105 protein-coding genes, 5 tRNA genes and 1 riboswitch (2 of these 111 running past the window's edge) are annotated in these 115,343 nt (G+C 62.5%); of the genes, 76 read left to right on the forward strand and 34 right to left on the reverse strand.

Annotated elements, in window-relative coordinates; genetic code table 11:
- Positions 1–488: the 5' end (the start) of a GGDEF domain-containing protein gene (locus D9M09_RS27875; protein ID WP_070219064.1), read on the reverse strand. 559 nt of this gene lie to the left of the window's left edge; only the first 488 of its 1,047 coding nucleotides appear in the window; the start codon lies at positions 486–488; its stop codon lies beyond the left edge, outside the window.
- Between the two features lie 481 nt (positions 489–969).
- Here D9M09_RS27875 and D9M09_RS27880 point away from each other — a divergent pair, with 481 nt between their 5' ends.
- The 14 genes from D9M09_RS27880 (at position 970) to D9M09_RS27945 (ending at position 14,100) form a co-directional block, all read left to right on the forward strand.
- On the forward strand, positions 970–1,152 hold the full coding sequence (locus D9M09_RS27880) for a Flp family type IVb pilin (RefSeq protein ID WP_034752975.1): 183 nt from the start codon (positions 970–972) through the stop codon (positions 1,150–1,152).
- Between the two features lie 53 nt (positions 1,153–1,205).
- Positions 1,206–1,739 carry an A24 family peptidase gene (locus tag D9M09_RS27885; protein WP_070219065.1) on the forward strand — a complete coding sequence of 178 codons (534 nt, stop codon included), beginning with the start codon at positions 1,206–1,208 and terminating at the stop codon, positions 1,737–1,739.
- A 93-nt stretch (positions 1,740–1,832) separates the two neighbouring features.
- The gene (locus D9M09_RS27890; RefSeq protein WP_083287258.1) at positions 1,833–3,206 is read left to right on the forward strand and encodes an ATP-binding protein; all 1,374 of its coding nucleotides are present in this window, start codon (positions 1,833–1,835) and stop codon (positions 3,204–3,206) included.
- Complete coding sequence (cpaB, locus tag D9M09_RS27895; RefSeq protein ID WP_121670865.1) at positions 3,203–4,057, forward strand: Flp pilus assembly protein CpaB; 855 nt, start codon at positions 3,203–3,205, stop codon at positions 4,055–4,057. Before D9M09_RS27890 ends, cpaB begins: the two co-directional genes overlap by 4 nt.
- A gap of 20 nt (positions 4,058–4,077) precedes the next feature.
- Complete coding sequence (locus D9M09_RS27900) at positions 4,078–5,526, forward strand: type II and III secretion system protein family protein (protein WP_227742085.1); 1,449 nt, start codon at positions 4,078–4,080, stop codon at positions 5,524–5,526.
- Between the two features lie 16 nt (positions 5,527–5,542).
- Positions 5,543–5,851 carry a hypothetical protein gene (locus D9M09_RS27905; RefSeq protein ID WP_070219068.1) on the forward strand — a complete coding sequence of 103 codons (309 nt, stop codon included), beginning with the start codon at positions 5,543–5,545 and terminating at the stop codon, positions 5,849–5,851.
- The gene (locus tag D9M09_RS27910; RefSeq protein WP_070219069.1) at positions 5,841–7,268 is read left to right on the forward strand and encodes a pilus assembly protein TadG-related protein; all 1,428 of its coding nucleotides are present in this window, start codon (positions 5,841–5,843) and stop codon (positions 7,266–7,268) included. The genes D9M09_RS27905 and D9M09_RS27910 overlap by 11 nt, the downstream gene beginning before the upstream one ends.
- The gene (locus D9M09_RS27915) at positions 7,265–7,747 is read left to right on the forward strand and encodes a TadE/TadG family type IV pilus assembly protein (RefSeq protein ID WP_070313047.1); all 483 of its coding nucleotides are present in this window, start codon (positions 7,265–7,267) and stop codon (positions 7,745–7,747) included. The genes D9M09_RS27910 and D9M09_RS27915 overlap by 4 nt, the downstream gene beginning before the upstream one ends.
- Positions 7,737–8,345 (forward strand): TadE/TadG family type IV pilus assembly protein, encoded by a 609-nt coding sequence (locus tag D9M09_RS27920; RefSeq protein WP_070219070.1) that lies wholly within the window; start codon positions 7,737–7,739, stop codon positions 8,343–8,345. Before D9M09_RS27915 ends, D9M09_RS27920 begins: the two co-directional genes overlap by 11 nt.
- Positions 8,346–8,400: 55 nt before the next feature.
- Complete coding sequence (locus D9M09_RS27925; RefSeq protein ID WP_070219071.1) at positions 8,401–9,570, forward strand: AAA family ATPase; 1,170 nt, start codon at positions 8,401–8,403, stop codon at positions 9,568–9,570.
- Positions 9,571–9,620: 50 nt separating this feature from the next.
- Positions 9,621–10,967: a CpaF family protein gene (locus D9M09_RS27930; RefSeq protein WP_083287262.1), complete on the forward strand. Its 1,347-nt coding sequence runs from the start codon at positions 9,621–9,623 to the stop codon at positions 10,965–10,967.
- 12 nt (positions 10,968–10,979) lie between these two features.
- Entirely contained in the window at positions 10,980–11,957 is a 978-nt protein-coding gene (locus D9M09_RS27935) for a type II secretion system F family protein (protein WP_070219073.1), read from the forward strand.
- 120 nt (positions 11,958–12,077) lie between these two features.
- A complete protein-coding gene (locus tag D9M09_RS27940) occupies positions 12,078–13,016 on the forward strand; it encodes a type II secretion system F family protein (RefSeq protein ID WP_070289464.1) in 939 nt (312 codons plus the stop codon).
- Between the two features lie 13 nt (positions 13,017–13,029).
- Positions 13,030–14,100 carry a LytR C-terminal domain-containing protein gene (locus D9M09_RS27945; protein ID WP_070219075.1) on the forward strand — a complete coding sequence of 357 codons (1,071 nt, stop codon included), beginning with the start codon at positions 13,030–13,032 and terminating at the stop codon, positions 14,098–14,100.
- 70 nt (positions 14,101–14,170) lie between these two features.
- Here D9M09_RS27945 and D9M09_RS27950 read toward each other — a convergent pair whose 3' ends face one another.
- A complete protein-coding gene (locus D9M09_RS27950; protein WP_070289466.1) occupies positions 14,171–15,157 on the reverse strand; it encodes an EDSAP-1 family PEP-CTERM protein in 987 nt (328 codons plus the stop codon).
- Positions 15,158–15,356: 199 nt separating this feature from the next.
- The gene (locus D9M09_RS27955; protein ID WP_070289467.1) at positions 15,357–15,731 is read right to left on the reverse strand and encodes a hypothetical protein; all 375 of its coding nucleotides are present in this window, start codon (positions 15,729–15,731) and stop codon (positions 15,357–15,359) included.
- Between the two features lie 150 nt (positions 15,732–15,881).
- Between D9M09_RS27955 and D9M09_RS27960 the strand changes: the two genes are divergently transcribed.
- Entirely contained in the window at positions 15,882–16,193 is a 312-nt protein-coding gene (locus tag D9M09_RS27960; RefSeq protein ID WP_070289468.1) for a hypothetical protein, read from the forward strand.
- A gap of 15 nt (positions 16,194–16,208) precedes the next feature.
- On the opposite strand, the gene D9M09_RS27965 is transcribed toward D9M09_RS27960, so the two are convergent.
- From D9M09_RS27965 to petA, 8 genes are all read right to left on the reverse strand, one after another.
- On the reverse strand, positions 16,209–16,415 hold the full coding sequence (locus tag D9M09_RS27965; RefSeq protein WP_034753599.1) for a dodecin: 207 nt from the start codon (positions 16,413–16,415) through the stop codon (positions 16,209–16,211).
- 705 nt (positions 16,416–17,120) lie between these two features.
- Complete coding sequence (locus D9M09_RS27975; protein WP_205602314.1) at positions 17,121–17,813, reverse strand: Panacea domain-containing protein; 693 nt, start codon at positions 17,811–17,813, stop codon at positions 17,121–17,123.
- Positions 17,814–18,184: 371 nt separating this feature from the next.
- Positions 18,185–18,260, reverse strand: a tRNA-Thr gene (locus tag D9M09_RS27980).
- A gap of 26 nt (positions 18,261–18,286) precedes the next feature.
- On the reverse strand, positions 18,287–18,799 hold the full coding sequence (locus D9M09_RS27985; protein WP_070223748.1) for a ClpXP protease specificity-enhancing factor: 513 nt from the start codon (positions 18,797–18,799) through the stop codon (positions 18,287–18,289).
- A gap of 225 nt (positions 18,800–19,024) precedes the next feature.
- Entirely contained in the window at positions 19,025–19,636 is a 612-nt protein-coding gene (locus D9M09_RS27990) for a glutathione S-transferase N-terminal domain-containing protein (RefSeq protein WP_010394154.1), read from the reverse strand.
- Positions 19,637–19,756: 120 nt separating this feature from the next.
- The gene (locus tag D9M09_RS27995; protein ID WP_121670867.1) at positions 19,757–20,521 is read right to left on the reverse strand and encodes a cytochrome c1; all 765 of its coding nucleotides are present in this window, start codon (positions 20,519–20,521) and stop codon (positions 19,757–19,759) included.
- Positions 20,522–20,557: 36 nt separating this feature from the next.
- Positions 20,558–21,970, reverse strand: a complete 1,413-nt coding sequence (locus tag D9M09_RS28000; RefSeq protein ID WP_121671266.1) for a cytochrome b — start codon at positions 21,968–21,970, stop codon at positions 20,558–20,560.
- A 2-nt stretch (positions 21,971–21,972) separates the two neighbouring features.
- The gene (gene petA / locus D9M09_RS28005) at positions 21,973–22,581 is read right to left on the reverse strand and encodes a ubiquinol-cytochrome c reductase iron-sulfur subunit (RefSeq protein WP_070313043.1); all 609 of its coding nucleotides are present in this window, start codon (positions 22,579–22,581) and stop codon (positions 21,973–21,975) included.
- Between the two features lie 412 nt (positions 22,582–22,993).
- Between petA and mscL the strand changes: the two genes are divergently transcribed.
- From mscL to D9M09_RS28025, 4 genes are read left to right on the forward strand one after another with little or no spacing between them, the layout of a single operon-like run.
- Positions 22,994–23,443, forward strand: a complete 450-nt coding sequence (gene mscL / locus D9M09_RS28010; RefSeq protein WP_070223752.1) for a large conductance mechanosensitive channel protein MscL — start codon at positions 22,994–22,996, stop codon at positions 23,441–23,443.
- A 41-nt stretch (positions 23,444–23,484) separates the two neighbouring features.
- A complete protein-coding gene (locus D9M09_RS28015) occupies positions 23,485–24,645 on the forward strand; it encodes a Do family serine endopeptidase (protein ID WP_099408048.1) in 1,161 nt (386 codons plus the stop codon).
- Between the two features lie 21 nt (positions 24,646–24,666).
- A complete protein-coding gene (locus D9M09_RS28020; protein ID WP_070289472.1) occupies positions 24,667–25,359 on the forward strand; it encodes a DUF2461 domain-containing protein in 693 nt (230 codons plus the stop codon).
- A gap of 15 nt (positions 25,360–25,374) precedes the next feature.
- Positions 25,375–25,719, forward strand: a complete 345-nt coding sequence (locus D9M09_RS28025; RefSeq protein WP_227742087.1) for a cupin domain-containing protein — start codon at positions 25,375–25,377, stop codon at positions 25,717–25,719.
- An 18-nt stretch (positions 25,720–25,737) separates the two neighbouring features.
- Here D9M09_RS28025 and D9M09_RS28030 read toward each other — a convergent pair whose 3' ends face one another.
- The 5 genes from D9M09_RS28030 to D9M09_RS28050 form a co-directional block, all read right to left on the reverse strand.
- Positions 25,738–26,778, reverse strand: coding sequence for an NAD(P)H-dependent glycerol-3-phosphate dehydrogenase (locus tag D9M09_RS28030; protein ID WP_121670868.1), 1,041 nt, complete (start codon positions 26,776–26,778; stop codon positions 25,738–25,740).
- 68 nt (positions 26,779–26,846) lie between these two features.
- The gene (locus D9M09_RS28035) at positions 26,847–27,308 is read right to left on the reverse strand and encodes an SH3 domain-containing protein (RefSeq protein WP_070223762.1); all 462 of its coding nucleotides are present in this window, start codon (positions 27,306–27,308) and stop codon (positions 26,847–26,849) included.
- 82 nt (positions 27,309–27,390) lie between these two features.
- Positions 27,391–27,864 carry a protein-export chaperone SecB gene (gene secB / locus D9M09_RS28040; RefSeq protein WP_010394167.1) on the reverse strand — a complete coding sequence of 158 codons (474 nt, stop codon included), beginning with the start codon at positions 27,862–27,864 and terminating at the stop codon, positions 27,391–27,393.
- Between the two features lie 160 nt (positions 27,865–28,024).
- A complete protein-coding gene (gene grxC, locus D9M09_RS28045; RefSeq protein WP_070220900.1) occupies positions 28,025–28,291 on the reverse strand; it encodes a glutaredoxin 3 in 267 nt (88 codons plus the stop codon).
- A 27-nt stretch (positions 28,292–28,318) separates the two neighbouring features.
- Positions 28,319–28,735 carry a rhodanese-like domain-containing protein gene (locus D9M09_RS28050; RefSeq protein WP_046681994.1) on the reverse strand — a complete coding sequence of 139 codons (417 nt, stop codon included), beginning with the start codon at positions 28,733–28,735 and terminating at the stop codon, positions 28,319–28,321.
- 106 nt (positions 28,736–28,841) lie between these two features.
- Between D9M09_RS28050 and gpmA the strand changes: the two genes are divergently transcribed.
- The 17 genes from gpmA to D9M09_RS28135 all read left to right on the forward strand — a co-directional run bounded on the left by gpmA (position 28,842) and on the right by D9M09_RS28135 (position 46,828).
- Positions 28,842–29,588, forward strand: a complete 747-nt coding sequence (gene gpmA, locus D9M09_RS28055) for a 2,3-diphosphoglycerate-dependent phosphoglycerate mutase (protein ID WP_070313039.1) — start codon at positions 28,842–28,844, stop codon at positions 29,586–29,588.
- Positions 29,589–29,664: 76 nt separating this feature from the next.
- Complete coding sequence (locus D9M09_RS28060; RefSeq protein WP_121670869.1) at positions 29,665–31,128, forward strand: murein hydrolase activator EnvC family protein; 1,464 nt, start codon at positions 29,665–29,667, stop codon at positions 31,126–31,128.
- Positions 31,129–31,175: 47 nt separating this feature from the next.
- Positions 31,176–32,669: a S41 family peptidase gene (locus D9M09_RS28065; protein WP_121670870.1), complete on the forward strand. Its 1,494-nt coding sequence runs from the start codon at positions 31,176–31,178 to the stop codon at positions 32,667–32,669.
- Positions 32,670–32,677: 8 nt separating this feature from the next.
- Entirely contained in the window at positions 32,678–33,439 is a 762-nt protein-coding gene (locus D9M09_RS28070) for a HesA/MoeB/ThiF family protein (RefSeq protein WP_121670871.1), read from the forward strand.
- Between the two features lie 93 nt (positions 33,440–33,532).
- The gene (gspG, locus tag D9M09_RS28075) at positions 33,533–33,985 is read left to right on the forward strand and encodes a type II secretion system major pseudopilin GspG (protein WP_070220887.1); all 453 of its coding nucleotides are present in this window, start codon (positions 33,533–33,535) and stop codon (positions 33,983–33,985) included.
- Between the two features lie 12 nt (positions 33,986–33,997).
- On the forward strand, positions 33,998–34,492 hold the full coding sequence (locus D9M09_RS28080) for a GspH/FimT family pseudopilin (RefSeq protein WP_051991350.1): 495 nt from the start codon (positions 33,998–34,000) through the stop codon (positions 34,490–34,492).
- Positions 34,492–34,869: a type II secretion system minor pseudopilin GspI gene (gene gspI, locus D9M09_RS28085; RefSeq protein WP_070220883.1), complete on the forward strand. Its 378-nt coding sequence runs from the start codon at positions 34,492–34,494 to the stop codon at positions 34,867–34,869. Before D9M09_RS28080 ends, gspI begins: the two co-directional genes overlap by 1 nt.
- The gene (locus D9M09_RS28090) at positions 34,869–35,492 is read left to right on the forward strand and encodes a PulJ/GspJ family protein (protein ID WP_070220880.1); all 624 of its coding nucleotides are present in this window, start codon (positions 34,869–34,871) and stop codon (positions 35,490–35,492) included. Before gspI ends, D9M09_RS28090 begins: the two co-directional genes overlap by 1 nt.
- A complete protein-coding gene (gene gspK / locus D9M09_RS28095) occupies positions 35,489–36,463 on the forward strand; it encodes a type II secretion system minor pseudopilin GspK (RefSeq protein ID WP_121670872.1) in 975 nt (324 codons plus the stop codon). The genes D9M09_RS28090 and gspK overlap by 4 nt, the downstream gene beginning before the upstream one ends.
- Before the next feature lie 19 nt (positions 36,464–36,482).
- On the forward strand, positions 36,483–37,718 hold the full coding sequence (gene gspL / locus D9M09_RS28100; RefSeq protein WP_121670873.1) for a type II secretion system protein GspL: 1,236 nt from the start codon (positions 36,483–36,485) through the stop codon (positions 37,716–37,718).
- Positions 37,715–38,263 (forward strand): type II secretion system protein GspM, encoded by a 549-nt coding sequence (gene gspM, locus D9M09_RS28105; protein ID WP_121670874.1) that lies wholly within the window; start codon positions 37,715–37,717, stop codon positions 38,261–38,263. The genes gspL and gspM overlap by 4 nt, the downstream gene beginning before the upstream one ends.
- Positions 38,260–39,036, forward strand: coding sequence for a type II secretion system protein N (locus D9M09_RS28110; RefSeq protein WP_121670875.1), 777 nt, complete (start codon positions 38,260–38,262; stop codon positions 39,034–39,036). The genes gspM and D9M09_RS28110 overlap by 4 nt, the downstream gene beginning before the upstream one ends.
- The gene (gene gspD, locus D9M09_RS28115; RefSeq protein WP_121670876.1) at positions 39,033–41,258 is read left to right on the forward strand and encodes a type II secretion system secretin GspD; all 2,226 of its coding nucleotides are present in this window, start codon (positions 39,033–39,035) and stop codon (positions 41,256–41,258) included. The genes D9M09_RS28110 and gspD overlap by 4 nt, the downstream gene beginning before the upstream one ends.
- A 10-nt stretch (positions 41,259–41,268) precedes the next feature.
- A complete protein-coding gene (gene gspE, locus D9M09_RS28120) occupies positions 41,269–42,690 on the forward strand; it encodes a type II secretion system ATPase GspE (RefSeq protein WP_070220870.1) in 1,422 nt (473 codons plus the stop codon).
- Between the two features lie 10 nt (positions 42,691–42,700).
- Entirely contained in the window at positions 42,701–43,921 is a 1,221-nt protein-coding gene (gene gspF / locus D9M09_RS28125; RefSeq protein WP_070289485.1) for a type II secretion system inner membrane protein GspF, read from the forward strand.
- Between the two features lie 16 nt (positions 43,922–43,937).
- Positions 43,938–44,504 carry a type II secretion system protein N gene (locus tag D9M09_RS28130; RefSeq protein WP_099408037.1) on the forward strand — a complete coding sequence of 189 codons (567 nt, stop codon included), beginning with the start codon at positions 43,938–43,940 and terminating at the stop codon, positions 44,502–44,504.
- A gap of 68 nt (positions 44,505–44,572) precedes the next feature.
- On the forward strand, positions 44,573–46,828 hold the full coding sequence (locus D9M09_RS28135) for a patatin-like phospholipase family protein (RefSeq protein ID WP_070220864.1): 2,256 nt from the start codon (positions 44,573–44,575) through the stop codon (positions 46,826–46,828).
- Here the strand turns inward: D9M09_RS28135 and D9M09_RS28140 are convergent.
- Entirely contained in the window at positions 46,801–47,586 is a 786-nt protein-coding gene (locus D9M09_RS28140) for a helix-turn-helix domain-containing protein (protein ID WP_070313031.1), read from the reverse strand. The genes D9M09_RS28135 and D9M09_RS28140 overlap by 28 nt on opposite strands.
- A gap of 168 nt (positions 47,587–47,754) precedes the next feature.
- Here D9M09_RS28140 and D9M09_RS28145 point away from each other — a divergent pair, with 168 nt between their 5' ends.
- Positions 47,755–48,369: an outer membrane protein gene (locus D9M09_RS28145; protein ID WP_070220860.1), complete on the forward strand. Its 615-nt coding sequence runs from the start codon at positions 47,755–47,757 to the stop codon at positions 48,367–48,369.
- Positions 48,370–48,437: 68 nt separating this feature from the next.
- Here D9M09_RS28145 and D9M09_RS28150 read toward each other — a convergent pair whose 3' ends face one another.
- The 8 genes from D9M09_RS28150 to D9M09_RS28185 all read right to left on the reverse strand — a co-directional run bounded on the left by D9M09_RS28150 (position 48,438) and on the right by D9M09_RS28185 (position 56,075).
- Positions 48,438–48,632, reverse strand: coding sequence for a hypothetical protein (locus tag D9M09_RS28150; RefSeq protein ID WP_070220858.1), 195 nt, complete (start codon positions 48,630–48,632; stop codon positions 48,438–48,440).
- 14 nt (positions 48,633–48,646) lie between these two features.
- Entirely contained in the window at positions 48,647–49,999 is a 1,353-nt protein-coding gene (hslU, locus tag D9M09_RS28155) for an ATP-dependent protease ATPase subunit HslU (protein WP_070220905.1), read from the reverse strand.
- A gap of 37 nt (positions 50,000–50,036) precedes the next feature.
- Positions 50,037–50,573, reverse strand: coding sequence for an ATP-dependent protease subunit HslV (gene hslV, locus D9M09_RS28160; RefSeq protein ID WP_034753065.1), 537 nt, complete (start codon positions 50,571–50,573; stop codon positions 50,037–50,039).
- Positions 50,574–50,794: 221 nt separating this feature from the next.
- Complete coding sequence (gene dksA, locus D9M09_RS28165) at positions 50,795–51,247, reverse strand: RNA polymerase-binding protein DksA (RefSeq protein ID WP_034753066.1); 453 nt, start codon at positions 51,245–51,247, stop codon at positions 50,795–50,797.
- A 481-nt stretch (positions 51,248–51,728) separates the two neighbouring features.
- A complete protein-coding gene (locus D9M09_RS28170) occupies positions 51,729–52,835 on the reverse strand; it encodes a CobW family GTP-binding protein (protein ID WP_121670877.1) in 1,107 nt (368 codons plus the stop codon).
- A 136-nt stretch (positions 52,836–52,971) separates the two neighbouring features.
- Positions 52,972–53,919, reverse strand: a complete 948-nt coding sequence (locus tag D9M09_RS28175) for a tyrosine recombinase XerC (protein WP_099408034.1) — start codon at positions 53,917–53,919, stop codon at positions 52,972–52,974.
- Positions 53,920–53,926: 7 nt separating this feature from the next.
- A complete protein-coding gene (locus D9M09_RS28180; protein WP_121670878.1) occupies positions 53,927–54,604 on the reverse strand; it encodes a DUF484 family protein in 678 nt (225 codons plus the stop codon).
- 163 nt (positions 54,605–54,767) lie between these two features.
- A complete protein-coding gene (locus D9M09_RS28185) occupies positions 54,768–56,075 on the reverse strand; it encodes a porin (RefSeq protein ID WP_346428565.1) in 1,308 nt (435 codons plus the stop codon).
- 197 nt (positions 56,076–56,272) lie between these two features.
- On the opposite strand from D9M09_RS28185, the gene D9M09_RS28190 reads away from it, so the two are divergent.
- On the forward strand, positions 56,273–57,775 hold the full coding sequence (locus tag D9M09_RS28190) for a tetratricopeptide repeat protein (protein ID WP_121670879.1): 1,503 nt from the start codon (positions 56,273–56,275) through the stop codon (positions 57,773–57,775).
- 24 nt (positions 57,776–57,799) lie between these two features.
- Here the strand turns inward: D9M09_RS28190 and dapF are convergent, their stop codons facing one another.
- The 3 genes from dapF to D9M09_RS28205 are packed head-to-tail and all read right to left on the reverse strand — an operon-like array spanning position 57,800 to position 60,416.
- On the reverse strand, positions 57,800–58,663 hold the full coding sequence (dapF, locus tag D9M09_RS28195; protein WP_121670880.1) for a diaminopimelate epimerase: 864 nt from the start codon (positions 58,661–58,663) through the stop codon (positions 57,800–57,802).
- 11 nt (positions 58,664–58,674) lie between these two features.
- A complete protein-coding gene (locus D9M09_RS28200) occupies positions 58,675–59,550 on the reverse strand; it encodes a lipid A biosynthesis acyltransferase (protein ID WP_070220844.1) in 876 nt (291 codons plus the stop codon).
- Positions 59,547–60,416, reverse strand: coding sequence for a lysophospholipid acyltransferase family protein (locus D9M09_RS28205; protein WP_121670881.1), 870 nt, complete (start codon positions 60,414–60,416; stop codon positions 59,547–59,549). Before D9M09_RS28205 ends, D9M09_RS28200 begins: the two co-directional genes overlap by 4 nt.
- Before the next feature lie 188 nt (positions 60,417–60,604).
- On the opposite strand from D9M09_RS28205, the gene metK reads away from it, so the two are divergent.
- The 4 genes from metK (at position 60,605) to metF (ending at position 64,786) form a co-directional block, all read left to right on the forward strand.
- The gene (metK, locus tag D9M09_RS28210) at positions 60,605–61,771 is read left to right on the forward strand and encodes a methionine adenosyltransferase (protein ID WP_070220840.1); all 1,167 of its coding nucleotides are present in this window, start codon (positions 60,605–60,607) and stop codon (positions 61,769–61,771) included.
- A gap of 123 nt (positions 61,772–61,894) precedes the next feature.
- Positions 61,895–61,963: riboswitch (S-adenosyl-L-homocysteine riboswitch) on the forward strand.
- A gap of 27 nt (positions 61,964–61,990) precedes the next feature.
- Positions 61,991–63,415 carry an adenosylhomocysteinase gene (ahcY, locus tag D9M09_RS28215; RefSeq protein WP_070289496.1) on the forward strand — a complete coding sequence of 475 codons (1,425 nt, stop codon included), beginning with the start codon at positions 61,991–61,993 and terminating at the stop codon, positions 63,413–63,415.
- 197 nt (positions 63,416–63,612) lie between these two features.
- Positions 63,613–63,969 carry a phage holin family protein gene (locus tag D9M09_RS28220; protein WP_034783534.1) on the forward strand — a complete coding sequence of 119 codons (357 nt, stop codon included), beginning with the start codon at positions 63,613–63,615 and terminating at the stop codon, positions 63,967–63,969.
- Positions 63,956–64,786, forward strand: coding sequence for a methylenetetrahydrofolate reductase [NAD(P)H] (metF, locus tag D9M09_RS28225; RefSeq protein ID WP_070313029.1), 831 nt, complete (start codon positions 63,956–63,958; stop codon positions 64,784–64,786). Before D9M09_RS28220 ends, metF begins: the two co-directional genes overlap by 14 nt.
- Positions 64,787–64,800: 14 nt before the next feature.
- Here metF and D9M09_RS28230 read toward each other — a convergent pair whose 3' ends face one another.
- A complete protein-coding gene (locus tag D9M09_RS28230) occupies positions 64,801–65,328 on the reverse strand; it encodes a 5-formyltetrahydrofolate cyclo-ligase (protein WP_070289498.1) in 528 nt (175 codons plus the stop codon).
- 104 nt (positions 65,329–65,432) lie between these two features.
- Here D9M09_RS28230 and D9M09_RS28235 point away from each other — a divergent pair, with 104 nt between their 5' ends.
- The 4 genes from D9M09_RS28235 to D9M09_RS28250 all read left to right on the forward strand — a co-directional run bounded on the left by D9M09_RS28235 (position 65,433) and on the right by D9M09_RS28250 (position 70,050).
- A complete protein-coding gene (locus tag D9M09_RS28235) occupies positions 65,433–67,421 on the forward strand; it encodes a lytic transglycosylase domain-containing protein (protein WP_121670882.1) in 1,989 nt (662 codons plus the stop codon).
- A 12-nt stretch (positions 67,422–67,433) separates the two neighbouring features.
- The gene (locus D9M09_RS28240; RefSeq protein ID WP_070220832.1) at positions 67,434–68,150 is read left to right on the forward strand and encodes a glutathione S-transferase family protein; all 717 of its coding nucleotides are present in this window, start codon (positions 67,434–67,436) and stop codon (positions 68,148–68,150) included.
- Positions 68,151–68,162: 12 nt separating this feature from the next.
- A complete protein-coding gene (locus D9M09_RS28245; RefSeq protein ID WP_121670883.1) occupies positions 68,163–69,260 on the forward strand; it encodes a multifunctional CCA addition/repair protein in 1,098 nt (365 codons plus the stop codon).
- A gap of 85 nt (positions 69,261–69,345) precedes the next feature.
- On the forward strand, positions 69,346–70,050 hold the full coding sequence (locus D9M09_RS28250; RefSeq protein WP_070220830.1) for a GNAT family N-acetyltransferase: 705 nt from the start codon (positions 69,346–69,348) through the stop codon (positions 70,048–70,050).
- On the opposite strand, the gene D9M09_RS28255 is transcribed toward D9M09_RS28250, so the two are convergent.
- Positions 70,042–70,566 (reverse strand): Lrp/AsnC family transcriptional regulator, encoded by a 525-nt coding sequence (locus D9M09_RS28255; protein ID WP_070220829.1) that lies wholly within the window; start codon positions 70,564–70,566, stop codon positions 70,042–70,044. The two genes, D9M09_RS28250 and D9M09_RS28255, sit on opposite strands and share 9 nt — an antisense overlap.
- A gap of 125 nt (positions 70,567–70,691) precedes the next feature.
- Here D9M09_RS28255 and hppD point away from each other — a divergent pair, with 125 nt between their 5' ends.
- The 11 genes from hppD to kefC all read left to right on the forward strand — a co-directional run bounded on the left by hppD (position 70,692) and on the right by kefC (position 88,289).
- On the forward strand, positions 70,692–71,819 hold the full coding sequence (gene hppD, locus D9M09_RS28260) for a 4-hydroxyphenylpyruvate dioxygenase (protein WP_121670884.1): 1,128 nt from the start codon (positions 70,692–70,694) through the stop codon (positions 71,817–71,819).
- A 364-nt stretch (positions 71,820–72,183) separates the two neighbouring features.
- Positions 72,184–75,780 carry an indolepyruvate ferredoxin oxidoreductase family protein gene (locus D9M09_RS28265; RefSeq protein ID WP_121670885.1) on the forward strand — a complete coding sequence of 1,199 codons (3,597 nt, stop codon included), beginning with the start codon at positions 72,184–72,186 and terminating at the stop codon, positions 75,778–75,780.
- A 124-nt stretch (positions 75,781–75,904) separates the two neighbouring features.
- Positions 75,905–77,401 carry a S41 family peptidase gene (locus tag D9M09_RS28270; protein WP_070313024.1) on the forward strand — a complete coding sequence of 499 codons (1,497 nt, stop codon included), beginning with the start codon at positions 75,905–75,907 and terminating at the stop codon, positions 77,399–77,401.
- Positions 77,402–77,566: 165 nt separating this feature from the next.
- A complete protein-coding gene (locus tag D9M09_RS28275) occupies positions 77,567–80,290 on the forward strand; it encodes a TonB-dependent receptor plug domain-containing protein (protein WP_121670886.1) in 2,724 nt (907 codons plus the stop codon).
- A gap of 194 nt (positions 80,291–80,484) precedes the next feature.
- On the forward strand, positions 80,485–82,305 hold the full coding sequence (locus D9M09_RS28280; RefSeq protein ID WP_121670887.1) for a M14 family metallopeptidase: 1,821 nt from the start codon (positions 80,485–80,487) through the stop codon (positions 82,303–82,305).
- Positions 82,306–82,366: 61 nt separating this feature from the next.
- Positions 82,367–83,512, forward strand: a complete 1,146-nt coding sequence (locus tag D9M09_RS28285) for an ankyrin repeat domain-containing protein (RefSeq protein ID WP_121670888.1) — start codon at positions 82,367–82,369, stop codon at positions 83,510–83,512.
- A gap of 109 nt (positions 83,513–83,621) precedes the next feature.
- Entirely contained in the window at positions 83,622–84,749 is a 1,128-nt protein-coding gene (locus D9M09_RS28290; protein ID WP_121670889.1) for an MGDG synthase family glycosyltransferase, read from the forward strand.
- Positions 84,746–85,228: a hypothetical protein gene (locus D9M09_RS28295; protein WP_070220815.1), complete on the forward strand. Its 483-nt coding sequence runs from the start codon at positions 84,746–84,748 to the stop codon at positions 85,226–85,228. Before D9M09_RS28290 ends, D9M09_RS28295 begins: the two co-directional genes overlap by 4 nt.
- On the forward strand, positions 85,225–85,809 hold the full coding sequence (locus D9M09_RS28300; protein ID WP_121670890.1) for a dual specificity protein phosphatase family protein: 585 nt from the start codon (positions 85,225–85,227) through the stop codon (positions 85,807–85,809). The genes D9M09_RS28295 and D9M09_RS28300 overlap by 4 nt, the downstream gene beginning before the upstream one ends.
- On the forward strand, positions 85,806–86,390 hold the full coding sequence (locus D9M09_RS28305) for an SRPBCC family protein (protein WP_121670891.1): 585 nt from the start codon (positions 85,806–85,808) through the stop codon (positions 86,388–86,390). Before D9M09_RS28300 ends, D9M09_RS28305 begins: the two co-directional genes overlap by 4 nt.
- A gap of 84 nt (positions 86,391–86,474) precedes the next feature.
- Positions 86,475–88,289, forward strand: coding sequence for a glutathione-regulated potassium-efflux system protein KefC (gene kefC, locus D9M09_RS28310; RefSeq protein ID WP_070220809.1), 1,815 nt, complete (start codon positions 86,475–86,477; stop codon positions 88,287–88,289).
- Between the two features lie 85 nt (positions 88,290–88,374).
- On the opposite strand, the gene pepF is transcribed toward kefC, so the two are convergent.
- The 4 genes from pepF to D9M09_RS28330 form a co-directional block, all read right to left on the reverse strand.
- Positions 88,375–90,264, reverse strand: coding sequence for an oligoendopeptidase F (gene pepF, locus D9M09_RS28315; RefSeq protein WP_121670892.1), 1,890 nt, complete (start codon positions 90,262–90,264; stop codon positions 88,375–88,377).
- 179 nt (positions 90,265–90,443) lie between these two features.
- Positions 90,444–91,406 carry a tRNA 2-thiocytidine(32) synthetase TtcA gene (ttcA, locus tag D9M09_RS28320; RefSeq protein WP_409028786.1) on the reverse strand — a complete coding sequence of 321 codons (963 nt, stop codon included), beginning with the start codon at positions 91,404–91,406 and terminating at the stop codon, positions 90,444–90,446.
- Positions 91,407–91,411: 5 nt separating this feature from the next.
- Positions 91,412–91,810 (reverse strand): dihydroneopterin aldolase, encoded by a 399-nt coding sequence (locus tag D9M09_RS28325; protein ID WP_070220805.1) that lies wholly within the window; start codon positions 91,808–91,810, stop codon positions 91,412–91,414.
- Positions 91,811–91,862: 52 nt separating this feature from the next.
- Positions 91,863–92,651 (reverse strand): SDR family oxidoreductase, encoded by a 789-nt coding sequence (locus tag D9M09_RS28330; RefSeq protein WP_121671267.1) that lies wholly within the window; start codon positions 92,649–92,651, stop codon positions 91,863–91,865.
- A 74-nt stretch (positions 92,652–92,725) separates the two neighbouring features.
- Here D9M09_RS28330 and D9M09_RS28335 point away from each other — a divergent pair, with 74 nt between their 5' ends.
- The 19 genes from D9M09_RS28335 to D9M09_RS28425 form a co-directional block, all read left to right on the forward strand.
- A complete protein-coding gene (locus D9M09_RS28335) occupies positions 92,726–93,877 on the forward strand; it encodes a class I SAM-dependent methyltransferase (RefSeq protein ID WP_070289509.1) in 1,152 nt (383 codons plus the stop codon).
- Between the two features lie 149 nt (positions 93,878–94,026).
- Positions 94,027–95,118, forward strand: coding sequence for a J domain-containing protein (locus D9M09_RS28340; RefSeq protein ID WP_070220799.1), 1,092 nt, complete (start codon positions 94,027–94,029; stop codon positions 95,116–95,118).
- 63 nt (positions 95,119–95,181) lie between these two features.
- Positions 95,182–96,777 carry a DUF3369 domain-containing protein gene (locus tag D9M09_RS28345; RefSeq protein WP_070220797.1) on the forward strand — a complete coding sequence of 532 codons (1,596 nt, stop codon included), beginning with the start codon at positions 95,182–95,184 and terminating at the stop codon, positions 96,775–96,777.
- Positions 96,778–96,910: 133 nt separating this feature from the next.
- Positions 96,911–98,557: a tetratricopeptide repeat-containing response regulator gene (locus tag D9M09_RS28350; protein WP_070220795.1), complete on the forward strand. Its 1,647-nt coding sequence runs from the start codon at positions 96,911–96,913 to the stop codon at positions 98,555–98,557.
- A gap of 232 nt (positions 98,558–98,789) precedes the next feature.
- Positions 98,790–98,874: transfer RNA gene (locus D9M09_RS28355), tRNA-Tyr, on the forward strand.
- A 63-nt stretch (positions 98,875–98,937) separates the two neighbouring features.
- Positions 98,938–99,011: transfer RNA gene (locus D9M09_RS28360), tRNA-Gly, on the forward strand.
- A 43-nt stretch (positions 99,012–99,054) separates the two neighbouring features.
- Positions 99,055–99,129, forward strand: a tRNA-Thr gene (locus tag D9M09_RS28365).
- An 88-nt stretch (positions 99,130–99,217) separates the two neighbouring features.
- Positions 99,218–100,408, forward strand: a complete 1,191-nt coding sequence (tuf, locus tag D9M09_RS28370) for an elongation factor Tu (RefSeq protein ID WP_077398776.1) — start codon at positions 99,218–99,220, stop codon at positions 100,406–100,408.
- 66 nt (positions 100,409–100,474) lie between these two features.
- Positions 100,475–100,550 (forward strand) — tRNA-Trp (locus D9M09_RS28375).
- Between the two features lie 32 nt (positions 100,551–100,582).
- A complete protein-coding gene (gene secE, locus D9M09_RS28380; protein ID WP_010394308.1) occupies positions 100,583–100,966 on the forward strand; it encodes a preprotein translocase subunit SecE in 384 nt (127 codons plus the stop codon).
- Positions 100,966–101,592, forward strand: coding sequence for a transcription termination/antitermination protein NusG (nusG, locus tag D9M09_RS28385; protein WP_070223388.1), 627 nt, complete (start codon positions 100,966–100,968; stop codon positions 101,590–101,592). The genes secE and nusG overlap by 1 nt, the downstream gene beginning before the upstream one ends.
- A 218-nt stretch (positions 101,593–101,810) precedes the next feature.
- Positions 101,811–102,245, forward strand: a complete 435-nt coding sequence (gene rplK / locus D9M09_RS28390; RefSeq protein ID WP_034783246.1) for a 50S ribosomal protein L11 — start codon at positions 101,811–101,813, stop codon at positions 102,243–102,245.
- A complete protein-coding gene (gene rplA, locus D9M09_RS28395) occupies positions 102,245–102,940 on the forward strand; it encodes a 50S ribosomal protein L1 (protein WP_034753134.1) in 696 nt (231 codons plus the stop codon). Before rplK ends, rplA begins: the two co-directional genes overlap by 1 nt.
- 320 nt (positions 102,941–103,260) lie before the next feature.
- Positions 103,261–103,800: a 50S ribosomal protein L10 gene (gene rplJ, locus D9M09_RS28400; protein WP_034753621.1), complete on the forward strand. Its 540-nt coding sequence runs from the start codon at positions 103,261–103,263 to the stop codon at positions 103,798–103,800.
- A 67-nt stretch (positions 103,801–103,867) separates the two neighbouring features.
- On the forward strand, positions 103,868–104,239 hold the full coding sequence (rplL, locus tag D9M09_RS28405; RefSeq protein ID WP_070223390.1) for a 50S ribosomal protein L7/L12: 372 nt from the start codon (positions 103,868–103,870) through the stop codon (positions 104,237–104,239).
- Between the two features lie 244 nt (positions 104,240–104,483).
- Complete coding sequence (gene rpoB, locus D9M09_RS28410) at positions 104,484–108,590, forward strand: DNA-directed RNA polymerase subunit beta (protein WP_070223392.1); 4,107 nt, start codon at positions 104,484–104,486, stop codon at positions 108,588–108,590.
- Between the two features lie 109 nt (positions 108,591–108,699).
- Positions 108,700–112,941, forward strand: a complete 4,242-nt coding sequence (rpoC, locus tag D9M09_RS28415; protein ID WP_034753138.1) for a DNA-directed RNA polymerase subunit beta' — start codon at positions 108,700–108,702, stop codon at positions 112,939–112,941.
- Positions 112,942–114,260: 1,319 nt separating this feature from the next.
- Positions 114,261–114,893 (forward strand): transcriptional regulator, encoded by a 633-nt coding sequence (locus tag D9M09_RS28420; protein WP_070223394.1) that lies wholly within the window; start codon positions 114,261–114,263, stop codon positions 114,891–114,893.
- A 76-nt stretch (positions 114,894–114,969) separates the two neighbouring features.
- Positions 114,970–115,343, forward strand: the 5' portion of a protein-coding gene (locus D9M09_RS28425) for an HDOD domain-containing protein (protein ID WP_070223450.1). 466 nt of this gene lie beyond the right edge of the window; the window shows 374 of its 840 coding nt (coding positions 1–374); it begins with the start codon at positions 114,970–114,972; the stop codon falls past the right edge of the window.

The raw sequence follows: 115,343 nt of genomic DNA on the forward strand, positions 1-115,343 counted from the left end.
TTCAACAGGCCGGTGAGCGAATCGCGTTCGCTGTAGTCGAGCAGGTTCTGGAAATTGCGGTACACGCTGACGATGCCGCCGATCACCTGGATGGTGGCGCCCGTGTAGGGCGTGGGGTTGGTGATTTCCAGGCAGGTGGTGACCTGGTCGCCGATCCAGATGGGCAGCCACAGCAGGTGGCGGCCGTCGGCGCACAGGGTGTCGGCGCTCGCTTCATGGCGCTTGATGCAGGCGGCCAGGGCCGGGTAGTCGGACAGCGGTTCGCCTGGCAGGGTAGGGTCGGTATGCTCTTCCATGCGGGCCACGCTGCCCGCCACGATGATGGCCCGCGACCGCACGAATACCTGGCCACGCACGGTGGTCAGGGCCAGCACACGGGTCTGCGACGCGGCAGCGAGTTCCTGCACTGCCGAGATCACGGAAATGTCGAGCATCGTGTGGTCGCGGTGCCCGGTCATGTCCACCATGTGTTTCAGTAGGGAATCCATTGTCGTTCTCTGGAAAGTAGTCACACAAGTGTCGTCATACCAGCATTGCATCAAGCAAGAGCATGTTCGCGTCCGTCTACAAGAAGCCAAGATTTATTTGGTGGCATGACGCTCTGTACCGCCGGGCGAGAGGCCTTTCCAAAGAAGAGCTAAGCAGGATAATGTCTTTTTGCCTAATAGGCAATTAACGTATGCAATATTTCATGTAAATACATGAGATTCATGCACTACATTGCAAAAAACTTGCCCTGACGAAGGCTTTCAATCCGCATCGCAACATTTGTTTGCGCCAGCCGCCATGTCGACAAGGTTTGATAATTTCCATATGGAAACTTGTGGCGCGTCAATTTGCCAAAACGTGGACGCTTTATAGTCAATGCAATGGCGCAGAAATTTACGGCAGGAAACATATTAGCAGGAAAGGGCAATGTTTCACACCCGATTGCGCCAGGGACTTGTGATTCACTTTTGGGAGCTTGTCATGCATACCTTCCTGTCGGCAGTACAGCAGTTTGTCAAGGATGAGGATGGCATTACGGCAATCGAATACGGCCTGATTGCGGCCTTGATGGCCACCGCCATCACGGCCGGATTCTTGCTGATCAAGACCAACTTGCTGGCCGTCCTCACCGACATCTCGTCGAACCTGGTGTTGACGCCCTAAGCGGGTGCCCGCTGCTGGCCGGCCGGCAGCGGGTTTTTTTCGGGAGGTGTGCCATGCCTGCAACTGCCTTGTGCGACCTGCTGTTGCTGTGCTTCGTGACGGGGGCCGCCGTCAGTGATCTGATCCAACGCAAGATTCCGAATTGGCTGGTGCTGGCCGGCATGCTCGCCGCGCTGGCGCTGCATTTGTGGTTGTGGCCGCACCGCGTGCCGCAGCTGGTGCTGGGCGGCATGGCGACGGGCTTCTTTCTGTTCCTGCCTCTGTATGTGCTGCGCGGCATGGCCGCCGGCGACGTCAAGCTGATTGCCATGGTGGGCACCTTTGCCGGTCCCTGGCCCGTGCTGCAGATCTGTTTCGCCACGTTTGTCCTGGGCGGCCTGATGGCCGTGCTGATGATCACGTACCAGGGCAAGTGGCGCGCCTGCCTCGGCAATCTGCGCCAGCTGCTGTGGCCGATGATCGCGCGCATGGCCGGCATTCCCCTGGCGCCGACCGCACTGGGCAGCCATGCCAGCGTGGGCAACATGCCGTACGGACTGGCCATTGCCCTGGGCTGCCTGGTGGTGCAAGGGCAGCATTATTTCTGATTGGCATTCATTGCTCTGAATCAATGGGCGCCAGTGCCCGCTCGCTAGAATGAATTCTGTTCAAAGCAGTCTTAACCGGCTAGGAGACGCAGCATGACCGAGGTCGACTATTCCATGAGCACCGACAGCGTTCCGCGCCCCGCCGACGCGAACCTGATGCCGCCCTTGCCGCCGCAGCCGAAGAGCTTGCGTGAAACGGGGCTGGAACGGCCGCTGGTCGTCGAACTGATTGCCAAGCTGATGTTTGTGGGCGGCAAGACGCATCTGTCCGCGCTGACGACGCGCTTGCGCCTGTCGATCAATATCTTGCGCGAAGTGCTCGATTTCATGGTGATGGAGCAGATGGCCGAAGTGGCCTGGCGCGGCGAGTCCGACATCGACGTGCAGTACCAGCTGACGGGCTCCGGCAAGCAGCGCGCCAGCGCTTTTCTTGAACGCTGCGCGTATATCGGCGCCGCTCCCGTCACCCTGGAAGCGTACCGCGCCATGGTGGCGCGCCAGTCGTGGCTGGCGCAGGAACAGCGTGTCGGCAGCGATGACCTGGCCGCCGTGCTCGGCGGCGCCCATGCGGGGCCGGGCATGCTCGACGTGGTGGGCGCGGCCCTGCATTCGGGGCGCTCGCTGCTGCTGTACGGTCCGCCCGGCAGCGGCAAGTCGACCCTGGCGCTGCAGCTGGGGCAATTGCTGCACGGGCTGGTCGCCGTGCCCTACGCCATCGTCGTCGGCCACGACATCATCCAGTTGTACGATCCGGCCCAGCACCTGCCGCCCGCGCCGCAGCACGTCAGCCATGCGCGCCAGGCGCTGGAGCGGCGCAGCACGGATATCCGCTGGGTGCTGTGCCAGCGTCCCGTGATCCACGTGGGCGCCGAGCTCGACGCCGGCACGCTGGAGCTGCGCCTTGACGCCAGCGGCGGCTGCTACCAGGCGCCGCCCCATGTGCGGGCCAACAACGGCATGCTGATCATCGACGACCTGGGCCGCCAGCGCCTGGGCGCGCAAGAACTGCTGACGCGGCTGATGCAGCCGCTGGCACGGGGCAGCGATCAGCTGGGCCTGCCCGGCGGCGTGCAGATCAGCGTGCCCTTCGATAACGCCCTCGTGCTGGCCACGAACGTGCCGCCGGGCGAGCTGTTCGATCCTGCCTTGCTGCGCCGCATCGGCTACAAGGTGCAGGTGGGGCCGCTGGCCGAGAACGCCTATCGCGCCCTGTTCCGCCAGCAATGCCGCCTGGCCGGCATGACCATCGACGAGCTGGCCCTGAACCATCTGCTGCAGCTGCATGGCGCGCAGGGACGGCCCCTGCTGGCCAGCTATCCGCAGGAATTGCTGGCGCGCATAGGCGACTTCGCCGGCTTTGCCGGCAGCGAGGCGCGCCTGACGGTGGGCGCCCTGGAGCAGGCCTGGAGCAGCCTGTTTGCCAGTTGCGACATGCCGGCCGCCAGCCTGTGCGAGCGCATCGCATGAAAAACCGGCGCGCCCTGCTGATGATGGGCCTGGCCGTGGTGCTGGGTCTGCTGGCCGTGCTGCTGGCCTCGCACTGGCTGCTGCGCCAGACGCCGGCCGGCAAGGGCAAGATCGTCGTCGCCGCCAGCGATGTCAACCTGGGCCAGCGCCTGACGCCAGAGATGCTGCGCCTGGCCGAATGGCCGGCGGAAAGCTTGCCGCAAGGCGCGTTGCAAGACCCGGCGAAACTGGCGGGACGGGTGCTGAAAACCAGCGTGCTGCGCGGCGAGCCGCTGAGCGAAGCCAAGCTGGCGCCCGTGGGGACGTTGGGCGGCCTGTCGGCCCTGATCACGGAAGGGCGGCGCGCCATCACCGTGCGCGTCAACGACGTGATCGGCGTGGCCGGCTTCGCCTTGCCGGGCAATTATGTCGACATCATCGTCAGTACCCAGCAGGATGCCGGCGACCGCGCGTTTCCGCAAAGCCGCAACATTTCCAAGATCGTGCTCGAACGCATCCTCGTGCTGGCCGTGGCGCAGGAAGTGGGACGCGACGAGACCAAGCCGCGCGTGGTCAATGCCGTGACCTTGGAAGTGACGCCGGAACAGGCGGAAAACCTGGATCTGGCGCGCAGCGTGGGCAGCCTGTCGCTGGTGCTGCGCAACCAGGTCGACCCGCAGCCGGGCGTGACGGCGGGTGCCACCAAGCTGACCCTGCTGGGCGGACCGCATGAAGCCGAGCCTGCTCCCGCCGCCGCGCCCGTGCCGGCCGTGGCGCCGCGTCCCGTGCGCGTGGCCAAGGCGCCGCCGGAGCCCAAGCGCCAGTGCAGCGGCGTCATCGATGGGACGCGCCAGTCGCGCGAATGTTTTTAGCCTTGTTGCCTTGATCAACCATGGACACGCTCATGAACCGCGCCCTGCTGACACTGTGCTGCCTGCTGTTGCCGCTTGCCGGCGCGGCAGCCGATCCTGGCCCCCGCTGCGGCGGCGAAGCGGCGACGCCCGGCAACTTGCAGCTGCAGGTGGGCAAGTCGAGCATGTTGCACCTGCCCGAGGCGGTGCTGGCCCGCAGCGTCGGCAATCCGGCCATGCTGCAAGCCATGCTGGTCGCACCCGACACCTTGTATGTAGTCGGTGTCGACGTGGGCAGCACGAATATGATCATCCAGGGCAGGAGCGGCGTGTGCAGCGTGGTGAACGTCAGTGTCAGCATGGACCCGTCCGGCCTGCAAACGACCCTGGCGGCCCTGATGCCGGAAGAAAAAGCCATCCGCGTGACGGCCGTGGCCGATACCCTGGTGCTGTCGGGCACGGTGCAGGATGCGGGCGCCGTGCTGCGCGCCGTCGAGCTGGCGCATGCGTATGTGCGCCGCGCCACCGCACCGCTGGCGCTGCCCAAGCCAGCCGATGGCGCCGCCTTGCCGCTCGCGGCCGCTGCACCCGGCGGCGCGGGCAGCGCGAACAGCCGCGTCATCAATATGCTCGACGTCAGCGCGCCGCAGCAGGTGATGCTGGCCGTGCAGATCGCCGAAGTGTCGAAGTCGCTGCTGGAACGGCTGGAAGTGGGCGCCACCCTGCGCTTCGCCTCCGGCAGCTGGGCCACCACCTTGCTGTCGAATTTCTTGAGCGGCACGGCCAATGGCTTGCTCGACGTGCGCAAGTCGAATGGCCAGCAGCTGACCATCGAGGCGCAGAAACAGGATGGCCTGGTACGCATCCTGGCCGAGCCGACGGTGATGGCGATCAGCGGACAGGAGGGCAGTTTTCTGGCCGGCGGCAAGATATTCATTCCCGTCGGCCAGGACAACAACAAGATCACGCTGGAAGAGCGCGAGTATGGCGTCGGCCTGCGATTTACCCCCACCGTGCTGTCGGGCGGGCGCATCAATTTGAAGGTGGCGCCGGAAGTGTCGGAACTGTCGCGCGAAGGGGTGGGCATTTCCGCCGCCGGCGTCAGCGGACGTTCTATTTTGCCCGTCATCACCACGCGGCGCGCTTCGACCACGGTGCAGCTGTATGACGGCCAGAGCTATGCCATCGGCGGCTTGATCAAGAACAACCAGGTGAGCAACATCGCGGGCGTGCCGTGGCTGAGCGAACTGCCCATCCTCGGCGCGCTGTTTCGCAGCACGGACTTCCAGCATGACCGCACGGAATTGTTGTTCGTCATTACCGCGCACCTGGTGAAACCCTTGCCGGCCGATGTCGTGCTGCCGACGGCGCAGCTGGCGCCGCCTTCGCGCACGGACTTGATGTTGCGCGGCAAGATGGAAGCCACCGTGCCGCCAGCGCCGCCGTCCGTGCCGCCGCCGCGCGCGGCCAACGGCTTCGAGTTGAAATGAGACGGGGAGACACGCCATGCCGAATTCGCTCCTGATATGGCTGCGGCGCCTGGCCGCGCTGACCCTGGCGCTGCAGCTGGCAGCCTGCGCGCACAGCAGTAGCAGCACGCCGCAGCTGGACCCGCGCTTCGGCGACGCCGTGCGTCTGGCCATGGCGCAGCAGGTGCGCGATCCGGCCAGCGCGGACAATCGCCAGCCTGCCGACGGGCTTGACGGCCCCAGCGCGCACGCCGTCATGCAGCGCTACCGCGCCTCGTTCGCCGAACCGAACGGCCAGACGCCGCAGCCGGTGCAGTTCATGCTGGGAGGCGCCAATGGCAAATAGACGCCGGCGCGAGCGCGGGGCGATGCTGATCGCCTTTTCCATCCTGCTTATCCTGGTGCTGGGCTTTATCGGCCTGGCGCTCGACGTGGGACAGGTCATCGGCCGCAAGACGGAATTGCAGAACCTGGCCGACAACGCGGCGCTGGCGGCGGCCGCCGAACTGGTGGGCACGCCCGAAGGCTTGCTCGCTGCCGTGGACAAGGCCAAGCAGAGTGCGGCCGACAAGAGCGCGTGGCGGCGCCGCATGCAGGGCGCGATCCTGTCGGACGCCAGCATCCGCTTCGCCAGCGCGCCCGGCGCGCCCGCCAGCGAATGGCATGCGGCGGGCGCCGTGCCCGACGCCGCCACGGCGCTGTTCGTGCGCGTCGATACGCAGGCCAATGCACCGTCGCTGGGGCGGGTGGCGACGGCGTTCCTGGGCGCCTTGTCGCCGGCGCTGCGCACCCTGGACACGGGGGGGCGCGCCGTGGCAGGACGTACCAGCCTGAACCTGACGCCGCTGGCCGTGTGCGCGCTGTCGGCCAGCGCGGCCAGCCCGCGCACGAATGCGGCGCTGCTGCCGGCCGTCGAGCTGCTGGAATATGGTTTTCGCCGCGGCGTGGCGTATAACCTGTTGAAACTCAATCCGCACGGTCCGGCGGCCGAACACTTCGTGCTCAATCCCCTGGGCCAGCCGGGCGTGGTGGGCTCGTCGCTGCAGGTCGGCGAGTCCAGCGTGCTGCCGTTTGTGTGCAACGGCACGGTGCTGTACCCGCGCATCGGCAGTGCGCAAGTGCATGTGCACCGGCCGTTTCCCGCCGCCTTGTGGCCGGCCTTCAACGCGCGCTTCAACCTGCATGCGGGCAGCGGCTGTCATCCCGTCACGGCGCCGCCCGACACGAATATCCGCGCCTATCCGAATACGGCCACGAACTGGTGGATGACGAACTCGCCCGACGCGCCGAGCGCCCTGAGCACCGGCAATCCGCTGCTGTCCGTGGCCGATCCGGAATCGAACGCGACGCCGCCTGCCGTTGGCAGTTACGGCCCGCTGTGGTCGTTTGGCAAGGCGGTCAAGTACAGCAGTGTGAAGCCGGCCGGCGGCTACGTGCCGTTCGCCACCAGCGACTGGGCCAGGCTGTATCCGGCTAGCCCTGCCGCGCCGGCCGCCAAGCCCGGCTACCCTGCCACGCCGCCATACCAGACGCTGGCTTACCAGACGGCGCCGACCGGCAATACGGGCGTGGCGCAGCGGCGCCTGCTGCATATTGCCCTGCTGGCCTGCCCGGTGCCGGCCGGCAGCGACGTGCTGGCGCAGGTGCGCGGCATCGGCCGCTTCTTCATGACGGCGCCGGCCAGCAACGGCGTGTTGAGCGCCGAATTTGACGGCCTCGTGGCCGAGGGCGCGCTGGCGGGCCCTGCGGAGTTGCTGCAATGAGGCCGCCCTGCCGCGCGCGACGCCGCCAGGAGGGTGTCGCCGCCATCGAGCTGGCGCTGATCCTGCTGTTTTTCATGGCGCTGCTGCCTTTCGTGCTGCTGTTCGGCCGCGCGTTGCTGGTGTACACGGCCCTGCAAAAAAGTACGCACGATGCGGCGCGCTACCTGGCCACCATGCCGCTGTCGCAGATGGCCAGGGGCGACACGGCGAACCAGGGTGCCGTGTTTGCCCGGCAGATGGTGGTCGATGCCATGGCGGAAAGCTGGCCGGCCATGCAGCCATACCTGATCAGCGTGGAATGCGTGTATGCCGACGACTCCTACAGCTGCGGCACTTATGCGGCGGCGCCGCTGCAGGTGCGCATCAAGTTGTCCGTCGACATGCCTGTGGATTTCCTGCCCGAACTGACCCGCAAGTGGCTGCCGCAGCTGGCGCCGATCCCGCTGCGCGCCAATGCGACAGTACGCTATGTTAATTAACCTGCGCCCCCGCCGGCAGCGCCAGGGCGGCGTCTTCGCCGTCGAGTTCGCCATGCTGGCGCTGCTGTTTTTTCTCTTCCTGTTCGCCATGCTGGAAGTGGCGCGCGCCGTGTATCTATGGAATATGGTGCACGAGATTACCCGGCGTGCCGCGCGCGGCGCCGCCGTTACCGATTTCAGCAATGCAAGTGCGCTGCAGGCCGTGCGCGCGCAAGCCGTGCTGCGCGCCGCGCCTGGCGTGCTGCCGCTGGGCGGCGGCATCAGCGACGCGTATGTGCGCATCGATTACCTGTCACAGTCCAGCGGCGGCGCCGCGCTGGCGGCATTGCCGGTGACGGTGATGCCCGGTTGTCCGCAGCGTAACCGCATCAATTGCCTGGACGATCCGCATGGCGCCAGCTGCATCCGTTTCGTGCGCGCGCGCCTGTGCGTGCCCGGCGATGGCGGACGCTGCGAGAGCGTGCCGTACCGGCCCATCCTGCCGCTGCTGGCAGTGATGTTTCCTTCCGGCGCAGGCGCCGTGCGCCTGCCCAACGGCGCCACCATGGCCGTGGCCGAGTCGCTGGGTTATCCGGACAATCCCGGTTTTTGTCCTTGAGCGCCACTTGGCGGCGCAGCCGACTGTGTAGACCTGAAAGAAGCGAGGAAGTGCGATGAAAGCCCTGATGATTAGCCGCGACGCCAGCTTGCACGATGAAATTGCCGCGCAGGGGGCGGCCCGCATGCCCGTGCTGCGGCTGCTGGAACGGCGCAGCGGCCTGCGCGACGCCGTCGAGCGCATGCTGCCGGAAGCACCGGAACTGGTGATCGTCGACGCCAGCGGTATCGATGCCGACGAAGCCGACCTGCTCGAGCGCCTGGCGCGCCAGTATCCGCTGGCCGTGCTGATGCTGCTCACGCGCGGACAGCAGCAGGATGTGCTGATCCGCGCCATGCGCGCCGGCATGCGCGAAGTGCTGCAGCTGCCGCTGGTGCACAAGGCCTTCCACGAGGCGATGGACCGGGTCGATATCCAGGCCGGCGTGACGCAGATGCGCGACGGTAAAGTCCTCGCCTTCATCTCGTGCAAGGGCGGCAGCGGCGCCACTTTTCTGTCGACGAATTTTTCCTACGCGCTGGCCAGCCTGGCCGGCTGCAAGGTGCTGCTGATCGACCTGCATGGCCAGTTCGGCGACGCCACCCTGTATGTCTCGGACCAGAAGCCGGCGATGACACTGTCCGACATCTGTGCCCAGATCGCGCGCATGGACGGCGCCTTCCTCGCCTCGTGCCTGGTGCACGTGACGCCGAACTTCGGCGTGCTGGCGGCGGCCGACGACCCCGCGCACAAGGTCGACATGCAGCCCGAGCACATGGACCGCATCCTGGCCGTGGCGCGCCAGCACTACGACTACATCGTGCTCGACGTGGGACGCCAGATCGATGCGCTGTCGTTGCGCGCGCTCGACAACGCCGACGCCATCTATCCGGTGCTGCAGCTGGCCTTGCCCGACATCCGCGACGGGCGGCGCCTGCTCGACATTTTCCGTTCGCTCGGCTATCCGGGCGAGCGCCTGCGCCTGATCGTCAACCGTTATGAGAAGGGCGGGCGCCTGCGCCTGGCGGACCTGGAGCAGGCGCTGGGCGCGGAAGTGGTGCACACGGTGCCCAACGATTACATCGCCGCCACCGATTCCGTCAACCAGGGCATCCCGCTGCTGCAGCTGTCGCGCACCAGCGCCGTGGCGCGCAGCCTGGCCGAGCTGGTGGAGCTGGTGACGGCGCGCCGCGTGACGGAAAGCCGCGGCCTGTTCGACCGCCTGTTCAGCCGCAGCGAGGTTTAGGACAGAAACATATGTCAAGGCTCCCGCCGGGGGCCATCATGGGAGCCGAGATGACTTTACGCGAACGCCTGGCGGCAAATGAAACGGTGCGCCCCGCCAGCAATGGACAAGGCGCGCTGGCGCTGCACGCCTACCAGGAACTGAAAAAAACCATGCACCAGACGATACTCGACCGTATCGACCTGGAACGCCTGAAACGCCTGACTGCCGAGCAGTTCAAGCATGAGCTGGCGCTGCTGGTGCAGCGCGTGATCGAGGAAGAGCGCATCGTCCTCAATCAGCACGAGCGGCATAGCCTGGTGCTCGACATCCAGCACGAGATGCTGGGCTTTGGTCCGCTCGAACCCCTGCTGGCCGATGCCAGCGTGTCCGACATCCTCGTCAATACCTGCGACAAGGTGTACGTGGAGCGGGGCGGGCGGCTGCAGCTGACGGACGTGACCTTCCACGACAATGCGCACCTGATGAAGATCATCGAAAAGATCGTCTCGCGCGTGGGACGGCGCGTCGATGAATCGAGCCCGATGGTCGACGCGCGCCTGCCGGACGGCTCGCGCGTGAATGCCATCATTCCGCCGCTGGCCGTCGATGGCCCGATCCTGTCCATCCGGCGCTTTGCCGTGCAGCCTTTGAGCATCGCCAACCTGCTCGACTACAAAAGCCTGACGCCGCCCATGGTGCAGGTGCTGCAGGCGCTGGGCCAGGCGAAGATCAATATCCTGATCTCGGGCGGCACTGGCAGCGGCAAGACGACCCTGCTCAACGTGCTGTCCGGCTTCATTCCCGGCAGCGAGCGCATCGTCACCATCGAGGATGCGGCCGAACTGGCGCTGCGCCAGCCGCACGTGGTACGCCTGGAAACGCGCCCGCCAAATATCGAAGGCAAGGGCGAAGTAAGCCAGCGCGCGCTGGTGCGCAATGCGCTGCGCATGCGGCCCGACCGCATCATCCTGGGCGAGGTGCGCGGCGCCGAGGCGCTCGACATGCTGCAGGCGATGAACACGGGCCATGAAGGGTCGCTGGCGACCATCCATTCGAACACGGCGCGCGACGCGCTGGCGCGGCTGGAAAACATGGTCGGCATGGCCAACGTGAACCTGACGCCGCGCGCCACGCGCCAGCAGATCTGTTCGGCCGTGACGGTGGTGATGCAAGTGTCGCGCCTGACGGATGGCGCGCGCAAGCTGGTCAGCCTGCAGGAAGTGACGGGGATGGAAGGCGACATCATCGCCATGCATGAAATCTTCCGCTTCGAGCAGACGGGCGTCGATGCCGACGGCAAGGTGCAGGGCCACTTTTGCGCCACGGGCGTGCGGCCCCGCTTTACGGAGCGCTTGCGCATGTTCGGCGCGCCGGTGCCGGACACGGTGTTCGACCCGGACCGAATTTATGAGTAAGGGGGAGGGATCATGGACCTGGTCTTCTACGGCTTTGCCGTGCTGCTGTTCGCCGCCTGCATTCTGATGGTGGAAGGGGCCTGGCTGTGGTGGTCGGGCACGCATGGCAGCGCGGCGCGGCGCATCAACCGGCGCCTGCGGCTGATGGCGGCGCGCGGCGAGGCGGGCGGCGAGCGCGTCTCCATCCTCAAGCAGCGCCGCTATGCGCGTTCGCCCGGCCTGGAGCGGCTGCTGCGGCGCATGCCGCAGGCGGCGCGGCTGGATCATTTGCTGCTGCAATCGGGCTTGTCCTGGTCGGTGGCGCAATTCCTGGGCGGCAGCGGCGCCTTGCTGCTGGCGGCCTTGCTGCTGTTGGCGGCCTGGTCCATGCCCTTGCCCGGCGCCTTGCTGCTGCTGTCCTGTGCCGTGAGCGCACCGTGTTTGTTCGTGCTGCGCGCGCGCGCGGCGCGGCTGAAAAAGATCGAGGCGCAACTGCCGGAAGCGGCCGATTTTCTGGCCCGCGCGCTGCGCGCCGGACATTCGTTTTCGAACGTGCTGCAAATGGTGGGAGACGAACTCAATGAGCCGATCAGCGGCGAATTCAAGACGGCGCACGAAGAGATCAATTACGGCGTGCCGATGAACGAAGCGCTGCAAAATCTGGCTGCGCGCATCCCGCTGACGGACTTGCGCTACCTCGTCATCGCCGTGCTGGTGCAGCGCGAATCGGGCGGCAACCTGGCCGAGGTGCTGGTCAGCATCGCCCGCATCATCCGCGCCCGCTTGAAGTTGCTGGGACAGGTGCGCGTGCTGTCGGCCGAGGGACGCATGTCGGCCTGGGTGCTGGGCCTGATGCCGGTGGTGATGATCGGCGTCATGGCCCTGGTCAACCCGCAATACATCCGCCTGCTGTGGACCGATCCCAGCGGCATCAAACTGTTGTGGTACGCGGCTGGCATGGTGGCGCTGGGCGTCGTCTGGATGCGTAACGTCATCCGTATCCGTATTTGAAGGGCGCGCCTGAAAAAAAGTCCATGGCGTTGTTGCGTCGCCTCGCCGTACGTCCGTACTGTCTTCGGCGACGCGCCTAGCCCTGAACGTTTTTTCAGTCGATCAGAGGAGGAATACTTCATGACCGGTGCACAACTGCTGTTCTTGTTGATCGTCTTTGCCGTGGTGGTGGCGCTGGCCCTGCTGGCGTGGCTGATCTTCTTTCCCGGCACCTTGCGCCAGCGTCTGTTCGGCGCCACGGCGTCGGCCGCCAGCGAGGCGGTGGCCGATACTGGCTGGGTCGAGAGGGTGGTGCGTGTGGCGCAGCCGTTCAGCAAGCTGTCGCTGCCGGAAGAGGGCTGGGAGCGCTCGCCGCTGCGCACGCGTTTCATGAACGCGGGCTGGCGCCAGGCGAGCGCGCCGGCCCTGTACTTTGCGGCGAAAAGCGTGCTGGCCCTGCTGTTTCCCACCGTGCTGGGCCTGTATGCGGCCAGCGCCATGGCGGCGCAGCTGCGCAGCGTGCTGCTGTTGCTGCTGTGCGTCAGCGCCACCATCGGCTATTACCTGCCCAACCTGGTGCTGGCCAGCACGGCCAAGCGGCGCCAGCGCGACATTTTCGAAAACATCCCCGATGCGCTCGACTTGCTGACCGTGTGCGTGGAAGCGGGCTTGAGCCTGGAGCGCGCGCTGGTAAAGGTGTCGGGCGAGATCCACATCAAAAGCGTGGTACTGGCGCAGGAATTGCAACTGGTGCTGATGGAAATGCGCGCCGGTTTTTCCAAGGAAAAGGCGCTGCGCAACCTGGCCTTGCGCAGCGGCGTGGAAGACGTCGATACCCTGGTCGCCATGCTGATCCAGTCGGAACGCTTCGGCACCAGCATGGGCGATTCGCTGCGCGTGCATTCGGAAAATCTGCGCGGCAAGCGCAGCCTGCTGGCCGAGGAGGCTGCGGCGAAGATCGCGTTAAAGCTGCTGTTCCCGCTGATTTTTTGCGTCTTTCCCACCCTGATGCTGGTGCTGATGGGGCCGGCCGTGATCGAAGTCTATCGCGTGCTCGTGCCGGCCATGGCCAGCCGCTGAAAGGAGTCTCACCATGCGCTTGACGATATCCCGCCTGGCCGCCGCCTGCGCCTGTCTGGGCCTGGCCGCCTGTACCACGCAGCTGGCCCATGCACCGGCGCCGCAGTGGCCTGACGCCGATGCCGCCTATGCGGCGGGGCGCCAGCATGTCGAGCGGGGCGACCTGCCCGCGGCGCAAGCGGCTTATGAGCAAGCCCTGCGCCATGCGCCGCGCCACGTGAACGCGCGCAACGGACTGGCCGTGCTGCACGCGCAGCGGGGCGAGCATGACGCGGCGATCGCCCATTGGCTGGCCTTGACGCAGGAGGCGGGTACACGGCAGCCGCAGCAGGCCTATCTGTTCAGCAATCTCGGCCACGCCTATTATTTAAGCGGACGCGACGCGCAAGCCTTGCCCGTGCTGGAACAGGCATGCCTGCTCGATCCGCTCAATGCGCTGGCCTGGCAGCACCTGGCGCAGGTACTGGAACGGCTGGGACAGCACGAGCGCGCCGCCGTCATGCGGCGCCAGGCGGCCAGCTTGCAGGAACACGATGTGCGGCGCGATCTGGCCTTGTTGCGCGGCGAGGCGCCGCCGCAGGGCGTGCCCGCGCCGGTGCCCGATGCGCCCGCCATGGCGCGCGTGGAGATCACGCAGAGCGATGGCATGGCCCGCCTGAGACGCGTGCCGGCGGCGGTGCGCAGCCTGACCGTTAGCCCATTGGTGCCGGCTGCGCCTGTGGCTGGCACGCCGCGTCCGCGCCTGGAAATTGTCAACGGCAACGGCGTGCCGGGCCTGGCCGCCGCGCTGGCGCGCAGTCTGGCAGGAGCGCCCGTGCAGGTGGTGCGCCTGGCCAATGAAGCCAGCTTCCAGGTGGCGCGCACGCGCGTCGAGTACCGGCCCGCGCAGGAACAGGCGGCGCGCCAGCTGGCCCGCCAGTTGGGTACGCAGGTGCAGACCCAGGTGCAGACCCAGGCCGCCGATTGCCCCGCCAGCGAGCTGCGTCTGGTACTGGGGCGCGACTTGAGCGACCCCGCCATGCTGCACCGCTATTATCTGCAGCAATTGCAGCTGGCGCGCCAGGCGCTGGCACGGCTCGGTTAACACGCATCGGCTGGCATAAAAAAACGCGGCGCCTTTTGCGGGCGCCGCGTGCTTTTGAGCGTGCCAGTGCTTATTTAGCCTGGCGGCGGCGCGTAAAGGCGAGGGCGGCCAATCCCGTCCCCAGCAGGAACAGGGTGCCTGGCTCCGGCACTTGCAAGGGATCGATGACGACGATGTCGGTGCGCGTGGACTTGGAAAAATTCAAGGTGTAGCTGCCGGCGGGCAGGGCGAAATTCGAGGTCAGGGAAAACATCGCGAAGCCATTCGTGAAGGCGCGCCCGGTGGCCGGGTCGTTGGTGCCGGCCGTCATGTTCAGGCTGAACGGGTCCAGGCTGCCGACCGTATGGTTGCCATTGATGTCGCTGCCATTACTGGCATCGCCATCAGGCGCGAACTGGAAGATCACGCCGTCGGCATTCGCATGCGACAGGCAGCCGACGGGACTGGCGGCATTGCACGAGATATTGAAGATATCCATGATCGACACGTTCGACTTGTCGCCCATGGTCGTCACGCTGGTGCGCAGGTCGCGTCGGCCCATGAAGCTGAAGGTGATGAAGCCGGCGCTCGACAGGGTCAGGTTGACGGAGCCGGTCAGCGTGTCGCCGGCCGTGGAGGACGCCGCCCCCACCGTGTTGCGCTGCGCTTCTGACACGGCGCTGACGGTGGAGCCGGCGGCAGTGAGCATATTGCCGAAGGAATGCGCATCGCCGCGCGCGAACTCCAGTGCAGCGGTGGGCGCGTAGTGGTTTTGCGGCGAGGCGCTGCAGCCGGTGCCGGAGCACACTTGCAGCACGTCGGCGTTGGCAGCCGGACCCGTATTGACGGCGCGCGGATTGACGGCCACGCCGCCCTGGAAAAAGGCGCTGTCGCTGGCATTGCGGTTGGCGCCAGCCAGCGACAGCGCGCCAGCGCTGGTGGTGATACGGAAATTGTTCAACTCGTTGACGGCCAGGCCGTACGCACCTGCCTGCGCCTGACCACTGGCCAGCAGACTTGCCGCCGCCAGTGCGCCCAGCCAACCCAGGGTCTTGTTTCGTGTGTGATCGACGTTCATCGCAGCCTCTTATCGTAGTCAGTCTCGGGAAATCCGGGGGAGAAAGAATCCAGAATGTCCAGAATGACTTGTCTGAATTCATCTCGTAGACAGTGATAAGCAGCTTGTATGCCACACAAAAAAAGCACATGGAATCAAGTGCTTGCGTAAAGCAGACTGAGCCGGTGGAAGCAAAGTGTAAGAAAGGCCGACGCCGCTTTCAGGTGCCCCGGTGATAACCCAGGTGGCCACCCGAATTGCGCGCGCAGCCGCAGCCGATGCGCGCCACTTCCTCGCCTTCCGTCAATTTCCAGTTGGTAATCGTCGTGTGCTGCCAGTCGATGTCGCTTTTCTTGACAGGCTTCACCGTCAACGTGCGGGCGGCCGCATCCGTGTACTCCATCAGCTCCTCGTCGTCGGCGATGTCGAAATGGCGGTGGATCAGGGAAATGCCGAAGCGGTCGAGCGCGCCATAGCGCTGCAGCACGTCGCGCAGTTCGCGAAAACACGCCAGGTCGTCGGGCAGCAGCGGATCGACGGCGGAAATATCGGCGACGGGCTGCCATTGCATGGCGTGGATGTTCAGGCTGTGCATGATGTTCTCCTGTGCCCCTTGTCGCTAGCCCAGGCTGCCGGAGGGGCGCCGGCACGCCTGGCGAAATGCTCATCGTGGCCGCAACGCCGTTGCGGCGCTTGCGCCAGATCAAAGGTGCGGCACATCATGGCTTGCCCGGTAAAATAGGCCATGGCAAACAAAACCCCCACTTTCCCCGGCGCACGCACGGGCCGCGGCCAGGTCCTGGCCGTGCTGCTGTCGAACCGCGACCAGTCCGGCGCCGAACCGCTGCAAGGCCGCGTCTCGCTGGCCGCCATCGTGAAAGCGCTGAAACGCAAATACCACTGGCCGATTGAAACGCACAGCTTCCCCGCGAATACGCAGGACGGCCGCGCCAGCTGGGCGACCGTCTACAGCTTGCCGGAAAAGGTTATCGAGGCCGCGCTGGAGGCCGGCGGCCGGGAGTGGCTGGAGAGCCGGGCAGTAGCCGGGCGGCGGTGAATGCGCCGCAGTACGCTATTCGAGCCGGAAGCCGACCTTCAGCGTGACCTGGAAGTGCGCCACCTTGCCATCGACGATATGCCCGCGCGATTCCGTCACTTCATACCAGTCCATGTGCTTGACCGTCAGCGCCGCCTTGGCAATGGCATCGCGTATCGCCTGATCGCTGCTCTCGGTCGACGTGCCGACCAGTTCGATCAGCTTGTAAGTGTGTGCGGACATGATATTTCCCCAGGTAGGCAAGCCAGACATCGGGAGCCTGCATTGCGCAGGCACGTGCTCATCTTGCGCCTAAATGTGCTGATAGTCATTGCGCGGTGCAGCAAGGCGATTGCGAATCTGGCGAAGGCTGCCATCATGTTGGCAACATTGCTGTCGGTTAAAACCGGGACTTCAGTTGGTCTTGTCGGCGTGTGGGTGGAGATAGTCCGCGTTGCGTCCCACGCTATGCGCTCACTTCGGGTCGCGATGAGCGTCAATGGCACCAGGAGCATCCTGCAGGCGCCTGGGAAGAAAAAGGTTAGCTACACAACTAAATGGGTAGTCGTTTGAAGGCACCCTTCGTGAACTTCGATGCATTCAGCCCGGCTTTGATCTCTGAAAAAGGCGGGTCTCCGCAAGGACGGTGCACACGAAACACCCCGCTCTCCACCAATTGCGACAATGTTGCCGCAGGCTCCAGTCGAGTATGCTTGTAGGCGATGTGACTGTGATGCTCTACGAAAGGATGGCTTCCGACCTGAAGCTCACAAGTTGCATCGAACGGGACGTTCGGATAGGTCGAACAAACGCATACCAGCGCGCACATATTGTCAGGATAGCCATCGATGGGCGCTGGGTCATTTAGTACTATAAATAAATGAAACATACCACCAGGACCAGATGGTATGAGGAGTGTTTCCTTGGCTCGCGGTAACCAGCCGGGCATCATGCCGCCGATGTAAAAGCGGCGTTGATCGCCTGCTGCTCGCGTAATTGTTTTTTCAGTAACCGTGTCTGTTCATTATTAAATTTAAGTACTTCGAACAATTTTTCTAACGTGATGGGTACTGATGAGCCTTCAGGATCTTCCCACTCAGGGCAAATTTTGTGAGTGAGGTCGCGAATCTGATATTTGCTCAAGTGACCAAAATCTTTCCAAGTTTCTGCGAGAACTTCAAACTCGGCTTCAGATAATTCCAGAAGGTCTTGCTCTGGCGAGCGAATCCGACTTCCGTCACGCAAAGCCACAGCATGATCCTCACGATCCGCGATCCACGCATCCCACCCATTATCTTCAGATGAGGACATTCCGTTAATGCGATTCAGTGTTTGAGACAGAACAGGTCCGTGATCCATAGAAACAAGCTTGTCGCCAATGATCGGATCGCCGTACATCTCATATGAGCGCCGCTCTGCTAGATAAAGCAACTTCATCAGCTTAAGTACAGGAAGGCGGCCTTGGGCTTGAAATAGGAAGTAAGCGGCAACCTGCGCGGCTTTCTTTTCGGAATATAAGTTTTGCATAATTTTGAGCCTCCATCGCATCAATTTTGAGCAATTTGGATAGCTATTCGAGATCAATCTACGCACAAAGTACATCGCTGTCAACATATTGCCGTGCATGATGCTCTGGCTCATGCAACATGTGCGGAAAGTGGATGAGATCAGTTTAGCTGTATAAATGTACAGTAGTTTTGATAATTGTCAAACGAAATCGATAAGCGCCAGCGCATCGGCTGGATGGCTTTGCCGCTAGACGGGGAGGTCGGTCAACGTGCTTCTGCATGTCGTCATGCGGCAAAAAGGGTTCCACCGTGCACCAGCCTGGAAACCACACTGATTGATGCCTGTCTTTGCCGGGAACGTCGACAAGAAGCCACGCTGGAAAGTAGTACGTGAGGTGTGATTGCTTGTAATCAAGAGAGGCGCAACTATAAGTTGGCGTTGTCACTTGCTTGCTACTGATCCAAAAGAAAAGGGCTTACATTTCTGTAAGCCCTTGATATTCTTGGTGCCGACTGCCGGTTTCGAACTGGCCACCTGATGATTACAAATCAACTGCTCTACCAAATGAGCTAAGTCGGCAAAAACTGCGCGTTGCGAATTATACGCTATTTAATGCGTGTCAGGGTCGGGCGGCCGCCTTTTTTTGGCGGCTCGTCGTCGCCGGGCGTGGCGTTGTCGCGTTGTTCGGGGGAGCTGGCCGGCACGGACGACAGGGTCGGGCCGCTGGCGGCGGGGGCGAGCACGGGCGGCGGGACGTCGGCGGAAGCGGGGCTGTCCGTCGGTTGCGCGTCGGGGTCATCGTTGCCCAGCACGGGCTCGAAGGCCATGCCCTGGCCGTTTTCGTTGGCGTAGATGGCCATCACGTTGTCGACCGGCACGTAGATTTCGCGCGAGACGCCGCCAAAGCGGGCGTGGAAGCGGATGGCGTCGTTGTCCATCTTCAGGCCGCTGGTGGCGCCGAAGCTGATGTTGAGCACGATTTCGCCCTTTTTCACGTATTCCATCGGTACCGTGGTGCGCGAATCGACTTTGACCGCGAGATAAGGCGTGTAGCCGCTGTCGGTGCACCATTCGTAGATGGCGCGCAGCATATAAGGTTTGGTTGAGATTTCAGACATGATAGGCACTGTGAGGCGGGAGCGCCCCCGTCAGCATGAGGCGGGCGCACCGGTAGTTCAAAAGACTGGGACAGCGCAAAAAACAACTTTAACACGTGGCCCAAGATGCCCCAGAAAGCGTCGCGAGCAAGCCCGATATCGGCTTGAGTAACGCAGCCGTACTTCAGTACGGCGGGTAACGCCGAGTCGAGAGCGGGCTGCGCAGCAGCTTTATGGGGATATCTTTTAGCGGCGCATGACTTTTTCGGATGGCGTCAGCGCTTCGATGTAGGCAGGACGCGAGAAGATGCGTTCGGCGTATTTCATCAGCGGTGCAGCCGTCTTCGACAGTTCGATGCCGTAGTGGTCCAGGCGCCACAGCAGCGGCGCGACAGCCACGTCGAGCATCGAGAATTCGTCGCCCAGCATGTACTTGTTTTTCAGGAACAGCGGCGCCAGGGTCGTCAGGCGGTCGCGGATTTCCGCGCGTGCCTTGTCGTGGGCCTTGTCGTTGCTCTTGGCGCGTTCGCTTTCCAGCACGTGCACGTGCACGAACAGTTCTTTCTCGAAATTGAACAGCATCAGGCGCGCGCGGGCACGCATCAGCGGATCGGCCGGCATCAGTTGCGGATGCGGGAAGCGCTCATCGATGTACTCGTTGATGATGTTCGATTCATACAGGATCAGTTCGCGCTCGACCAGGATGGGCACCTGGCCATACGGGTTCATGGTCGAAATGTCTTCCGGTTTGTTGAACAGGTCGACGTCGCGCACTTCGAAGTCCATGCCTTTTTCAAACAGGACCAGGCGGCAGCGTTGCGAAAATGGGCAGGTTGTACCCGAATAGAGAACCATCATTTTTTATAGTTCCTTAGAAACAAAGGGGGTGAAGCCGCGAACGGCTCACCCCAGGTCGCTTGTCCACTCATGCGGACAACGCAGAAACAGGCATAAACCGGCCTATGGCCGGCGCCTCACTTATTTGACTTCCTTCCAGAACGACGCGTTAAGGCGCCATGCCAGCAGAGCAAAGACCGACAGGAACAGCAGTACCCAAACGCCCAGGCGCTTGCGTGTCTGCTGTGCCGGTTCGGCCATCCACTCCATGTAGCCGACCAGGTCGGCTACCGCATTGTCGTACTCGATCTTGTTCAACGTACCTGGCTTGACGTGCTCGAAGCCGGTAAATTTGTGGATCTTCTTGCCAGCTTCGTGCGGATCGTTCTCTTCCACGAACTTGGCAGTCTGGACACCTTGCAATTCCCATAATACATGCGGCATGGCAACATTCGGCACGACCATATTGTTCCAGCCGGTCGGACGAGTGTCGTCTTTATAGAACGTACGCAGGTAAGTATACAGGTAGTCGCCGCCTGTGCCAGCGGAAGATGATTTCGCGCGCGAAATTACCGACAAATCCGGCGGTACGACGCCAAAGAAGGCCTTGGCGTCCTGCGGTGCCAGGCTGGTCGTCATCAAGTCGCCGACTTTATCGCCGGAGAACAACAGATTCTGCTTGATCTGGTCTTCCGTCAAGCCCAGGTCGCGCAGCCGGTTGTAGCGCATCGACACGGCGGCGTGGCAATTCAAGCAATAATTGACGAACAATTTGGCGCCATGTTGCAGCGCTGCCATGTTGGTCTGGCGGTCAGGCGCCTTGTCCAGCGGAAAGCCGCCTTCGCTGGCGAGAGCCATGGCGGGCACGAGTGCCAGGATGGCGAGCAGTTTTTTTGCAATCTTCATATGATGTATGTCCTTTGAGCGTGGCGTGAGAGCGGCTTAGTGCGGGTGAAACGTCACACGCGACGGCACGGTCTTGAACTTGCCCATGGCACTCCACCATGGCATCAGCAGGAAGAAGCTGAAGTAAATCAGGGTGCACACTTGCGACACGATGGTTCTGAAGTCCGTTGGCGGCTGGGTACCGAGGTAGCCGAGGATCAGGAACGACAGGCCGAAGATGGCGTACACATATTTGTGCCAGGTCGGACGGTAGCGGATCGATTTCACGGGCGAATGGTCGAGCCATGGCAGGAACGCCAGGATCACGACGGAACCGCCGAAGAACACCACGCCCCAGAATTTCGCATCGAGCACCTGCGGCAGCATGCCGATGATGGCGACGATGGCGATGCCGGCGATGATGGACTTGACCGTCGTCGACAGGCGCGACTTGAGCCAGATGAACACCACGTAGGCGGCCACGGCACCCATCAGCACGTACATGAAGTCGGCCGTGGTGGCGCGCAGCACCGAGTAGAACGGCGTGAAGTACCAGGTTGGCGCGATGTGCAGCGGGGTTTTCAGCGAGTCGCCCGGCAGGAAGTTGTTGTATTCCAGGAAGTAACCGCCCATTTCCGGCGCGAAGAAGACGACGGCGCTGAAAATGACGAGGAAGATCGAGACGCCGAACAGGTCGTGCACGGTGTAGTAAGGATGCGAAGGGATCGAATCGACGGGGTGGCCATCGGCGCCCAGGTTTTCCTTCACTTCGATGCCGTCCGGATTGCTCGAGCCGACTTCATGCAGGGCGATCAAGTGCGCTGCAACCAAGCCCAGCAGTACCAGCGGGATGGCGATCACGTGGAAGGCGAAGAAGCGGTTCAGGGTGGCGTCGGACACCACGTAGTCGCCGCGGATCCACAACGACAGGTCAGGGCCGATGAACGGGATGGCGCCGAACAGGTTGACGATCACTTGTGCGCCCCAGTACGACATCTGTCCCCATGGCAGCAGGTAGCCGAAGAACGCTTCGGCCATCAGGCACAGGAAGATGGCGAAACCGAACAGCCAGATCAGTTCACGTGGCTTGCGGTACGAACCGTACAGCAGGCCGCGCGTCATGTGCAGGTAGACGATGATGAAGAAGGCCGAGGCGCCCGTCGAGTGCATGTAGCGCACCAGCCAGCCCCACGGCACTTCGCGCATGATGTACTCGACGGAATTGAAGGCCAGGGCCGCATCCGGTTTGTAGTGCATGGTCAGGAAGATGCCGGTGACGATCTGCAAGACCAGCACCAGCATGGCCAGCGAGCCGAAGATGTACCAGAAATTGAAGTTTTTCGGGGCGTAGTACTTGCCCCATTGGTCATTCCACAGCTTGGTCAGGGGAAAGCGGTCATCGACCCAGCCCAGCGCTTTTTCGGCGGCGGGAGCGTCTGCCGGAAATTTCGTTTCTTTGAAAGCAGCCATGATCAAGCCTCGCCTTTCTCGTCTTTACCTATCAGCAATTTGGTGTCGCTCAGGTACATATGGCGCGGCACTTGCAGGTTGTCCGGCGCCGGCTTGTTCTTGAACACGCGGCCTGCCATGTCGAAGGTGGAGCCGTGGCAAGGGCACAGGAAGCCGCCTTCCCAGTCATCGGGCAGCGATGGTTGCGGGCCGGGGGCAAATTTCGAGGAAGGGGAGCAGCCCAGATGGGTGCAGATGCCGACGGCGACGAGAATTTCAGGCTTGATCGAGCGCCATTCGTTCATGCAATACGACGGCGTGAATTCGGCGGGGTTGCGCTGGGAATTGGCGTCGGCGACTTTGCCGTCGGTCTTTTTCAGCGACGCGACCATTTCCGGCGTGCGCTTGAGGATCCAGACCGGCTTGCCGCGCCATTCGACGGTGCGCATTTCGCCGGGTTGCAAGGTGGTGATGTCTACTTCGACCGGCGCGCCAGCCGCTTTCGCGCGCTCCGACGGCTGGAAGGTGCTTACCAAGGCTCCCGCGGTTGCCAATCCAACTACACTGCCCGCCGCGCACGTGGCGACGAGCAAGCCGCGACGGCCTGAATCGACCTGCTTTTCGTTACTCATGCAAACCCCAATCAGTCAAAATGCGAATCTTTATTATGAGTGGCAGCCGCGAAAAACCCGTCGCCGAAGCTCTATCCCACTGATTGCCGCAACCCGCATCTTTGTACGGTAAAGTGGCAACATCCCTGCGGAACTTCGGACTATGGCGCAGCCCGTGCCAGTTTCTTGTTGATTATCCGGAAGTGAAAAAGCCACTTCTGGCAACCGCAAATTATAAGTGAAGCAAACAACGAATAAAACAAAAACGTTGCTTGTACCATAATTTATATACTTTTGCAGGAGGTGGCTAGTTCTTTCGAACTAGATGCGCGCGGCTGTGCACGAATTGGTCCTGCCGGCAACCACAAGTTGGTATCCCCAGGAATCAATAGTATGATCGGCATGTTTTTATATCTATCCGAAGGAGAAATTCATGGCAATGATGAAGGAATTTAAAGAATTTGCAATGAAAGGCAACGTCGTCGATCTGGCGGTCGGTGTCATTATCGGCGGCGCCTTCGGCAAGATTGTCGATTCCTTGGTGCAAGACGTGATCATGCCGCCCATCGGCCGTATTTTCGGCGGCCTCGATTTCGCCAATTACTATCTGCCCCTGAATGGCCAGGCGACGACGATGACCCTGGTGGAGGCGAAAAAAGCGGGCGCCGTGCTGGCCTACGGTAACTTCCTCACCATTTTGCTCAACTTCATCATTCTGGCCTTTATCATCTTCCAGATGGTGCGCCTGATGAACAAGGCCCGCCGCAGCGAACCGGTCGCGCCGGCCCCGGCACCGGCCACGCCGGAAGACATCGTGCTGCTGCGTGAAATCCGCGACTCCCTGCAGCAGAACGCACGCAACAGCAACAATCTGGCAAAATAAGCCGTTCCGGCACCGGCCGGCTGACCTGGGCAGAGAACTGTATGCGACGATTCTGGTTATTGTTTGCGCAAACCGTGACGATCGCGTTGGCGCTGTACTTTGTGTACGGCGCGCTGCGCCCGGCCAGCCGGGTACAGCAGCTTGGTTCTCCCGCCAAGCCGGTGCCCGTGGTGGAAACGGCGTCGAGCAGCCTGGCGCCCGGTTCCTACCGCGACGCGGCGGCGCGCGCCATGCCCGCCGTCGTCAACATCCTCACCCTGCAAGTGCCCAAGCGCGGCGCCCATCCGCTGGCGCGCGATCCCTTCTTTAAACGTTTCTTCGGCGACCGCGACCCGGACGGCGAGGATGACGAGGACTTGAAAAACAGCCTCGGCTCGGGCGTCATCGTCAGCCATGAAGGCTATGTGCTGACCAACAACCACGTGGTCGAAGGCGCCGACGAAATCGAAGTGGTGCTCACCGACGGCCGCAAGGCGCCCGCCAAGGTGGTGGGCCTGGACCCGGAAACGGACCTGGCCGTCATCAAGATCAACCTCGACAAGCTGCCCGTCATCGTGCTGGGCCAGTCGGAACTGGCGCGCGTGGGCGACGTGGTGCTGGCCATCGGCAACCCGTTCGGCGTGGGCCAGACGGTGACCATGGGCATTATCTCCGCCCTGGGCCGCAACAACCTGCACATCAACAGCTTTGAAAACTTCATCCAGACGGATGCGGCGATTAACTTCGGCAACTCGGGCGGCGCCCTGGTCGATACGCGCGGCAATCTGATCGGCATCAATACGGCGATTTACTCGCAAAGCGGCGGTTCCGTCGGCATCGGCTTCGCCATTCCCGTCTCGACGGCCAAGACGGTGATGGAAGCCATCATCAAGGATGGCCACGTGGTGCGCGGCTGGATCGGCGTGGAAACGCAGGACATCACGCCCGAGCTGGCGCAAAGCTTCAACCTGCAGCGGTCGAGCGGCGCCATCATCGCCGGCGTGGTGCGCAACGGCCCGGCCGACAAGGCGGGCATCGTGCCCGGCGACATCCTGCTGACGGTGCAAGGCAAGCCCGTGGGCGACACGACGGAAATGCTCAACCTGATCGCCCAACTGCCGCCCGGCGAAAAAGCTAAAATGACGGTGCTGCGCAAGAATCGCGAAGCGGCACTCGACGTGATGGTGGGCAAGCGTCCCATCCCGAAAGAGCTTTCCAAATAGTTGCTGATCGGAATTTGACACATGCATGTGCGTGATTTGACCCAATTTTTACGTGAACTGAGCGACAACAACAACCGTCCCTGGTTTGTCATGAACAAGCCCCGCTACGACATCCTGCGCGAGGAATTCCTCGCGCTGGTGACGTCGCTGATCGGCGAGCTGGGCAAGTTCGATCCGGCCGTGAAATACTGCAATCCGAAGAAGGCCTTGTTCCGCATCAACCGCGACGTGCGTTTCGCGCACGACAAGAGCCCCTATAAAACGCGCTTTTCGGCCGCCATCGCGCCGAACGACATGCGCCGTCCCAGCAAGGCGGGCGGGCCCACGTATTATCTGCAGATCGACGGCCAGGGCAACCTGCTGTTCGGCGCCGGTGAATACATGCCGCCGCCGGGCCGCCTGAAGGCGCTGCGCGAACACATGGTCAACGACGCGCCAGGTTTTTCCAAAGTGCTGAAAAATAAGCGCTTGAAGGCCCGTTTCGGCACCATCCAGAACGAGGGCAAGCTGCAGCGCCCGCCCAAAGGCTTTGAGGCGGATGCCGAACATATCGAATTCATCAAGCTGAAGAGCTTTTTTGTCTGGACCGAAGTGCCGCTGCCCGTCAATGAACCCGAGAAACTGCTGCCGACCCTGGCGGAAGGCTTGAAGGATGCGTGGCCGCTGGTCGAGTGGATGCGCGGCGCGAAAGAGCCGGAGGAAGTCACCGAGTAATTGCCGAAGGAGCACATGATGGCACTGGAGCACGCAAGTTCAGGACAGGTGATCGAGGTGCTGCGCAGGGATGGCGACGACCTGTCGCAGTTTTCCGCCATCGCGCTGGCCAGGACGGATGAACTGGAATTGATCCGCATGTGCATGCCCAAGGGCAAGACCATGCCCGAGCATCATGTGCTCGGTGAAATCACCTTGCTGTGCCTGCAAGGGCAGGTGGCGGTGACGGCGCATGGCGGCGAGCACCTGCTGGGGCCGGGGCAGATGCTGTACCTGCTCGGCGGCCAGGCGCACGCGCTGGAAGCGCGCGAAGACAGTCTGTTGTTGCTCACCATACTCATGCACAAGGCGGGCCGCTAGGCGCCGCCCGGTTGATTCTCAGGCCGCCTCGGCGCGCGGATCGCGCGACAGCAGCTGCTGCACCATCACGTGCGGCAAATCGCCATCGAACAGCACGCCGGCCACGGCATTCGTGATCGGCATGTCGACGCCCATGCGGCGCGCCAGTTCGCGCACGGCCTTGGCGCACGGCACGCCTTCGGCCACGTGACCGAGTTCGGCCACGATGGTATCGAGGGCTTTGCCTTGCGCCAGGCCCAGGCCGACCCGGCGGTTGCGCGACAGGTCGCCCGTGCAGGTGAGAATCAAGTCGCCCATGCCCGTCAAGCCCATGAACGTTTCCGCCTGACCACCCAGGGCCGTGCCCAGGCGCGTGATTTCCGCCAGCCCACGCGTGATCAGCGCGGCGCGCGCATTCAAACCCAGGCCCAGGCCGTCGGCCACGCCCGTGGCAATCGCCAGCACGTTCTTGACGGCGCCGCCCACTTCCACGCCTACCACGTCTTCGCTCGCATACACGCGGATGGTGCCGCCATGCAAGGCCGAGACGACGGCGCCGCGCAAGGTGGCGCTGTGCGAGGCGATGGTCAGCGCGCACGGCAGGCCGCGCGCCACTTCCTGCGCGAACGAGGGGCCGGACAGGGCGCCGCCGGCGACCGTGTCGCCCAGCACTTCTTGCACGATCTGGTGCGGCAGCAAGCCCGTGCCGCCTTCAAACCCCTTGCATAGCCACACCAGGCTGCCGATGGCCTTGTCTTTCAGCTGATGCAGCATGGGCCGCAAGCCCGCCACGGGGCAGGCGGCGATCAGGAGGCCATGCTCGCCGCCGGCATGCGCGACGGCGGCGTCGAAATCGGCGCTGATGCGCAGCTGCGGCGGCAAAGGGAAGCCCGGTAAATAGCTGTTTTCGCCGCTGGCGGCCATGGCGGACATGGCCTCGGCATTGCGGCCCCACAGCAGCACGTCGTGGCGGCCGGCCAGGGCCATGGCCACGGCCGTGCCCCAGGCGCCGGCGCCGAGGATGGTGATCTTGCGGGGCAGGGCCTTGGCGGCGGGAGATGTATCTGGAGAAACTTGCATGCAACCTCAGTGGGGCGGAAGAAACGGGTGCGGCGCCCGGGCCGGTCGCCCGGTGCGCAGGGCGGGCCTTACAGGCCCCACACTTCGCTGGTCTTGACGTAGCCGCTCTGGCCATCCTTGTGGCGCACCTTGACCCAGCCGGAGCTCGGTTGCTCGCTCATTTCCAGCAGCACGCCCTTGTCGACGAGGATGATGGCGGAGGCGGTGTCGTCGGGGCTGGCGCGCACCTTGAGGTTCGCGGCGCGCGCCACGACGTTGCGCTTGGCGGACAAGCCCTTGGCTTCCGTCCAGGCCATTTCGCCGCTGGCGTCGCGCACCTTGACCCAGTCGCCGTAGCTGAGCACGACTTCCAGCGGCATGCCGCGCGGCGCCACGTACAGCTTGCCGCCCTTTGAGGACGGCGCGTCGTACAGGATGACGGGGGTCGCGCCCACCGTTTTGAAATCGACGGCGTGGCTGGCGGCGGTCGCCAGCAACAGTACGGCGCCGGCCATCCAGCGGAACTTGCTCAAGAGCGCACTTTTCAACATGATATTTTGAACCTTAACGAAACACGGCGGCCAGGCCGCCGTGTCAGGCCAGCCTTGACGGCCGGCGGGGTCTTGCAAGAGCTTAGTGCGTTTCGCTGGCTGCTGGTGCTGCTGCAGCGGCGTCAGCAATAGCTTGCAGACGTTGTTGGTAGAACACTTCGAAGTTGATCTCGGCCAGGTGCACTGGCGGGAAGCCGGCACGGGTGATCACGTCGGCGATGTTGGCGCGCAGGTAAGGGTAGATGATGTTCGGGCAGCCGATTCCCAGCAGCGGATCGAGTTGATCGGCAGGAATATTGCGTGCTTCGAAGATACCGGCTTGCTTGCCTTCGACCAGGAAAGCGACTTTATCGCCGACTTTGGCGGTGACGGTGATGGTCACGGTGGCTTCGAAGATGCCGTCGGCCAGAGGTGCAGCGCCCACGTCCAGAGCTACTTCGATCGCTGGCGCTTCTTGTTCCAGGAAAATAGCTGGGGAATTTGGTTGTTCCAGCGACATGTCTTTCAGGTAGACGCGTTGGATTTGGAAGACTGGTTGCAGGTTTTCGTCAGACATGGAACGCTTTCGTTGTAAAGGACAAGAACGGCACACCGTTCAAATATGGTGCTTGCGGTATTCAAACCGCGCCGGATAGGCGCGGCCAGATCAGGTGCGAGGGCAATTGTATCAAAACAATACGACAAAAAACCAAGCAATTTCTCGAACCCGCTTTATATCAGGCTGCCGTGCCATTTAACAAGGGGTCGAGCTTGCCAGCTTGATCAAGCGCATACAAATCGTCGAATCCGCCCACGTGGGTGTCGCCCACATAGATTTGCGGCACCGTGCGGCGGCCCGTGCGTTCCATCATCTTGATGCGCTCTTCCGGGTCGAGGTCGACGCGGATCTTTTGCACGGCGACGCCCTTGGCTTCCAACAGGCGCTCGGCGCGCACGCAATACGGGCATACGGCGGTGCTATACACAATTACGGGGACGGTCATGATGATTCCTTCTAGTTAAATGCCGGCTTACTTCGCCAGCGACAGGGTTTTCAATGGCAAACCCTGCTTTTTCCATTCGTCGAGGCCGCCTTCCAGGCTTGTTGCCTCAGCGAAACCGGCTTTGCCCAGCAGGCCGACGGCGGTTGCCGAACGCGAACCTTTCTGGCAAACCACTACAATGGGGCGCGTTTTGAATTTTTCCAGCTCGCCCAGGCGTTTTGCCAGTTCCGGCAGCGGAATATTTTTTGCGTCAGGCAAGTGGCCTGTGGCGAATTCTTCCGCGCTGCGCACGTCGACGATGATGGTCTTGCCACGGTTGATCAGTTGCGTGACTTCCAGCACGGTCGCGCGCTTGCCGCGCATCGACAGCAGTGGCCAGAGGAGGGCGCCGCCGGAAATAATGACGATGGCAAACAGAAAAATGTGGTCGATAATGAATTTCACGTAGGGTCCAATGGTTTAAGTCAATCCGCGCATTATAAAATAGAAGCTGGACGAGGTCTTTTTACGTTTTGCTTTTTTGATTTGAACCCCTTGAGAAGATAGAACTATGTACAAAATCGTTTTCATGCGTCACGGCGAGTCCACCTGGAACCTCGATAACCGCTTTACCGGCTGGACCGACGTCGATCTGACGGAAAAGGGCGTCAACGAAGCCAAGGCCGCCGGCCAGATCCTCAAGCAGGAAGGTTTTACGTTCGACGTGGCCTACACTTCCGTCCTGAAGCGCGCCATCCGCACCCTGTGGCTGGCGCTCGACGAGATGGACATGATGTATTTGCCGATCAAGAACGACTGGCGCTTGAACGAGCGTCACTACGGCGCCCTGCAAGGCCTGGACAAGGGCGAGACAGCTGCCAAGTATGGCGACGAGCAAGTACTGGTGTGGCGCCGCAGCTACGACACGCCGCCGCCGCCGCTGGAAGCGAACGACGACCGTGCCTCGTACAACGACCCGCGCTATGCCGGCTTGCCGAAAGCGGCTATCCCGCTGACCGAATGCCTGAAAGACACCGTGGCGCGCGTGATGCCGGCCTGGGATGAGGAAATCGCCCCGGCCATCCGCGCCGGCAAGAAAATCATCATTTCGGCCCACGGCAACAGCCTGCGCGCGCTGATCAAGATGCTCGATGGCATCAGCGACAGCGACATCGTCGGCCTGAACATCCCGAACGGCCAGCCGCTCGTGTATGAACTGGATGCCGACCTGAAACCGATCCGTCATTACTACCTGGGCGACCCGGCAGCGATTGCGGCAGCGCAAGCTGCCGTGGCGAACCAAGGGAAGGCCAAGTAACTTGTTGTCTTTCTTCCGCGGCACAGCGATCGCCCCCTCTGCTGAACGACCCCTGCCGGCGTGGCGCGCCGGCGCCATGCTGTGCGCAGCGCTGCTCTTCTCGAGCGGTGCCGCACAGGGTGCCAAGCCCACCGAACGCAGCAAGCAGAAAGCGGCCGCGGAAGCACAACGTGCTGGATTGCAACAAAAGCTGACGGCGCTCAAGCGCGACATCAGCCGCACGGAAAGCGCCAAGGATGACGCGGCCGATACCCTGGCCGAGTCGGAAGAGGCCATTTCCAACGCCAACCGCGCCTTGCGCGACCTGGCGCAGGAACAAAGCGAGACGGGCGTGAAGCTGACGGCGCTGGGGCAGGAGCACCAGCAGCTGACGGCCACCGTCGAGAAACAAAAGACGCAGCTGTCAAAGTTGCTGCGTGAACAATATGTCGCCGGCAACGAAGACCGCATCAAGCTGCTCTTGTCGGGCGATAACCCGAACCGCATCAACCGCGACTTGCAACTGATGGCGTATGTGTCGCAGGCGCAGGCGCGTCTGCTCGATGCCTTGCGTGCCAACTTGCTGGCCGTGGAGAAAAACCAGGCGGACGTGCAAAACGCCAAGGATGAGCTGGAAGAAATCGCGCAGGAAGAGCGCGACCAGAAGGCCTTGCTGGTGCAGGAGAAGGCGCGCCGTGCCGCCTTGCTGACGAGCTTGTCGCAGCGCCTGGTGGCGCAGCGCAAGGAAGTGGGCAATGTCGAGCGCGACGAACAGCGCATGGGCAACCTGGTCGACAAGCTGGCGAAACTGATCGAAGAGCAGGCCGCGGCCGCCGCGGCCGAAAAGAAACGCCAGCAATTGCTGGCCGAGCAGCGCGCCGCCGCGAAAGCGGCCGCCGACGCCAAGATTGCCGCGGAAAAACGCGAACGCCTGTTGGCCGCGCGCGCCAAGGCCGCCCAGGCGCAGGCCGAACGCGAACGCATTGCGAAAGAGCAACAAAACAAATCGGGCAAGATCAAGCCGCAGACGCCGCCAGCGCCGCCCGTGAAGCTCGAACCGATCGATGACGACGAGCCGCCGCAAGTGGCCAAGGTGGCACCCAAGCCCGAGCCGAAGCCGGAACCGGAGCCGGAACGCCCAAGCCTGGGCCCGGCCGCGCCGGCCGGCGCCTTTGCCAGCATGAAAGGGCAGCTGCGCGCGCCCGTGGCGGGCAAGATCGCCGCCCGCTTCGGCAGCAAGCGTGGTGACGGCCCCAGCTGGAAGGGCGTGTTCATCCGCACGGGCGAAGGCAGCGAGATCCACGCCATCGCCGGCGGCCGCGTCGTGTTTTCCGACTGGCTGCGCGGTTTCGGCAATTTGATCATCGTCGACCATGGCGGCCAGTACATGAGTATTTATGGCAATAACCAATCCTTGCTGAAACGCGTGGGCGATGCCGTCAAGGGCGGCGACGCCATTGCCAGCGCGGGCAACAGCGGCGGCAACGAGGAATCAGGGCTATACTTTGAATTGCGTCATCAGGGCCGCGCCTTCGACCCCGCCACCTGGGTGAAGTTTTAAGTTCCCACCATTGCTGCGGCAGCAAAATTGTAGATTGCGAAGAATACATGGGTATCAAAGTCAAAAGTATCGGCCTGATCGGTCTGGGCGTACTGGCCGGCATCGGCATGTCGCTGCAGTTCCCGGCCGTGGCGCAGAAAATCACGAATGCCCCGCTGCCGCTCGACGAGCTGCGCCAGCTGTCCGACGTCTTCGGCCTGATCAAGACCGATTACGTCGAGAAGGTGGAAGACAAGAAACTCTTGACGGAAGCCATTTCCGGCATGGTGTCCTCGCTGGACCCGCATTCCGTCTACCTCGATAAAAATGCCTTCAAGGAAATGCGCGAAAGCGTGCAGGGCAAGTTTGTCGGCATCGGCATCGAAGTGAGCATGGAAGACGGCTATGTGAAAGTCGTCTCGCCCATCGAAGACAGCCCCGCCGCCAAGGCCGGCATCCTGGCGGGCGATTTCATCACCCGTCTCGACAATCTGCCGCTGAAGGGCATGCAGCTGGAAGAAGTCATCAAGAAGATGCGCGGCCAGCCGGGCAGCAAGCTGGTGCTGACGATGTCGCGCAAGGGCGAAAGCAAGCCGCTGGTCTTCCCCATCGTGCGCGAGGAAATCCGCGTGCAAAGCGTGAAGGCCAAGATGGTCGCGCCCGGCTATGCCTGGCTGCGCATCGCCCAGTTCCAGGAACCGACCGTCGATGACATGGTCAAAAAGATCAACGCGCTGTATGCGCAAGACCCCAAGCTCAAGGGCCTGGTGCTGGACTTGCGCAATGATCCCGGCGGCGTCGTGCCGGGGGCGATCGGCGTGGCGACGGCATTTCTTCCGGGGAATTCCGTGATCGTGTCCACCAAGGGCCAGTTGCCGGAATCGAAACAGGTGTTTTATGGCCGCCGCGAATTTTATGCGCCGCCGGGCGCCAAGGCCGACCCGCTGGCCAAGCTGCCCGCTGCGCTGAAAACCGTGCCGCTGGTGGTGCTGGTCAATGCGGGCTCCGCTTCCGCCTCGGAAATCGTCGCCGGCGCCTTGCAGGATTACCAGCGCGCCACCGTCATCGGCACGCAGACGTTCGGCAAGGGTTCCGTGCAAACCTTGCGCCAGATCACGGCCGACACGGCCGTCAAGCTGACGACGGCCCGCTACTACACGCCGAAAGGCCGGGCCATCCAGGCGCGCGGCATCGTGCCCGACCTGCTGGTCGATGAAACGGCCGAGGGCGACGGCTGGAACAGCCTGCGCGTGCGCGAGGCGGACCTGGAAAAACACTTGAGCAGCGACGACGGCAAGCCGGAAGCGGCCAAGCCGACCATGGAAGGCATGCAGGATCAATTGGAAGAAGAGCAGCGCCTGATCGCCACGGCGAAAAAGCGCAAGCCGCTCGAATACGGCGCCAAGGACGATTTCCAGCTGCAACAAGCCTTGAACCACTTCCAGGGCTTGCCGGTGCAACTGGCCAAGGTGGACCCGAAGGTGGAGAAGATCGGCGCCAAGCCGGAAATCGCTTCCGACATCAAGGCCGATGACAAGAAGATTCCCGTGCGCAAACCGTAGTCGCCGCCATGAACGACGCCCAACTGCTGCGCTATTCGCGCCACATCCTGTTAGACGAGATCGGCATCGAAGGCCAGCAAGCCTTGCTCGATGCGCATGTGCTGGTGATCGGCGCGGGCGGGCTCGGTTCGCCCGCGGCCATGTACCTGGCCGCCAGCGGCGTCGGCAAGCTGACCCTGGTCGATGACGATACGGTCGATCTGACCAATCTGCAGCGCCAGATCGCCCACACGACGGCCCGCGTGGGCCAGCCGAAAGTGCTGTCGGCGCGCGAAACCTTGACCGGCATCAACCCCGAGATAGCCATCATCGCCTTGCAGGAGCGCCTCGACGGCGCGCGCCTGGCCGAACTGGTCTGCTCAAGCACGGTGGTGCTCGACTGCACCGACAACTTCGCCACGCGCCACGCCGTCAACCGCGCCTGCGTGGCGGCTGGGGTGCCGCTGGTATCGGGCGCCGTGATCCGTTTCGACGGGCAAGTGAGCGTGTTCGACCCGCGCACGGGCACGCAACCCTGTTATTCCTGCCTGTTTCCGCAGGAGCAGCAGTTCACGGACGAGGCGTGCTCGACCATGGGCGTGTTCGCGCCGCTGGTGGGCGTGGTGGGCGCCATGCAGGCGGCCGAGGCCTTGAAACTGATCATGGGCGTGGGTGCATCCTTGGCCGGGCGCCTGCTGCTGCTCGACGGCTTGCACATGGAATGGAGCAGCATGCGCGTCGCGCGCGACCCCGGCTGCGCCGTTTGCGGTGAAGTGGTCTTGCCCGCCTGACGGCCGCCGCACAAATTTTTCCCCATATGACAGGCTTTGTCATATTTCCGCTTTATACTCTGCTCTCATTACTCACCTTCTTCTCTCTTTCATATGCAAAACGCAGCAAACCATCCGATACGCCAGCGCCGCGCGCGCGGCTTCACTTTGATCGAAATCATGGTCGTGGTGGTGATCATGGGCATCCTTGCCTCGCTGGTGGTGCCCAAGCTGATCGCCCGCACGGGCGAGTCGAAAGTGGCGGCGGCGAAAGTCGACATCGCCACCGTGATGCAAGCCTTGAAACTGTATCGCCTGGATAACCAGCGCTACCCGACCACCGAGCAGGGCTTGCAGGCGCTGATCGAAAAACCGACCACGGGACCGGCCGCGAATGGCTGGAAAGCGGGCGGCTATCTGGAAAAGATGCCGAAAGATCCATGGGGCAATCCTTACCAGTACCTGTCGCCGGGCGTGAAGGGCGAAGTTGACCTGATCTCGCTGGGCGCCGACGGCCAGCCTGGCGGTAGCGGGGACGATGCCGATATCGGTTCCTGGGAACTGTAAGTTTTCCATTGCATGCCTGCCATGACCACCGGTCGCGCACTGCCCCGGCCACGCGCCAGCGGCTTCACGCTGATCGAGCTGCTGGTGGTGATGGTCATCATCGGCGTCACCCTGGGCCTGGTGTCGCTGAATGCGATGCCGAACGGCCAGCAGGCGCTGCAAAAGGAAGCCGAGCGCATCGCCCTGCTGCTGCAGCTGGCGCGCGATGAAGCCATCGTGCGCAGCCGGCAGGTGGCGTTCGAGGCGGACGAGAATCAATACCGTTTCCTGGTCCTCAATGAAAAGCTGTGGCAACCCGTGACGCAGGACGATTTGCTGCGCGAGCGCGCGTTTGCGAATACCCCCATGCTGCTCAGCGTGCAGCCGTCGAGCAGCGTGGCCCAGCCGCTGCGCATCATCTTCGGCCGTGAACCGGTCGACAAGCCTTTCGTGCTGACCCTGGCCAGCGGCGAGCGCAGCGTGGCCATCCGCGCCGACGGTATCGGCCACTTCACGGTCGAGCAATGATGCGGCGCGCGTTTCGCCGCCAGCGCGGCTTCACCTTGCTGGAAGTACTGGTCGCCCTCGTCATCGTCGGCACGGCCCTGGGCGCCTCGCTGCGCGCCGTCGGCAGCCTGACGCAGAACAGCGACGGCTTGCGCAGCGCCATGATGGCCACCTGGTCGGCGGAAAACCACCTGGTGCGCTTGCGCCTGGCGAAGACATTCCCGCAGACGGGCAAGCGCACGGTCGACTGCCCGCAGGGCGACTTAAAACTCATCTGCGAGGAAGAAGTGGTGGCCACGCCGAATCCCCGCATCCGCCAGGTGCGCGTGAACGTATATGACGTGCAATACCCGGCCCGGCGCATCGTGCGCCTGGTCTTGCTTTCCTTTAACGACTGATGGCGCGCCGCCCCGTCCCTGCTGGTGGTTTCACGCTGATCGAGCTGCTCGTGGCGATCGGCATCCTGGCCATGGTCGCCGTGCTGGGCTGGCGCGGCCTGGACAGCATCATGCGTTCGCGCGAAGTGCTGACCAGCCAGCTCGAGCAGGCGCGCGGCATGCAGCTGGCGTTTGCCCAGATGCAGAGCGATTGCGACCACCTGGCCGGCGCCGGCCAGAACAACAATCTGCTGAATGGCCGCACCAACCTGACAGCCGAGACCGACCGCCTGACCCTGGTGCGCCTGGCCGCGTCGGAGCAGGAGCCGCAGCAGTTGCAAGTGGTCACTTACCGCCTGCGCGGCGGCGTGCTGACGCGGCGCGAGTCGAACGGCACGCGCGACCTGGCCGTGCTCGACACCCTGTGGCAGGCGGCGCGCGACGATACCGATACCTCCAGCGCCGACGTGACCCTGATGCGCGGCGTCGACAGCATGGTCATGCGCGGCTGGAACAACGGCGCCTGGAACGTACTGACGGCGGGCGCCACCATCTCCACGCAAGTGCCGGGCCTGGAAGTGACCTTGCAGATGCCGGGCCAGGATGCGGGCCTGTCCAAAGTCTTTTTATTGGGACCGGGATGAAGCCGTTTATTCGCCCCGTGCGCCAGCGCGGCGTGGCCGTCATCACGGCTCTGCTGCTGACGGCGCTGGCCATTACCGTCGTCGCCAGCCTGTTCTGGCAGCAGCAGGTGCAGGTGCGCTCGATGGAAAACCAGCGCCTGCGCCTGCAGACGCAGTGGGCCATGCGCGGCATGGTCGACTTCGCCCGCTTCTGGCTGCGCCAGGACAATCCCATGCTGACGGCCCTTGACGGCGTGTGGGCCACGCCCATCGAGGAAGCGCGGCTCGACGATTACGTGGACCGCGAAAAGGTCGACACGGAAAAATTCGACGCCACCGTCTCGGGCCGCGCGCTCGATGCGCAGGCGCGTTTCAATATCACCAACCTGGCCACCGCGACGGGCATCGTCAGCCAGCCCAACGTGCAGGCGTACCAGCGCTTGCTGGCTAACTTGCAGCTCGATAGTTCCCTGGCGCAGGCGACGGCAGATGCCGTGCTGCGCGCGCGGCCGAAACCACGCACCGCCGACAGCGGCGCCGACGGCAAGACGCCCGCCGCCAAGCCGGCCACGGGCGGCGGCAGCGAACCGGTGGCGTTCACGCAGGTCGAGGATTTGCTGGCCGTGCCCGGCTATACGCCGCAGGCCATCGAGAAGCTGCGCGACTTCGTCATCGTCCTGCCGGAGCTCACGCCCGTGAACGTGAATACGGCGCCGGCCGAGGTGCTGGCGGCCGTGACGATGATGTCCTTGTCCGAGGCCAGTGCCCTGACCTTGAGCAATCCGCGTAAAAAGTTTGTCGATAAAGCAAATTTCCAGAATAATATTAATGCTGCACTGATTGAAGGCGTCGAGCTTGACGTGAAGAGCCGCTACTTCCTTACCGTCATCCGCGTGCGGCTGGACCGTGCCGCCCTCGATGCCGTGGCGCTCGTCAATCGAAAAACGGATCCGCAACGCACCACCAGCCTGGTCTGGCTGCGGGAAAATTAACAGCTGAAAGCGAGTCACTTTGACAATATTCTATATCCGTCACCCGGCCAAGGCGTCCACCGACAGCGCGCCCGCCTGCTCCTTCGTGCTGGCTGGCGATGGCGGCGCCTTGCTGCAGCAGGGCAGCGCGCCGCTGGGCAGCCTGGGCCAGCTGATCGCCGGCGCGAAGCAGGTGGTGCTGCTGCTGGCGGCGGCCGACGTGACCCTGCTGCGCCTGAAAACCCCGCCGCTGGCCGGCGCCCGTTTGCGCGCGGCCTTGCCGGGACTGGTGGAAGAACACATCCTCGGCGACGCCCAGGATTGCCTGCTGGCCGCCGGCGCCCCCGACGCGTCCGGTATGCGCACGGTGGCCGTGGCGCAGCGCGCCTGGGCCGAGGTACTCGTGAAAGCCTTGCTGGCGCAGGGCGCGCGCAAGGTGGCGCTGCTGCCGTCGCAGCTGTGCCTGCCCTTGCAGCCGGGTAGCGTGACGGCCGCCCTGCAGGCCAGCGGCGACGGTCTGGAACTGGCCTTGCGCCAGGCGCCGCAAGAGGGGCTGGGCCTGGTCTTGCCGGCCCAGCCGCAGCAGGCGCTGCTGACGACGCGCGCGTTTGCCGGCGACGTACCCCTGACGGTCTACGTGGCGCAGGCCGAGCTGGCGCAGTATCAACAGCTGGCCGCCGGCATGGATGGCGTGACGGTGGAATCCGACCACTGGGCGCACTGGATCGCCGGCGCCAGGGGCGTGGGGCTGGACCTGGCTCCTGCCTTGGGCACGGCGACGGGATCGGCCACCGAGTGGCGCCGCTGGCGCTGGCGCTGGCCCATCCGTCTGGCGCTGCTGGCCGTGGTCGTCAACCTGGCCGGCATGAATATCGAATGGATGCGTTTGAAGCGCGAGGCCGCCACCGTGCGCACCTCGATGCAGCAAACCTTCAAGGCCGCGTATCCGAACGAAGCGCCCGTGTATGGGCTGGAAGCGGAGCAGATGCGGCGCAATATCGCCGCCGCACGCCTGCAAAGCGGGCAGGCCAGCATGGATGACTTCACCAGCATGAGCGCGGCCCTGGGCGAGGCGCTGGGCGGCCTGGCCGGACGCGGCGTGGTGGCCTCGCTGGAATACCGCGAGCGCAGCCTGATCGTCAAGCTGAAGCCGGACATGGTCGACGCCAGCGCCCAGGCGCAGGTGCGCGACGGCCTGGCCGCGCGCAAGCTGGCCTTGAATGAAACGGCGCCTGGCGTGTGGAAGATCACGCCGGTCACGGGAGCAAAAGCATGAGTGCAGCAGTGAACAAGGCGCGCGCCGCGTGGATGGGGCGGCAGCAGGCCGTGCAGGCCTTCTGGGCCGAGCGCACGCAGCAGGAGCGCAAGCTCTTGAGCATCGGCGGCGTAGTGGCGGGCCTGGCCCTCGTCTACGCCGTGTTTTTCGAGCCGGCCTGGACGGGCCGCATCGCCTTGCAAAAGAGCTTGCCCGAGCTGCGCCAGAACGCGGCCCAGCTGCAGGCGCTGGCCCGTGAAGCGGGCGAGCTGGCGCGCCAGGCGCCCGTGCAGGTGGCACCCATGAGCCGCGACAGCCTCGACGCCTCGCTCAAGGCGCGCGGCCTGGCGCCGCAATCGCTGTCGCTGACGGGAGAGTATGCGCGCGTGCAGTTGAACGGCGTGCCGTTCGCCAGCGTCATGCTGTGGCTGGACGGCTTGCGCCGCGAAGGCCGCGTCGCCGTGCAGGAAGCGAAGATCACGGCGCAGACGGTGCAGGACAAGGCGGTGGCGGGCCTGGTCGACGCCAGCCTGACCCTGCACCAGAGCCCGGGCGCGGCACGATGATGCGCCTGCTTGGCTGGCTGCTGGCCATCATCGTCAGCGTCTGCGTCACCCTGCTGGTGTTTTTCCCGGCCAGCTGGGTCGCTGGCATCGTGGAAAAGCAGACGGGCGGACGTTTGACCTTGGGCGACGCGCAAGGTACCCTGTGGCGCGGCTCGGCCTTTATCGGCGGGGCGGCCAGTGCGAACGGCGCCGTGACGCCCCTGCTGCCGGGGCGTTTCAGCTGGCGCATTTCTCCCTCGGTGCTGTGGGGATCGGCGGACGTGGAACTGCAGAACCCGCAGGCGCTGTCGCAGCCGGTGAACCTGCGCGGCTCGTGGTCGCACTGGCAAGTCAGCCCGGCGGCCCTGCTGTTGCCGGCCGACGGCCTCGGCGGTCTCGGAGCACCGTTAAATACCGTGGCGCCGATGGGCAGCATGCGCCTGTCGTGGAGCACCTTGCAGCTGGCCCTTGAGCAGCGGCAGTTTTCCGCCGTCGGCCGCACCACCCTGCAGATGACGGACATGGCCTCGCGCCTGTCGTCCTTGCGTCCGCTGGGCAGCTACGAGCTCGATTTCGATTGGCAGGGGCAGCAGGCGACGTTGACACTGCGCTCCATCAAGGGACCGCTGCTGCTTGACGGCAGCGGCAGCCTGCAACAGGGGCGCATGCAGTTTTCCGGCCAGGCCCAGGCCGCAGCAGGATATGAAGAGACCTTGGCGAGTTTGTTGAATTTGCTGGGACAGCGCCGTAGCAATAGCGAAAAAAACATCATCGCCTTAGAGTTCAGACAATGAAAAAACCATCCGTGAGCCCAATTACCTCCTCCTTCTCGCTGCGCCGCCTGTCGGCCGCCGCCTTGCTGTGCTGTTCCGTGGCCGGCATGCCGGCGCCCGTCTGGGCCGCGCCCGGCGATGAGGCGGCGCTCAATTTCGTCGGCGCCGACATCGAATCGGTGATCAAGGCGGTGGGCCATTACACCAACATCAATTTCGTCATCGACCCGCGCGTCAAGGGCACGATCACCCTGGTGTCGGAAAAATCGATCAGCAAGTCGCAGGCCTTCGGGCTGCTGGCTTCCGCGCTGCGCCTGCAGGGCTACGCGGTGGTCTCCGGCGACGGCTATGCGAAGGTGGTGCCGGAAGCGGACGCCAAGCTGCAATCGGTGCCGACCCAGGTGGGCAACAGCAGCAGCCAGGTGAAGGGCGACCAGATCGCTACCCAGGTGTTTTACCTGAACTACGAATCGTCGGCCAACCTGCTGGCCGTGCTGCGCCCCCTGATTTCGCCGAACAACACGATCAACGCCAACCCGGGCAACAACTCGCTGGTGATCACCGATTACGCCGATAACCTCAAGCGCCTGGCGAAGATCATCGCCGCGCTCGACGTGCCCGCCTCGACGGACCTGGACGTGATCCCCGTGCGCTATGCCATCGCATCCGACCTGGCCTCGATGGTGAACAAACTGATGGAAGGCGGAAATGCGGGCGCCGCCGCAGGGGCAGACGCGGGCAAGGTCTCCGTGCTGGCCGACCCGCGCACCAATTCGCTGGTGCTGCGCGCGCCGTCGGCGGCGCGCGCCAACCTGGCCAAGTCGCTGATCTCGAAGCTGGACCAGCCCACCACGCAGCTGGGCAATGTGCACGTGGTGTACCTGAAAAATGCGGACGCCACCAAGCTGGCGCAGACCCTGCGCTCGGTGGTGACGTCGGACGGCACGGCCGCCACGGCGCAGCAGGGCGTCGGCAACCAGAATACGAATAACCAGATCAGCCAGAACAACAGCGGCATGAACAGCACTGGCCTGGGCGGCAATACGCAAAGCGGCACCACGGGCGGCGCATCGCTGAGCAACGGGCCGCAGCAGCTGTCGTCGGGCGGGGCGGCCGGTTTCATCCAGGCCGATGCATCGACGAATACCCTGATCCTGACCTGCAACGAAGCCGTCTACCGCAACCTGCGCGCCGTGATCGACCAGCTCGACGTGCGCCGCGCCCAGGTCTACATCGAGGCGCTGATCGTCGAAGTGACGTCGGCCAAGGCGTCCGAATTCGGCGTGCAGTGGCTGGGGCTTTCCGGCGACAGCACCAGCAACTACCGCGTGGGCGCGCTGCAGTCGTTCGCTTCGGGCACCACCAACAACATCGGCGCCATCGCCACGGGCGGCGGCAAGGTCTTGCCGACGGGCGGCCTGACCCTGGGCATCTTCAAGCAGATCAACGGCGCGCTGGGCCTGGGCGCCGTGGCGCATGCGCTGGAATCGGACGGCAACGCCAATATCCTGTCGACGCCGAACCTGATCACCCTGGACAACGAGCTGGCGACCATCAAGGTGGGCCAGAACGTGCCTATCCTGACGGGCCAGTACACGAGCACGGCCGGCACCAACACGAATCCGTTCCAGACCATCGACCGCAAGGAAGTGGGCCTGACCCTGAAGGTGCGTCCGCAGATTTCCGAAGGCGGCACGATCAAGCTGGGCATCTATCACGAGACGTCGAGCGTGGACAAATCCACGGCGTCGGCCGTCAGCGGCATCACCATCAACAACCGCGTGATCGAAAACAATGTGCTGGCCGACGATGGCCAGATCATCGTGCTCGGCGGCCTGATCGAGGACAGCACGGGCGACAATGCCGAGAAGGTGCGCGGCCTGGGCGATATTCCCGTGCTGGGCAACCTGTTCAAGTACCAGACGCGCGAGCGCAAGAAAACCAATCTGATGATCTTCCTGCGCCCCGTCATCGTGCGCAACAAGGAGCAGAGCGGCAGCCTGGCGGCCGACCGCTACGATTACATGCGCTCGGCCGAGACGGCCGCCGTGCCGGCCACGGGCAACCTGATGCTGAAAGACCTCGGTACGCCTGTGCTGCCGGCCCTGCAGGATGGCCAGCCCGTGGGCGGCAACATGGTGACGCGCCCCGTGCCGCCGGCACCGACGCCGCCGCCAGGCGCGCCGGCCAATGCCGCTACGCCGCCGCTGCTGCAGCAGTATCAGCAACAGCAGCAGAAGTGATGGGGCAGTCATGAGCAATCTGCTTCCCTACGCCTACGCGCGCGATTTCGGCTTGCTGGCGCGGCCCGGCGCGCAGGACGGCGCCCCCGTCGAGGTACTGGTGGCCGCATCGACGGCGCCGGCGGCCATTGCCGAAGTGTCGCGCCGTTTCGGCCAGATTCAATTGACGGTGCTGCCGCGCGGCGAGCTCGATGCGGCCATTGCCGGCGCCTACGCGGGCGGCGGCGGCGATGCGTCGCAGATGGCCGATGAATTCGACGCCGACCTTGATCTCACCAAGCTGCTGCAGGACGTGCCGGCCATCGAGGACTTGCTCGAATCGTCAGACGACGCGCCCGTCATCCGCATGATCAACGCGCTGCTCACGCAGGCGCTGCGCGAAGGCGCGTCCGATATCCACATCGAGCCGTTCGAGCAGACCTCCGTCGTGCGCTTCCGCATCGACGGCAGCCTGCGCGACGTGGTGCGTCCCCGCAAAGCCATCCACGGCTCGCTGATCTCGCGTATCAAGATCATGGCGCAGCTCGACATCGCGGAAAAACGCCTGCCGCAGGACGGCCGCATCACCCTGCGCGTGGGCGGCAAACCCGTCGACGTGCGCGTCTCGACCCTGCCCACGGGGCATGGCGAACGGGCCGTATTGCGCTTGCTGGACAAGGAAGCGGGCCGCCTCGACCTGCAGCACCTGGGCATGAGCGCGCCCATGCTGGCGCAGTTCGATGGCCTGATCACGCAGCCGCACGGCATCGTGCTCGTCACCGGTCCCACCGGCTCGGGCAAGACGACGACCTTGTATGCGGCGCTGTCGATGCTCAACGCCACGACGACGAATATTCTGACGGTGGAAGACCCGATCGAGTACGACCTGGCCGGCGTGGGCCAGACGCAAGTCAATCCGCGCATCGACATGACCTTTGCCAAGGCGCTGCGGGCGATTTTGCGGCAGGATCCCGACGTGATCATGATCGGCGAGATCCGCGACCTGGAAACGGCGCAGATCGCCGTGCAGGCGTCGCTGACGGGCCACCTGGTGCTGGCGACCCTGCACACGAACGACGCGTCGGCGGCGGTCACGCGCTTGCTCGACATGGGCATCGAACCGTTCCTGCTGTCGTCGTCTCTCTTGGGCGTGCTGGCGCAGCGGCTGGTGCGCAAACTGTGCGGCGCGTGCAAGACCTTCGATGGCCAGTACTGGCAGGCGGTCGGCTGCGAACATTGCGGCCAGACGGGCTACCAGGGCCGCGTGGGCGTGTATGAATTGCTGCGCACGACGGAGCAGATCCGCGCGCAGATCCACAACCGTGCGTCGGAAGCGGAAGTGCGCGCCGTCGCCCTGCAGGACGGCATGACGAGCATGCGCGAGGATGGCGAACGCTGGCTGCGCGACGGCACCACCACGCAGGCTGAATTGCTGCGCGTGACCAAAGACTAGGCCCGCCACCATGCCCGCATTCCGCTATGAAGCCGTCGACGCCCAGGGCGCCACCCGCAAGGGCGTGCTCAATGCCGACAGTCCCCGTTCCGCGCGCGCCGAGTTGCGCGTGCAAGGCCTGGTGCCGCTGGCCGTCGAACCGATCGCCGCGCAGGTCGACGCCGCCGGCGTCACCAGACGGCGCGGCTTCGGCGAGCGCCTGTCCAGCACCGAGCTGGCCCTGTTTACGCGCCAGCTGGCCAGTTTGCTCGAAGCGGGCCTGCCGCTGGAGCAGGCCTTTTCCGCGCTGCTGGAACAGGCCGAGCGGCCGTATCTGCGCGACCTGATCGCCTCGATCCGTTCGGAAGTGATCGGCGGCGCCGCGTTCTCCGACGTGCTGGCGCGCCATCCGCGCGATTTCGCCGAGATTTACCGGGCGCTGGTGGCGTCGGGCGAGCAGATCGGCCATTTGTCGCGCGTGCTCTCGCGCCTGGCCGACTATATCGAACGGCGCAATGCGCTGGTGCAGAAGGTCAAGCTGGCGTTTACCTATCCGGCCATCGTCACGGTGGTGGCGTTTTCCATCGTCATTTTCCTGCTCACCTACGTGGTGCCGCAGATCGTCTCCGTGTTCGCCAATACCAAGCAAAAGCTGCCCATGCTGACCGTGATCATGCTGGCGCTGTCGGACTTCGTGCGCAACTACGGCATCGTCGTGGCGATCGCCCTTGCCGGCGCCTGGTTCGCCTGGCGCCGCGCGCTGCAGCAGCCGGCATTGAAACGGCGCTGGCATACCTGGCTGCTGACGGCGCCTTTGTACGGCAAGTTCGAACGCAGCCTGAATACGGCGCGCTTTGCCAGCACCCTGGCCATTACCACGGGTTCCGGCGTGCCTATCCTGCGCGCGCTCGACACCAGCCGCGACACCTTGACCAACGTGGCGATGCAGGAACTGGTGAGCGATGCCAGCGGCGCCGTGCGCGAAGGCGTGAGCCTGGCGCGCGCGCTGTCGGCGCAAAAGCATTTTCCGCCCATGCTGATCCACATGATACGCGCGGGCGAAATCACGGGCGAGCTGCCGGCCATGCTGGAACGCGCGGCCAGCGCGCAGGAGCAGGACCTGGAGCGCCGCACGCTCACCATTGCCGGCCTGCTGGAGCCGGCCCTGATCCTGGCCATGGGCGTGGTGGTGCTGCTGATCGTGCTGGCCGTGCTGATGCCGATTATCGAAATCAATCAGCTCGTCAGATAAGAAAACCAAGGAAGCCATGAAGCGTTTGCCTCAATTTACAAGTTTGCTCGCCGTCGTGGCGCTGTCCGTGTCGCTGGCCTACTGGGCCATGCAGCTGTTCAAGGCGCCGCAGCGCCCCATCAATCCACCGGCCGTACCGGTGGTGCAGGATGCCAGCGTGGAGGCGGGCGCCTCGCTGTTCGGCGGCCAGGTCAGCGTGGCCACGGCCAGCAATTACCAGCTCAAGGGCGTGGTCGCCGCCGGCAATGGCCGCGGCAGCGTGGCCATCATCTCGACCGATGGCAAGCCGTCCGTGGCCTTGCCGGAAGGCGCCGAGGTGGTGCCTGGCGTGACGGTGCTGGAAGTGCATGCGCGCCACGTGCTGCTGCGCGATGGCGGCGTAAGCAAGCGCATCGACCTGGTGGCCGACGACAAGGCACTGGCCTTGCCGGGGCCAGTGTCCGCCACCCCCGCGCCGGCACCAGCCCCCGCGCCGGCAACGAACCTGGTGCCGCCGCCGCTGCCGATGGAACAGCAGCGTCCGGCGACCGTGATGCCGGCGCCGCCGCAGGTGACGACCAGTACGCCGCCGCCGTCGAATTAACGCCAATTAACGCTGTTCTTATCGTATTTTGCCGATGGCGCCATGCCGCCGTCGCGACAGGAGTCTTCATGTTCTCGATCCGTGCCGTCCTGGCGGGCTGCGTGGCGGCGCTGTGCGTCTTGCCGCAAGCCGGCGCCGCCGCTGACGTTCCCGCCGCCGCTTCCTCCGCTCCCGCACTGGCCGTTTCTGCGCCGGCACCGGCGCGTCCGCGCATCGCCCTCGTGCTGTCGGGCGGCGGCGCGCGCGGTCTCGCGCATATCGGCGTATTGAAAGTGCTGCAGGAGCTGCACGTGCCGATCGACATGGTGGTGGGCACCAGCATGGGCGGCGTGGTGGGCGGGGCGTATGCGGCCGGCGCTTCCGTGGCGGACCTGGAAAAGATGGCGCGCGAGACCAACTGGGCGCGCGTGGTGGCCGACCGGCCGCCGCGCGACGAACTGGCGTTCCGCCGCCGGGAGGAAGATTTATTGCTGCCGTCGCGCATCGAATTTGGCACCAGCCGCAACGGCATTTCCACGCCGCCGGCAGCGGCCAGCAATGCGGCCCTGGAAATGGCCTTGAACCGGCTGCTGCCGGCCGGCATGCGCGACCGTCCCGCCAGCCAGCTGCCGCTGCCTTTCCGCTCGGTGGCGTCGGACCTGGTCAATGGCGAGCTGGTGGAGCTGGTCGATACGCCCCTGTTCCTGTCGATGCGCGCCTCGCTGGCCGTGCCGGGCGTGTTTGCTCCCGTGCGCGTGAACAACCGCCTGGTGGTCGACGGAGGCCTGGTGCGCAACCTGCCCGTCGACATGGCGCGCGCCATGGGCGCCGACATCATCATTGCCGTCAACGTGGGCACGCCGCTGGCGCCGGAAAAAGAGCTGGGCAGCGCCATCGGCGTGGCGCAGCAGATGCTGCAGATCCTCACGGAGCAGAACGTGCAGCGCTCGCTCAAGGAGCTGCAGCCGCAGGACATCCTGGTGGCGCCCGACCTGACGGGCGTCAGTTTCCTCGACTTTGAAAACTATGCGCGCGCCATGCGCGCCGGCGAACAGGCGGCGCAGGCACTGGCCGCCCGCCTGGCGCCGCTGGCGCTGTCGCCGGAACAGTATGCGGCGCGCGAGCAGCTGCGCCTGGCGGCGCCGGCCCTGCTGGACGTGGCCTTGCCGCTCACGCGCCTGGCCGTGGAAAGCGAAGGCGATATCAATCCGCGCATCCTGCAGGCGCAATCGGGCCTGGTGGAAGGGCAGGCCGTCAGCCAGGAAGATGTGCTCAAGGCGGCGGCCAGGTTGTATGGCCGCGGCGACGTGGCGCGCGTGGAGACGGAAGTGGTCGACGCGGGCGAGCAGCGCGCCGTCACCATCAAGGCGGTCGAGGCGCCGTGGGCCAGCAGCCGCTTGCGCGTGGGTCTGGAAATGGCCAGCGATTTCAGGGACAGCAATACCTTTGCCCTGAAGCTGCTGCATGTGCGCTCGAACTTGAACAGTTGGGGCGGCGAATTGCGCAGCATGGTGCAGATCGGCACCGCGCGCAATTTCGGGGTGCAGTACTGGCAGCCGCTGGGCGCCGGCAACCCGTGGTATATCGCGCCATCGTTCCAGTACACCTCCCAGGCGGTCGACCTGTTCGACAAGGGACGGCGCAATGCGCGCGTCGCTTACAGCGGCCAGGGCGCCAGCCTGGTGCTGGGGCGCCAGTTCGGTTTCTGGGGCGATCTGCAGTTCGGCGTCACGCGCAGCGAAGTCAAGGCGGACGTCAGCATCCCCGCCGACCCGAGCTATCCCAAGGAGCGGGCGCTGGGCACCAACCAGTTCGTCCAGTTCCGCGTCGATACGCTCGATTCGCCCGGTTTCCCCACGCGCGGCGTGCTGTTCGACGCCACCTGGACGCGCTCCGCGACCACCGGTACGGGCGAGTCGGGCCTGGGGCGCTCCGCCATCACGGGCCTGAAGGCGTTTGGCAGCGGCAACTGGGCCGGCCATGTGTATGGCGAATGGGCGCGCGCGCAACGGGGCGAGGCGCCGCTCAGCCTGGGCGGCTTCCTGCGCCTGTCCGGCACGCAGTTCGAGTCGGTGACGGGGCGCAGCGTGGCCCTGGCGCGCTTCGTGATGGCGCGCCGCATCGGTTCCCTGCCCAGCACCCTGGGTGGCGCCGTGCGGGCCGGCTTTTCGCTGGAAATGGGCGGCGGCTTCGATCAGAGCGAGCGCTGGAAAGCCACCAAGTTCACGCAGGCCAGCAGCGCCTTCATCTCGGTCGATACGCGCTTCGGTCCCGTGTACGTGGCCTCGGGCGCATCGAAGGGCGGCGAGAGCACGCTTTACCTGTTCCTGGGACCGGTCTGGTAAGGCGCCGCCGGGGCGGCGGACGCCGAGCTGCGGCGCAGGGCCGTGAAGGCGGCAAATTCCCATGAGCGAAAGCCCAGCAGCAGGGTAAAGCCGTCGCGTTCCTGCGGCGGCAGGCGGCGGTCGTTCTGATGCAGGCGCGCCAGTTCCTCGGCCAGCTGGCGGATCTTCTGTACCAGCTCCTGCGCGCTCGACAGCGACAGGCGCGCCGGGATGCACATCAGGGTCTCGCCGGCGCCGTCAAAATGCCCGCTGAAATAATCGGCCACCACGTGTTCGCGGAAGTACTGTTGCACCGGGCCGTCGGCCAGCCAGTGGAAGGCGTTCGAGACGCGCAGGCTGTAGCGGTTCAGCGGTTTGAGTTCGATCAAGCCCAACCGGTCCAGTTCGGCCAGGCAACCGATGCATTCGGCCTGCGTCAGCGCATACGTTTCCACCACCTGCTCCAGGCTCCAGTGGCCGAGGCAGCAGATCGCCACCAGCAGCAGACGCGGATGCGCCACCAGCGACTTTTCCTGCACCAGGGTGAGCGTGTCGGCATGCGGCGTGATGTCGGCCGCGCCGCGCAGCACGTCTTCCATGGCGATGCCCGATGCCTTGCAGATCAGGGCCAGGCGCGACAGCGACATGTCGTGCTGGCCAAACATGCGCTTGACGCTCGACTCGCTCATGCCGATGCGTTCGGCCAATACCTTGTACGTGATGCCGGCGGCACGCAGTTGGGTGCGCAGCACGCGCAAAACCAGTTCAGGTGAACTCACGGAATATCCTTTTTGGTAAGTTTGGTAGCGGATGGCGGTACCGAATGTAGCCCTTAATGGAACTTTGCACAAGGTGATAGTACTTTTCGGCAAAAGCGATGACACTCCCGCTTGTGGCTCGCGCAGCGCGCTACAACCAGGCAATCCATCCACTTGTAGAGGTTATCCATGTTCCCATCTTTCCGTTTCCCCGCAGCGCTGCTGGCGCTGGCCGCCATCGCTCCCTTGCACGCCGCCGCCGCCGAACCGGCGCCGGGTCCCTTCTATGCGGGCGCCAGCTACGGCTTTCGCGCCAGCACAGGCCTCGATTGCATCGCCGGACAAAGCGATTGCGACAAAAGCAGCAAGCGCAATGGCAAGGCCTACCTGGGTTACAGTTTCGACGCGTTGCCGTTTCAGGGCGGCGTGGCCCTGCCTTCGGTTGAGCTGGTGGGGTACATGGGCGGCGAGGTCAAGTCCGGCTTCGATACGGACGCCGGCAAGCGCGCTGGCCGCGGCAAGTTCACGGGCCTCGGCATCCAGGGCGTGCTCGGCTACCAGTTCGACGCCTTTACCCTGAGCGGACGCGCCGGCGCGGCGTACACGCAGGGCAAGGTCGATTATCTGGGCGGCGGTTCGGACAAGAAGGACAAGATCGGCCTGACTTACGGCATCGGCGCGGCGTATGCGCTGAACCAGAACTGGTCGCTGCACCTCGACTGGGACCGCGTGCCGGTCAAATACAGCAGCAAGCAAACGACCAAGGTCGACATGTTTTCGCTGGGCGCGTCCTACCGTTTCTAAGGGGATGATGCTGCGGCAGAGAGTGGCCTGATGGCGGACGCCCTATGAAAAGGGTGTCCGCGGGCGGCCTATTTGTCCGTCTCGACTTTCAACAGCAATTTCGCCAGCAGGCGTTTTTCCTGCTGGCGCTGGCCGGACACGGTCTTTACGTGCGCCCCGGCCGTGCGCTGCAGGGCGGCCGTGGCGACGGGGTTGCGCGGTTTTTGCGAGGGTTCGACGCGGAACTGCATTTTCTGCCGCGTCGCCAATGCCTTGTTTGCCATCGGTCCCTCCTTGATTACAGCACGTAGCGCGACAGGTCCTCGTTGACCGACAGCGCTTCCAGGCGTTCGTTGACGTACGCGGCATCGATCACCAGCAGGTTTTCCGTGCTGCTGCTGCCTTCGCTGGCCGTAAACGACACTTCTTCCAGCAGTTTTTCCATCACCGTGTGCAGCCGGCGCGCGCCGATGTTTTCCGTGCGCTCGTTGACCGAATAGGCGATTTCCGCCAGGCGCGTGATGCCTTCCGGCGCGAATTGCAGTTTCAGGTTTTCCGTCGCCAGCAAGGCTTCGTACTGCATCGTCAGGCAGGCGTCGGTGCTCGTCAAAATGCGCTCGAAGTCCGCAATCGACAGCGATTCCAGCTCCACGCGGATGGGGAAGCGCCCCTGCAGCTCGGGAATCAGGTCCGACGGCTTCGACAAATGGAAGGCGCCCGAGGCGATGAACAGGATGTGGTCCGTGCGGATCATGCCATATTTCGTGTTGACGGTCGTGCCCTCGACCAGCGGCAGCAGGTCGCGCTGCACGCCGGCGCGCGAGACGTCGGCGCCGCCCGATTCCGAACGCGAGGCGATCTTGTCGATTTCGTCCAAAAACACGATGCCGTTCTGCTCGACGTTCTGGATGGCCTTCTGTTTCAGCTCATCTTCGTTGAGCAGCTTGGCCGCTTCTTCCTCGACCAGCAGTTTCAAGGCTTCCTTGATCTTGACCTTGCGCGCCTTCTTGCGCTGCCCGCCCACGCCCGAGAACATGGACTTGATCTGCTCCGTCATTTCCTCCATGCCCGGCGGCGCCATGATTTCCATCTGCGGCCCCGCCTCGGCCAGCTCGATCTCGATTTCCTTGTCATCGAGCTCGCCCTGGCGCAAGCGCTTGCGGAAGGTCTGGCGCGTGCTGTCGCCGCTGCCCGTGTCCACGGCCGCTGCCGTATTCGGCGTGAAGCCGAAGTCGCGCGCCGGCGGCACGAGAATGTCGATCACGCGGTCTTCGGCCGCATCTTCGGCGCGCGCGCGCACTTTTTTCATTTCCAGCGCGCGCGTCTGCTTGATGCCGATGTCGATCAGGTCGCGGATGATGGTGTCGACGTCGCGGCCCACATAACCGACTTCCGTAAATTTGGTCGCTTCGATCTTGATGAAGGGCGCCTCGGCCAGCTTGGCCAGGCGGCGCGCGATTTCCGTCTTGCCGACGCCCGTGGGGCCGATCATGAGGATGTTCTTGGGCGTGATTTCATGGCGCAGAGGTTCGGCCACCTGCTGGCGGCGCCAGCGGTTGCGCAGGGCGATGGCGACGGCGCGCTTGGCCTTGGCCTGGCCCACCACGTGCTTGTCGAGTTCCGTGACGATTTCCGACGGGGTCATGTTCATGATCATAGTTGGCTTTCTATTCTTTGCTCGCGGACGCTTAGTCGAGCGTCTCGATGATGTGCGACATATTCGTATAAATGCACAGCTCGGCGGCGATGGTCAGCGATTTCTTGACCACGTCGGCCGGTGACAAATCCGTGTTTTCCTGCAGCGCCTTGGCGGCGGATTGGGCGTAGGTGCCGCCCGAGCCGATGGCGCCGATGCCGTCTTCCGGTTCCAGCACGTCGCCATTGCCTGTGATGACCAGGGTCGACTCGCTGTCGGCCACCAGCAGCATCGCTTCCAGGCGGCGCAGCACGCGGTCGGTGCGCCAGTCCTTGGCCAGTTCGACAGAGGCGCGTAGCAAATTGCCCTGGTGTTTTTCCAGCTTGCCTTCAAATCGGTCGAGCAGGGTAAAGGCGTCGGCGGTGCCGCCGGCAAAGCCGACCAGGACCTTGCCCTGATACAACTTACGCACTTTGCGGGCCGTGCCCTTCATGACGATGTTGCCGAGCGTTACCTGGCCGTCGCCACCCAGGGCGACTTGCTTGCCGCGCCGGACGCAGAGGATGGTGGTGCCGTGAAATTGTTCCATAGTGACCTCAAAAGATTCGTGCCGATGCGTGCAAGGCCATGCGATTGCGCGCCCATGGTTCAAACGTGGGGATGGAAAAGGCAATTGCAAGCGGCATGTGCCGCTGTCGTGCTTGCTTCAGTGTAGTCGTCGCGGGACGAAAAAAAAGCACGCAACCGGAGTCGTGTGCTTTTTATCGCCAGCGCGGGACCGCTTGGGCGGCCGCGCAAGGGGAGGGGTGATCAGTCGCCGTACAGCTTTTGCTTCAGTTCGCGCCGTTGCTGGGCTTCCAGCGACAGGGTGGCGGTCGGACGGGCGATCAGGCGCGGGATGCCGATAGGCTCGCCCGTTTCTTCGCACCAGCCATAGTCGCCGGCATCGATGCTGGCGATCGATTGCTGTACTTTCTTCAGCAATTTGCGTTCGCGGTCGCGCGTGCGCAGTTCCAGCGCATGCTCTTCCTCGATGGTGGCGCGGTCGGCAGGGTCCGGTACGAGCACGGTTTCACGCAAGTGTTCCGTGGTTTCGCCGGCGTTTTTCAGCAGGTCTTTCTCGAGCTGCTGCAGGCGCGCCTTGAAGAATGCCAGTTGTGCCGGATTCATGTAGTCATCTTCGCTCATGGCGCGAATTTGGTCTTCGCTGATGAGAGGGATGTCTTGGTTGGCGGCCGGGGTCGATTTATTAGTTTTGGTCATAACTTCGCTTACCTTCGATACGACAGAGTTTTCAAATTGATCAGTTGATGCGGCGATACCGAGCAACTGTACAGGTTCCGCTTGGCATTGCTGTCCCGCTGTACTGCGTGCGACCTTGGCTTGCCGGCGAAAGCCAGGACTACCGGCCGGCCATGGTGCCATGTTGATAACTTTTTACCGCTCTATGCCAATCGCGCTCTGTGCGCGACAACGGGCGTGTTGGGTGGATCGCTTGCATGCCTGGCATGCGGCCAGCGGCAGTTTGCCAGCATTTCATGACAGGCTAACGACATGGGCCGTTTTCGTCGCTGATTTTGGCACGCTTTGCCTTATATTGCCATCCCGATTTGTTGACTAGCCGATCAGGGACGGCTACTTGTTGGTTTATGCCAGCAAGATCGGTGTCGGGCAGCGGGAAAGCGTGCTTAACTTTCCCTTTTGTTTCTGCTTTGCAAAGGATACTTTGCAAAACCCGGCTAGTTTATACCAAACATTGTTCGAGTCCGCGAATAAAAATGTCTTTTGGTAGATTTTTGCCAATAAAGACCATTTTGCTGCCACGCACTTCGTGTTCGCCCCATTTGGCGCCCAGGTCGCTGCCCATCAGCTGGTGCACGCCCTGGAAGACCACCTTGCGTTCGGCGCCCTGCATCAGCAGCACGCCCTTGTAGCGCAGCATGCGCGGGCCATACACTTGCACCAGGCCGCCGAGGAACTCGTCGAGCTTGGCGCTGTCGAACGGTTGCGTGCTCTTGAAAACAAAGGCGGCGATGTCGTCGCTGTGTTGCGCATGGTGGTGGTCGGCATGACCGCAATCGGTGGCGCAGGCGTCGCTGTGCTCATGCGCGTGCTCATGGCCGTGCTCATTGCCGTGTTCATGTGCGTGCTCGTGGTCGTGCGCATGGTCGTGATCGTGGACGTGCGCCGTCTCTGTCTCCAGGAAATCCGGGTCCAGCTCCAGTTTTTCATTCAGGTTGAAACCGCGGATGTCGAGCACTTCGGCCAGCGGCGCGCGGCCGAAATCGACCTTGGCGATGGGCGCGCGGGGATTGATGCGTTTCAAACGGCGCGTCAGGGCGGCCACGTCGTCTTCACTGACGAGGTCGGTTTTCGACAGCAGCAGCTTGTCGGCAAAGCCCACTTGCCGCTGGGCTTCCTCGTATTCATCGAGTTGCTTCATCGCATGACGCGCATCGACCACCGTGATGATGGCGTCGAGCATGTAGTGGCTGCCCACTTCTTCGTCGACAAAGAAGGTCTGCGCCACGGGGCCGGGATTGGCCAGGCCCGTCGTTTCGATGACGACGCGGTCGAACGCCAGCAGTCCGGCGTCGCGCTTGCGCGCCAGTTCCGTCAAGCCCACGATCAGGTCGCCACGCACGGTGCAGCAGATGCAGCCGTTGTTCATCTCGATGATGTGCTCGTTGCTGTCCTGCACCAGGATGTCATTGTCGATGTTTTCCTGGCCAAACTCGTTTTCGATCACGGCGATGCGCATGCCATGGTCTTCCTGCAGTATGCGGTTGAGCAAGGTGGTTTTGCCTGCGCCCAGGAAGCCGGTGAGGATGGTGGTTGGAATCAGTGCCATGAAGGATGCCTATGCTGTAATCGGTGGTGCCGCCGCGCAAGCGGAAGAATGCGGACGATTATGCCGGAATTTTGCAAAAGCTTGCAAATACGCGCCGATCCGCTTGATATGGATCAGGCTGGCCAACGAGCGCGGCCTACTTGACCTTGGCGCGCGGGTGCGCCTGGTCGTATACGTGCGCCAGGTGCTGGAAATCGAGGGCCGTGTAGACCTGGGTCGAGGTGATGCTGGAATGGCCCAGCATTTCCTGCACGGCGCGCAAGTCGCCCGACGATTGCAGCACATGCGAAGCGAACGAGTGGCGCAGCACATGCGGGTGCACATTCGCGGGAATGTCGGTCGCCAACGCGTGCGCCTTCAGGCGCAGCTGCAGTACACGCGGCGAGATGCGCGTGCCGCGCGTGCTGAGAAACAATGCAGCGCTGCCATCGGCCGCTGGCGGGCGCACGGCCAGCCAGGCCGTCAGGGCCACGAGGGCCGCCTTGCCGACGGGCACCTTGCGCATCTTGTTGCCCTTGCCTGTGACGATGACTTCGAAGCTGGCCATGTCGAGCCAGCCCAGCGAGGCCTCCCGGCCGTTCTCGGCCTTGCAGTAATGGGTGTCCAGGCTGGTCAGTTCGGACACGCGCAAGCCGCTTGAATACAGCAGCTCGAACATGGCGCGGTTGCACAGTTGCTCCGGCTCGGCAGCGCCTTGCTGGTGTTGCGCGGGCGCCACGAGGCGCACGGCGTCGTCCACCGACAGGGCTTTGGGCAAGGTCTTGGCCCGCTTGGGCGCGCGGATGCCGTCGACGGGATTGGCGTCGAGCGCCGTTTCACCGCTGAGCCAGTTGAAAAAACCGCGCCACGATGACAGCTTGCGGGCGATCGAGCGCGGGTCCAGGCCGCCGGCATGCAGCTTGGCCGTGTAGCGGCGCACTTCGTTGTGCGCCAGCGCCGTCCACGGCGTATTGCCGCTCAGTTCCAGCAAGGCGCGCAAGTCGCGCCCGTAAGCGTCCAGCGTATGCGGCGACAGCTTGCGCTGCGTGGCCAGCTGCGCCAGGTAGGCGTCGAGCCACTCTGCCTTGCCGCGCGCCGCATGCATGGCTGATTCAGGCAGGCGTGCCGGCGCGCAGCGCGGCCAGCGCGGCGCCGGCTGTGGCGCCGATATGCACGAGGAAATCCGTGCCCATGCTCGAGGTAAAGCGTTCGCTGTCGGGCGAACCCAGCACCAGCAAGCCGAAGGTGCCCGTGGTGTTCGGGGCGCGCAGGGCGATCATGACGGTCGATTCGATCTTGTCCGCCTGTAACCAGTGCACGGCTTCGAAATCGCGGTTGCTGCCGCAGTACGGCGTTTGCAGGCTGTTGGCGAACATGCGCACGTCGGCCGTCACATCTTCCGTGAACCAGCCGTCGGCGTGTTCCGGCAGTACTTGCCACAGGCGCAGGCTGACGTAGGGCACGTCGAAATTGCTTTGCAAGGCATCGACCAGCACGCGCGGCATGTCCGCATCGTTGCGCACTTGCAGCATGGCCTGGTTCCAGCCGTGGAACTTGCTGGCGATATCGCCATTTTCCTCGGCCAGGCGGCTCAGCTTGGACATGCGCAGCTCGAGCGCCTTGTACTTGTCGCGCATCACTTCCATCTGCCGCTCCTGCAGCGAGATGGTGCGTCCCGTCAGCGGGCTGCTCAGCTTGACCTCGCCGAGCAGCACGGTATGCTCTTCGAAGAACGTCGGATGCTCGCTCAGGTACTGGGCGACGGTGCTGGAATCGAGTGTGGCGGTCATTGATAGTGTCAGAAGAGAGAAGGATGAACACTTGATTCTAACCGAGAGTGCGCCGCAATATGGAGCAAAAGCGCGCGCCCATGAAAAAAGCGGCATGGTTGCCCATGCCGCCTTGCTCCGTCTGGCGAGTCACGTCACCCGTCGCGGGAGACGCGCGATGCCATTAGAAGTTGTGATGTACGCCGATGCCGACGTAGTTGACGCTTTTCGCAACGTTGTAGTTGATGCTGTCAGCAACAGCGGCTTTTTTGTTCGAGATATCTGCATAGACGTAGGTGCGCTTCGACAGATTGTAGTCATAGCCCAGCGATGCTTGCTTGGTTTTGACGACGCCATCGGGCGTTTTCTGGCCATAGCCGGCGCGGATCTTGCCTGGGCCTACGTCGTAGTTGGCGCCCAGTACCCACGATTTGGTGCCGGTATTGATGATTTTGAAGTCATCATCTTTCTGGTGCTGGATCGACAGCATGACTTTCAGCTCAGGAATAGGATTGACCGAGGCAGCAACCGACCACAGCTTGGCTTGCAAGCCATTGCGCTCGTAGGCAGCCATGGCAGCAAATCCAGTCGAGGTGTACGTTGCGGAGATCGAGTACGGGGTCGACGTCGGCGCCACGTTGGCTGCCACGGCACGGTTGCCCGAAGCAAATGTTACCGAGTTGCCCGGCGCGCGCGCTGGCACTGCGCTGTTGTTATTAGCTTCCTTGGCAGCAACGGTGGCGTTGAGCTGGAAGCCATTGAACACTGGCGTGTTGTAGAACACGGCGTTCGAGAAGCGGTTACGCGAGTTGCCTGGTGCGCTCAGCGGATCGCTGGTGTAGCCGGCGACGGTCAGGTCGGTCTGAAAACCGGCTGGCGTAGGCATGCCCGACCATGGTTCGAACGAGGTGCTCACTTCCTGGTATGCGGTCAGGCCACGGCCCAGGCGTACGGTACCGAAGTCGCCTTGCAGGCCGACGCGGCTTTGACCCTGGAACAGCGGACGCGAATTGGCGCCCGACGTGTTTTCTACGGTGCCGGTGTCGGATTCATAGCGAATTTCCAGTTGGAAAATAGCTTTCAAACCATTGCCCAGATCTTCCGTACCCTTGAAGCCCAGTTTGTTGTTGTCGCGCTTCGTGACAGCGGTGGTTGAACCAGTCGCTTTGCCCAGGCCTGCATCGATCGTGCCGTAGATTTGGACGGACGACTGCGCTTGTGCGGTTGCGGCAAAGGCGCCGAAGAGTGCGAGGGCAACGAGTGATTTTTTCATGTCTTCTTCCCTATTTAAAAGTGAGTTCCGTCCGAGATCCGAGCAGATTGAAATGCGCTGACTGTCGCGTTTCGATGAATGAACCTTAATTCGTCGGCGCGCAAGACGCGCGGGATTGGTCAAATATGCGTGAAAAGATTGGTGAAAAGCGGCATAACTGCATGCCCCTGTTGTATTTTTGTAACGCGCGATTTCTGCCCGTCCTGCGCCGATGGACAAGGTTCTCCCATCGCCACCGTAGCGGCGCATTGCAATCTTGGCATGTCCAGGCCGAGGGATTGTTGCGTTGAATCAAGTTCTTGCGGTCGCTTTGGCGGATTTACGACACAAGGACGTTACACTAAGGGACGGCCTGCACTGATGGGCCTGGAGACGACTCACTATTATTAGAATCATTGACTCAATATCGAGAATCGATGGCAAATCGCGAAACATTAGGATTGATCAAGGGGGCACGTGCTGGCGACGTGGCTTGCCAACTGGCGTTGGGACGGGTGTATCTGTTTGGACACGGTGTGCCGCAAAGCTTGCCGACGGCCTTGCACTGGCTGGCGCGGGCGGCCCAGGAGGATAGCGAGGAAGCGTGCCGGCTGATTGGCACCCACGTGCCTTTCGAAGTCGCGCAACCGGCAGCCAAGGCGCTGATTCCGTATTACGCGCAAGCGTTCGATGCGGGCCTGGTGCAGGCGGGCCTGGTACTGGCGCAACTGGTGCTGGGCAACGCCGCCAGTCACTGTGAAGCCTTGCGCGCCAAGGCGCGCGTGGCGCTGGACGCTGCCGTACGCGCCGGCTTGCCCGATGCGCAGTGGTTGTTGTCGCTACAAGAAAAATCATCGGCAACACCGGGGCCGGCCACCAGCGTGGCTGGCGAGCTGGCCTTCGATGGCGACGCGCCGCTGCACGCCTGGCTGGAGCAGGCTTGGCGCCAGGGCAACCATGCGGGTTTTCTGTCGCAAGGCTTGCCGCTGGCGCGCGAGCTGCTGCTGCGCCAGGCCGCCGCCGGGGCGCGCACGATCGCCCTCGACGCTCAGCAGGTGCTGTTGCTGTCGCGTTGCGCCCAGGCATTGGCGCCGGGCGGCGATGCCGAGGGCTGGCAGTGCTGCGAGCTGGCCGCGCATGGCGGCGACCGCACGGCGCAGCTGGAGCTGGGACTCGGCTATGCGCGCATGGATGCGCACGGCCAGCGCCTGGCCACGCGCAACGGCGCCGCCAATTTCAAGCGTGCCGTGCGCTGGCTGACGCAGGCGGGCGAGCAGGGACTGGCCGAAGCCTGGTTCGTGCTGTCGCGCATCTATACGAAACCGGAATTTTCCCAGCGCAATGTCGTCGAAGCGCATTTCTGCCTGGAGCGCGCGGCCGACCTGGGGCATGGGCCGGCGCAGCTCGAGTGCGGCATGCATGCCTGGCGTAACCGCCGCGACGGCGTCAACAACGATGTGCGCGCCGCGTATTGGCTGCTGCAGGCGCAGGCGCAAGGCAGCCGTGAAGCGGAGGCGGCGCTGGCGAAAATCGCGCCTCGAGGCGAGCCCGGCGACTGGGGCCAGTGCGCCGCCATGCACGCCGACGGGAATGTGCGCCAGCTGGGCCAGAACCACCCCCTGCTGGCGGCGCGCCTGGAACTGGCGCGCTGCTTTCATCTGTCGCGTGCCGAGGCCTTGCTGCTCGACATCCACGCGGCCGACCAGGGCCATTGTCTGTTGATCGATATCAGCGCCACGCATGGCCGCGGCAAGCGGCGCCTCGTGCTGATCCGCACGGCGCAGGAGCGCCAGCTGCTCGATCAGGTGGTGCGCCTGTTCGAGCGCGTCGATTGCGGCGTGGCGGGGCCGGAAGGCAATTACCGGCAGCGCCTGTATCGCCTGAAGTGCTATTTGGCGGAACTCGATGTGGTACAGGAACAGCAGTTCCTGGCCGCCTGACTTTTACTTCTGACCTTCACCCGTCTACAGCTCGATCGTGCCCTCGAACACGGTCACTGCCGGGCCCGTCATCAGGACGGGCTGGCCGGGGCCTTGCCAGGCGATCGACAGTTCGCCGCCGCGCGCGCTGATGCGCACGGGGGAATCGAGCAGGCCGCGACGGATGCCGGCCACGGCAGCGGCGCAGGCGCCCGTGCCGCACGCGAGGGTTTCTCCCGCGCCCCGCTCGAACACGCGCAGTTTCACGTGCTGGCGGTCGACGATCTGCATGTAGCCGGCGTTGACCCGGCGGGGAAAGCGCGGGTGGTGCTCGATCAGCGGGCCCGTCACTTCCAGGTCTTGCGCATCAACATCGTCGACCACTTGCACGGCATGCGGATTGCCCATCGAGACGACGGATACCAGCACGGAAGCTGCGTGGTCCGGCAAGGCCAGGTCCAGCGGCCACAAGGTGTCGTTGCCTTCCGCTACACCGGCGAGGCCGGCCGCATCGAACGGTACCAGCTGTGGCTCGAGCACGGGCGCGCCCATGTCGACCGTGATGCTGCCGTCGAGTTCCAGGCGCGGCGCGATGACGCCGGCCATGGTTTCCACGCGGATGCTGGCCTTGCTGGACAAGCCTTTTTCGCTGACGAACTTGACGAAGGCGCGCGCGCCGTTGCCGCACTGTTCCACTTCGCCGCCATCGTTGTTATAGATGCGGTAGCGGAAGTCGCAGCCGGGCAGGCGCGGCTTTTCCACCACGAGGATCTGGTCGGCGCCGATGCCGAAACGGCGGTCGGCCAGGCGCTGCCATTGGGCCGGCGTGAAGTCGATGTCCTGATTGATGGCGTCGATGACGATGAAGTCATTGCCCGCGCCGTGCATCTTGGTAAAGTGGAGTTTCATGTTCTGCCGTATCACTTGTGCTGGTTATAGAACGAGGCTTCGCCTTCCGGACGCGTCTTGAAGCGTTTGTGCGTCCAGAAATACTCGGCCGGCGCTTCGCGCACGCGCTCTTCGATGAATTCGTTCATGCGGCGCGTGGCGGCCGTGATGTCGTCGCCCGGATAATCGTCCCAGGCCGGGTAATAGGTCACTTGCCAGCCCTGGTAATTGGGTAAAAAAGTGGCGATGACGGGAATCACCTGCGCCTTGGCGGCCAGCGCCAGGCGCGCCGTGGCCGTCAGGGTGGCGGCTGGCACGCCGAAGAAGGGCACGAATTCCGCATCCTTTTCGCCGAAGTCCATGTCCGGCAGCATGAAATATGGCAAGCCGTCGCGCAGCGCGCGCAAAATCGTCTTGATGCCGTCCTGGCGCGTAAACAGCTTGGGCGGCTTGAAGCGCGAACGGCCGTTGCGCAAGGCCTGGTCGAAGGCGGCGTTTTTTTGCTGCACGTACATTGACGAAGCGGAAATTTCCATGGCCGTGGCGGCGCCGGCCACGTCGAGGCAGACGAAGTGCGGGCACAGCAAGATGGTGGGCTTGGCCGCGATCTGCTGGCCCGGGAAGGCGGGTACCTTTTTGATCAGGCGGTTCAATCGCGCTTCCGATGACCACCACAGGATGCTGCGTTCCCACACGCTGCGCGAATAGGCCTGGAAATGCTGGCGCGCCAGCGCCACGCGCTGGGCTTCCGTCAGTTCCGGCATGCACAGGCGCAGATTCGTCAGGGCGATCCTGCGCCGCGTGGGCATGGCGATGAACAGCACGCTGCCGACGGCCACGCCGAAGCGGCCGAGGATGGGCAGAGGCAGCCAGTGCAGCAGCCACATGAAGGCGATCAGCAGTCTCATGCCTGCTCCCCGGTGGCAGCGGTCGTGGCAGGCGTGGGCGGCGGCGCGCCGCGCGGCACTTTATAGCGGTTGTAGCTCCACAGGTATTGCGCCGGGCTGCGGGCGATCAATTGCTCCATGGCCGCATTGATGGTGCGCGCCTGTTCGGCCGAGCTGCTGTCGAGCGACTCGGTAAACGGCACGAAATGCACGACATAGCCGCGTCCGCCCGGCAGGCGTTCCGCGTAGGTGATGATGACTTCGGCGCCGCCCATCTGCGCCAGCTTGGCGGGCAGGGTCATGGTGTAGGCGGGGCGGCCGAAGAAATCGGCCCATACGCCTTCGCCTTCCTGCGGCACCTGGTCGGGCAGCAGGCCGATCGGTTGTCCCTTTTTCAGGCATTTGGCGAAGATGCGCACACCCGACATGTTCGCCGGCGCCAGCATCAGGTTTTCGCGCGCGCGCGCCCCTTCGATCAGCGGTTTCAGGGCGGCGCGCTTGGGCGGGCGGTACATCACGGTGAGCGGCGTGCGCAGCGCGATCTGCTGGGCGACGATTTCAAAGCAGCCCAGGTGTGGTGTCAGGAAGACAATGCCGCGGCCATGCTGCAGCGCTTTTTCCACCAGTTCCCAGTTTTCCACCGTCGCATGGCGCGCCACGCGCTCGGCGGGGGCGCACCAGATGAAGGGCAGTTCCAGCACGCTCTTGCCCGCTTCGGCCACGGCCGTGTGCAAGTGTTGCGAAAACCCCGCACCTTGCATGTTCTCGCGCATGCGGCGGCGGTAGGACGGGGAAATGGCGTAAATCACCCATCCCAGCACAGCGCCAAGGCCATGCAGGACGGGCAGGGGAAAGACGGACAAGAAGCGGAAAATTGGGACTAACATGTATAAGCTGTTTCCAGGAATGGCGTGTTGCCGTGCCAAAATTTTTTAAGAAGCGTAAAATACCACGTATGCAGTAACCGCTGAGTTAATAGACAACTTGCGAAGCGGAATATAAATATCGCTAAAGCGTCGCAGGCAAAATCCTCTTTACTGCGACAGAACATTCACATAGTAATCAGGAGCTTGCAATGTCAAACGACTATCTCTTCACTTCCGAATCCGTTTCGGAAGGCCATCCCGACAAGGTTGCCGATCAAATTTCCGACGCCATCCTTGACGCCATCCTGGCCCAGGATCCGAGCGCCCGCGTGGCCGCCGAAACCCTGTGCAACACGGGTCTGGTGGTACTGGCTGGCGAGATTACCACGCACGCCAATGTTGATTATATTCAAGTTGCGCGCGAAACCATCAAACGCATCGGCTACGACAACACGGAATACGGTATCGACTACAAGGGTTGCGCCGTGCTGGTGGCCTACGACAAGCAGTCGCCGGACATCGCGCAAGGCGTCGATGAAGGTGCTGGCATTGACCTGGATCAAGGCGCCGGCGATCAGGGCCTGATGTTCGGCTACGCCTGCGATGAAACGGCCGAGCTGATGCCCGCCGCCATCCACTACGCGCACCGCCTGGTCGAGCGCCAGTCACAACTGCGCAAGGATGGCCGTCTGCCATGGCTGCGTCCGGATGCGAAATCGCAAGTAACCCTGCGCTACGTCGATGGCCGCCCCGTCGGCGTGCACACGGTGGTGCTGTCGACCCAGCATGCGCCGGAAATCTCGCACAAGCAGATCGAAGAAGCCGTCATCGAAGAAATCATCAAGCCCATCCTGCCGCGCGAATGGCTGACGGAGACCAAATTCCTCGTCAACCCGACGGGCCGTTTCGTCATCGGCGGTCCGCAAGGCGATTGCGGCTTGACCGGGCGCAAGATCATCGTCGACACCTACGGTGGCGCGGCCCCGCACGGCGGCGGCGCGTTCTCGGGCAAGGACCCATCGAAAGTCGACCGTTCGGCAGCGTATGCGGCCCGCTATGTGGCGAAAAACATCGTCGCGGCCGGCCTGGCGCGTCAATGCCAGGTGCAGGTCAGCTACGCCATCGGCGTGGCCAAGCCGATCAACATCACCGTCTACACGGAAGGCACGGGCGTAATTCCCGACGCGGAAATCGCCAAGCTGGTGCTGGCGCACTTTGATCTGCGTCCAAAAGGCATCGTGCAAATGCTCGACCTGCTGCGCCCGATCTACCAGAAGAGCGCCGCCTACGGCCACTTCGGCCGCGAAGAGCCGGAATTCACGTGGGAGCGCACGGACAAGGTCGCCCTGCTGCGCGACGCTGCCGGCCTGAAGTAATCTAGTCAGATGTGCAAGAAAAGCGCCCCGGCCGCCAGGCTGCGGGCGCTTTTTTTATGTGTTGTTACGTGGCAATGTATGGCGAACAAGCTGGCGCGCCGGCATTGACGATGTTAAAATCCACCGTCCGAGGAGCGTTGCGACGAAGAAATTCGCCAGGCTCGGAATATCCTGCAACCGCGCTCACGTACCTTTTTCAACAACTGAAAGGAGGGCGTGATGAACGCCGTACTCAAATCGCAACACGACTACACCATCGCCGATATCACCTTGGCCGCATGGGGCGACAAAGAAATCAAGATTGCTGAAACGGAAATGCCTGGCCTGATGGCCATCCGCGAAGAATTCGCGGCGGCGCAGCCTCTGAAAGGCGCGCGCATCACCGGTTCCATCCACATGACCATCCAGACCGCCGTGCTGATCCAGACCCTGGAAGCACTGGGCGCGCAAGTGCGTTGGGCATCTTGCAACATTTACTCGACGCAAGACCACGCCGCCGCCGCCATCGCTGCCGCTGGCACGCCTGTGTTCGCCGTCAAGGGCGAGTCGCTGGACGACTACTGGGAATACACGCACCGCATCTTCGAATGGCCGGATGCTGACGGCAAGGCTGTCTACTCGAACATGATCCTCGACGATGGCGGCGATGCTACCCTGCTGCTGCACCTGGGCGTGCGCGCGGAAACCGACCTGTCGGTGCTGGCCAACCCCGGTTCGGACGAAGAAATCTGCCTGTTCAACTCGATCAAGAAGCACTTGCTGGCCGATCCGACCTGGTACTCGAAGCGCCTGCCGGAAATCCTCGGCGTGACGGAAGAAACGACGACCGGCGTGCACCGCCTGTACCAGATGCACAAGGAAGGCAAGCTGGCTTTCCCTGCGATCAACGTCAACGATTCCGTCACGAAATCGAAATTCGACAACCTGTACGGCTGCCGCGAGTCCCTGGTCGACGGCATCAAGCGCGCCACCGACGTGATGATCGCCGGTAAAGTGGCCGTCATCGCCGGTTACGGTGACGTAGGTAAAGGTTCGGCGCAAGCCATGCGCGCCCTGTCGGCGCAAGTATGGGTGACGGAAGTCGACCCGATCTGCGCACTGCAGGCGGCGATGGAAGGCTACCGCGTGGTCACGATGGATTACGCGTGCGAACACGGCGACATCTTCGTCACCTGCACCGGCAACTATCACATCCTGACGCACGATCACCTGACGCGCATGAAAGACCAGGCCATCGTCTGCAACATTGGTCACTTCGACAATGAAATCGACGTCGCTTCGTTGAAACAATACGAGTGGGAAAACATCAAGCCGCAAGTCGACCACATCATCTTCCCGTCGGGCCGCCGCATCATCCTGCTGGCCGAAGGCCGTCTGGTCAACCTCGGTTGCGGCACGGGCCACCCGTCGTACGTGATGAGCTCGTCGTTCGCCAACCAGACGATCGCCCAGATCGAGCTGTACGCGAACACGGCCAACTACCCGGTCGGCGTGTACACCCTGCCAAAACACCTGGATGAAAAAGTCGCCCGTTTGCAACTCAAAAAGTTGAATGCGCAGCTGACGGAACTGACGCAAGAGCAAGCCGACTACATTGGCGTGCGCACGGAAGGTCCATACAAGCCAGAGCACTACCGCTATTAATTTGGCTGGTTGCTCCGCGAGCCTACTGCGCGACGCGGGGCGCGGCCGGCGATGCTCGCTGTACATAAAGTACAGCTGCGCTTCTCGGCCACGCCGCGCATCCGCTCGCTACGGTTCGCGAGGCAACAAGACTGATCGGTGTACTTTGAAAAGGCCGGCTATGCCGGCTTGCCCCTCTTTTTTGACAGGCTAGAGAAATGCGCTTGCTACTGATTTGGTTTATCAATGCGGCAGCCCTGTTTGCCGTCCCGTATTTGATGCACTCGGTGACGATGAGCAGCGGCTGGACCGCGCTGCTGGCCGCTGCCGTGCTGGGGCTGGTCAATGCGCTGATCCGCCCTTTGCTGATCCTGCTGACCCTGCCCGTGACGTTCTTGTCGCTGGGCCTGTTCATTTTGATCATCAATGGATTCCTGTTCTGGCTGGTGGCGCAGGTGATCGATGGTTTCCATGTCGCCAGTTTCTGGTCTGCCGTGGGCGGCGCCATTCTGTACAGCATCATTTCCTGGGCCTTGTCGACCTTACTTTTGAGTAATGACGATGGAAAAGCATAATTTCAGTATTGAGTTTTTCCCGCCGAAAACCCTGGAAGGGGCGGAAAAGCTGCGCGCCACGCGTGTCAAGTTGTCTGAATTGCATCCGAAGTATTTCTCGGTGACGTTCGGCGCGGGCGGCACCACGCAGCAGGGCACGCTGGACACCGTGCGCGAGATCCTGGCGGCCGGCGAACAGGCCGCGCCGCACCTGTCTTGCGTCGGCGGCTCGCGCGAATCGATCCGCGCCGTGCTGGCCGACTTCAAGGCCGCCGGCGTGAAGCGTATCGTGGCCTTGCGCGGCGACTTGCCGAGCGGCTACGGCGCCTCGGGCGAGTTCCGCTACGCCAACGAGCTGGTGGAATTCATCCGCGCCGAGACGGGCGACCATTTTCATATCGAAGTGGCCGCCTATCCGGAAGTGCATCCGCAAGCCCGTTCGCCGCAGGATGACCTGAACGCGTTCGCGCGCAAGGTGCAGGCCGGCGCCAATGCCGCCATCACCCAGTACTTCTACAATGCCGACGCGTATTTCCAGTTTGTCGAGCAGACGCAGAAGATGGGCATCAACGTGCCTATCGTGGCCGGTATCATGCCGATCACGAACTACACGCAGCTGATGCGCTTTTCGGACATGTGCGGCGCGGAAATTCCACGCTGGGTGCGTCTGAAACTGGCCAGCTTCGGCGACGACAGCGCGTCCATCAAGGCTTTTGGCCTGGACGTGGTGACGGGCCTGTGCGAACGCCTGCTGGAAGGCGGCGCGCCAGGCTTGCATTTCTATAGCATGAACCAGGCGGCGCCCACGACGGCCTTGTGGCAGCGCCTGGTGAAATAAACCGTCCTGACTTGTCAGAACAGATCGCCCTCGGTCACGATGTGATCGAGGGCGATGTCGTATTCGCCGTTGGGAAAATTTGCCGCCAGGCAGGCATAGGCGACGCCGAGGGTGTGCGGACGGGGCGTGGCCGCCAGGGTGCGGTCGTAATAGCCGCCGCCATAGCCGAGGCGAAAGCGTTCCTGGTTAAAACCCAGGCAGGGCACGAGCAGGGCGGCGGGCGCCTGGCGCAGGCGCAATTGCGCGGGCACGGCCACGCCCATGCCATCCTTGACCATGGGCTCGCCCGGCGTCCAGTCGGAAAATGCCAGCGGCGCATGTTTTTCCAGCACCACGGGCAAGCTTAATTGCACGCCGCGCGCGGCCAGCTGCGCATATGCCTCGTGCAAGTCCGGCTCGCCGTGCAGGGGCCAGTACACGCCCAGTTCCTTGACGTTTTCCCCGGCGCACCAGCCGAGCAGGCGCTGCGCGATGGCCGCATCCCACCTTGCTCGCGTGGTCTCGGGCAGGGCGCGCCGGGCCGCCAGCAAGGCTTTGCGCAAGCCGGCTTTTTCCTGTGGCGCAATGGGTGGCCGTGTAGCCGGATCGCATGTTATTCTAGGGTCGCTATTCATATCACCATCAAGTTAAGATTGAGAGTCGTACATTGATTTCCCCACTGAAATGGATTGCCGGCACGATGCTGTGTGTTGCATCGGCCTTGTCTCCCCTGGCCGCCCTGGCCCAGGTATCCACCACCGTCCCCCCAGCCGCCCCCGACACGCGCAGCGAGGACGATGCCTTCCTGCTGCTGCGCGATGCCGCGCGCAAGGATGACGTCGAAAAAGCCGACTTTTATGCGGGGCGCCTGACGAATTACCAGATTCCATCGTATGTTGACTATTATCGACTGAAACCGCGCATCAAACTGCTGACCGAGGCGCAATTTCGCGATTACCTGAACCGCTACAAGGGCAGCGCCATCGCCGACCGTTTCCGCAACGACTGGCTGCTGGAACTCGGTCGCAAGCGCGACTGGGTCGTGTTCGATGAACAATATCCGCAATTCGCCCTCGACGACGACACCCAGCTCAAGTGCTATGCGCTGATGTCGCGCGCCGCCAAGGGGCAGAACGTGGCGTCCGAGGCGCGCAAGCTGCTCGTCTCGCCGCCTGGCTATGGCGAAGCGTGCGGCAGCCTGATCGCCGCACTGGCGCAAAATGGCCAGTTCGACGCGAACGACCTGTGGGCGCAGATCCGCCTGGCGGGCCAGACCAACGCCACGGGCCCGGCGCGCCGCATCGCGCTGCTGCTGGGTGCGTCCGACGCGAAGATGGCGCAAGCGATCGACCTGCCCGCGCTGGTGCTGGCCAAAGGCCCAGGCGCCAGTCGCGCCGACCACGAGATGTACCTGGTGGCCGTCGGCCGCATGGCGAAAAGCACATTAAAACTGGGCGTGGTGGCGCTGCAAAAGGCCAGTGCGCAGCTGACGGCGCAGGAACAGGCCATCGGCTGGGCCAGCCTGGCCCTGCAGGCGTCGTATTCGCTGGCGCCGGAAGCATTCGAATATTGGCAAAAAACCAATGGTGCACCATTGACCCAGGAGCAGATGCAATGGAAGGCGCGTATCGCTTTGCGTGAAGGCAACTGGCCCCAGGTGAAGACGGCGATCCAGGCCATGCCGGCCTCGCTGCGCGCGGACCCGACATGGGTCTACTGGCTGGCGCGCGCGCAGCAGGCGGAAACGCCGGGCCGCCCGAATGCGCAGGCCGATGCCTTGTACCGCACGATCAGCGATCAATCGAATTTCTACGGCTTGCTGGCCAATGAAGAGCTGGGCAACCACCTGGTCTTGCCGCCGCCGGGCCAGCCCGTCACGCCGGCGGAAATCGCCGCCATGGCCGCCAATCCGGGGCTGCAGCGCGCCTTGAAATTCTTCAATATGCGCTTGCGCTTCGAGGGCACGCGCGAGTGGAACTGGGAATTGCGTTCGATGACGGACAGGCAACATCTGGCCGCCGCGGAGTTTGCGCGCCAGAACAATGTGCTCGACCGCATGGTCAATACTTCCGACCGCACGCGCCTGGAAGTGGACTATACGCAACGCTACCCGACGCCGCACGACGATGTCATGCATCCGGCCACGCAAACCCTGGGCCTGGACAAGGCCTGGGTGTACGGCTTGATCCGCCAGGAATCGCGCTTCATCATGGATGCGCAGTCGCACGTGGGCGCGTCCGGTTTGATGCAGGTCATGCCGTCGACGGCACGGTATGTCGCCAAGAAGATCGGCCTGACCGATTTCGTCACGGAAACCTTGAGCGATGTGCGCACCAACGTCTTGCTGGGCACGAATTACCTGAACATGGTGCTCGGTGGCCTGGACGGTTCGCAAGTGCTGGCCAGCGCCGCCTACAACGCGGGGCCGGGGCGCTTGCGCATCTGGCGCGCCACCATGACGCGGCCGCTGGAAGGCGCCGTCTTTGCCGAGATCATTCCCTACACGGAAACGCGCGGCTACGTGAAGAACGTGATGGCCAACGCCACGTACTACGCGGCCCTGTTCGAAAAAAGCCCGCAATCGCTGAAAGCGCGCCTGGGCACCGTGGGGCCGAAAAACAGCGCCGTCGCGGCCGATTTGCCATCATCCAACTAAAGCTAGCCGACCATGCAAACGACCATCCTTGACCCCAGCCTGACGCAAACCCTGGCCGCTGCCCGCGAGCCGGGCCTGACCCTCATCATCGGCAACAAGAATTACTCGTCGTGGTCGATGCGCCCGTGGGTGGCCATGACGGCCTTCGGTATTCCGTTCCATGAAGTACGCGTGCTGCTCGACCAGAGCGACACGGCCACCAAAATTGCCGAATATTCGGCCTGTGGCCGGGTGCCCGTGCTGCTGGCGGGCGAGATCACGATCTGGGACAGCCTGGCCATCTGCGAATACCTGGCCGAGCAGTTTCCAGATAAACACCTGTGGCCGCAGGATGTGGCCGCGCGCGCCATGGCGCGTTGTGTCTGTGCGGAAATGCATTCGGGCTTTACCGGCTTGCGCACGGATATGTCGATGAATATCAAGGCGAAGTTGCCGGGACGGGGCCGCACGGCTGCCGCGCAGGCCGACATCGGCCGCATCAGCGAAATCTGGGAAGAGTGCCTGTCGCGCTTTGGCCACCACCAGTTCCTGTTTGGCGAGTTTTCCATCGCCGATGCGTATTTCGCCCCTGTCGTCATGCGTTTCCGCACGTATGGCGTGTCGCTGGCACCGGCCCTGAACGCCTACTGCGAGCGCGTGCAGGCGCACCCTGCCGTGGCCCGCTGGATCGCGGAAGCGCTGGCGGAAACGGAAACGGCGCCCAAGCACGACGCGGAATTGCCTGATTAAGAAAAGAGTGTTATGAAGATATACACGGTCGGTGGCGCGGTGCGCGACCAACTGCTGGGCTTGCCCGTGAAAGACCACGACCACGTCGTCGTGGGCGCCACGCCGGAAGACATGCTGCGCCAGGGTTTCCGGCCCGTCGGCAAGGATTTTCCCGTCTTCCTGCACCCGAAGACGCAGGAAGAATACGCCTTGGCCCGCACGGAACGCAAGACGGCCCCCGGCTACCGGGGTTTCGTCTTCCACACGGCGCCCGACGTCACCTTGGAAGACGATCTGGTGCGGCGCGATCTCACCATCAACGCCATCGCCCGGGCCGAGGATGGGACGTTGACCGACCCGTTCGGCGGCGTCGCCGATATCGAGCGCAGAGTGTTTCGCCACGTCTCCGACGCGTTCGGCGAAGACCCCGTGCGCATCTTGCGTCTGGCCCGCTTTGCTGCCCGTTTTCATACTTTCACTGTCGCACCGGCCACCATGGCGCTGATGCGCCAGATGGTGGCCAACGGCGAAGTCGACGCCCTGGTGGCCGAGCGCGTGTGGCAGGAAGTGGCCAAGGGACTGATGGAAAGCCATCCTGCGCGCATGCTGACGGTGCTGCACGAGTGCGGCGCCCTGGCGCGCATCATGGGGGAAATTCAGCTGAGCGAGCGCTTGGTGCAGGTCGTCGACCATGCCGCCGCACAAGGTCATGACTTGCCCGTGCGCTTTGCCGCCTTGATGCTGCATTTGAGCAAGGATGCCATCGAGCAGCTGAGCGAGCGCCTGCGCGTGCCCAACGAGTGCCGCGAACTGGCCATCATGGCAGCGCGCGAGCGGGACAATATCAACGGCGCGCTGGACTTGGGCGCCGAGGCCATCGTCAGTCTGTGCGAACGCTGCGACGGCTTGCGCAAGCCGCAGCGCTTCGTGCAACTGCTGCAGGCCGTGGCTTGCGACGGACTGGTCACCGGCGGCTTTCCCCAGGCGGCGCGGCTGCAGGGCGGGCTGGACGCGGCGCGCGGCGTGAATGCGGGTGCGCTGGCGCAAGGCTGTACGGAGCCGAAACGCATCCCCGAAATCATCCATGCGGCACGGGTGGCGGCCGTGGCGGCCTTCCTGGCCCAGGCTTGAATGGCGGGAATAGGCTACAATACGGCAGATGCTGCACTGCACAATAACGGCCTGACGTGCCGCAGCACCGCTTCCAGGAGTCGACGTGACCTTACCCAAGCTGTTTCAAAACCCGTTTCGCCGCTGGCTCAGCCGTAGCGGCGGCGGGCGTCCGACCGTGCTCGTCAAGCAATTGCATGAGCGCGACCGGCGCCGCATGATGAAGCATTTCCTGTCGCTCGAGAAAAGCGACCGCCTGCTGCGCTTCGGCAGCGCCTTGCCCGATGAACTCGTCGCGCAGTACGTGCAAAAGATGGATTTCTCGCGCGACATGATCTACGGCGTCTACAACAGCCTGTTCAAACTGGTGGGCGTGGGCCATCTGGCGTTCGCGCCGAAGGACCAGTCGCCGGCGAAAAGCGTGGTGACGGACAAGGAGCAGGTGGCGGAATTTGGCGTGTCCGTGTCGAAATCGATGCGCGGCATGGGCGTCGGTTCGAAACTGTTCGAGCGGGCGGCGATTCACTGCCGCAACAACGATGTCGATACCCTGTACATGCATTGTTTGTCCTCCAACAAGACGATGATGCATATCGCCAAGAAGGCGGGCATGGAAATCCAGCGCGACTATGGCGAAGCCGATGCATATTTGAAACTGTTGCCGCCGAACCCGACGAGCATGCTGCAGGAAGCCGTGCAGGAGCAGTTCGCCATGTTCGACTACACCTTCAAGGCGAATGCGCGCGCCGCCAGCAAACTGTTCGAGCGCTTGCCGGGGCGCAAGAAGCAGCCCGGGCCGCCATCACAATAAGGGCAGGGCCGTCGTATCCTTGATGCGCTGCAAGGCGAAACTCGATTTCACGTCCAGCACGGCCGGGTGGCGCAGCAGCGTGGCCATCATGAAGCGCGAAAAGTGTTCCATATCTTCCACGTGCACGCGCAACAGATAATCCATTTCGCCCGTCATCGCATAGCAGGCCACCACTTCCGGCCAATGCGCCACGGCCACGGCGAAGTCGGCGCGCGGCGAGGTATTCGTCACCAGATTCGGCGCCAGCACGCGGGCCGTGCTGTGGGCCGTGGCGTCGCTGTGCTTTTCCAGCCGCACGTTCACGTAGGCGAGCAAGCCCAGGCCGATCTTTTCCGGGTCCAGCAGGGCCACGTACTGGCGGATGACGCCCGCTTCTTCCAGTCGTTTGACGCGGCGCAAGCATGGCGATGGCGACAGGCTGACCTGCTCGGCCACGTCCTGATTCGACAGGCGGCCATCGGCCTGCAGGACGGCGAGGATCTTGCGATCCGTTTTATCCAGCGTAATTTTGCTCATGCTTCCTCCGGTGGTTCGTATTTCACGCAATATTATTGCGCAAATCATGATTGTTCGGGAGATCTTTGGCATTTAATGCCCGTGACCCACGCCTATACTGTGCGCTACTTCTTGGAGGAGACATCATGCAATTTCAGCCTTGGGATAACCCGATGGGTACCGATGGTTTCGAGTTCGTCGAGTATGCAGCACCAGACCCAAAAGCATTGGGCAAGCTGTTCGAGAACATGGGATTCACGGCCATCGCGCGCCACCGCCACAAGGATGTCACCCTGTACCGTCAGGGCGACATCAATTTCATCATCAATGCCGAACAAGATTCGTTCGCGCAGCGTTTTGCCCGCCATCACGGCCCGTCCGTGTGCGCCATCGCCATCCGTGTCGACGACGCGGCCTTCGTGTACCGCCGCGCGCTGGAACTGGGCGCCTGGGGTTTCGATAACAAAACGGGTCCGATGGAGCTGAATATCCCCGCCATCAAGGGCGTGGGCGATTCGCTGCTGTACTTCGTCGACCGCTGGCGCGGCAAGGGCGCCGACAAGCCGGACGCGGCCGCACCGGGCGGCATCGGCGACATCAGTATCTATGACGTCGATTTCGTCGCCATTCCCGGCGCCGTCGCCAACCCCGTCGGCCATGGCCTGACCTACATCGATCACCTGACGCACAATGTGCACCGTGGCCGCATGAAGGAATGGGCAAGCTTCTATGAAAACCTGTTCAACTTCCGCGAAGTGCGCTACTTCGACATCGAAGGCAAGCTGACGGGCCTCAAATCGAAGGCCATGACCTCGCCGTGCGGCAAGATCCGCATCCCGATCAACGAATCGTCGGACGACAAGTCGCAGATCGCCGAATACCTGGACCAGTACCATGGCGAAGGCATCCAGCACATCGCCCTGGGCACGGACAATATCTATGCCTCCGTGCAAGGCATGCGCGATACGGGTATCGATTTCCAGGACACGATTGAAACGTACTATGAGCTGGTCAACCGCCGCCTGCCGAACCACGGCGAGCAGCTCGATGAACTGCGCCGGTTGCGCATCCTGATCGATGGCCACAGCACGGAAAACGAACGCGAACTGCTGCTGCAGATCTTCACGCAGACGGTGATCGGTCCGATCTTCTTCGAGATCATCCAGCGCAAGGGCGACCAGGGCTTCGGCGAAGGCAACTTCCGCGCGCTGTTCGAGTCGATCGAGCTGGACCAGATCAAGCGCGGCGTGCTGAAAGATACGAGCGCGGCCTAAGCCGGGGGCTGCTGTTTGTCGGCTTACGCCGTTCCGGCTAAGCCGACCTACAGGGTTGATCCTGGCTGTATGTCGGATGAGCGGGGCCGCCGAGGCGCAGCGTCATCCGACATTGCCAGCAAGCGGCCAATATCTGTAGGTGGGATTAGCGCAGCGTCATCCGACATTGCCGACATTGCCAGAAAAAGAAGCAGCAAAAAGGTAAAACACGGGAGTGCAGCGCAGCAAAGAACTGCGCGCCTTCCTGTGGTAGTCTACGACAAACAAGTCATTTTTCCGCACCGGCATTGCTCATAAAGCGCGGCCGGTACGTGTGAGTTCAACCGACCTGCACGCGTAGCACAGAGAATAATGGAGACAAGTAATGAATGCACCAATCAAGGGCTCGAGTCTTGAGCCGGGCGCGCACGCGTCCGAAATTTCCCTGAACGACAAATACACCCTGGAGCGTGGCCGCGCCTTCATGACGGGTACGCAAGCGCTGATCCGCCTGCCCATGCTGCAGCGCGAGCGCGATGTAAAAGCTGGCCTGAATACGGCCGGCTACATCACCGGTTACCGCGGTTCGCCTGTGACGTCCGTCGACATGACGGCGATCAAGGCCAAGAAATACCTCGATGAACACCACGTCAAATTCCATCCGGGTCTGAACGAAGACCTGGCCGCCACGGCCGTCTGGGGCACGCAGCAGACGAATCTGTTCGAAGACGCGAAATACGACGGCGTGTTCGGCATGTGGTACGGCAAGGGTCCCGGCGTCGACCGCTGCGGCGACGTCTTCAAGCACGCGAATAACGCCGGTTCCGCCAAGCACGGCGGCGTGCTGGTGCTGGCCGGCGACGACCATGCGGCGAAATCGTCGTCCACGGCGCACCAGTCCGACCATATCCTGAACGCCTGCGGCATCCCCGTGCTGTACCCGTCGTCGGTGCAGGAATACATCGATTACGGCTTGCACGCCTGGGCCATGAGCCGCTACACGGGCTTGTGGGTGTCGATGAAATGCGTGACCGACATCATCGAGTCGGGCGCCGCCGTCGATTTCGACCCGGACCGCGTGCAGATCACTTTGCCGACCGACTTCGAGATGCCGGCCGGTGGCTTGAACATCCGCTGGCCCGACACGGTGCTGGAACAAGAAGTTCGCATGAACAGCTACAAATGGTATGCGGCGCTGGCGTATGCGCGTGCCAACAAGCTCAACAAGATCATCTGGGACAGCCCGAAGGCGCGCATCGGCATCATCACGGCCGGCAAATCGTATCTGGACACGCGCCAGGCGCTGGCGGATCTCGGCATCGACGAGCAGACGGCGTCCGACATCGGCATCCGCCTGTACAAGATCGGCATGACCTGGCCGCTGGAAGCGGACGGCGTGCATGAATTCGCCAAGGGCCTCGACGAAATCCTCGTGGTGGAAGAAAAGCGGCAAATCCTCGAATACGCGCTGAAGGAAGAGCTGTACAACCTGAAGGACGGCGAGCGTCCGCGCGTGGTCGGCAAGTTCGACGACACGGGCGAGTGGAGCAACCAGAAGGGTACGGGGCACGGCGACTGGCTGCTGCCGGCCACGTATGAACTGAACCCGGCCATGATCGCCCGCGCGATCGCCAGCCGCATTTCGCGCTACTACGCGGGCCACCCCGTCGAGCAGCGCGTGAAGGAACGCATCGCCTACCTGGAAGCGAAGGAAAACGTCCTCAAGGCCATCAGCGTAAAACCCGATCCGCAAAAGGACCGCACGCCGTTCTTCTGCTCCGGCTGCCCGCACAATACCTCGACCAAGGTGCCGGAAGGCTCGCGCGCGCTGGCCGGCATCGGCTGCCATTACATGGTGCTGTGGATGGACCGCGAAACGTCGACCTTTACCCACATGGGCGCCGAAGGCGTCACCTGGGTGGGGCAGGCGCCGTTCACGAATGAAAAGCACGTGTTTACCAACCTCGGCGACGGCACGTATTTCCACTCGGGCATCCTGGCCATCCGCGCGGCCGTCTCGGCCAAGGTCAACATCACCTACAAGATTCTGTTCAACGATGCGGTGGCGATGACGGGCGGCCAGGAATTCGACGGGCCATTATCTCCGGCCATCATTTCGCGCCAGATCGCCGCCGAAGGCGTGGGCCCCATCATCGTCGTCACCGACGAACCGGAAAAGTATCCGGACGATTACGCCTGGGCCGAAGGCGTCACCGTGCGCCACCGTTCCGAACTGATGGACGTGCAGCGCGAGCTGCGCGACATGCCCGGCGTGTCGGCCATGATCTACGACCAGACCTGCGCCTCGGAAAAACGCCGCCGCCGGAAACGCAATGAATACCCGGACCCGGCCAAGCGCGCCGTCATCAACGAAGCCGTCTGCGAAGGCTGCGGCGACTGCTCCGTGCAATCGAACTGCCTGTCGGTGGAACCGCTGGAAACGGAACTGGGGCGCAAGCGCCAGATCAACCAGTCGTCGTGCAACAAGGATTTCTCGTGCACGACGGGTTTCTGCCCCAGTTTCGTGACGGTGGAAGGCGGCGGCCTGAAAAAGCCGAAAAAGGCGGCTGCCGCCGACAAGGATGCGCCAGCCGCACCGGCCTTGCCGACGCCAAGCATTCCATCGACGGCAGAGCCGTTCGGTATTCTGGTGACCGGCATCGGCGGCACGGGTGTCGTCACCGTCGGCCAGATCCTGGCCATGGCGGCCCACGTGGAAGGCAAGGGCTGTTCCGTGCTGGACATGAGCGGCCTGGCGCAAAAGGGCGGCCCCGTGATGTCGCACGTGCGTCTGGCGGACCGCCAGGAAGATATCCACTCGACGCGCGTCGGCACGGGTGCGGCCGACCTGGTGATCGGCTGCGATTTGATCGTCACGGCCAGCCGCGACGCCCTGTCGCGCATGGGAGAGGGGCGCAGCTGGGCCATGATCAACTCGACCAGCTCGTCGACGGCCGCTTTCGTGAAGAATCCGGACTGGCAATTCCCCGGCGCTTCGGCGCGCATGGAAATCGAAAAGGCCTGCGGCAGCGACCACGTCGACTTCATCGACGCGGGCCAGATCGCTACGGCGCTGATGGGCGACTCGATTGCGACGAATATGTTCATGCTCGGTTACGCCTGGCAAAAGGGCAAGGTGCCCTTGAGCGAAGCGGCCATCATGAAGGCCATCGACTTGAACAACGTCTCGGTGGCATTCAACAAGGCGGCCTTCAACTGGGGCCGCGCGGGCGCCCACGATGCGGCCAGCCTGGTGCGCATGACCACGCCAGCGAAGGTGGTGGAATTCAAGCGCATCGACACGCTCGACGACATCATTGAAAAGCGCGTGGCCCTGCTGACGGCTTACCAGGACCGCGCGTATGCGCAGCAGTATCTGGACTTCGTCGGCCAGGTGCGCGCCGCCGAAAGCGCACTGAACGGCCCGCACTTGCGCCTGACGGAAGCCGTGGCCCGTTACTTCTACAAGCTGATGGCCTACAAGGACGAGTACGAAGTGGCGCGTCTGTACACGGACGGCGCCTTCCAGGCGAAGATCGCGTCCATGTTCGAAGGCGACATCAAGCTCAAGTTCCACCTGGCGCCGCCGATCATGGCGAAAACGGATGCCCAGGGTCATCTGATCAAGAAGGAATATGGCCCGTGGATGCTGAAGGCCTTCGGCGTGCTGGCCAAGTTCAAGGGCTTGCGCGGCACGGCCTTCGACGTGTTCGGCCATACGGCCGAGCGCAAGATAGAGCGTGCGCTGATCGCGGAATACCGCGCGACGGTGGGCGGCTTGCTGCCGAAGCTGACGACGGCCAAGCTGGCGCAAGCCGTGGCGATCGCCAGCATTCCGGAAGACATCCGCGGCTATGGCCACGTGAAGGAGCGTCATTTGAAGGCGGCGAAAGAGAAGGAAGCGAGTCTCTTGATCGCCTTCAATGCGCCGACGCCGCTGCCGCCCGTCGTGGCAGCACCCGTGGCGGCCACCGTGGCGTGATGGGGTGAGTTCCTCGCTGTAGCAATGGCGCCTGCGGGCGCCATTTTTTTTGTATCAAAGAAAGCAACGCTTGCTGGCGAAACGCATTATAATTTTTCGATAATTTCTTTATGGAAAGTTTCTCATGCATTCCCTGCGACTTGGCTCCCTCGCTGTTTCCCTCGTATGTGTGTTGAGTGCCTGCGGCGGCGGAGGCGGCAGCAGCGACAGCGCGCCCGTCGTCCCGCCCGTGACTCCGACAGGGCCGACGGCGCTGGTTGCCTCCTCCACGGTGGCGAACCGTTGCGAGGCGCCGCGCAGCGGCAGCAGCATCGACAAGCCGGGCAGCTTGCTCGATGAGCAAACGTGGGTGCGCAGCTGGATCGATGAAACGTATCTGTGGTACCGCGAAGTGCCGACCACCTACCTGCCGCAAAGCTTTTCCACGGCCAAGGCGTATTTCGATGTGCTCAAAACAACGGCCACGACGGCGTCCGGCAAGCCGAAGGACCAGTTCCATTTCACGTATACGACGGCCGAATGGGAAGCCTCGCTCAACGGCGTGGAGCTCGGTTACGGCATGTTGCTGGCGCTGACGCGCACCACGCCGCCGCGCAAGGCCGTGATCTCGATCGTCGAGCCAGGCTCGCCGGCCGACCTGGCGGGCTTGCGCCGCGGCGATGAGCTGCAAACCGTCGATGGCACCGATTTCGTCAATGCCCCCGACGCTGCCAGCGTGAAGATCATTAACGCCGGCCTGTTCCCTGCAGCGCAAGGCACGCACACGCTGGCGTTCAGCCGCAATGGCTCGCCCCTCTCGGCGAACCTGCAGGCGGTGGAAGTGAGCACGAGCGCCGTGCAAAACGAGCGCATCATCGACACGCCCACGGGCAAGGTGGGCTACCTGACCTTCAACACCCACAACAACGTGGCCGAACGCCAGCTGGTCGAGACCATGCGCCGCTTCCAGGCGGCCGGCATCAGCGACCTGGTGCTTGACGTGCGCTACAACGGCGGCGGCTATCTCGATGTCGCCAGCGAGCTCGCCTACATGATTGCCGGTCCGCAAGTCACCACCGGCAAGACCTTCGAGCAGGTGCTGGCCAATGACAAGACGCGGCCGGAAGCGCCCGTGCCATTCCACACGCAAAGCCAGGGCTTTGCCGGGCCGAATCCCTTGCCCAAGGGCACGCCTTTGCCTTCGCTGGGCCTCAAGCGGGTGACCTTGCTGACGACGGGCAATACCTGTTCGGCCAGCGAAGCGATCATCAACGGCTTGCGCGGCGTCGACGTGCAGGTCAACCTGATCGGCGGCACGACGTGCGGCAAGCCCTATGGTTTCTATCCCACGCCGAATTGCGGCACCACGTATTTCGCCGTGCAGTTCCAGGGTGTCAACGCCAAGGGCTTTGGCGACTTTGCCGATGGCATGGCGCCAACGTGCGACGTGACGGACGATTACCAGCACGCGCTGGGCGATCCTGCCGAAGCCATGCTGGCGGCGGCGTTGCGCTACCGCGGCAGCGGCAGCTGTACCCCGGCCACGGGCGCGCTCAGGCTGCCGGGTTCGATGGCGAGTCCGGCCGAAACGGCCGCGCGGCTGCTGCGCCCGGCCTACAAGGAAATTGCTGTATTGAAATGATAAAACCCCATGTTGCCCCCCTTCCTGGATGAGGGTGGGGCATCTTTCTTCTCATAAATATTTCTATATAACAATTATGATATATAGAAAGACGAATCCATTCGTTCTGTAATTGCTGGCATCTTGATATCTTTCACCTTCTCCCTAACCTTGAGAAGCGCAAAGATGCCTATACAATTCAAGTTACCACCGCTCACCGTAGCCGTACTGGCCATCCTTGGCGGTTCCGCATGGCAGGCGCACGCGCAGACGCAAGCGCCCGCAGCGGATCAGCAGCCGGCGGCCACCCCGCCAGCCGTCGTGGTCACCGGTTCGCGGATTCCCCGCGCCAGCCTGGAGGGACCATCGTCCGTCACCATCCTGACGGGCGATGAAATCACCAAGCAAGGGTACAAGAACGTTTTCGATGCGCTGACCAACCAGGTACAGAACAGCGGCTTTACGCAAGGCGAGGACTTCGGCAACACGTTTACGCCGTCGGCCAATACCATCAGCTTGCGCGGCCTCGGTCCGAACCACACCCTGATCCTGCTCAATGGCCGCCGCCTGGCCGACTTCCCCGTCGCCTACGAAGGCACAGTCAACTTCACCAACCTGGCGAATATCCCGTCGAGCATTGTCGACCGCATCGAGATCCTCAACGGCGGCGCCTCGGCCATCTATGGTTCCGACGCGATCGCCGGCGTGGTCAACGTCATCCTGAAAAAGCAGACGGAAGGTTTCGATATCAACGTCAAGGCGGGCGGCACCACGCGCGGCGGCGCCGGCAACCAGCGCGTGCAGCTGACGGGCGGCGGCAATTTCGACAAGCTGCATACCTTGTTCAGCGTGGAGCTGAGCCAGCGCGATCCGCTGTCGAGCCTGCAGCGCGACTTCATGGCCACCCGCTCGGGCACGCCGACGAATATCGCGTCGCGCCGCGTGGTAAAGGCGGGGTCTTCCGGCACCTATGTGGACCTGGGCGACACCTGCACGCAGTTCGGCGACCTGTTCGGCGGCAGCACCGTCAAGTATCAGGCGAAGAACGGCAGCTATTGCGCCAGCCCGAAAGTGGGCCCCACTTACTGGACCACGCAAACCAAGAACCGCAGCCAGAACGTGTTCGGCAGCGCCAACTATGAGCTGTCGCCGGAAACGACCTTGTTCGCCGACTTCCTGATCGGCAAGAACTCGACCGAGAACAACACGCGCGGCCCGACGTGGACGTCGTCGTCGACGGGCAGCAGCTATTTCCGCAACCAGAATACCGATCGCTACGAAGCGTGGACGCGTTATATCTCGCCCGAGGAAATGGGCGGCGTGGAGCGCTACAACCGCAAGTGGGACGACCTGGCCACGGCCATCTCGCTGGGCGCCAAGGGCCGCGTGCCGGGCACCAGCAGCTGGCAATACGAAGCCAATTACAATGCCTCGGTGTACAAGAGCGAAAGCCACACGCCGCGCGCGCTGGCCAATATCGACAGCTTCTTCCTGGGTCCGAAACTGGGCACCGATGCCGCCGGCGTGCCGGTCTACGCGCCGGATCCGGCACGCCTGTCGCGCCGGGTGACGGCGGCCGAGTTCGACAGCATCACGGGCAATTCCGACAGCGACGACAAGGCCTGGACGAATACCCTGAGTCTGGCTACCAACGGCGACCTGTTCCAGCTTCCCGCTGGCGTGGCGAAGATCGCCACCATCGCCGAAGTGGGCAAGCAGGGCTTCAGCAACGTGCCCGACGCGCGCCTGAACGAAGGTTACTTCAACGTCGCCACCAAGTCCGACATCACGGCCGGCACGCGCACCCGCTATGCGCTGGGGGCGGAAGTGAACCTGCCGCTGCATGAAAAGCTGACCGGCACCCTGGCCGGCCGCTACGACCGCTACAGCTTTGCCGGCCGCCATGACGGCAAGTTCACCTATAACGGCGGCCTGGAACTGCGTCCCACGCCGGAGCTGCTGTTCCGCGCCAACTACGCCACCAGCTTCCGCGCACCGGACATGAACTACATCTACAAGGCGCGCGGCACCGGTTACTACTCGAGCACCACCGACTATTACCGCTGCGGCGTCGCCGGGCAGGCCATCGATGATTGCGACTACGCGAACAAATCGCCGGGCGCCGACTATGTGCAGAACGGCAGCAAGGATCTGCAGTCGGAGAAGGGCAAGTCGTTCGGCGTGGGCGCCGTCTGGTCGCCGACATCCAATTTCGACGTCTCGGTCGACTACTGGAATATCAAGATCGACGACCTGGTAACCAACCTGAGCTCCGACAAGATACTGCGCGATGAAGCCGATTGCCGCCTGGGCAAGACCGACATCAACTCGCCGACCTGCGTCGATACCCTGAACCGCGTCGAGCGCTTTGCCGCCAATGCGCTGAACCGTGCCGGCGAGATCAAGACCATCACCGTCAATCCGATCAACGCGGCCAAGCAGAGCAGCAGCGGCATCGACATCAGCGTCAAGTATTTGCTGCGCACGACGGACTATGGCCGCTTTGCCTTCAAGGCCAACTACGCCAAGGTGCTGAGCAATAAATCGCAGCAATTCGTCGGCGACGAAGAGATCGACGAGCTCAAATCGCTGAACAATTCGGACTGGCGCGACAAGCTCAACCTGAGCGTGAACTGGAGCGCTGGCGACTGGTCGAACACCTTGCTGGTCAGCCGCTACAGCAAGATCCCGAACGCCGCCGGCAAAGCCTATCTGACGCCGACGGCGCTGGCCAATATCAGCACCGTGTACCGCATCAACGACCGCGCCACCTTGTCGCTGATCGTCAACAACGTATTCGACAAGATCAAGCGCGACGACAGCGGCGGCTGGCCGTACTATCCGGTGGGCAGCTACAGCCCGCAGGGACGCCAGGGATGGGTCGAATTCAATTACCACTTCGGTAGCTGAAACCCGGGGTCAGACCCCCGCGAACGTTGGCGCAAGTCTCTGAGTCAGCGGCATTGAGGGTCTGACCCCAGCCTTTGCGGTGTTGGAGGTAAATAGAAAAGCCGGGAGCGCATATTGCTATCCTGGCTTTTATTTTTTTCGCTTATTTAGCCATATAATCCCCCGCTTCCCATCTGCCCGCTGGAGCCTCCCCCATGCTACGCCTCGCCCTGCTGTCCGCCGCCATATTGTCCGTCTTTGCCTCTCCCGCCCAAGCCGGCGCGCCGTTGACCACGGTGGCCGAACGCTCGGGCTTTGTCAGCACCGGCCGCTATGCGGAAGTGGAAGCCCTGTGCCGCCAGTTCCAGGCGCGCTATCCGAAGCAGGTGCGCTGCGTGGAATTTGGCCGCACGCCGGAAAACCGCCCCATGCTGGCGCTGGCCGTCTCCAACACGGGCGCGCTGACGCCGGCCGAGGCGGCGCGCCGCAAGCTGCCCGTGCTGCTGGTGCAGGGCGGCATCCATGCGGGCGAAATCGATGGCAAGGATGCCGGTTTCCTGGCCTTGCGCGAAGTCTTGGAGGGCAAGGCGGCGCCCGGCGCGCTGGATAAACAAGTGCTGCTGTTCGTGCCCGTCTTCAATGTCGACGGCCATGAGCGCTTCGGCCGGTGGAACCGTCCGAACCAGCGCGGCCCCGTGGAAATGGGCTGGCGCAGCACGGCGCAAAACTACAATCTGAACCGCGAATACATGAAGGCCGATACGCCCGAGATGCAGCACATGCTGGCGCTGGTGAACGCCTGGGATCCGCTGGCCTATGTCGACTTGCACGTCACCGATGGCGCGCAATTCGAACCCGATATCTCGATCCAGGTCGAACCCGTGCATGCGGGCGACGCGGCCCTGCGCGTGGCCGGCACGGCCTTGCGCGATCAGGTCCTGGCCGACCTGGCTAGGCAGGGCTCGGACCCGAAACCGTTCTATATTTCGTTTGCCGAGAACGACAATCCGCAATCGGGCTTTGTCGATTCGGCGCCGAATCCGCGCTTCTCGCATGGCTATTTCCAGCTGCGCAACCGCTTCGGCATGCTGGTGGAAACCCATTCGTGGAAGGACTATCCGACCCGCGTGCGCATCACGCGCAACACCATCGTTTCGCTGCTGTCGCAAGTGGCGCAGCATGGCGCGCAGTGGCGGCAAACGGCGCTCGAGGCGGACGCGCGCGCCGCGCAGCTGGCCGGCGCCACCTTGCCGCTCACGTATAAAACGACAGACAAGAGCCGCATGATCGCGTTTCGCGGCTACGCCTACACGCGCACGCCATCCGAGGTGTCGGGCGCGCTGATGACGCGCTACGATGAAACCACGCCGCAGATCTGGAACGTGCCCCTGCGCGACGAGATCGTGCCCGACCTGCAGCAGGCTGCGCCCAAGGCCGGCTACCTCGTGCCCGCCGCGCAGGCGCAGATGGTGGCGGCCAAGCTGCGCCAGCATGGCGTGTCGTACCAGGTGCTGGCCACCGCGCCCGGCACGCTGCCCGTCGAAACCTTCCGCGCCACGCTGGTGAAATTCGGCGCGCAGTCGTTCGAGGGGCGCCAGACGGCGGCTGTGCAGGGCGAGTGGCAGAAAGAGGAGCGTCCGGTCGGTGCAGGTGCTCTGTACGTGCCCGTCAACCAGGCCAAGGCGCGGCTGGTCGTGGCCCTGCTCGAGCCGCGCGCGCCCGATTCCCTGCTGGCCTGGGGCAGTTTCAATACGGCCTTCGAGCGCAAGGAATACATGGAAGAATACGTGGCCGAAGATGTGGCCCGTGCGCAGCTGGCGGCCGATCCGGCGCTGGCGGCGCAGTTCCACGAAAAGCTGGCCAGCGACCCCGCGTTTGCAAAAAGCCCGGCCGCGCGCCTGGAGTTCTTCGCCCGCCGCCATGCTTCCTGGGATGAGCGTCTGAACCTGTATCCGGTGCTGCGCACGGATGCCGCGCCGGCCGGCATGGCATCGCCGCCTGCGCGCACACCGAAGTTGTCAAATCGCGTAGATTAATCGAAAGAAAATGCTATTCTCCGCACGATGAGGGCGCCGCCACCACGAGCAGAGACGAAGAATGGGTCACAGCACACTGTACAACCAGCACCGGGAAGCGTTTTTTCGCGTCTGCGACGCCGTGGGCGAGAATCAGGTGGAGCAGGTGCGCAGCCTGCTCGAGGCCACGCCGCTGCTCTCGACCTTGCGCCGCTACAACATGTATGACGGCGAATCGTTGCTGCATCTGGCCGCGGTCAGCGGCAGCCGCGAGGTCTGCGCCCTGCTCGTGTCGCTGGGCATGGACATCGATTTGCCGTTGCCCGGTTACCGCAACCATACGCCGCTGAGCGAGGCGGCCGGTCATGGCCACGTCGACACCTGCCGCTGGCTGCTCGACCATGGCGCCGCCGTCGATGGCTTGCCGGACAATATCTTGTCGCCGCTGGACAGCGCCTGTGTGGACGGCCATCAGGACGTGGTTGCCCTGCTGCTGCAGCGGGGCGCCAATCCGAACCGCCTGCATACGCGCTGGAACCAGGCGCCGGTCGATATTGCCGCCGGCTGGGGCTTTCCCGCTATCGTCCAGATGCTCGCCACCGCCGGCGGCGTCAGCATACTCGACGTGCCGCAACAAGCGGCCGCCTCACCGCAGGATGTCATCCGCACCTTCATGCACCATAGCGCCGGCTGGGTATTGCCAGCGGTGTTCAGCCCGGACAGCGGCGACGCGCGCTTTTCGCTGGGGATCAGCTGCATCGGCGGCAAGCGCGAATTCAAGCTGCTGTTCACGGCTGGCCTGTTCCAGCAATCGCCGATGACCGAACTGGCCGTCTGCCTGCCGGCCCGCTGGCCGCTGACCGTACACGGCTTTGCGGAGCACAGCCCATGGCGCTTTCCCGTGGCGCTGCTGGCACGCCTGGGACGGCGCACGCTCGACCAGGCCAGCCTGGCGGCGGGCGAGCTGCTGCGGCGCGACGATCCTTATCTGGCGGACCTGGCGTGGCCGGAAGGCGTCGATGCGCTGCTGGCCATCGACAAGCGCTGGAACCCCGAGCCGGAGGAAGACGACGTTGCCGACGATGACAAGGTCACCATCTATCTGCTGGTGCCGGTGGCGTACACAAAGAAAGGCGCGCCCGGCGCCAGCACCTTGCCGGCCTTGATGGAGCGCAAGCTCAAAGGCAGCTGGAAAGTGTCGGCCTTGCCGTTTGCCATCCCACGCTAGCGCGCACGGCAGTAACGAGATGCGCACGATCAATCAGATTCAATTGGGGAAATGTTATTCTTTCGATCTTCCGCGCCAGCGGCCAGCTGTTCCATTCACCGGTTTCCCCATGACAGAAAAAAAACAGAAAAAAATTCTCTTGTTGAGCGTTTCGGCCGGCGCCGGCCACCTGCGCGCGGCGCAAGCCATCGAGGCATATGCCGGCCTGGAGCAGCACACCGTCGCCAGCCATCTCGACGTGATGGATTTCGTCACGCCCGCATTCCGCAAGCTGTACACGGATTTTTATATCAAGCTGGTCAACAAGGCGCCCGCGCTGTGGGGCTATCTGTACCATGCCACCCACGACGCGCCGCGCGACAGCTCGATGCAGCGATTGCGCCGCGCCGTCGAGCGCCTCAACACGCGCGCGCTGATGGCGCAGATCGCCGCCTTCCAGCCCGATGCCATCATCTGCACGCATTTCCTGCCGGCCGAACTGCTGTCGCGCGCGCTGCGCCAGCAGCAACTGGCCTGCCCGGTGTGGGTACAGGTCACCGATTTCGACTTGCACCGCATGTGGGTGCATGAGCAAATGCAGGGCTATTTTGCCGCCACCGACGAAGTGGCGTTCCGCATGCGCCACGAAGGCATCCCCGCCGAGCGCATCCATGTGACGGGCATCCCCATCATGCCCGCCTTTGCGCAGGCGCCCGGTCGGGCGCAGTGCGCGCAGGCGTTTGGCCTCGACCCGCGGCGCACGACGATTTTGCTGATGGGCGGCGGAGCGGGACTGGGCAGCCTTGAAACGGTGGCCGCGCGCCTGCTGGCGCTGCCGGGCGACTTCCAGCTGATCGTGCTGGCGGGAAAAAATGCCGCCGCACTGGCGGCGCTGCAGGCGCTGGCCGGCCAGTATCCGGGCCGCCTGCTGGCGCAAGGCTTTACCAGCGAAGTCGAGCGCCTGATGGCGTGTGCCGATCTGGTGATCACCAAGCCGGGCGGGTTGACCACGTCCGAATGCCTGGCCCTGGGCTTGCCCATGATCGTCAACTCGCCGATTCCGGGGCAGGAAGAGCGCAATGCCGACTATCTGCTGGAGCAGGGCGTGGCCCTGAAGGCATTCGACGCCGTCACCCTCGAATACCGCGTGCGCCTGTTGCTCGATCATCCGGAGCAGTTGCAAGCCATGCGCGCAAAAGCGCTGGCCCTGGGCCGTCCGCGCGCCGCCCTGGATGTACTGGCGCAGGTGCTGGCTTGACAGGGGGCGTAGTAAAACCCTGGCAGATCGCCCTGACGCTGGCCTGGGTAGCCCTGCTGGGACTGTTTTTTGCGCAGGTGGAAATCCAGATCGAGGGGCCGGCCGGCTGGGCCGCGAACCTGCCCACCTGGCGTATCGAAAGCCATTGGCTGCTCGATATCTTCTGGGGCGGGCGGCCGATGACGGGCTACCATGCCTGGGTGTTTCCCTTCATTGCCCTGTTCTTCCATTTTCCCATGCTCTTCCTGGCGCAATGGTCGCCGCGCCTCGAGTGCCGCGCCATCGGCTGCATCATGCTGTTCTGGATCATCGAGGATTATCTGTGGTTCGTGCTCAATCCCGCCTATGGCGTGGCGCACTTCAATCCGGCCCACATCGCCTGGCACAAGCACTGGCTGTGGTGGGCGCCGACCGACTACTGGGTATCGCTGCTGCTGGCTGGCGTGCTGCTGTGGTTTTCATACAAGAGGAAGTCATGACCTTATCGCCCTTGCCGCATCTTTTGCTGCTATTCCTGGCCCTGGCGGCCGGTTCCGCCGGCGCGCAAGCGCCCGGGGCGCCCGAGCGCAATGCCGAGTGGGCGACGCCGCTGCCGCACGTGTCGAACCTGCACCAGGTCACCCCCGTCCTGTTCCGCAGCGCAAAGCTCGACAGCGCCGACGTGGCCCAGCTGCAGACGCTGGGCGTGAAGACGGTGATCAGCCTGCGCTCCTTCCATTCGGACACGCAGGTGCTCGATGGCAGCGGCATCCGCGCCGTCCGCATTCCCATCAATACCTGGGCCATCCGCGACAAGCATGTGATCGAGACCATGCGCAGCATCCGCGCCGCCGAACAGCAGGGCCCCGTGCTGCTGCACTGCCTGCACGGCGCCGACCGCACGGGCCTGATGGCTGCCATGTACCGCATGCTGTACCAGGGCTGGCCGCGCGCGAAGGCGATCGACGAGTTGAAGAACGGCGGTTACGGCTATCACGCCGTGTGGAAGAATATCGAAAGCTACCTCAAGCGCGTCGACGTGGCGGCGCTGCGCGCGCAGATCGAACAGGAAAAACCATGAAGACCCTGCTGTTCGCACTGGCCGCCTGTTCCGCCTGTTATCCGCCGGCCGCCCTGGCGGCCACGCCTGCGCTCGATGTGCGCGATGTCAGCAAAGCCGGCATGCCCGGCAAGACCTTTGCCGCCACGACTAGCATGCCGGCCAGCGTGGCCACCGTCTGCGCGGCCATCCAGGATTTCGCCGGCTATCCGCAGTTCATGCCGAACGTGGACAAGATCAAGGTGACGGCCGCCGGCGGCGGCGTGTCGCTGGTCGACGTCACGCTCAAGCTGCCGATGGGAGAAATCAAGCAATACCGCCTGAGAATGACGCCCAAGGTGCTTGACGCCAGCTGCAGCCTGGCCTGGAAGCTGGTGCCGATGGAGGGACTGAAGGTGGAGGACACCATCGCCGACACCAGCGGCTACTGGCAGCTGTCGCCGGATCCGTTTGACGCGGGCGCTGCCGCCGTCAGGTACCAGGTGTACACGGATCCGGGCCCCGTGCCGATGGGCCTGGGCTGGATCGTCGACAGCATGAGCCGCGACAGCATCCCGAAAATGTTCGACGCGCTGCGGGCGCGGGTGGCTGCGCGCAAATAGCCGGCGTGGCGGAGCAGCCACTTCACGCGGGCGCGCCACTTCAGGCATGATGTCGTTTCATCCACACATCCGCCCGGAATCCGCATGGAACACCACAGCTTTCTCATCAACATACTGTTTTACCTGGTCGCCGCCATCATCATGGTGCCGCTGGCCAAGCGTCTGGGCATGGGCGCCGTGCTCGGTTATCTGGTGGCCGGCGTCGTCATCGGACCGTGGGGCCTGGGCCTGATCAAGAATGTCGAGGTGATTCTCAGCTTTTCCGAGTTCGGTGTGGTGCTGCTGCTGTTTTTGATCGGACTGGAGCTCGAGCCCAGGCGATTGTGGCTGCTGCGCCGGCCCATCTTCGGCTGGGGCGGGGCGCAGGTGGGCGTCGTCAGCGCGGGACTGTGCGCCGTGGCCATGGCGTTCGGCGTGGACTGGCGCACGGCGCTGGTCGGTGCGCTGGGGCTGTCGCTGTCGTCGACGGCCATCGTGCTGGCCACCTTGGGCGAACGTAAACTGATGAGTACGCCGGCCGGTTCCGCCGGCTTTTCCATCTTGCTGTTCCAGGATATCGCCGCCATTCCCATGATCGCGCTGGTGCCGCTCTTGGGCGGCCTGGTCACGCATAGCGGCGAACCGGGCTGGCTGCGCGTGGCCAAGCTGGCCGCCGTGCTGGCCGCCCTGGTGATCGGCGGGCGCTTCCTGGTGAACCCCATCCTGCGCTTCATCGCCAAGACGGACTTGCGCGAAATCTTCACGGCCTTTGCCCTGCTGCTGGTGATCGCCATTTGCGTGCTGATGGAATCGGTGGGCTTGTCGATGGCGCTGGGCACCTTCATGGCGGGCGTGCTGCTGGCCGATTCCGAATACCGGCATGAACTCATTTCCGACCTGGAACCGTTCAAGGGTTTGCTGCTGGGCCTGTTCTTCATCGCCGTGGGCATGTCCGTCGATTTCGGCGTGCTGCGCGCCCAGCCGCTGCTGATCCTGGCCCTGGTGGCGGGGCTGCTGGTGGTCAAGATCGGCTTGCTGTATGTGTTGTCGAAGTTTTTCGACATTCCCCGCGGCCAGCAGCTGTTTTTTGCGCTGCTGCTGTCGCAGGGTGGCGAATTTGCCTTCGTCGTGTTTGCCGCCGCCGAGGCCGCGCATGTGTTTGCGCCGCAGACGGCCGCGCTGCTGGTCGTGGTGGTGACCCTGTCGATGGTGGCCACGCCCCTGCTGCTGCTGGCGCACGACAAGTTCGTCGCGCCGCGTCTGCAGGGCGAGAAGAAGCGCCGTCCCGACGACCATATCGAGGCGCAGGACAACCCCATCGTCATCGCCGGCTTCGGCCGCTTCGGCCAGATCATCGGCCGCCTGCTGGCGGCCAACAAGATCGGCGTGACGGTGCTCGACCACGACCCGGACCAGATCGAACTGCTGCGCAAGTTTGGCTTCAAGGTGTTTTATGGCGACGCCACGCGCGTGGACCTGCTGGTGGCGGCCGGCATCGAGAAGGCGAAGGCGCTGGTGATCGCCATCGACAATGTGGACGACAGCCTGGCCCTGGTCGACGCCGTGCGCCTGCGCCTGCCCGAGCTGACGATCCTGGCGCGCGCGCGCAACGTCACGCATTACTATGAATTGATGAAGCGCGGCGTGACCCTGATCGAGCGCGAGACGTTTGCCGCGGCCCTGTTGCTGGGCGAGCAGACCTTGCAGCAGGTGGGCTTCAGCGCCGAGCGGGCGCAGCGCGCGGCCGGCATCTTCGGCCGGCATAACCTGAAAACTTTGCTGGAAGTGGCGCCGCACTTCCAGGACCAGCAAAAAGTCATGTCCCTCACGCGCCAGGCGCGCGAGGAGCTGGAAGACATGTTCGAGAGCGATGCGGCCGCGTTTGCGGCGGCGGAAGCGGAGAACGGTAGGTCGGATTAGCGGGAACCGCGTAATCCGACATCGTGTTGGCGGTGTCGGCTTACGCGCTTTGCGCTAAGCCGACCTACGCCTCCTGGCAAGCGGCTTATTTTCCCCGTTTGCTCTCAATCGCCTCGATCTGGTCCATGATGCCGTTCATGCGCGCCGCCAGCGCCTGGTACGGTTTCGGCGATGCCAGGTCGACGCCGGCCGCCTTCACCAGATCGTAGGGGTAGGCCGAGCCGCCCGCACTGAGCATCTTCAGGTAGGCGGCCAGCGCGCCCGGTTCCTTGTCGAGGATGCGCTGTGCGAAATCCTGCGCCGCCGCGATCGAGGTGGCGTACTGGAACACATAGAAACCGTGATAGAAATGCGGCACATACGCCCATTCCAGCGCGTAGGCGGGGTCGATGGTCATGACGCCCTGCGCTTCGCCGTGGTAGCGCTTGAGGATATCGGCATAGATGGCCGTGATTTCTTCGCCCGTCAGCGACGCTCCCTTGTCCACCTTGCCGTGGATGGCCGCCTCGAATTCGGCGAACATGGATTGGCGGAAGAAGGTGCCGCGCAGGTTTTCCAGCGCTGCGCCCAGGTACAGCAGGCGCTCGTCGTCATCCTTGGCCTGCTTCAGGCGCGCGTCGAGCAGCAGCGCCTCGTTCGTGGTCGAGGCGATTTCCGCGACAAAGATGCTGTACGGCGCATAGATCGACGGCTGCGCCTTGTTGGCCAGCACCGAGTGCATGGCGTGGCCCCATTCGTGCGTCAGGGTGCTGACGGCTTCGTAATTGTCCGTGTAATTGAGCAGCACGAACGGATGCACGTCATACGCGTCGCCATTCATGTAGGCACCCGCAACCTTGCGCGGACGCGGATACACATCCATCCAGCGCGCGTCCACGGCGGCAGTGAGCGCCTTGACGTAGTCGGGGCCCAGCGGCGCGGCGGAAGCGAGCATCATCTGCTTGCCTTCGGCCAGCGGGAAGGTGCGCTCGCTTTTCAGCAGCGGCGCATACACGTCGTAGTACGCCAGGTCCTTGATGCCCAGCATGCGCGCGCGCAGCTTGAAGTAGCGGTGCAGGGTGGGCAGGTTGGCGTTGGTTTGCGCGATCAGGGTCTGGTAGACGGCCGGCGGCAAGTTGTCGGCATCGAGCGCGGCGCTTTGCGAATCGGCGTAACGGCGCACCTTGGCATACGCGGCATCCGTTTTCAGCTGGCCGTACAGGGTTTCGCCGAACGTGCGTTCGTACTCTTTCCACTTGCCGAAGAAGGCGTCGAACACCCGCTTGCGGTCGGCGCGATTGTCATCGCCCCGGTATTTCGTGTACGCCGCCTGGTCGAGGCGCACTTGCTTGCCGTCCGACAGTGTGACGGTCGGCCACGGGATTTCCGCATTGGCCAGGGTGCGGTAGACGCTGGCGGCCGAGCTTGTTGCCAGGCCGAACTGCGCCACCAGCTGTTCGCCGGCCGCGTCGAGCGTGTGCGGCGCGCTGCGCAGCATGTTACTCAATTGAAAGCGGTACAGCTGCAGGCCCTTGTCTTTCGCCAGCATGGCATCGATGCGCTTGCTGCCCAGGGCGAGGATTTCCGGCTGTAAAAAGGTCACCGCCTGGGTGAACTCGTTGCCCAGCAGGGCGGCGCGCTGGTTCAGCTGGTTGCCCTTGCTGTCGCCCGTATCCTGGTCGTAATACTGCGCCGCATAGGTATACAGCGTGTTGACGCGCTTGCGCGCATCGGCGTACAGGTCCAGGCAGCTTTTCAGGCGGGCCGGCGAGCCTCCCAGCTGCCCCTTGCAGCCGCCCAGTTGCTGCAGCTGGCCCGACAGTTTTTTCGCGTCGGCGTCGAATGCGGCGTCGTTTTGATACAGCGCCGTCAAATCCCAGCGGTCGGCCTGTTTGTCGGTCTGAGCGGGGGCTGGCGCAGGAGCGGCAGAGGCGGTGGCGAGGCTGAGGGCCAGCAGGGAGAACAGCAGGGGGCGCTTGAGTGCGGATGGCGTCATGGTTCATTCCAGTGAGGTTGTCGGAAGAATGCGTGCTGACCGCCGGGCAGGGACGTGCGCGTGACACACCGCGTACCGGCAGAGTTACCTACGGTACAGCAAATGAGGGGAGGGGGAAAGAGGCGGGGCGCCGCCACCTGGGCGGTGGCGGCGAAACAACACGGGCTGAGAACAGCCGATTACAGCGCTTGCAGCGGAATCGTGCCGAACGTGGTCGGCGTCGAGCACGGCTCTTCGTCGAAGGCGATGTCGCCCATGGGGTTGGCCACGCCGTCCGCCTTCAAGTCCTTGAAGCCGAACAGCTTCGGATCCATCAGGTGCGATGGCGCCACGTTCGACAGGGCCGAGAAGATGCTTTCCACGCGGCCCGGGAATTTCTTGTCCCATTCGCGCATCAAGCCCTTGATCTGCTTGCGCTGCAGGTTTTCCTGCGAACCGCACAAATCGCATGGAATGATGGGGAAGCCCTTGACTTCCGCATAGCGCTGCGTGTCTTCTTCCTTCACATACGCCATCGGGCGGATGACGATGTGCTTGCCGTCGTCCGATTGCAGCTTGGCCGGCATGCCTTTCAGTTTGCCGCCGAAGAACATATTCAGGAAGAACGTTTCCAAAATATCATCGCGGTGGTGGCCCAGGGCGATCTTGTTGGCGCCCAGCTCGTCGGCCACGCGGTACAGGATGCCGCGGCGCAGGCGCGAGCACAGCGAGCAGGTCGTCTTGCCTTCCGGGATCAGGCGCTTGACGATGCTGTAGGTATCCTGGTTTTCGATATGGAAGGCCACGCCCAGTTCCGTCAGGTAGGCGGGCAGGATTTCCGGCGGGAAGTTCGGCTGCTTCTGATCCAGGTTGACGGCGACGATATCGAAGTGAATCGGCGCACGTTCGCGCAAGGTCATCAGGATGTCCAGCAGGGCATAGCTATCCTTGCCGCCCGACAGGCACACCATTACCTTGTCGCCGTCTTCGATCATATTGAAGTCGCCGATGGCCTGGCCCACCAGGCGGCACAGGCGCTTGTGCAGCTTGTTGTTTTCCAGGGCGATCTTTTCCGCCTTCTTGCGCGCCAGTTTCTGCGCTTCCACATTGGCCGGGAATTCCACGGCCGTCGTCGTCGTTTCCAGCACGGCGGTGTTGCTCATGTTGTTCATGCTTCATCCTTGATCTTGAATACTTCCACGCCCACGCCTTCGCAGTCGGGATACACGTCCGGTTTCATGCTCGACACGCGCGCGGCGCGCACGCGCGGGTGGGCCAGCATGGCGGCGAGCACGTCGTCGACCAGGCTTTCCTGCAGCTGCACGTGGCCTTGCGCCATGCGCCTGGCGATGGTTTCGCGCATGAAGTCGTAATCGACCACCTCTTCCAGCTGGTCATCCTTGGGCGTCGACAGGGCCAGGGGAATGTACAGGTCGACGTTGATGAGGACGCGCTGCTCGCCCTTTTTCTCGAAGTCGTAGACGCCGATGTTGATGAGGACTTCGTAATTGCGCAGGAACAGCCGGCGGCAATCAAGCAGGCGAGGGTGGGACAGGGCGGACGACATAGTTTTACCTTTTCGGGAATGCTGAATGCGGGTTGTTTGGCAGGGCTGCTGATTATTTGGTCAAAAACATGACGTCGCGCGGCAAGCCGATCAAATGCTGGCCGCCATCGACCAGCAGGGTCGTGCCCGTCAGCGCGCGCGCGCCGGCCACGTAACAGACGCTGTCGGCCACATCTTCGGGCGTGCTGGAGCGTCCTAGCGGCGTGTTTTCATGCGCCTTGGCAAAGTTCGCTGCCGTCTGCTCGCCGGAGACCATGGTGATGCCGGGGGCAATACCCACCACGCGCACTTTCGGCGCCAGCGCCTGGGCCAGCATGGTGGTCGCTGACAGCAGCGCCGCCTTGGACAGCGTGTACGACAAAAAATCAGGATTGAGATTGTACAGTTTTTGGTCCAGCAAGTTGATGACCACGGCTTGCCCGCCTGCCGGGGTGGCATGGTACAGCGCTTGCGCCAGCAGGATGGGGGCGGCCAGGTTGGCGTGCATGTGGGCGTCCAGGGCGGCGAAGGAAAAATCGCCCGCATTGTCGTATTCAAACAACGATGCGTTGTTGACTACGCAAGTGACGGGTCCCAGCGCCGCCTGTGCCTGCGGCAGCAGCTGGCGCACGGCGTCTTCCTGCGCCAGGTCGCAGGCGAACGCTTGCGCGCGGCGGCCCAGCGCCGTGACGTCCGCCACCAGGCTGAGCGCTTCATCGCGCGAGTCGCGGTAGTGGACGGCGATATCCCAGCCGTCGCGCGCCAGGCCCAGCGCGATGGCGCGGCCGATGCGGCGCGCCGCGCCCGTGACAAGGGCGACGCGGGGAATGCTGTCGAAGGGCGTTGTCGTTGCTTCTGTCATGTCTTTGCTATGGTTGAGATATTCGGTGGACGCCACACTGGCGGCATGCGCCGCCGATTCGCTACAATGCGGGAATGTCTCTTCCCGCACCCGATAGCGACGCGCTGGCCGCGTCCCATGCCTTGCAGCACCAGATTGCCGCCGAAATCGCGCGCAATGACGGCGCCATTCCTTTTGTCCGCTTCATGGAGCTGGCGCTGTACGCGCCTGACCTCGGCTATTACAGCGGCGGCGCCGCCAAGCTGGGCAAAGATGGCGATTTTACAACCGCGCCGGAGATTTCGCCCCTGTTCGGCGCCACGCTGGCCCATGTGGCAGCCGCTATTATGGCGCAAACGGCCCCGCGCATCCTCGAATTCGGCGCCGGCACGGGCAAGCTGGCTTTCGATATCCTGACGGAAGCGGCGAATGCCGGCATCGCTATCGAACAGTATGCGATCGTCGAATTGTCCGGCGAATTGCGCGCGCGCCAGGAGCTGGCGCTGGCCGCCTTTCCGCAAGTGGTGTGGCTCGACGGCTTCCCCGACAGTTTTGAAGGCGCCGTGTTCGGCAATGAAGTGCTCGACGCCATGCCCGTCAACCTGATCAGCAAGACGCCCGCCGGCTGGTGCGAACTCGACGTCAGCATTGCCGACGGCCAGTTCGTGTTTGTCGAACGCCCTGCCGGCGCCGACGTGGCCGCGCAGATCGCCGCCCAGGTGCCGGACGCCGATGACTTGCCGGTCGGCTATGTCACAGAAATTCATGGCGTGGCCTGCGGCTTCATGCGCTCGCTGGCGCGCATGCTGACCAATGGCAAGGGCGGCGCGGCCGTGCTGTTCGATTACGGTTTTCCTGCGCACGAGTATTATCTGGACCTGCGCGCCACGGGCACCCTGATGTGCCATTACCGCCACCATGCCCATGCGGAACCGTTTTATCTGCCCGGTTTGCAGGACATCACGGCTCACGTGGATTTTACGGCCATGGCGGTGGCGGCGCAGGATGCGGGCCTCGACGTGCTCGCATACATGAACCAGGCGTCCTTCCTGCTGGGCTCCGGTATCGGCGACTTGCTGCTGCGCACCGACCCCGAGCAGGTCAAGACCTACCTGCCGCAGGCCAGCGCCGTGCAAAAGCTGGTGTCGCCGGCCGAGATGGGCGAATTGTTCAAGGTACTGGCGGTGGGGCACCAGGTGGCGTTGCCGGAAGCGCTGTTGTCCAGTGACCGCAGTCACCGCCTGTAAGCGCGGTCAATATCAAGGCAGGGCCGTACCGCCCTGTAATTTCCTGTCCGCCGGTGGTTATTATCTTGTCATATCGTATATGATGACCGACACAGCACGGTTCCATCCTGCAAGAACCCGTCGCCGCGCACCGATTTCAAGATAGAACGATGGGAAAGATACATACACACTATGACAACCTGAAAGTGGCGCGCCTGGCGCCGCAGGAAGTCATACGTGCCGCGTATAAAGCCCTCAGCCAGAAATACCACCCCGACAAGAATCCCGGCGACGAAAAGGCCGCCCGCATCATGGCCATCCTCAACAGCGCCTATGGCACCTTGTCCGATCCGCAACGCCGCAAGGAACACGACGAGTGGATCGCCGCCGAGGAGTGGGAAATCGAATGGCTGGAAAGCACCCACCACGAAGAAGGCAAGAGCCGCGATGGCCGCGCGAAAGGCCATGCCCAATCGCATGAGCACACCTGGGCGCAGGATGTGCCGCCGCCGAAGGGCAAGCCGCGGAGTGGGGCGCTGCCCATCTGGCGCAACTGGCGCTGGTGGCTGAGTTTGCTTGTCTGCCTGCTGCTGGGCTGGCTGGGCGCCTTGCTGATGCTCGATACCTCGCCGCCCGTGCCTGCCGCGCTGGCGTCGGCCTGGAGCGGGCTGGCCCGCGATGGCGCCAGGGTGCACCCGGACACGGCAACGGCGGAGAGCGCAGCCACGCCGCCGGCAAAAAACGAGGCGGTGGCTATCGATAGCTGGGCCGTGGGCAAGCCGTATGCGGCCGAGCCCGCGCAAGCGAAGGCGCCCGAGATCCGCGTGCTGGCCGTGGCGCAGCTGAGCCTGAAAGCCAGCCGGCCCGCCTGCGATGGCGCCAGCCAGGCCGAGTCGGCGGGGCTGGTGGCGCCGAATGGCGAGCCTTGGCCGGCGCGGTCCGGCTATGTCGATGGCTTCCCGATCGGCAACAAGGGCGATGAACTGAGTTTAACCATCGATAACAGCAGCAATACGGCGCCCGTCTTCGTCAAGCTGTATGACCAGGAGCGGCGCTCGAATGTGCGCTACCTGTACATCCTGGCCAATGACAAGCTGACCGTGGAGCAGCTCAGCGCGGGCAAATACGAAGTGCGCTACCAGGCCGTCGGGCCAGGCCAGGACAATTGCGGCGGCACCACGCGCAGCGGCGCCTCGATACCGGCGCCGGCGCCTGCCGCGGGAGAGGGTGGTACGCAGAATCCTGTTGTAAGCAGCATCTAATCTGATTATGCTTGATATGCGTCAACGCAGCGTCCACATCGAACTTATCCCTTAGGAGTATTCATGACCGACCTCAAAGCCGATGCAGATGATAACTGGCTGCTCGACGAAGATGAGCCGGTGGCCAGTCCAGCCGGGTTGGCCGCGCCCGACCAGCGCCTGTGGCGTGTGCTGATCGTCGATGACGACGTCGATGTGCATGCGGTCACGCGGCTGGCGCTGCGCAATGTCAGCTTCAAGGGCCGCGAACTGGAACTGTTTTCCGCCTACAGCGGCCGCGAGGGGTACGAGATCCTGCGCGACACGCCCGATATCGCGCTGGTGCTGCTCGACGTGGTGATGGAAACGGATGACGCCGGCCTGATCCTCGCCAAGCGCATCCGCGCCGACCTGAACAACTCCATCGTGCGCGTCGTGCTGCGCACGGGCCAGCCGGGCCAGGCGCCCGAGCAGCGCGTCATCATCGAATACGACATCAACGATTACAAGGCCAAGACGGAGCTGACGACGCAAAAGCTGTTTACCACCGTTATCTCGGCTTTGCGCGCCTACGAGAGCCTGATGATGCTCGAGCGCAGCCGCATCGGCCTGGGCAAGATCCTCGCCGGCGCCACCAATCTGTACCAGATCCATTCGCTGCGCGAATTCGCTTCCGGCGTGCTCAACCAGGTTAGCGCCATCCTCGACGTGGGTGCCGACGGCGTGCTGTGCCTGATGCAGGGCGGCGCCGGGCGGCCCGAGGTGGTCGCTGCCACGGGCACCTACGCCGTGCTGGCCGAGGCGGAAGCCATGCCGGCCGACCACGCGCTCACGCCCACCATCGACAAGGCGTTCGCGGAAAAGCGCAGCCAGTTCGAGCATCCGGCCAATGTGCTGTTCATCCACACGGAAGGCAACCGCGAGCTGGCCATTTCCGTCACGCCGCCGTGGCCGCTGGCGCAGATCCAGCGCGATCTGCTGGAAGTGTTTTGCCAGCGTATCGCGGCCGCCTTCGACAACCTGTACATGTTCGGCCAGCTGCGCAAGGCGCAGGAAGCGACCGTCGTGGCGCTGGCCGACCTGGCCGAGTTCCGCGACAGCGACACGGGCGGCCACGTGCGGCGCGTGCAGCAGCTGTCCGACGCCATCGCCCTGCGCATCCAGCAGCGCGGGGTGTATGCCGACGAGCTCACGCCGCAGCTGCTCGACATGATCGGCCTGGCCAGCATCCTGCACGACGTGGGCAAGGTGGCCACGCCGGACGCCGTGCTGCTCAAGCCGGGCCGGCATACGGACGAGGAGCGGGTGCAGATGCAGCTGCACGCCAGCGTCGGGCGCACCATCCTCGAGCGGGCCGCCAACATGGTCGACGGCGTCAGCTACCTCACGTATGGCGCGCAGATCGCGGGCGGCCACCATGAACATTTCGACGGCGCCGGCTATCCGAACGGCCTGAAGGGACGCGACATTCCCTTGGCCGCGCGCATCGTTGCCGTGGTCGACGTCTTCGATGCCTTGCTGCATGAGCGGCCGTACAAGGAGCCGTGGCCGTATCCGCAGGTGCGTGAATACATCGAGCAGCGCAGCGGCAGCCAGTTCGACCCGGAAGTGGTGGCGGCGCTGCTGGATCTGATCGACAACGAGCCGCAACTGTGGCATCCGGAGCGCGCCACCGCTTGAGCAGCAACTTCGTTGGCGCTTTTCGGCACGGCCCCATTCCCTTGCGCGCGGCGCCGTCATATACTCGGCAGCCTCATGCTGGCCGGCGCCACGCACCGGTGTGGCGCGCCGCGGAGTTTTCGGACATCACGACATGAAAGAACTCAAGGGCCTTAGCGCACTGATCATCGAGCCGCATCCGGGCATGCGCGCCAGCCTGCACAATATGCTCAACCTGTGCGGCCTGGCGAAGATCGACGACGCGGCCAGCTCGGGCCAGGCGATCCGCATGCTGGGCAGCAAATCGTATGATCTGATCCTGTGCGAATACGACCTCGGCGGCGGGCAGGATGGCCAGCAGATGCTGGAAGACTTGCGCCACCATAAATTGATGCACGCGTCGACCATGTTCTTCATGGTCACGGGCGAAGGCAGCTTCGCCAAGGTGGTCAGCGCCGTCGAGCTGTTGCCCACCGATTACATCCTCAAGCCATTTACCGCTGACAACATGCTCGAGCGCATAGCCCGCGCGCTCGACAAGCGCAATGCCTTCGTGCCCGTGTACGAACTGATCGACGTGGGCAATGAGCGCGCGGCGATCGCCGCCTGCACCGAAGGCGCCAGCCTGTACCCCCGTTACGCCACGGATTTCCTGCGCCTGCGCGCGGAGCTGCATTTGCTGCTGGGCGAGGCGGCCGATGCCGGTCCGATCTACACAGCCTTATACGAAAGCAAGTCCATCGGCTGGGCGCGCCTGGGGCAGGCCAAGACGCAGTTCCTGCTGGGCGAGTACGAAGCGGCGCAGGGCACCCTGGAAGGGCTGCTGGAAAACAACAAGCGTTTTCTCGACGCCTATGACTGGCTGGCGCGCACGCATATGGCGCAAGGCAAGCCGGAACTGGCGCAGGCGGCCTTGAGCGAAGCGGTGGCCCTGTCGCCGCATGCCGTGCGCCGCTTGCGCCGCCTGGGCGAGGCGGCCCTGGCGGCCGACGATATCGACATGGCGGAAAAATCCCTGAAACTGGTGGTCAGCAAGGCCAAATATTCGGAATTCCGCGATCCGGAAGACCATGTGCGCCTGGTGCAGACCCTGGTGCGCAAAGGAGATCCCTTGCAGGCGGGCGCCGTGATCCGCGACCTCGACAAATCGATGGGCGGGCAAAAGAATGCGGAACTGTGCAGCGCCCTGTGCAGCGCCATGCTGCATGCGCATACGGGCAACGAGGAGCGCCTGCAGCAATCGCTCGACGCGGCCCTGGCCGCCAACCGTCACAGCGTGGGCAGCTCGAATACGCTGAAAACGGAGCTGGCGCGCCACTGCCTGGCGCACGGGCGCGAAGACGGCGCGGCCGAGGTGATGCGCGAAGTCATGCGCAATGCGCCCGACAGCGCGGCCATGACGCGCGCCATGGCCGTGTTCGAACAGGCGGGGCGCGAGGAACTGGCCAAGGCATTGGCGCGGCAAAGCCGCCAGGAAGTGGCCGACATGGTGGCGGCCGGGGCAGCCCGGGCGGGCGAGGGCGATTTCCGCGGCGCCGTCGATCTGATGGGCGAGGCCGTCACGCGCCTGCCCGACAATCCGCAGGTGGTCTTCAATGCGGCCGTGGCCGTGCTGAAATGCCTGGAGCACGAGGGCTGGGATGAGCGCATGGGGCAGCAGGCGCTGACTTTTATCGCCGGCGTGCGCCGCCTGGACCCGCGCAATCCCAAATTGCCCGTGCTGTCGGGCCTGCATCAGCAGTTGTTGCGTAAATACAAGCCCTTGGGCAATGCCTGGATGCATCCGCCTGACGCAAGGTAAGCGGGGAAATGCGGGGCAAATGACGAAAAAATGCGGCTTGCCGGCAGGGGCGATAAAAAAAATACGAAAAAAGCTGACTTTTTCGCGCCAACCCTTGCACTTTCTCAAATCGGGAGCTTATAATCACGCCCCGAAGCAGCCAACTTCTTCTTTATACGCAAATGCAGCAGTCAGGCATCAGTAAATAAGGTTGACAGTTGTGAGTAGATGCTTCATACTCTGCGGTTCCCGCGGAGGGGTGGCCGAGTGGTTAAAGGCGACAGACTGTAAATCTGTTCTCTATGAGTACGCTGGTTCGAATCCAGCCCCCTCCACCAAGTTTTTGCAAGGAAAACTGGGTAGTAGCAAAAAGCAAGTGAAGATAAAGTGAACGATACCTCGCGGGTGTAGCTCAATGGTAGAGCAGAAGCCTTCCAAGCTTACGACGAGGGTTCGATTCCCTTCACCCGCTCCAGTTTCCGTTCAGATGCTTGATGCATCGCATGCAACAAATTACAGCCCTTGTAGCTCAGTGGTAGAGCACTCCCTTGGTAAGGGAGAGGCCACGTGTTCGATCCACGTCAAGGGCACCAGAATTCGCAGCAGGCAGCACAGAAGCAATTCAAACCAGACCGTCGGGCGTGTGCCTGAGCAATCTAATCAAATCATTAGGAGTTCAAAATGGCAAAAGGTAAATTCGAACGGACCAAGCCGCACGTCAACGTCGGCACCATCGGCCACGTCGACCACGGTAAAACCACGCTGACCGCTGCAATCGCAACGGTTCTGTCGAAGAAATTCGGCGGCGAAGCTAAAGCATACGACCAGATCGATGCAGCACCAGAAGAAAAAGCGCGCGGTATCACGATTAACACCGCCCACGTCGAGTACGAAACGGAAACGCGTCACTACGCGCACGTTGACTGCCCAGGCCACGCCGATTACATCAAAAACATGATTACCGGTGCAGCCCAGATGGACGGCGCGATCCTGGTGTGCTCCGCAGCTGACGGCCCAATGCCACAGACCCGCGAACACATCCTGCTGGCCCGCCAAGTTGGCGTTCCATACATCATCGTGTTCCTGAACAAGTGCGACCTGGTCGACGACGCAGAGCTGCTGGAACTGGTTGAAATGGAAGTGCGCGAGCTGTTGTCGAAGTACGAATTCCCAGGCGACGACCTGCCAATCATCAAAGGTTCGGCACGTATGGCGCTGGAAGGCAAAGAAGGCGAAATGGGCGTTGACGCAGTGCTGCGTCTGGCCGATGCGCTGGATGCTTACATCCCAACGCCAGAGCGCGCTGTTGACGGTGCGTTCCTGATGCCAGTGGAAGACGTGTTCTCGATCTCGGGTCGCGGTACCGTTGTGACCGGTCGTATCGAGCGCGGCATTGTTAAAGTCGGCGAAGAGATCGAAATCGTCGGTATCACCGATACCGTCAAAACGACTTGCACCGGCGTGGAAATGTTCCGCAAGCTGCTGGACCAAGGTCAAGCTGGCGACAACGTTGGTCTGCTGCTGCGCGGCACCAAGCGTGAAGACGTGCAACGTGGTCAAGTGCTGGCCAAGCCAGGCTCGATCAAGCCGCATGCGCACTTCACCGGCGAGATCTATGTTCTGTCGAAAGACGAAGGCGGCCGTCATACGCCATTCTTCAACAACTATCGTCCACAGTTCTACTTCCGCACGACGGACGTAACCGGTTCGATCGAGTTGCCAGCAGACAAAGAAATGGTCATGCCAGGCGATAACGTGTCGATCACCGTCAAGCTGATCAACCCGATCGCGATGGAAGAAGGTCTGCGCTTCGCTATCCGTGAAGGCGGCCGTACCGTCGGCGCCGGCGTGGTTGCAAAAATCATCGCATAAGGAAATGTTATGCTTCCACCCGGGGCGTCCTGGGTGGTAGAATAGCACTCCTCGAAAGTTTTACGTAGGGACGTAGCTCAATTGGCAGAGCGTCGGTCTCCAAAACCGAAGGTTGGGGGTTCGATGCCCTCCGTCCCTGCCACCGTCAAGGTGCAGGGCACCGAAAGTAGAAAAATGTCAAATCAATCCGTGCAAACCGTTAGCACGTCGAGTGACAAGATAAAAGTCGCGCTGGCAATAGTAGCTGCGATTGCAGGAGTAGTCGGGTTTTATTACCTGGCAGGCCAACCAGCTCTGGTGCGTGCAAGCGCGCTTGTGGCTGGTTTGGTTATTGCTGTTGCGCTCTTGTATGTCTCGACGACCGGCCGTGAATTTCTCAATTTCGCCAAAGAAGCTGTGCGCGAAACCAAGAAAGTCGTTTGGCCTACCCGCAAAGAAGCCACGCAGATTACCGCGATCGTGTTTGCCTTTGTGCTGGTCATGGCGATTTTCCTGTGGGGCACGGATAAATTGCTCGAGTTTTTGTTGTATGACGTAATTCTGGGTTGGAAAAAATAATGAGCGAAAATGTGCATGATGAAGCGGCGGAAGAGTCCGTTCCGGGCGACGCTCCGGCAGCGGATACTGGTGCAGCGCTGAGCGTGCCAGTGAGCAGCAAGCGCTGGTATGTCGTGCATGCTTATTCCGGCATGGAAAAAAGCGTCATGCGCGCACTGACCGAGCGCATCGAGCGCGCGGGCATGCAAGACCAGTTCGGCCAGATCCTGGTGCCGATCGAAGAAGTTGTCGAAGTCAAGAATGGCGTGAAGTCCGTCACCGAACGTCGTTTCTATCCTGGCTATGTGCTGGTTGAAATGGAAATGACGGACGAGAGTTGGCACTTGGTCAAGAACACCAGCAAGGTTACCGGTTTCATTGGTGGCAAGTCGAACAAGCCGACGCCGATCTCCGCGCGCGAAATCGACGGCATCATGAAGCAGATGCAGGAAGGCGTTGAAAAGCCCCGTCCGAAAACCTTGTACGAGGTGGGCGAGCAGGTACGCATCAAGGATGGTCCGTTCACCGATTTCAACGGCAATGTCGAAGAAGTCAATTACGAGAAATCCAAAGTGCGCGTCTCTGTCACCATCTTCGGCCGCGCTACCCCGGTAGAGCTCGAATTCGGCCAGGTCGAAAAAGTTTAAGGCGGTTCACAAAACCGTAGCGAGCGGATGTGGGTTGTGGCTGAGAAGCGGAGCTGTGCAAATGCACAGTGAGCATCGGAAGCCGCAAATCGCGCCGCGCAGTAGGTTTGAAAGCGCCACCAGGAGCGTTGCGGTAGTAACAGCAAAATCCGGTCAGAGGAGCCCCGCCAGGGTAGGATCGGCGGGGCGCTACTACTCAATCCAAGATAGGAGCCATCATGGCAAAGAAAATCATTGGTTTTATCAAGCTGCAAGTGCCAGCTGGTAAAGCAAACCCATCCCCACCAATCGGTCCAGCTCTGGGTCAACGCGGTCTGAACATCATGGAATTCTGCAAAGCGTTCAACGCGCAGACCCAAGGTATGGAACCAGGCATGCCGATCCCAGTCGTGATCACCGCGTTCGCTGACAAGTCCTTCACGTTCGTGATGAAGACGCCTCCAGCAACCTACCTGATCAAAAAAGCTGCTGCGATCACCAAAGGTTCGCCGAAGCCACATACCGACAAAGTCGGTACGCTGACCCGCGCACAAGCTGAAGAAATCGCTAAATTGAAAACCCCTGATCTGACCGCTGCCGACATGGATGCTGCTGTACGCACCATCGCTGGTTCCGCTCGTTCGATTGGTATCACGGTGGAAGGTGTTGTATAATGGCTAAGTTATCCAAACGTATCAAGGCTTTGAAAGCCAAAGTCGACCGTACCAAAGTGTACGCTTTCGACAACGCTGTCGCTCTGATCAAAGAGTGCGCAACGGCCAAGTTCAATGAATCGATCGACGTATCGGTACAACTGGGTGTTGATCCTAAGAAATCCGACCAAGTGGTGCGCGGCTCCGTCGTGCTGCCAGCTGGTACCGGCAAAACCGTACGCGTGGCAGTCTTCGCGTCGGGCGAAAAAGCGGAAGCTGCCAAAGCAGCTGGCGCCGACATCGTTGGTATGGAAGACCTGGCCGAGCAGATCAAAGCCGGCGACATGCCTTTCGACATCGTCATCGCTTCGCCAGATACCATGCGTATCGTTGGTACCCTGGGTCAGATCCTGGGCCCACGCGGCATGATGCCTAACCCGAAAGTCGGCACTGTTACTCCTGACGTCGCTACCGCCGTGAAAAACGCGAAAGCCGGTCAAGTTCAGTACCGTACCGACAAATCCGGTATCATCCACGCTACCATCGGCCGTAAATCGTTCGCTGACGCAGATCTGAAGTCGAATCTGGTCGCACTGATCGACGCACTGAACAAAGCCAAGCCAGCATCGAGCAAAGGCGTGTACCTGCGCAAAGTTTCGCTGTCGTCGACCATGGGCGCTGGCGTCCGTGTTGACCAGGCTAGCCTGGCAGCTTAAGTAACAGAATCAAGTCCTGTAGCGCCTTCGGGCGCTGCGGGCGCATCTTTGGGCTGTCTGCCTGGTGTTCACATCAGGCAGGCAGACAATCAAAGACCGTTGGGCCGACTGCGATTGCACATGCAGAAGGTTAATAGGCTTGCCGGCAACGGCAAGTGCCCAACGCAGATGGTGTACCCGAACAAGTTTTGTAGTCCTCATGCTGCGTGAATCCATCCGCTCAGTTTAGTACTTCTTGACTTCGGACGCCGTGTTCGAACCGATGCAAGGCGCTCAACCACTCGGTTGTGATCGCTGAACATCATTTAAGGAGGTTGACCGTGAGTCTCAATCTGAATGACAAAAAGGCCGTCGTCGCCGAAGTTTCCGCACAAGTAGCAAATGCGCAAACGATCGTCGTGGCCGAATATCGTGGCATCCAGGTTGGTCACTTGACGCAACTGCGTGCTAAAGCGCGTGCCCAAGGCGTGTACCTGCGTGTGTTGAAAAACACTCTGGCTCGTCGCTCCGTTGAAGGTACCGCATTCGCCAGCCTGGCAGATGCCATGACCGGCCCGTTGATCTACTCGATCTCGGCCGATGCCGTTGCAGCAGCTAAAGTCATCGCTGACTTCGCTAAAACCAACGACAAACTGGTCATCAAAGCAGGTAACTACGCAGGCAAGCCGCTGGATACAGCTGCTGTCACCGCGTTGGCGAGCATTCCTAGCCGTGAAGTCCTCATTTCGCAGTTGTTGGGCGTTATGCTGGCTCCGGTTTCGGGCTTTGCACGTGGTCTGGCTGCCCTGGCAGCGAAAAAAGGCGAAGGCGCCGAAGCTCCTGCAGAAGCAGCAGCAGAAGAAGCCCCAGCAGCCGCTTAATTGCGCGCGCTTTTTTCTCTCAGTACCAATCTGATGTAACTAACGTAATAAATTTAGGAGTTTCAAAATGGCAATTAGCAAAGACGATATCCTGGAAGCAGTTAGCGCCATGTCCGTAATGGACCTGAACGACCTGGTTAAAGCATTCGAAGAAAAATTCGGCGTGTCCGCAGCAGCAATGGCTTCGGCCGGTCCTGCAGCAGGCCCAGCAGCAGCTGCTGAAGAGCAAACCGAGTTCAACGTTGTTCTGGACACCTTCGGCGCAAACAAAGTTGGCGTCATTAAAGCAGTTCGCGAAATCACCGGCCTGGGCTTGAAAGAAGCTAAAGACCTGGTCGATGGCGCACCAAAAACTGTGAAAGAAGCAGTGTCGAAAGCTGACGCTGAAGCTGCAGTGAAGAAACTGGTTGAAGCCGGCGCAACCGCTTCGATGAAGTAATATCTGTACCGGCGGCAGTTAGCGCCCGAGTCAAAGTCTGAGGTTTCCCCTCGCAAGGGGGGAAATCCGACTTTGGCTCCTTTGTCGTCTGCATCGTATTTGTCATGTAGTTGTAGCAGCAGTTTTTATTCGATTCAAGCCGGAAAGCAGAGCCTTGAGGTTTCGTCTGTGTCACACGCAGCGGTGCAAACGAACACTTGCAAAACCTGAATTTTCTATCCTTTCTGTCACTCACGGAGTGTCCATGCACTACTCATTTACTGAGAAGAAACGCATTCGCAAATCATTCGCGAAGCGCGCCAACGTTCACCACGTTCCGTTCCTGCTGGCGACCCAGCTCGAGTCTTATCATAGCTTCTTGCAAGAGGACATAGCACCGTCCGGCCGCAAGAATGATGGCCTGCAGTCGGCTTTCACCTCGATTTTCCCTATCGTGTCGCACAATGGTTTTGCGCGACTCGAATTCTTGTCGTACGTTCTGGGCGATCCTGCCTTTGACGTCAAAGAATGTCAACAACGTGGCCTGACGTTCGCGTCGCCGCTGCGCGCGAAAGTGCGCCTGGTGATCCTGGACAAGGAATCGCCGACCAAGCCCGTCGTCAAAGAGATGAAGGAACAGGAAGTCTACATGGGCGAATTGCCGCTCATGACGACCACCGGTTCGTTCGTGATCAACGGCACGGAGCGGGTGATCGTTTCCCAGCTGCACCGTTCGCCTGGCGTGTTCTTCGAGCACGACCGCGGCAAGACTCACTCGTCCGGCAAGCTGCTGTTCTCCGCGCGTATCATTCCTTACCGCGGTTCGTGGCTGGACTTCGAGTTCGACCCGAAAGACATCCTGTTCTTCCGCGTCGACCGCCGCCGCAAGATGCCAGTGACGATTCTGCTTAAAGCCATCGGCATGTCTCACGAGCAAATCCTGGCGAACTTCTTCGTCTTCGACAATTTCAACCTGCGCTCCGAAGGCGCGGAAATGGAATTCGTCTCCGAGCGTCTGCGCGGCGAAGTGGCGCGTTTCGACATCGTCGACAAGTCGGGCAAGACCCTGGTGCTGAAAGACAAGCGTATCAACGCGAAACACGTGCGTGATATCGAAGCTGCCGGCATCAAGCACATTTCCGTACCGGAAGACTACCTGCTGGGCCGCGTATTGGCGAAGAATATCGTCGATGGCGACACCGGTGAAGTCGTCGCTTCCGCGAACGATGAGCTGACGGAAGACCTGTTGGGCCGCCTGCGCGACGCCAACATTTCCGAAATCCAGACCTTGTACACGAACGACCTGGACCAGGGCGCCTACATCTCGCAAACCCTGCGTATCGACGACACCGCCGACCAGATGGCTGCGAAAGTGGCGATCTACCGCATGATGCGTCCAGGCGAACCGCCAACGGAAGATTCCGTTGAAGCGCTGTTCAATGGCCTGTTCTACAACTCGGACCGCTACGACCTGTCGGCCGTGGGCCGCATGAAGTTCAACCGTCGCATTGGCCGCGATGAACTGACCGGCGCCATGACGCTGTCGAACGAAGACGTGCTGGCCGTGATCAAGATCTTGGTGGAACTGCGCAATGGCCGCGGCGAAGTCGACGATATCGATCACTTGGGTAACCGTCGCGTACGTTGCGTGGGCGAACTGGCCGAGAATCAATTCCGCGCCGGCCTGGTGCGTGTTGAGCGCGCCGTCAAGGAACGCCTCGGCCAAGCCGAAGCGGACAACCTGATGCCGCACGACCTGATCAACTCGAAGCCGATTTCGGCTGCGATTCGCGAGTTCTTCGGTTCGTCCCAGCTGTCGCAGTTTATGGACCAAACCAATCCTCTGTCGGAAATTACCCACAAGCGCCGCGTATCGGCTCTGGGACCCGGCGGTCTGACACGCGAACGCGCCGGCTTTGAAGTGCGCGACGTGCATCCGACCCACTACGGCCGCGTCTGCCCGATCGAGACACCGGAAGGTCCGAACATTGGTCTGATCAACTCGCTGGCTCTGTACGCCCGCCTGAATGAATACGGCTTCCTGGAAACCCCGTACCGCAAGGTCGAAGGCTCCAAGATTACCGATCAGATCGACTACCTGTCCGCCATCGAAGAAGGCCGCTACATCATCGCTCAGGCGAATGCGACCATCAACGACGCCGGCATGTTGTCCGATGAACTGGTCTCGGCCCGTGAAGCCGGCGAAACCATCCTGGTCTCCCCGGAGCGCATCCAGTACATGGACGTGGCGCCAGGCCAGATCGTTTCCGTCGCTGCCTCGCTGATTCCGTTCCTCGAACACGATGATGCAAACCGTGCATTGATGGGCGCCAACATGCAACGCCAGGCCGTGCCTTGCTTGCGTCCGGAAAAAGCGCTGGTCGGTACCGGTATCGAACGCACCGTTGCGGTCGACTCGGGCACCACCGTGCAAGCGCTGCGTGGCGGTATCGTCGATTACATCGATGCGGGCCGTGTCGTGATTCGCGTCAATGATGACGAAGCGCAAGCTGGTGAAGTGGGCGTCGACATCTACAACCTGATCAAGTACACCCGTTCGAACCAGAACACCAACATCAACCAGCGTCCTATCGTGCAAGTGGGCGACCGTGTTGCCAAGCGCGACGTGATCGCCGACGGCGCATCGACCGACCTGGGTGAATTGGCGCTGGGCCAGAACATGACCGTGGCCTTCATGCCATGGAATGGTCTGAACTTCGAAGATTCGATCCTGATCTCGGAAAACGTCGTCAAGGACGACCGCTACACCTCGATTCACATCGAAGAGTTGTCGGTGGTGGCCCGTGACACGAAACTGGGCGCGGAAGAAATTACGCGCGACATCTCGAACCTGGCTGAAAATCAGCTGGCACGTCTGGATGAGTCCGGTATCGTCTACATCGGTGCAGAAGTCCAAGCGGGCGACACCCTGGTTGGTAAAGTGACGCCAAAAGGCGAAACCCAGCTGACCCCGGAAGAGAAGCTGCTGCGCGCGATTTTCGGCGAAAAAGCCTCGGACGTGAAAGATACGTCGCTGCGCGTGCCTTCGGGCATGATCGGTACCGTGATCGACGTGCAAGTCTTCACCCGTGAAGGCATTGTGCGCGACAAGCGTGCCCAGCAAATTATCGATGACGAACTGAAACGCTTCCGTCTGGACTTGAACGACCAGATGCGTATCGTTGAAGGCGATGCCTTCCAGCGTCTGGAAAAAATGCTGATCGGCAAAGTTGTCAACGGCGGCCCGAAAAAGCTGGCCAAAGGCGCCAAGATCACCAAGGAATACCTGGCCGATCTGGACAAATACCACTGGTTCGACATCCGCCCTGCGGACGACGATGCCGCGGTAGCGCTGGAAGCGATCAAGGAGTCGATCAACGAGAAGCGTCACCAGTTCGATCTGGCCTTCGAAGAGAAGCGCAAGAAACTGACGCAAGGCGATGAGCTGCAACCAGGCGTGCAAAAAATGGTCAAGGTCTACCTGGCCGTGAAACGCCGCCTGCAGTCGGGCGACAAGATGGCAGGTCGCCACGGTAACAAGGGTGTGGTTTCCCGTATTGTTCCTGTGGAAGACATGCCATACATGGCCGACGGCACGCCAGCCGACGTTGTGCTGAACCCGCTGGGCGTTCCTTCGCGGATGAACGTTGGTCAGATTCTCGAGACGCACTTGGGCTGGGCTGCCAAGGGTCTGGGTATCCGCATCGGCGAAATGCTGAAGGCGCAAACCAAGGTCGAGCAAGTGCGCAAGTACCTGACGACGATCTACAACGACAACGGCCGTGCGGAAGACCTGAACGACTTCGACGACGAAGAGATCATGAAGCTGGCGGAAAACCTGAAAAAAGGTGTTCCATTCGCCACGCCAGTGTTCGATGGCGCCAATGAAGAAGAGATCCGCCGCATGCTGGACCTGGCGTATCCGGACGACATCGCCAAGAACCTGGGCATGACCGCTTCGAAAAACCAGGTGACCATGTATGACGGTCGCACCGGTGAAGCGTTCGAGCGCAAGGTCACTGTCGGCGTCATGCACATGCTGAAACTGCATCACTTGGTTGATGACAAGATGCATGCGCGTTCGACCGGTCCTTACTCGCTGGTGACGCAACAGCCGCTGGGTGGTAAAGCCCAGTTCGGTGGTCAGCGTTTCGGTGAGATGGAAGTCTGGGCACTGGAAGCGTATGGCGCGTCGTATGTCTTGCAAGAGATGTTGACCGTCAAGTCCGATGACGTGAATGGCCGTACCAAAGTGTACGAGAACCTCGTCAAGGGCGACCACGTGATCGACGCCGGCATGCCGGAATCGTTCAACGTGCTGGTCAAGGAAATCCGTTCGCTGGGTATCGATATCGACCTCGAACGCAACTAAACGACAGCACCCTGTCATTTGGTTTGGGAAACACAAAGCCCGGCTGGGAAACCACGCCGGGCAATGTAGTCTCAGGAATATAGAAATTTAATCACCTCTGGAGTGATACATGAAAGCACTGCTCGATCTATTCAAGCAAGTACAGACCAACGAGACCTTCGATGCAATCAAGATCGGTCTCGCTTCGCCTGAGAAAATCCGTTCGTGGTCCTACGGCGAAGTCAAGAAGCCGGAAACCATCAACTACCGTACCTTCAAGCCTGAGCGCGACGGCCTGTTCTGCGCCAAGATCTTTGGCCCGATCAAGGATTACGAATGCCTGTGCGGCAAGTACAAGCGCCTGAAACACCGCGGCGTGATCTGCGAAAAGTGCGGCGTCGAAGTCACCTTGGCCAAAGTGCGCCGCGAGCGCATGGGCCACATCGAGCTGGCCTCGCCGACCGCGCACATCTGGTTCCTGAAGTCGCTGCCGTCGCGTCTGGGCATGGTCCTGGACATGACCCTGCGGGACATCGAACGCGTGCTGTACTTTGAAGCATACGTCGTGACCGATCCAGGCATGACCCCGCTGAAGAAGTGCCAGATCATGTCGGAAGACGACTACGCCGCCAAGTACGAAGAGTACGGCGACGACTTCACCGCCTTCATGGGCGCCGAAGGTATCCGTGAACTGCTGCGCTCGATCGACATCCACCGCGATGCCGAAACCCTGCGCGTGGAACTGAAGGAATCGAAATCCGAAGCCAAGATCAAGAAATACGCGAAGCGCCTGAAAGTGCTGGAAGCGTTCCAACGTTCGGGCATCAAGCCTGACTGGATGATCATGGAAGTGCTGCCAGTGCTGCCGCCGGAATTGCGTCCGCTGGTACCGCTGGACGGTGGCCGTTTCGCGACCTCGGATCTGAACGATCTGTATCGCCGCGTCATCAACCGTAACAACCGCCTGAAACGCCTGATGGAGCTGCGCGCTCCAGAGATCATCACGCGTAACGAAAAGCGCATGCTGCAAGAAGCGGTCGATTCGCTGCTGGACAACGGCCGTCGCGGCAAAGCGATGACCGGCGCCAACAAGCGTCCGCTGAAGTCCTTGGCCGAGATGATCAAGGGCAAGGGCGGCCGTTTCCGTCAAAACTTGCTGGGCAAACGCGTCGATTACTCCGGTCGTTCGGTCATCGTCGTGGGCCCGCAATTGAAACTGCATCAGTGCGGCTTGCCGAAACTGATGGCGTTGGAACTGTTCAAGCCATTCATTTTCAATAAACTGGAACTGATGGGTCTGGCGACCACGATCAAGGCCGCTAAAAAGCTGGTCGAGATCCAGGAGCCGGTCGTGTGGGACATCCTGGAAGACGTGATCCGTGAACATCCGATCATGTTGAACCGCGCACCGACCTTGCACCGTCTGGGTATCCAGGCCTTCGAGCCAGTCCTGATTGAAGGCAAGGCCATCCAGCTGCACCCGCTCGTCTGCGCCGCATTCAACGCCGACTTTGACGGTGACCAAATGGCGGTCCACGTTCCTCTGTCGATCGAAGCGCAGATGGAAGCACGCACCCTGATGCTGGCATCGAACAACATCCTGTTCCCATCGAACGGCGAACCGTCGATCGTTCCTTCCCAGGATATCGTGCTGGGTCTGTACTACGCGACCCGCGAAGCGATCAATGCGAAGAACGAAGGGATGATGTTCCCTGACGTGTCGGAAGTGATCCGCGCCTACGACAACAAGGAAGTCGAACTGACGACCCGCGTCACCGTGCGTATTACCGAATACCCGAAAAACGCCGAAACGGGCGAATTCGAGAAAACGGTTACCCGCTACGAAACGACGATCGGCCGTGCGATCCTGTCGGAAATTCTGCCGAAAGGCCTGCCGTTCTCCGTCTTGAACCGCGCGCTGAAAAAGAAAGAAATTTCCAAGCTGATCAACACGTCGTTCCGCAAGTGCGGCCTGCGCGCCACCGTGGTGTTCGCAGACAAACTGATGCAATCGGGTTTCCGCCTGGCGACACGCGCCGGTATCTCGATCTGCGTCGACGACATGCTGGTACCGCCTCAAAAAGTCACTTTGATCGCGACGGCCGAATCGGAAGTCAAGCAGATCGAACAGCAATACGCCTCGGGTCTCGTGACCGCCGGCGAGCGTTACAACAAGGTCGTCGATATCTGGGGCAAAACCTCGGATGAAGTCGGCAAGGCCATGATGGACCAGCTCAAAGTCGAAGACGTGATCCGCCGCGACGGCACCAAGTCGACGCAAGAATCGTTCAACGCCATTTACATGATGGCCGACTCCGGCGCGCGCGGTTCCGCAGCCCAGATTCGCCAGTTGGCCGGTATGCGTGGTCTGATGGCCAAACCGGATGGCTCGATTATCGAAACGCCGATTACCGCGAACTTCCGCGAAGGTCTGAACGTTTTGCAGTACTTCATTTCGACCCACGGTGCACGTAAAGGTCTGGCCGATACGGCGCTGAAAACGGCGAACTCCGGTTACCTGACGCGTCGTCTGGTGGACGTGACGCAAGACTTGGTGGTGATCGAGGACGATTGCGGCACCATGAACGGCGCCGTCATGAAGGCACTGGTCGAAGGTGGTGAAGTCATCGAGCCGTTGCGTGACCGTATCCTCGGCCGCGTGGTGGTGCATGACGTCGTCAATCCTGAAACCCAGGAAACGCTGTACGAAGCCGGCACCCTGATGGACGAAGACATGGTCGAAGAGATCGAGCGTCTGTCCATCGATGAAGTCAAGGTCCGCACGCCACTGACTTGCGACACGCGCTTCGGCCTGTGCGCCAAGTGCTATGGCCGCGACCTGGGCCGCGGCATGCTGGTCAACGCCGGCGAAGCCGTCGGTGTGGTGGCAGCGCAGTCGATTGGTGAACCTGGTACCCAGCTGACCATGCGTACGTTCCACATTGGTGGTGCGGCATCGCGTGCGGCAGTGGCATCGTCGGTGGAAGCCAAGTCGAACGGTACCATCCGCTTCACGGCAACCATGCGTTACGTGACGAACGGCAAGGGCGCGCAAATCGTCATTTCCCGTTCCGGCGAAGTGCTGATTACCGACGACCACGGCCGTGAGCGTGAGCGTCATAAAGTACCGTACGGTGCGACCCTGATCGTCAAGGACGGCATGGTCATCAAGGCCGGTACGGCCCTGGCAACGTGGGATCCGCTGACCCGTCCGATCATTACCGAATACGCCGGTCAAGTGCGTTTCGAGAACGTCGAAGAAGGCGTCACCGTCGCCCGTCAGGTCGACGAAGTGACCGGTCTGTCCACCCTGGTGGCGATCGATGCGAAACGTCGCGGTTCGCTGACCAAGACCCTGCGTCCGCAAGTCAAGCTGATCAACGATGCGAACGAAGAAGTCAAGATCGCCGGCACCGAACACTCGGTGGCGATCGGCTTCCAGGTCGGCGCGCTGATCATGGTCAAGGACGGTCAACAGGTATCGGTGGGTGAAGTGCTGGCACGTATTCCTACCGAATCGCAAAAAACGCGCGATATTACCGGTGGTCTGCCACGCGTTGCGGAACTGTTCGAAGCGCGCTCGCCGAAAGATGCCGGTATGCTGGCGGAAGTCACGGGTACGGTTGCGTTCGGTAAAGAAACCAAGGGCAAGCAGCGTCTGGAAATCACGGACATGGACGGCAACAAGCATGAGTTCTTGATCACCAAGGACAAACAAGTGCTGGTGCATGACGGCCAAGTCGTGAACAAGGGCGAGATGATCGTGGACGGCCCGGCCGATCCGCAAGACATCCTGCGTCTGCTGGGTATCGAAGCGCTGGCACGTTACATCGTTGACGAAGTGCAGGACGTGTACCGTCTGCAAGGCGTGAAGATCAATGACAAGCACATCGAAGTGATCGTGCGTCAGATGCTGCGCCGCGTACAGATCGTCAATGCCGGCGACACCAACTACATCGTTGGCGAGCAGGTAGAGCGTTCGGAACTGCTGGACGAGAACGATCGCATGGCCGTTGAGAACAAGATTCCAGCGACCTACGAAAACGTCTTGTTGGGTATTACCAAGGCATCGCTGTCGACCGATTCGTTCATCTCGGCCGCATCGTTCCAGGAAACCACCCGCGTGCTGACCGAAGCGGCGATCATGGGCAAGCGCGATGGTCTGCGCGGCCTGAAAGAGAACGTCATCGTCGGCCGTCTGATTCCTGGCGGTACGGGCCTGGCCTTCCACCGCGCACGCAAAGAGAAAGAAGCGTGGGAAGTGGAAGAGCGTCAAGCACTGCTGCTGGCCGAGAAAGCCTCGATGGCTGGCGAAGCTGCCGAAGCGCTGCAGGATATTGAGACCCAGCAACACCACGGCGACGAAGCGTAATCTGCGCTGCTAGCTGACAAGAACGGCACCTTCGGGTGCCGTTTTTTTATGCCCGTTGCGCGGCCTTCCACGATGCACGCAAAGAGAAAGAAGCGTGGGAAGTGGAAGAGCGTCAAGCGCTGCTGCTGGCCGATAAAACCACGCTGGCCGGTGCAGCCACCGAAGATCTGCTAGAAAATCGAGACCCAGCAACACCACGGCGACGAAGCGTAATCTGCGCTGCTAGCTGACAAGAACGGCACCTTCGGGTGCCGTTTTTTTATGCCCGTTGCACAGCCTTCCACGATGCACGCAAAGAGAAAGAAGCGTGGGAAGTGGAAGAGCGTCAAGCGCTGCTGCTGGCCGATAAAACCACGCTGGCCGGTGCAGCCACCGAAGATCTGCTAGAAAATCGAGACCCAGCAACACCACGGCGACGAAGTGTAATCTGCGCTGCTAGCTGACAAGAACGGCACCTTCGGGTGCCGTTTTTTTATGCCCGTTGCACAGCCTTCCACGATGCACGCAAAGAGAAAGAAGCGTGGGAAGTGGAAGAGCGTCAAGCGCTGCTGCTGGCCGATAAAACCACGCTGGCCGGTGCCGCCACCGAAGATCTGCTAGAAAATCGAGACCCAGTAACACCACGGCGACGAAGCGTAATCTGCGTTGCTAGCTGACCGCTGCTAGCTGACAAGAACGGCACCTTCGGGTGCCGTTTTTTATGCCTGTCCGCATTGCCATGCGCGAAAAGATAGCGTGGCAGGCGGTAAATGATGGCAGCCCATTCCATTTGTCTATTCGATTGGCATGCATATCGCCACGGCAGCACATCATTTATATCGCTCACTGAGGAACACGATTTTCGGTTGTCGCTTGTTCGCACCCATTCATTTGTATTTCGCAGCCTATATAAATGGCAAGCGTAAAATGGAAGGTCAACGCACGCATTAAAAGTCATGCTCTTTATTACCGGCCAAGATGACGAACAAGATTCTTATGCAGGCATGCATTCTGATACGCTGATAGCTTAATGCGGCCGAGCTAAATTACGTCGAGCATGTTTGAATTGATGGACTAAAACCGTGTAACGCGGTTGACGCCAGACTCGTGCAGGTGCGAGGCAGGATGGTAGACGTGGCGCCGACGAATTTGAAGTGAGCGCTTACAAGAATGGCTGCTTGCCGTTGACGGCTCTTGGCTACTGCTGTTGCGTCATCCCGCTTTGCTGCCCATGGGCTCGCCCAACTGCTGGTGATGACGTATCACGGCGTTGTTGTGGCGTCACGCCCCGTTGCCTGCGCCACGCCAGTTTTCAGTTCATTCATGCTAAGATTTGGCGCATGATTGCCCAAGCCCTGTTTACTCCCGCCCAGCAAAAACTGCTGGGTTTGCTCTTTGTCCGCGTGAATGAAGGCTTTCACTTGAACGAGATCATGCGCTTGACGGGCATGGGGAGCGCGTCGGCACAGCGGGAGCTGCGCCGTCTGCATGAGTCCGGCCTGATCATATCGGAGCGGATCGGCAACGTGCGGCGCTTCTGGCCTAACAAGGAAAGTCTCGTGTATCCGGAGTTGAGCGGACTGGTGCAAAAAACCTTCGGCATCGTCGGTGTGCTCAGCATGACCCTGGCGCCCTTGCGTGCCCAGCTGCACCTGGCATTTGTGTCGGGCGCCGCGGCGAAGGGGCAGGACCTGCCCGGCAGCGCCATCGATTTGCTGCTGGTGGGCGAAGAAGCCAATTATGGCGATCTGTTGACGGGATTGGCCCCGGCCGAGCGAACCTTACGGCGTAAAATCAATCCCAACCTATATACGCTGGCGGATTATCGCCGGCGGCTGCGTGAAGGCCAGCCATTTCTGCTGCAGGTATTACAGCAGCCGAAGTTGTTTGTCATCGGCGATGAATCGCTATTGCAGGCGCTGGCATTACCGGATTCTTCATTACAAGCGAATGACATGCCATCTGTATTCTAAAGGCCGGGCCTGGCATTCAATTTCAGGTACATGAAATTGTTGGCCAGAATAATATCTGAGGCGGATTGATCGTATGATGAATAAACTACAGGCTTTCGGTTTAATTGTTTCCCAAGCGGTGCGCGGAGAATTAACGTTTCCCACGAGCGTTAATTCAGCACTGCAATTGCAATTGGCCCTGGCTGAACCGGACTGCCATATCGACCATGCGATCAAGCTGGTACTGGCCGAGCCCTTGCTGGCGGCGCGCACGGTCGCGCTGGCCAATTCGGCCGTGTACAGCCGCGGCGATGCGGCGCCCGTGACCAGCGTGCGCGCCGCCGTCATGCGCATGGGCTACCGCAATCTGTACGCGCTGGTGGCGGCCATGGTGGTGCGCCAGTTCGGCAGCAAGATCATCGACCCCGTGCTGCGCCAGAAGGCGACCCAGCTGTGGGAGCACACTGCCCA

Origin of the sequence: Janthinobacterium agaricidamnosum (genome assembly GCF_003667705.1) — a bacterium.
GTDB lineage: Bacteria > Pseudomonadota > Gammaproteobacteria > Burkholderiales > Burkholderiaceae_D > Janthinobacterium.

Coding starts and splice junctions, on each gene's coding strand:
- D9M09_RS27930 (WP_083287262.1), top strand. CDS start 9,621: ATGACTTTACGCGAACGCCTGGCGGCAAATGAAACGGTGCGCCCCGCC.
- tuf (WP_077398776.1), top strand. CDS start 99,218: ATGGCAAAAGGTAAATTCGAACGGACCAAGCCGCACGTCAACGTCGGC.
- metF (WP_070313029.1), top strand. CDS start 63,956: ATGGAAAAGCATAATTTCAGTATTGAGTTTTTCCCGCCGAAAACCCTG.
- D9M09_RS28035 (WP_070223762.1), bottom strand. CDS start 27,308: ATGTTGAAAAGTGCGCTCTTGAGCAAGTTCCGCTGGATGGCCGGCGCC.
- D9M09_RS27900 (WP_227742085.1), top strand. CDS start 4,078: ATGGACACGCTCATGAACCGCGCCCTGCTGACACTGTGCTGCCTGCTG.
- D9M09_RS27915 (WP_070313047.1), top strand. CDS start 7,265: ATGAGGCCGCCCTGCCGCGCGCGACGCCGCCAGGAGGGTGTCGCCGCC.
- D9M09_RS27985 (WP_070223748.1), bottom strand. CDS start 18,799: ATGTCTGAAATCTCAACCAAACCTTATATGCTGCGCGCCATCTACGAA.
- dapF (WP_121670880.1), bottom strand. CDS start 58,663: ATGAAACTCCACTTTACCAAGATGCACGGCGCGGGCAATGACTTCATC.
- D9M09_RS27880 (WP_034752975.1), top strand. CDS start 970: ATGCATACCTTCCTGTCGGCAGTACAGCAGTTTGTCAAGGATGAGGAT.
- gspG (WP_070220887.1), top strand. CDS start 33,533: ATGCAAAACGCAGCAAACCATCCGATACGCCAGCGCCGCGCGCGCGGC.
- pepF (WP_121670892.1), bottom strand. CDS start 90,264: ATGACGCCATCCGCACTCAAGCGCCCCCTGCTGTTCTCCCTGCTGGCC.
- ahcY (WP_070289496.1), top strand. CDS start 61,991: ATGAACGCCGTACTCAAATCGCAACACGACTACACCATCGCCGATATC.
- D9M09_RS28200 (WP_070220844.1), bottom strand. CDS start 59,550: ATGAGACTGCTGATCGCCTTCATGTGGCTGCTGCACTGGCTGCCTCTG.
- D9M09_RS28135 (WP_070220864.1), top strand. CDS start 44,573: ATGTTCTCGATCCGTGCCGTCCTGGCGGGCTGCGTGGCGGCGCTGTGC.
- D9M09_RS28090 (WP_070220880.1), top strand. CDS start 34,869: ATGGCGCGCCGCCCCGTCCCTGCTGGTGGTTTCACGCTGATCGAGCTG.
- D9M09_RS27905 (WP_070219068.1), top strand. CDS start 5,543: ATGCCGAATTCGCTCCTGATATGGCTGCGGCGCCTGGCCGCGCTGACC.
- cpaB (WP_121670865.1), top strand. CDS start 3,203: ATGAAAAACCGGCGCGCCCTGCTGATGATGGGCCTGGCCGTGGTGCTG.
- ttcA (WP_409028786.1), bottom strand. CDS start 91,406: ATGAGCAACACCGCCGTGCTGGAAACGACGACGACGGCCGTGGAATTC.
- D9M09_RS28350 (WP_070220795.1), top strand. CDS start 96,911: ATGAAAGAACTCAAGGGCCTTAGCGCACTGATCATCGAGCCGCATCCG.
- D9M09_RS28110 (WP_121670875.1), top strand. CDS start 38,260: ATGATGCGCCTGCTTGGCTGGCTGCTGGCCATCATCGTCAGCGTCTGC.
- D9M09_RS28285 (WP_121670888.1), top strand. CDS start 82,367: ATGGGTCACAGCACACTGTACAACCAGCACCGGGAAGCGTTTTTTCGC.
- rpoB (WP_070223392.1), top strand. CDS start 104,484: ATGCACTACTCATTTACTGAGAAGAAACGCATTCGCAAATCATTCGCG.
- gspI (WP_070220883.1), top strand. CDS start 34,492: ATGCGGCGCGCGTTTCGCCGCCAGCGCGGCTTCACCTTGCTGGAAGTA.
- D9M09_RS27955 (WP_070289467.1), bottom strand. CDS start 15,731: ATGCACAGCCTGAACATCCACGCCATGCAATGGCAGCCCGTCGCCGAT.
- D9M09_RS28220 (WP_034783534.1), top strand. CDS start 63,613: ATGCGCTTGCTACTGATTTGGTTTATCAATGCGGCAGCCCTGTTTGCC.
- D9M09_RS28025 (WP_227742087.1), top strand. CDS start 25,375: ATGATGGCACTGGAGCACGCAAGTTCAGGACAGGTGATCGAGGTGCTG.
- gspM (WP_121670874.1), top strand. CDS start 37,715: ATGAGTGCAGCAGTGAACAAGGCGCGCGCCGCGTGGATGGGGCGGCAG.
- rplK (WP_034783246.1), top strand. CDS start 101,811: ATGGCAAAGAAAATCATTGGTTTTATCAAGCTGCAAGTGCCAGCTGGT.
- D9M09_RS28080 (WP_051991350.1), top strand. CDS start 33,998: ATGCCTGCCATGACCACCGGTCGCGCACTGCCCCGGCCACGCGCCAGC.
- D9M09_RS28255 (WP_070220829.1), bottom strand. CDS start 70,566: ATGAGCAAAATTACGCTGGATAAAACGGATCGCAAGATCCTCGCCGTC.
- metK (WP_070220840.1), top strand. CDS start 60,605: ATGTCAAACGACTATCTCTTCACTTCCGAATCCGTTTCGGAAGGCCAT.
- D9M09_RS28170 (WP_121670877.1), bottom strand. CDS start 52,835: ATGGCACTGATTCCAACCACCATCCTCACCGGCTTCCTGGGCGCAGGC.
- D9M09_RS28175 (WP_099408034.1), bottom strand. CDS start 53,919: ATGCATGCGGCGCGCGGCAAGGCAGAGTGGCTCGACGCCTACCTGGCG.
- petA (WP_070313043.1), bottom strand. CDS start 22,581: ATGAGTAACGAAAAGCAGGTCGATTCAGGCCGTCGCGGCTTGCTCGTC.
- D9M09_RS28150 (WP_070220858.1), bottom strand. CDS start 48,632: ATGGCAAACAAGGCATTGGCGACGCGGCAGAAAATGCAGTTCCGCGTC.
- D9M09_RS28180 (WP_121670878.1), bottom strand. CDS start 54,604: ATGACCGCCACACTCGATTCCAGCACCGTCGCCCAGTACCTGAGCGAG.
- D9M09_RS27960 (WP_070289468.1), top strand. CDS start 15,882: ATGGCAAACAAAACCCCCACTTTCCCCGGCGCACGCACGGGCCGCGGC.
- D9M09_RS28305 (WP_121670891.1), top strand. CDS start 85,806: ATGAAGACCCTGCTGTTCGCACTGGCCGCCTGTTCCGCCTGTTATCCG.
- D9M09_RS28015 (WP_099408048.1), top strand. CDS start 23,485: ATGCGACGATTCTGGTTATTGTTTGCGCAAACCGTGACGATCGCGTTG.
- D9M09_RS27935 (WP_070219073.1), top strand. CDS start 10,980: ATGGACCTGGTCTTCTACGGCTTTGCCGTGCTGCTGTTCGCCGCCTGC.
- D9M09_RS28325 (WP_070220805.1), bottom strand. CDS start 91,810: ATGTCGTCCGCCCTGTCCCACCCTCGCCTGCTTGATTGCCGCCGGCTG.
- secE (WP_010394308.1), top strand. CDS start 100,583: ATGTCAAATCAATCCGTGCAAACCGTTAGCACGTCGAGTGACAAGATA.
- D9M09_RS27975 (WP_205602314.1), bottom strand. CDS start 17,813: ATGAGCCAGAGCATCATGCACGGCAATATGTTGACAGCGATGTACTTT.
- D9M09_RS28245 (WP_121670883.1), top strand. CDS start 68,163: ATGAAGATATACACGGTCGGTGGCGCGGTGCGCGACCAACTGCTGGGC.
- gpmA (WP_070313039.1), top strand. CDS start 28,842: ATGTACAAAATCGTTTTCATGCGTCACGGCGAGTCCACCTGGAACCTC.
- rplA (WP_034753134.1), top strand. CDS start 102,245: ATGGCTAAGTTATCCAAACGTATCAAGGCTTTGAAAGCCAAAGTCGAC.
- D9M09_RS28330 (WP_121671267.1), bottom strand. CDS start 92,651: ATGACAGAAGCAACGACAACGCCCTTCGACAGCATTCCCCGCGTCGCC.
- D9M09_RS27890 (WP_083287258.1), top strand. CDS start 1,833: ATGACCGAGGTCGACTATTCCATGAGCACCGACAGCGTTCCGCGCCCC.
- D9M09_RS27920 (WP_070219070.1), top strand. CDS start 7,737: ATGTTAATTAACCTGCGCCCCCGCCGGCAGCGCCAGGGCGGCGTCTTC.
- gspE (WP_070220870.1), top strand. CDS start 41,269: ATGAGCAATCTGCTTCCCTACGCCTACGCGCGCGATTTCGGCTTGCTG.
- D9M09_RS27910 (WP_070219069.1), top strand. CDS start 5,841: ATGGCAAATAGACGCCGGCGCGAGCGCGGGGCGATGCTGATCGCCTTT.
- gspK (WP_121670872.1), top strand. CDS start 35,489: ATGAAGCCGTTTATTCGCCCCGTGCGCCAGCGCGGCGTGGCCGTCATC.
- D9M09_RS28060 (WP_121670869.1), top strand. CDS start 29,665: ATGCTGTGCGCAGCGCTGCTCTTCTCGAGCGGTGCCGCACAGGGTGCC.
- rpoC (WP_034753138.1), top strand. CDS start 108,700: ATGAAAGCACTGCTCGATCTATTCAAGCAAGTACAGACCAACGAGACC.
- D9M09_RS28190 (WP_121670879.1), top strand. CDS start 56,273: ATGGCAAATCGCGAAACATTAGGATTGATCAAGGGGGCACGTGCTGGC.
- D9M09_RS27990 (WP_010394154.1), bottom strand. CDS start 19,636: ATGATGGTTCTCTATTCGGGTACAACCTGCCCATTTTCGCAACGCTGC.
- D9M09_RS28030 (WP_121670868.1), bottom strand. CDS start 26,778: ATGCAAGTTTCTCCAGATACATCTCCCGCCGCCAAGGCCCTGCCCCGC.
- grxC (WP_070220900.1), bottom strand. CDS start 28,291: ATGACCGTCCCCGTAATTGTGTATAGCACCGCCGTATGCCCGTATTGC.
- D9M09_RS27945 (WP_070219075.1), top strand. CDS start 13,030: ATGCGCTTGACGATATCCCGCCTGGCCGCCGCCTGCGCCTGTCTGGGC.
- secB (WP_010394167.1), bottom strand. CDS start 27,864: ATGTCTGACGAAAACCTGCAACCAGTCTTCCAAATCCAACGCGTCTAC.
- D9M09_RS27925 (WP_070219071.1), top strand. CDS start 8,401: ATGAAAGCCCTGATGATTAGCCGCGACGCCAGCTTGCACGATGAAATT.
- D9M09_RS28145 (WP_070220860.1), top strand. CDS start 47,755: ATGTTCCCATCTTTCCGTTTCCCCGCAGCGCTGCTGGCGCTGGCCGCC.
- D9M09_RS28240 (WP_070220832.1), top strand. CDS start 67,434: ATGCAAACGACCATCCTTGACCCCAGCCTGACGCAAACCCTGGCCGCT.
- D9M09_RS28270 (WP_070313024.1), top strand. CDS start 75,905: ATGCATTCCCTGCGACTTGGCTCCCTCGCTGTTTCCCTCGTATGTGTG.
- D9M09_RS28335 (WP_070289509.1), top strand. CDS start 92,726: ATGTCTCTTCCCGCACCCGATAGCGACGCGCTGGCCGCGTCCCATGCC.
- D9M09_RS27940 (WP_070289464.1), top strand. CDS start 12,078: ATGACCGGTGCACAACTGCTGTTCTTGTTGATCGTCTTTGCCGTGGTG.
- D9M09_RS28265 (WP_121670885.1), top strand. CDS start 72,184: ATGAATGCACCAATCAAGGGCTCGAGTCTTGAGCCGGGCGCGCACGCG.
- D9M09_RS27995 (WP_121670867.1), bottom strand. CDS start 20,521: ATGAAGATTGCAAAAAAACTGCTCGCCATCCTGGCACTCGTGCCCGCC.
- hslV (WP_034753065.1), bottom strand. CDS start 50,573: ATGGAACAATTTCACGGCACCACCATCCTCTGCGTCCGGCGCGGCAAG.
- hppD (WP_121670884.1), top strand. CDS start 70,692: ATGCAATTTCAGCCTTGGGATAACCCGATGGGTACCGATGGTTTCGAG.
- D9M09_RS28275 (WP_121670886.1), top strand. CDS start 77,567: ATGCCTATACAATTCAAGTTACCACCGCTCACCGTAGCCGTACTGGCC.
- D9M09_RS28280 (WP_121670887.1), top strand. CDS start 80,485: ATGCTACGCCTCGCCCTGCTGTCCGCCGCCATATTGTCCGTCTTTGCC.
- D9M09_RS27950 (WP_070289466.1), bottom strand. CDS start 15,157: ATGAACGTCGATCACACACGAAACAAGACCCTGGGTTGGCTGGGCGCA.
- hslU (WP_070220905.1), bottom strand. CDS start 49,999: ATGAACATGACCCCGTCGGAAATCGTCACGGAACTCGACAAGCACGTG.
- dksA (WP_034753066.1), bottom strand. CDS start 51,247: ATGACCAAAACTAATAAATCGACCCCGGCCGCCAACCAAGACATCCCT.
- mscL (WP_070223752.1), top strand. CDS start 22,994: ATGGCAATGATGAAGGAATTTAAAGAATTTGCAATGAAAGGCAACGTC.
- D9M09_RS28130 (WP_099408037.1), top strand. CDS start 43,938: ATGAAGCGTTTGCCTCAATTTACAAGTTTGCTCGCCGTCGTGGCGCTG.
- D9M09_RS28065 (WP_121670870.1), top strand. CDS start 31,176: ATGGGTATCAAAGTCAAAAGTATCGGCCTGATCGGTCTGGGCGTACTG.
- D9M09_RS28345 (WP_070220797.1), top strand. CDS start 95,182: ATGACCGACCTCAAAGCCGATGCAGATGATAACTGGCTGCTCGACGAA.
- D9M09_RS28420 (WP_070223394.1), top strand. CDS start 114,261: ATGATTGCCCAAGCCCTGTTTACTCCCGCCCAGCAAAAACTGCTGGGT.
- kefC (WP_070220809.1), top strand. CDS start 86,475: ATGGAACACCACAGCTTTCTCATCAACATACTGTTTTACCTGGTCGCC.
- D9M09_RS28290 (WP_121670889.1), top strand. CDS start 83,622: ATGACAGAAAAAAAACAGAAAAAAATTCTCTTGTTGAGCGTTTCGGCC.
- rplL (WP_070223390.1), top strand. CDS start 103,868: ATGGCAATTAGCAAAGACGATATCCTGGAAGCAGTTAGCGCCATGTCC.
- D9M09_RS28340 (WP_070220799.1), top strand. CDS start 94,027: ATGGGAAAGATACATACACACTATGACAACCTGAAAGTGGCGCGCCTG.
- D9M09_RS28000 (WP_121671266.1), bottom strand. CDS start 21,970: ATGGCTGCTTTCAAAGAAACGAAATTTCCGGCAGACGCTCCCGCCGCC.
- gspD (WP_121670876.1), top strand. CDS start 39,033: ATGAAAAAACCATCCGTGAGCCCAATTACCTCCTCCTTCTCGCTGCGC.
- D9M09_RS28070 (WP_121670871.1), top strand. CDS start 32,678: ATGAACGACGCCCAACTGCTGCGCTATTCGCGCCACATCCTGTTAGAC.
- D9M09_RS28205 (WP_121670881.1), bottom strand. CDS start 60,416: ATGTTAGTCCCAATTTTCCGCTTCTTGTCCGTCTTTCCCCTGCCCGTC.
- D9M09_RS28020 (WP_070289472.1), top strand. CDS start 24,667: ATGCATGTGCGTGATTTGACCCAATTTTTACGTGAACTGAGCGACAAC.
- D9M09_RS27885 (WP_070219065.1), top strand. CDS start 1,206: ATGCCTGCAACTGCCTTGTGCGACCTGCTGTTGCTGTGCTTCGTGACG.
- D9M09_RS28300 (WP_121670890.1), top strand. CDS start 85,225: ATGACCTTATCGCCCTTGCCGCATCTTTTGCTGCTATTCCTGGCCCTG.
- gspF (WP_070289485.1), top strand. CDS start 42,701: ATGCCCGCATTCCGCTATGAAGCCGTCGACGCCCAGGGCGCCACCCGC.
- D9M09_RS27965 (WP_034753599.1), bottom strand. CDS start 16,415: ATGTCCGCACACACTTACAAGCTGATCGAACTGGTCGGCACGTCGACC.
- nusG (WP_070223388.1), top strand. CDS start 100,966: ATGAGCGAAAATGTGCATGATGAAGCGGCGGAAGAGTCCGTTCCGGGC.